We start from the raw sequence: 115,343 nt of genomic DNA, 5'->3' as shown, positions 1-115,343 counted from the left end.
TCTTCTACGGAAGATAAAAAGTGAAAAAGCTAATGAAGACCATAAAAAAAACTAAAGATGAATATCCAGGGAAATATAAAAGAGAGTTTAACTCTCTTTTTCCCTTTTTAAGGAACTCTAGCTTATTCTAGCTTGATAATAGAAAGGTTTACGGTGTAAATATATATTTGATGAATTCTTTGTTTTTATGTTAGAATTCAGTTTAAGCATTGTTAGGTCAAGGCACCGTAGTACAATTATTTGTTAATGTTATATGAGGTTTGCAAATATATATAATATATAGAAATATATTTGGAATTACTGGAGGTATATCCTTGAGAGTTGTAGGTTTTATTGGACCAAGTGGTACGGGTAAAAGCCATAGATCTGTGTGGGTTGCACGCGAAAGAGATATAGAGTGCATAATAGATGATGGTATTTTGATAAGGGGTGCACAGATAATTGCAGGGACTTCGGCCAAAAAAGAGAAAACGAAGATTGCCTCAATAAAGAGGGCTTTGTTTACAGATGACATGCATGCTAATGAGATGATTCGCGCTTTTAAAACCTATAATCCAGCATCGGTGCTTATTCTTGGGACGTCAGACGGCATGGTTGAAGCGATTGCAAAACGTTTGGAATTGCCTGAGATTACTGAAAGGATATATATACAGGATGTAGCGACTGAGTTTGAAATAAAACAAGCGCTTTCAACAAGAAGAGAACAGGGCAAACATGTTATACCTGTTCCAACCTTCGAGATAAAAAAAGACTTCTCAGGGTATTTTCTAGATCCTTTGCAGGTTTTCAGAAGAAAAGGAAAGGGAAGTTTCCAACTCATAGGAGAGAAATCAGTTGTAAGGCCTACTTTCAGTTATATGGGGAACTACACTATTTCTGACTATACTATATATCAGATTGTAGAGCATGTTACATCCAATATCGAGGGTGTAAACAAAATTTCACGTTTCAGAGCAGAAAATCATACAGATGGCATATATATTGAGATGGATCTGGTTTTAGTCTACGGATGTTTGATAAGGCCGTTACTTAAAGAAGTACAGTCTAAAGTGGCTGAGGAAGTTGAAAGGCTAACGGCTCTGAACATACAGAGGTTGGATATTACAGCAAAGAGTCTTGTAGTGGATTATAAGAAGATAGCAAATGCGTTATAGCTATAAGCTGTATTATTAAAAGTAACAATAGAAAGAAAATTTATATTCCCCCCTCGATTGAGGGGGGTTTTTAGTATTTTACTGCAACTTGGCATTTTATAAAACACTGGTCGGCTGCAATTATTTCAGGCTGCAGTATCCGACAAACTTTTGAATGCTTCTTATAAGTGCATCCTTTGAATTTCCCCAGGGCTCATCATTGTAACGGTAATCAAATTTCTTTGTAAACCAGTTAACTTCCTGTTGTATCCTTTCCATATTCTGAATTTGCATGGACAAAAGGCTGTTCACAAAAATAGCAGTGTCTTTTGGACTAAGATACTTTTTGGTACTTACGAGTAACTGCTTCAGATGTTTCAAACAAAAACCCTTCTGATTGTTGAACATGGATTTGAATTCTTCTTCCTTAAAGAACAGGTAGAATATTACATCTATATACCTGTCCATTGTCTGCTCCAATCTGCTGCATATGGTACAAGAGCTTTCAAGCTCAGAAAGCTTGTTTATCAGATCATCTACAAGCTTTTCCGTTTCTGTCTGTTTGGAAGACACCTTATTGGAAAGATTTTTTATCATTGATACTTCAGAATCTTTTTTTAACTGATCAGCTTTATCGGTGTACATTTTTTTTAGTTTGGAATTTTGTTCACACATATGAGTATCCACAATGAGACCCAAACCCAGACGGTTTGCCTGTGTATTGTAAAGCAATTCAAAGTGGTTTTTGCAGAAGCCTTTTTCGTTGGTTATCATTCTTCCATCCGGTTCCATAAGGAAGGGGCCCAATACATATTCAATATTTTCATCTTCAAGCTTCTTTTCCAGTACACATATGGGACATTCGCATTCTGTTTTGAAAGCATCGGTGACCGGTATTGTATAAATCTTTTCCTTCATAAGATATATCCTTTCAAATTTTTTAAAAAAAATTGCCTGTTATTAAAAACTTATTTAAATTATAGCAGAAAAATAGGGTATTATATATAACGAATACAATAGAAAAAATAAAGATTGGTGGTCATATGGATTACAGGGGATATAAAATAAGTCAGGAAGGCAATAGAATAATTGTTCGGAATATTAAGGATTTTGATCCGGTTCATACATTTGAATGCGGCCAGTGCTTCAGGTGGATCAGGCAGGATGATGGAAGCTATACGGGAGTTGCAAGAGGCAAAGTCCTGAATGTGAGTGTCGATGACGGTGTACTTATACTTAAGAATACTGATCTGGATGATTTTAAGAATATTTGGTTTGATTACTTTGATCTGGGACGGGATTATGGAAAAATAAAGGAAGCAATAATGAAGGATAATACAATGAAGGAAGCTGCAGCTTTTGGTTGGGGAATAAGGCTTTTAAAACAGGATATCTGGGAAGCTTTGATATCATTCATTATTTCAGCAAATAACAGAATTCCAAGGATAATGAAGACAGTTGGGGCGATATCAAAGGTGTATGGAGTGGAGTTGGAAATGGACGGGAAAAGTTATTATTCTTTCCCGGAAGTAGATAAGCTTACACAATCCTCCATTGAAGATCTTGAGGTATGCAAGGGCGGATTTAGATGTAAATATATTCTGAATTCTTCCCTTATGATTAGCGAAGGAGATATCAGTTTGGGCAATATATCTCAAATGGATACAGACATGGCAAGAGAAGAATTAATGAGGTTTCCGGGTGTAGGACCTAAAGTTGCTGATTGTGTTTTGCTCTATAGCGGCACAAAGTTTGATGTATTCCCAACTGATGTGTGGGTTAAAAGAGTAATGGAGGAACTGTATTTTAAAAGAGATGCAGGGTTTAAGGAAATACAGAAGTTTGCCGGCAGTTACTTTGGAGACTTAGCAGGTTTTGCACAACAGTATCTTTTCTATTTTGCGAGAGAAAATAAGATAGGAACTTAAGTAGATTGGTATAGGTGGCATTTGGGCAATATTGCCATGGGTATATCAGGCAAAAAGCCTGGAAAGCTTTAATTTAAAGCACTTAAAATTATAAGATAGAAAGAATTTTAGATTTTTTGAGAATAACAAAGGTTAATAAAAATATCCTATGTTTAACGACTATAAATGTATATTGCTTTGTTTGTTTTAATAGCTTGGGTGATGATATAATAAGTTTGTAAGTTAGCTCGAGTTAAGATTAGCCTAGAATGTTCGAAATAGCCTATAATTTTGAACCTACATTAGACGTAAGGGAGTTCGGAGTTTGAAATCAAGATGTCAGGCCCCAACCTAATTCCGACATATACCTAAAGGTATTTGCAACGGCAGGGGAAGGCAGAGGTTATCAGCAGAACACCCACCTAGCATGGGCTAGGTGTCGAAATATAGGGGAAACGGCATTTTGGGTATTAAATATATAAATTTTAAGGCTTCGGATTATCCGGAGCCTTAAAATTTATGTGTAAATTACATTGCTCTTCCAGGTATTATTGCGTCAATTATTCCATAGATCAATGCTCCGATTACTGCACCCATTATAGTAACACTATATCCAGCGATGAAAAACTTGGTTGCATATATTATTACTGCTGCGAGAATAAAACCGGAAATTCCTCTGCCAAATGGCGTTGCATTTACACCAAGTAATTTTAATGCCAAATAATCGAGAGCAGCAAGAACTACTGAAGCAAACAGGAGTGACCATATTCCTGAGATTGTAAAGCCAGGGGTCAGTGCAGCTGTGATTCCAAGTACAATTGTACCTACCACAAGTCTTATTATAAAGTGTGTTATATTAAATCCTTCAGCCCTTGCATTATAATGATTAGCCATTATATCACATCCTTTCGTTAACGTTTACATCGTAAAAAAATCCTAATCATTAATATTATTTATAATTATTAGTTTTTTATTCAATCATTATCAGCTCATTATGTCAATTTGGCAAAAAGAAGATGTTTTTTTATCGGATGCATCTACCGCAGGCGGCACAGTTGCCTGAGCAGCCTCCAAAATTGTTATTATTGTTATCGTTAGTTCTGGTAATTGCTGGCCTGTCCCCAGCGTTTACTTTAGATTTGTCATCATCTGTAAAATTAGCCAGAACAAACTGAGCTGCAGATATTGCCAATAAAGTACCGAATAAAATGGCAAATACAATTTTCTTTGCATGCTTACTCATAATATCTATCCTTTCTTAACCCATTATTTGTTTATTTAAGAGAACCACGTTTACACTTGCTTCTGCATTCACCGCAATTAATACATTCACTTTGTCTAATAACTCCATTTTCAATAGCATCTACAGGACAACTCTTTTGGCATAACCCGCAATTGGTACAAAGTTTTTTGTCAATATGTGCAGTGGCACTTCTTAGTTTTAAACGGCTGCTCAATGCTGATACAATTCCCAAAAGTGCACCATAAGGGCAAATTACACGGCACCATGCTCTGGATATAAACAGTGAAGTAAATAAAACACATACTAGAATTCCTATGGACACAGACGAACCAGATAAGGCAAATAGTGTAGCAAATGGGTCTAGCCAGCAAAATAATGCCATTCCGGTCATTGCAGTTAAAACTATAAGGAAAGCCATAAACCCATATTTAAAATATCTGGAGTATTTAAGTTTTACAAGCCCGGATCCGCCTTTATTGAGCTTTAATTTTGTTCCTATCTTAAACATGACTTCCGATACTGCTCCTATCGGGCATACATTACCACAGAATATCCTGCCTGCTAAGATTGCAAGGGAAACAGGTAGCAGAGTAAATACCAAATAATATATAAATTCGCTGTTGTCAATATTTGTAAATATCAGAGGCAAATTTTGAAATGCTCCAATAGGACAAATACAACCGGATGTATAAAAGCCAAGCAAAGCAATACTTATTCCTAATAAGGCATATCGTGCAAATTTTCTTTTGGAAGTTCTCTGAAGCAATAACGCTGCTATTAGCAGTATTAGCATACCAAGGAAATTTATACTTAAAAATTTGCTTATTATATTTACATCTCCTTCTATTGCAAAAGCGTATCTAAGGGGAACTGCTATGGAAAAAACTATTAATAGAAATATAATCACTTTTTTATAATCTGACATTTATTCACCTCTTCCAATCTTTGCTTATAATTATAAAATATTACTTATTACTATGTCCACAATTTCAACTTAAGCACTGAATATATTTTTATTATAATTTACTTCGATTTTTAAATATCCGCGAAATTAAGGCAAAAGTTCGGCAATTCCTCGTTGGTTCCAAACTATGAAAGCAGTAGATTGTTTAAGAGGTTGGAAAGTCTAAAAAATAACTGCTTATTGTATTTACTTTGATATCTGCATTTGGTAAAATGATATAAATATCTTAAAAGATGATGATTGAGTAGAGTAATTTGGCTACCCCATAAAGAGAGGAGATGTCAGCGGCTGAAAGCAGCTCCTGGGCAATGGACTGATGAAGTGCACTCATGAATTGGAAGGTTGAAAGCGTGTGTAAATGCGAAGGTAGACCTTCACGGAGACGCTCCGTTATGCAGCATAAGATGGTTTTTCCAATTAGAGTGGAACCGCGTTTAACCTCGCCTCTATATATTTTTATAGGCGGGGTTTTTTAGTTGAGTAATTTGCAGGTTTATTGTCTTAAAATAGAATAGCCTAAACCTTACTGAGACTTTACTTAGTGAAACATGCATATACTTTAATGTAGACTTTTAAAATATGACTTTGGGGGGAAATATAATCATAATCTTATCTAATTAGGGGGGGTTGAACATGTTTAAGCAAATGTTGGAAGATGCAAGATCAATAGCTCAAAGAGATCCGGCAGCAAAAAACTCATTCGAAGTAATTTTGCTGTATCCTGGGTTTCACGCAATTTGTTTCCACCGTTTGTCACATTGGTTCTATAAAAACGAAATGTTTTTTATTGCCCGTATGATTTCTCAGTTTGCAAGGTTTCTCACAGGAGTTGAAATTCACCCCGGTGCAGTAATTGGTAATGGCCTTTTTATAGACCACGGTATGGGGGTTGTCATAGGAGAGACTGCTGAAATAGGTGATAACTGTACTATATATCACAATGTTACACTTGGCGGTACAGGCAAGGATACCGGCAAAAGGCATCCTACAGTGGGGAATAATGTTTTGATAAGTACGGGTGCAAAGATACTTGGCCCATTCAAGGTTGGAGATAATTCAAGAATAGGTGCAAATGCAGTAGTGCTCAACGAAGTAGAACCTAACACTACAGTAGTTGGAGTTCCAGGAAGAGCGGTGAAAAGAGGAGATAAAAAAGTCAGCGCTTCTTTTGAACTCGATCAGGTACATATTCCGGACCCGGTTGCACAGGAGTTGTGCAAGATACTTTATAGGATTGAAAACCTGGAAAACCTTGTTACAAAAGAACATGGCATAGAGCTTGATGATGCAATAAAGCAAATGCCTAGAGATATATTCGAGAGAGAATGCCAAAAAAAAGTTAAGGAAGGCGATAGAGATGAAAATTTATAACACTTTGACAAGAAAGAAAGAAGAATTTGTACCCATTAATGAAAAAGAAGTCAGGATGTATTCCTGCGGACCTACTGTATACAACTACTTCCATATTGGAAATGCAAGGCCGTTTATTATATTTGATACAGTGAGAAGATATCTGGAGTATAGAGGATATGACGTGAAATTTGTACAGAACTTCACTGACATTGACGACAAGATGATAAAAAGGGCTAATGAGGAAGGAATTACTGTCAAGGATCTTGCAGACAGGTTTATAAAGGAATACTTTATTGATGCCAAAGGTCTCGGAATTGATGAGGCTACAGTTCATCCAAAGGCAACTGAGAATATTGATGCTATTATTGATCTGATAAAGAAGCTTGAGGAAAATGGGTTTGCATATAATGTAAATGGTGATGTATACTTCAGTATTGGAAAGTTTAAAGAGTACGGCAAGCTTTCTCATCACTCCTTAGAAGATTTGGCAATTGGCTCAAGCGTAAATGTGGATGAAAGAAAGCAGAATCCCATGGATTTTGCAGTATGGAAGGCACAAAAACCGGGTGAACCTGCATGGGATAGCCCATGGGGCAAAGGAAGGCCAGGTTGGCATATAGAGTGCTCAGCAATGGCTAATAAATACCTTGGAGAGACAATAGACATTCATAGCGGCGGACAGGATCTTATATTCCCTCACCACGAGAATGAGATTGCACAGAGTGAGGCTGCCAGCGGCAAACCTTTTGCAAAGTATTGGATGCACAATGGATTTATAAATGTAAATAATGAAAAGATGTCAAAATCCGCCGGAAACTTCTTTACCGTAAGGGATATTGTTGAGAAGTTTGATTATGAAGTAATCAGGTTTTTTATGCTGTCTGCACACTACAGAAGTCCGATAAACTTCAGTGCGGATCTTCTGGAACAAGCTCAAAACGGCCTTGAGAGGATATACAACTGCCTTGATAATTTGGTATACCTTGGCGAACATGCCCAGGCAAAAGAAATGTCAGATGAAGAGAAGTCGCTTCAAAGCAGACTTTTGGAGATAAAGGGCAAGTTTATTGAAGGTATGGATGATGACCTGAACACTGCAGATGCCATTGCAGCAATATTTGATATAGTAAAAGAGGTAAACTCCAATATCACTGCAAGCTCAAACTCTTCCAAGGAAATAATTGATTTTTCCCATTCATTGATAAGAGAACTGGGAGGAGTTTTGGGTATAGGCCAAAAGCAGAAGGAGAACAATCTTGACAGCGAGGTTGAAGCTCTTATCAGCCAGAGACAACAGGCCAGAAAGGAAAAGAACTGGAAGCTTTCCGATGAAATAAGGGATAAGTTAAAAGATATGGGAATAGTACTTGAAGACACTCCGCAGGGAGTTAAGTGGAAAAGAGTTTAATGATTTTTATCCTTATGCCCCTCGTGCTTTATTTAAAGACGGGGGGCATAAATTTTCCGGCAGGATCTATTCTGTATTCATTTTGTTATTAAATATTGGTTTATGAGTACAATAATATTTACTTGTTAAAATGTGTAGTATATAATACAAATTATTGTATGCAAATTATGCCTAACCTATTGGCGTATCATAATTTGCGATATATGGAAATCTTTGATCAAGGAATGTAAATTATGATTGAGAATATGTTTGAAAAGTTTGTAGGTCAATTTGACTTTCGTGAAAGTGAAATTAACAATATGGCACCTTTGGTGCTGGCATATATAGGTGATGCGGTATATGAGGTTTTTATACGTACGCTTTTAGTAAGCGAGGGTAATATTCCTGTACATGTACTTCATAAGCGTTCGATCAATTTTGTAAAAGCTAAAGCGCAATCCGATATTATCCATAGAATAATGGAAAAATTAAACCCGGACGAGCTTGATATTGTGAGAAGAGGAAGGAATGCCAAGTCCGGCACCATTCCAAAAAATGCTGATGTGACAGAATATAAATATGCTACAGGTTTTGAGTCGTTAATAGGGTATCTGTATTTAAGGAAGCAAAACGACCGTTTGATGGAAGTATTGAAGATGGCTATTTCAGAGGGCTGATTTAAGGAATTTGCGAAGCAAATGTCCTGAAATCCAGTGGGGCTAAATGTCCCAAGATTTAATGGCACTCTGAATTTTTGCTATATATCGGCTATTACAATTTGGTTATAATGAGATAAATGTTGGTAGCATTTATCTATAAAAACAATATGTAAAAGACTAAATTTTTGAGAAGAATAGAAATGGTGAGAAAAATTATTAATCATTCTGAATGCAAGCAGACTAAGTATATTTGTAAAGCATTTGAATAGCGTGCTGCAAATTACTGGTAATACTATAAAAGAAAGAGTTGAATAAAATGGCGGATAACAAAAGAAAATTTTATAATGATAGACCACAAAAAAACAGTGAACGCACGGAAAGATTCGGTGAACGCAAAGAAAAATTCAATGAACGACCAGAAAGATCCGGTGGACGACCAGAAAGATCCAATGAGCGGCCGGAAAGATCCAGTGGACGACCAGAAAGATTTAACGAACGACCTCCAAGGATAGAAAATAAAGAAATGGAGGACCTGAATGAAGGCCTGGACAAGCTTGAAGGAAGAAACTCAGTGCTTGAGGCTATAAAATCAGACAGGACTATAAATAAGATACTTGTATCAAAAGGCGACAAGGAAGGCTCCATAAAGCAGATAATTGCTCTGGCAAGGGAAAAGGGAATTATCGTACAGGAAACAGACCGGGTAAGCCTCGATAAAATCTCGACAACCCATTCACATCAGGGAGTAATTGCCTTTGTAGCAGTCAAGGACTACGTTGAGGTTGATGATATTTTGGAAATAGCGCAGTCAAAAGGGGAAGCTCCTTTTATTATAATACTGGACGGAATAACCGATCCTCACAATTTAGGTTCAATATTGAGGACTGCAAACGCAGTTGGAGCCCACGGCGTGGTTATACCGAAAAGAAGAGCAATAGGCCTTACTGCTGCTGTATCAAAGGCATCAGCAGGTGCTATAGAGTATGTACCGGTAGCCAGGGTAACCAACATAGCTCAAACGATTGATTATCTTAAAGAACAGAATTTGTGGGTGGTCGGAACAGATCAATCCGGAGAAAAGTCCTTCTATGAAATCGATTTGAAGGGGCCTATAGCATTGGTAATAGGTAGTGAGGGAGAGGGAATGGGCAAACTCGTCAGCGAAAAATGTGATTTTGTTGTGAATCTGCCTATGAAAGGTCAGATTTCGTCACTCAATGCTGCTGTAGCCGGAGCTATAGTTATGTATGAAATTCTGAAGCAAAGGGGTAAGTGAGGGAAAACCGCCGATTTGTAAGTAAAGTTAAAAAGAAATTTTGAGAATTTGCAATTTATATGTACGAAAAAAAACCAATTTGCCGATATTTATATAGAGAATATTCAAAGGATCATGTTATAAGGTTTGTAATATCTGATTTTTTGGAGCGGAGGATAGTACTACACACTCGTGGGGTCAGAATGATACACCATGAACTTAATGTCCAATATTGATGCGGAATTGGTAAAAAGCTTGAAAAGATGAGCTTGACAAGTAATGTATTCTAAAAGATTACTTGACATTGCATTTTTTTTAGAATATAATTGTCATAGTCGTGCCTTATCGACTGACTTTCGTGACTTTTGACTTGAAGGCATGGTAAATATTATCCTCTATTCTTATAGCATTTTTTCTCTATTTTTTGTAATTAAATTATAACAAGAGGGGGCATTATTTTGAAGTCAAATGCACAGGTTGAGGTAGTTAGATCTTTTAGTACAATGCTTGATGAAGAAATAATTGATGAAACAAAATCCGGCAATCTTAAGGCCCTCGAATACTTGATAAATAAGTACAAAGGTTTTGTGCGCGCAAAGGCAAGAACATACTTCCTTATTGGAGCTGATAGAGAAGACATCATTCAGGAAGGTATGATCGGACTTTACAAAGCTATAAGAGATTTCAGAGAGGACAAGCTTTCTTCATTCCGTGCATTTGCCGAGCTTTGCATTACAAGGCAGATTATTACGGCGATAAAGACAGCTACAAGGCAGAAACATATACCTCTAAATTCTTATATCTCATTAAACAAGCCAATTTTTGATGATGAATCCGATCGTACACTTATGGATATTATCAGTGAAGACACTATAAACGACCCTGAAGAAATGGTAATTAACAGGGAAGAATTTTCAGGTATTGAGGAAAAAATGGGTGAAATCTTGAGCGGATTGGAATGCGAGGTTTTGGCGCTGTATCTTGAAGGCAAATCCTATCAGGAAATAGCTATTGAATTGGACAGGCATGTAAAATCAATTGACAATGCGTTACAGAGAGTAAAACGTAAGCTGGAGAAATATTTGGAAGAAACTAAGCAATAATTTGTATAAAACAAGAAATTACCACTAGACTATTTTTTGTTTTAGTGGTATAATTCTTTTTGCTTCGAAATTGCAGGCGGGTGTAATTCAATGGTAGAATATCAGCTTCCCAAGCTGACTGCGTGGGTTCGATTCCCATCACCCGCTCCACGAAATTTAATATGCCCTCATAGCTCAGTCGGCAGAGCGCATCCATGGTAAGGATGAGGTCCCCGGTCCGATTCCGGGTGAGGGCTCCAGTGATAGAACCCTTGAAACGTTAATTGGTCAGTGTTTCGAGGGTTTTTTGTATTGTATCAAGAATAACCGCATCTACGGAAAAATTTACAATTATTGGTCCGAAAGTAGGCCTAGAAGTAGCTAAATTGGTTTGTGATTGTTGCTGCTACGATGTAGTAAATCCAATGCTTTAACGGCATCTGTTTTATTTGTGGTAAACAATTATTTTTGAATAGGAAAAAATTAATTTATTACTATTTTGTTGATGAGCTATAAGGCATTTTTGTATTAAAATTACTTTCTTTGTTATCGGTTAAGCCCTACCTTTTTATAAGTTTCTTAAGTATTTACTAGAAATAGTTTGCAACACTAAAAGTGCAAGCTATTTACATAGAATATGGAAATCAAGATATCTATATCTTTTTCTAGGGTATTTGTCATGTTCCATCAAAGCTAAAGTATTACTTTATTGTCCTAATGATGTTTATAATGGTTTGGGCTAGTTCGTATGACAATAATTCAAGGATTCAGGGTATTAATATAAAATTAATATAAAATAGAAAATAATGATTTGTAATAAGATTAATGTTTGTGGTATAATTTGTTTGTTGTACCATTAAAAACTTTGGATGATAAAAATTGAGTAATAATGGGTATAGAAGATTCTTAGCTAATTTGATATAAGTCCATAATAAATTAATAAGAAAATTAGTAGTCCAGCCATATGATGTGTATATTGTGTAGTAATATTTATGATAGAAAAAGAAGTAAAGAACTTATTATTCAAAAATCACTTGTATATATTTATATAGTTAATAGATTTTTAGAATATAAATAAAGACTAATGCAAAAAGAGTATAGGGCATTAGGTAGGGATTTTTGAATGGAAATAATCTAATTGTGTAATGGATGACCCACTTGGGAGGACTCATATGGAAAGTTTTGCATTATGGTATGAAGAAAAACAAACAAAAGAAACTGCAACTGAAGCAAGTATTCAGTTCAATTTGTTTAGAATACGTGTTAGTGATTCTAAGTTTTCATTAAAAAAACAGGATGTTTTTCTTGATATAGGCATTAAGATAAATGTAGACAATATTAATAAAATCTTCTTTTTCCTACCTTTTGTAATATCAAAAAGTGAGATAATGGATTTGGGGGGGAAATTACAAGATCAGATTATACTTACAGGAATATTCAATGAAAATTATAAACTAACAACGGGAAACCCAAAACATATTACGGTAAACAAAGATCAACCAGACGAATTTGCGGTTTACTTTTTGGATGTTACGAATGATGTAGAATTAAACAATAAATATAATGGTTCAATTCTTTGTATTAATACTAAAAATATGAATCAAAATAAGCGATATTATTTGCGGTTTAGAATTTTTTCGAAAAGTTTAAAGATGTTACAAAAAAAATATAATCCTAAGAATTTATTGCTACAAAGTGCAATTACGACTAAAGACGTTATTGATTTTAAACTTAATATTCTGAGAAGTTTACCGTTGTCACTAGTTGAAGATATGGAAAGTGTAAAAAATAAGAGATTTATCGTTAGTGACATACGTTTCTTTTTAATAACGAAAGCTGAATCTGATGTAATTGATAGTAATATAGAGGTATATACATATCGGATACTAGAATCCAAAATTTGGGAAAAATATATTGCAAAACAAAATTTAGACAAAGACATGATTGTTTACCATTGGAAATCAAAAAATAATTCAGATTCATATAATATATTAATTAAAATTCAACATTATGTGTGCAATTTTAAAACTATTGCGATATATTTAGTTATTTTATGTATAATGAGTATATTTTTCAATATTGCATCAAATTTGGTTTATCGAAGTATAGAAGCGTATGAAAGCAATATAAATACTGCAGAGGTTAATAATTACAACGAAAAATCAAATAATAAGATAGTAGAGGTTAATAAAAACTATGAAAAATCAAATAATAAAAAGTAGCCAAGTATTATTGTTATCAAGCTTTCAAAATCAAAAAGAAACTTTTTGCAGATATGTGAATCGGATTTATTTTTTTTTAATGAAACTTAATATTGAGTACCCTGGATTTGCGGGTTGGTACTATAATAAGGTAATACCCAATATTACTAAAACTAATCAAAAAGATATACTTTTATTTTTAGTAAATGAAACAATTGCAGGAGTTTCAATTATAAAAGCAGAAGATGAAGAACGGAAGATATGTACATTAATGGTTAATAGTAACTTCCGGAAGAACGGAATTGGTATGATATTATTTAACAAAAGTTTTGAAATTTTAGGAACAGAAAAACCTGTTCTTACTATTTCAGAAAATAGAATAACTGAGTTTTCGAAACTATTTTCATATTATGGTTTCGAGATGGCTTCTGTTTGCAATAATTATTATAAAGAGGGAATGAGCGAATATTGTTTTAATGGGAACTTACATGGAGATTTTTATAAAAGAGAAAGTATTATATTAGATAAGAACAAGCAATTTGTTAATTTTATATAAATATATGAGGATAATATGTGTACAATCTTGCTACCAATAAAACCTGAATATGTTAAGAGTATATTTGATGGAGAAAAGAAATATGAATACCGAAAGACAAAGTGCACACGAGCTAGTGTCAGCAGAATTATTATCTATGCAACTTTTCCGGCTAAGAGAATTGTAGGAGAGGCTAAAGTTGTGGAAATAGTAGTTGATACGCCAGAAAATGTTTGGGAAAATACAAAAAAATATTCTGGTGTAAATAAGACTTCATATGACAAATATTTTCAAAATAAAGAATTTGCAGTTGCATACCGACTTGATGAAGTTGTTAAATATGAATATAAATTAGATTTGAAGGATATTGGTATTACTTTTATACCTCAATCCTTTATTTATATTGATGAAATAAGTTTTTCAAAGCAGAAAAAATCCTTTTTAGATTAGGAAACCATTATGAAAATAAGAGTAATAACAGATTTTTATGATATTTTGGTAAATCAAAAAACATTGAAAGTAATTCCAGATAATATAGAATTTTTCAAAGAATTAAGGGAGGTTCTTTCCGTTGACTTAGTAGTGTCAAATTCTAGTGATCAAATAAAAATAGAACTTCAAAAATATAAATTATCTGATTTATTTGAAAATATTATTCCAATTAGGGATATCAGCGAAATAAAAAATCTTTTTTCAAAGTATGGTAAAAAGTATGATTTAATACTTTATTTCAACAACTATTACAAAGAATCATTTATGGAAGATAATATAATTTATTTGCCCATAGATCTAAATAGCGAGTTAGATAGATATATTAACTTTAGTTTTGTTGGTCATGCTAAGAACAAACTTTTATATAATGAGTTGTCTGAGTACTATAATATTGCGATTGATAAAGATACTGAACAGGAAGTTGAATTTCTAAACAATATTTTTTTAGATCATTATGGCAAGACTGAAAAGGTCTTAGATTGTTGTTGTGGTATAGGAAGACATAGTGCTTTGTTAGCAAAAAAGGGGTATCAAGTTACAGGCATAGATGTCTCGCAAAATCAAATAAAAAATGCTAATAGATTCAATTCCCATATGAAAATAAACTATATTAACGGTGATGTAAGAGACTTTGCATTACCAGAACATGATTATGATTGTGCTATCTGTATGTGGACATCATATAATTATTTTTCAACCGATTCTGATATTCGAGGTTTTATTAAAAGTGCGTATGAGCATCTTAAGAATAAAGGGTTACTTGTTTTAGATTCAAAGAATTTTTTTCCCTTAAAAAAGTTTAGGACATATATAAGAACAACCGAAGATAAAAATATTGAGTTGAGCTTAATAATATTTAAAAAAATAATTAATAATATACAAAATGGACATTATTTATATTTATTAAGAGATAAGAAATGTAATAATTATAGTTTTTTTAAAGATGAAGAAATTGCAAAAATTTATTCAATAAAGGATTTAGAGAGTATATGCAGAGGGTATTTTAGTATTGAAGCTGTTTATGGAGATTTTAATAAGGAAAACTATTATGAAGAATCAAGCGATAGACTTATTATTGTATTATCTAAGGAAAGTAGATAACTTTTACCCGTTTCTTGGGGCGTAACAATAAACATATTGGAATCGCTATCGTAAAAGTGCTCCACTCTGGTGCACCTTTACAGCTTAATAATGCTGCATAAAATGACACCACCACTAATGCCTTTATTCATTGACGTTCAGCAGTTAACTAATGTATTGTGAACATTATACAATCACAGCTTTCAATTCACAATAAATATTTTTTTAAATATCAAGGTACTAAATTGAAAGGTATTTTTGAGGGCCACTTTTCTTTTCTCATGAAAAGAAAGAATACTTATCTACAAACAAAAAACCGACTCGCATTTGAGCCGGTTAATCCCTTCATTTTCTGCCATCTTTTATTCGATATCCTTCTCCATTCATATTTAGAATGGTCGATCTATGTACCAGTCTATCCACTAAGGCGGTTGCCATTATTGAGTCTCCAATAAAATCAGGCCATTTGGAGAATTCCAGATTACTTGTAACGATAGTGCTTCTTACCTCGTATCTGGCGGCAAGTACCTGAAAAAGCAGATTTGAGCTACGCTGATCTAGTGTAAGGTACCCAAGTTCGTCTAAAACCAGCAATTGGCACTTATTCAAGGAATTAAGCATACTTGAAAGGTGCTTTTCCGACTGGGCTTCGGATAATTGTGTTACCAGATCGGACGCTCTCCTGAATCTTACCGAATAACCTTTTCGTATTGCTTCCATAGCAAGAGCAGTCATAAGATGAGTTTTGCCAGTGCCACTGTTACCTATTGCAACAATGTTTGTACGATTTGCAATAAACTCGCACTGAAGTAGCTCCATCACTTCTTCACGTTTTAAAAATGGCAACCGTTCTTCACTGAACTGAAATGTATCAATTGTTTTCTGTATTAGGAATCCTGCAGCCTTGATTCTGCGTTTGATTAGTTCACGATCCTTCAAATCAGTTTCAAGCTGCAGCAGGTGCAAAAGATTTTCTTCAAATGTAGATGAAGTTTTGACATGTTTCCTAAAACTTGATATAGCAGGTAAGTTCAGTTTGCTTGATAATCGCTGAATTTCAACTTCATTTTGTGATATTTCCACTAACGTCATCTCCCTTCGTAATCAAGGAATCATATATTTCAAGTCCCTTGTGTTCTACAACTAAGTCATCCGTTATCTTCACCGGTTCTTTTAATTCAAGCAGCATCCGTACCAGATTCAAAGAAGGACTCTTTGTATTGTTAGCCTGTGCAATAGCTAAAAGCAACTGCTCCTTTTCAACCTGACGTCCCAGTAACAGGATATCCACCAACTGTTTCTTGGGATCAATCTCTCTGCATAGTCTCAGAAAATCAGAGCATTCGTTTGGCATAATGCCTTGTTTTAGAACTACCGCATGATTTATGGCTCGTGGCTTTCTCTCAAGGATTTCAAGATAATGATCAAGAATATATTGGTGGTCATTCTTTTTAAGTGCTCTATTGTGCTTGTAAACTTCTTGTCCATGATAAAATATTGATATATGAAAAGGAGATATGCGCAAAGTTACTTCTCTTCCGGCCAGATACTTAGGTACAGAATATCGTACATCCTGATAACGTACAGTAAGATCAGTGTGAACCAGAGCTTTAACAATGAAGCCTGTATCAAGCGGTGATTCTGGTAGCATCAGCATGTGGCTGCGTTCATCTTTAAAGCGATCCCATATTGTATTTTCCTGTCCTTTGATAACATGAGTTCTGGCATATTGAATACACCGATTTGTGACATGCTCCTGAAGCTGTGCATAGCTTTCAACATATGGCATAGGAGTAAACGCTATTCTTCTGACTATTGAAACAGCATTTTCAACTACACCTTTCTCCCATCCAGCTGCAACATTACAAAACACAGGGGTAAATCCATAATGTGCTTCAAGTCTTATGAACTGCTCCTGCTTTTCGGCATGCTTACCACTACCGCTTTTGACAGCCGTTCTGAGATTATCATAAATACATTGTCTAGGAATTCCGCAAATATGCTCAAACGTTCTGATATGAGCATCAAGAAAGGAAATCATACTTTTATCGGGATAAACGAACCCAACAATATATCCGCTGTAAGGAAACGCTGCAACAAACACCGAAACTACTGTTTTAGTTCCTGATATCACTGCGGTCATATCACCCCAGTCAAATTGTACTGATTCTCCTGGTTCATGTGATATTGGAATAAATATTTCCGGAGTTCTGCTTTTAAGTTCTCGTACATACTGAGTTATGGTTGAATAGCCTACAGGAACACCTTTTTCGCGTACAAGATATTGCCAGATATCTCTGAGACTTAACTGCTGCTTACGCGGCATACTTTTGTTTTTTTCGAGCATAGCAATAACCTCTGTCTCTACAAGTCTTCTAATAGGCGCAGAACAAGTCCGTGTCTTTTCAACATCAGGAATCACCGCTCCCTTGCAATATTTCCGTACGGTTCTTCTGCTGATTCCAAGCTTATCAGCAATATTTCTCATGCTATGCTGTTCCACAGTATACAATTGACGTATGGTTTTATACATCTGCATATCAATTGACATTTAACTCATCTCCATTCCTGGGTTTCCCTGGGGAAATCTCATGTAAAGTCAGTGCAGCATCAACAATACCGCATAAACGAAGCATCAAAGCTCTTGCTGATAAAGCTATTTCTTTTTGGGAAATGATTTCTGTAGGGTTGAGTTTGGATATCTGTTCTTCAATATCCTTAATACAATGGATTAAGAGCAAAAAATCATTTCGTAAGATTCTGATTGAAGCATTGCAATCCTTTTTATCTTTTACAGGTGAAGCTTTCACACCTAACTCCTGAATTTTTGTTAATGCGTGTCGTGGCTCACTGATAATCTGTTCTTTCAAGGATTGCGGACAATCTTGCTTGTTTAGTGCCGCAGTCAACACTTCTACTCCCGACTTTGGAATACTATCTCTTAATACATTAATTGCAAAGCCATGCTGCATTTCGTTGGGAAGTCTGGAGATTTCCTGAGCACTATGGGGACACAACTGCTTCATAATTACCATTTCACAAACTGCAGGGTGAAGTTTGGTTGCAAGGCTAACCCTTTTGTTTACCCACGCAGGTGATTTCCCAAGAAGTTCGCTGATTTGAAGTTGTGTATAGTTGCGTGCCTTAATCAGCTGTGATATTAATATTGCTTCACTCAAGGCAGAAGATGCTCTTGGAATGGATGACAGCAGCAAAGAAAGTTTATGGGAATCATCCTCATCAACAACAGGTACAGCTACTGCATTAATATTTTTGGCGCCTATTTCTTTTAGTGAAAGAAATTCACATTCACCAGAAAGCAGCCGTTTAGTGCCATCCGGACAATTACCTATAACCGGAGGCGTGACAATTCCGTACTCGCGAATGAAACGGCTGCAGCGTTCAATATCCTGTCTGGTCACAGACAGTGCAAGCACTTGATTATCTTTAATACATGATGTTTCAATCTGAAAAACTTGATTTTGTACTTCATTCATAATGAAGCACCTCCCTTCATGATAAATCGTATCAAAGGGAATGGTGCAGAGATATATACAAAACCATATTATCAAATCAGCAGGCAGCAATATTTCATAAATCGTTCATATGGCAAAAGAGATTCTTTAAAATGGATATCGAGGATTGGGCTGAAAATATGTGCAAGCACTGGAGCTACCGCCTTTTTTATACTCTTTAGCTTTGGAGATGTTTTGCATTTCGGTGATCCTGGCAACGCTGTCTTCAATAAGGAATTTTCATCATATTGATTTGCATAAAGTAAAGATTGCAACAGATCAATATTAGCAGCCATTCTTGAAAATACTCTACTTATTGTGGAATGACTAAAACCCGGTATTCCAAACTTTTGGGCTGTTTTCATGGCAGCCTTACGCATCGATATTCCTGTAAGATAAAGTGCGATGGCATAGAAGTAAACAAATATGGGGTAAGGCCTGTATGAGAACTTAAAAGCTGGCATAACAATGATTGGATTAGAGTTATCTGCCACAATGATAGGACATTTAACCTGTATTTCCCGATAATTAAGTATTAAACGTTGAAAATGTAGTTTTCCTGAAATTAGCCTAGCAGAGCGAAGTTGAAGGTATTCTTCGCGAGATATTTGCAGGTAATATGTATGTGGTTTCTTGTAGTTTTGCGGGAATAATGATATATTTTCCATATGTGTGACACTCTCATACATTCTAAAAAAGTCTGCGTTTCTCTGGGAAAAGTTGGCAGGCTTTTTTATTTTGTATTTTTCCCATAGTGGTGCTATTTAAGACAGCGGCTACAAAAAAAGGACCCAGTAAGTGGTCCACATTTATGATAGCAGTGGTGTCATTTTTGGTATACAATTAGATCAGTAATTCCAACATATTTACAACACCAAAATCATCAATGAAGATGTCTACCGTTTTATACAGATTTCATTAAAACCTATACCATGATTACATCAATAGTTGACGGTTAATCCTTACCTATGTTGTAGCCAATCAAGGTTGTTTCTGATTTCTACTGCTTCCGAGTGCAAAGGAAAAAGCTTTATTAATTGGACTTAGGTTAGTTACGTTAGGGGGGATTCTCTAGTGTAACTCTGTTAATCTCAAGGATATACACAACCGCTAAAACTTTAATGGTTAATAGTGTTATAAACCCTAAGTCTTGGTACCTCATCCTCTGTAATATGTAATGTCAGTTCCCTATAATGCCTCATAGTTCTTTTTTCTTTTGAGGTAAAGTTTTATCAACAACATCGATATTACTGGCTTCATTTTCAGTCCATTCCTCTGCTAAATTCACGGTATTAATATTGGAAAAATCCAATAGATCTTTAATTTTAAAGTTAAATTTTATTTTGTGGGGACACTTTAATTCCCAATCTAATAAGTTTGGTTTGCATAAATAAATATATCGTCGGTCTTGGTAAGCTAGCGGAAATAGTTTTCGAAATAATTTTGTAAAAATTTTATTGCAACAGGTCGATAAAATTTGAAATTGTAAAAAACTATCAGCTATAGTAATTGCCCTTTATTTACAATAATGATATTATAAAAATTAGATAATTTTGAATTAAATTTTGGAGGTATCTTGTAATGGGTAAACCTTTTGAAGGTACACTAGAAAAAATTGAGGAAACAATTGATTTTGCAAACAAAACGGAAGTAAAACTAGTAAGTGATTTTTTTAATAGGTTAGAAAAAAAACCATTAGTTATAATTGGATCCGGAGGCTCAATAACAGTAGCTCATACATTAGCTCTTCTTTATGAAGAGGTTGGAGGGATCTCGAAAGTTACAACTCCTTATGAACTTCTTATGCTTCAGAAAGTGCTAAACAGCAGTAATATATCTTTGGTTACAGCAGGTGGAGGTAACCCAGATATAATTTCTTCATATAAGCTTATAGAAAAATGTGATCCTAGTAATTTACTTGTACTATGTACTAGGAAAGATAGTCCACTAGAAAAGTCAATTAGTGTAAGCGATAATATAAAAGGAGTATTTACTGACTTGCCCTGTGGAAAAGATGGATTTTTAGCAGTAAATTCTATACTTGCATCAATAATAATGTTGATTAGGGCATTTAATGAATCATTTAACAGGCACTATGATATAAGTAAATACAAGTTTGTTACATATGATATGTTCATAAGGGAAAGTAAAATTAAAGAACTTTTAGGTAAAGAAACTCTGATTGTATTATATGGTGGCTGGGGTATGCCAGCTGCGGTTGATATAGAATCAAAATTCTCTGAAGCAGCTTTAGGGAATATACTATTAACAGATTATAGAAACTTTGCACATGGAAGACATCATTGGCTTTCAAAACGTAGTGAAAGTACTGGTGTAATTGCATTGGTTACCCCATCAGACGTACAAATAGCTGAACGTACATTAAATTTAATTCCGGATAAAATACCTAAAGTTAAAATTGAAACAATCTTCAACGATGCCGTGGCCACTATTGATTTGATTGTTAAAGTCTTTTATATTGTGAATGAGTTTGGGAAATTTGTTGGAATAGATCCAGGGAATCCAAAGGTACCTTTATTCGGACGTAATATATATAATTTAAAATATTCTATTGATAAAAAATGTATTTACGACAGTAAAACAATTAAATCTAAGGAGCAATTTGCGATAATAAGGAAGACAAAGATACAATCATTATCTGATTTATCTGAGCAAGAAATTAAATTTTGGAGAAGTAAATATCAAGATTATATTGATAGGTTATCAAATACAACTTTTGGTGCTATCGTTTTAGATTATGATGGAACTATATGTAGCTTAGATGATAGATTCAAAGGACCTTCAGAGGACATAATAGAAGAATTAACAAGATTATTAAATGCGGATATTCTTGTAGGCATAGCTACAGGTAGAGGTAAATCTGTAAGAAAAGATTTGAGAAATTCTATACATAATGAAAATTGGTGTAAAGTTATTATTGGCTACTATAATTGTAGTAAAATCAGCTATTTACATGAAGAGGTTGACTTGTCAGACGATGCCTTTGATGATTATCTGAATAAGTTTTATCAGGTAATGTTAAAGGATAGCCCTATAAGTATTATTAGCGAAATTGAGGTGAGACCAAAGCAAATTAGTATTATCCCACACGATATTAAAAGAAAAAAATACTGTCTGGAATTATTAGAAGAACTAATTGAAAAATTTGACTATAGGGATAAATTAAAGGTTTTTATGTCAAGCCATTCAATTGATTTATTCAATTATCAAGTAAGTAAAGTAGATCTACTAAATGATTGTATTAAAAAAGTAGATGGACTTAGTGTCCTATGTATTGGTGATAGTGGGGAGCATCTTGGAAATGATAGTGAGATGCTTATGCATATACATTCATTAAGTGTTGGAAGTGTTTCAAATCTATGGGACTGCTGTTGGAACATTTCATCACCTAGTGTACATGGAGTCCGTGCCACAAAAAGTTATCTCAGTTCACTTGATGTAGTTGATTCGGGCAAATTTGTATTTAATAAAAAAAAATTTAATAAAGCTAAATAAAAGAGGGTTTGATTATGAAAGGTGAATTAGCTGAAAGACTTTTAAGTGTAGTAATGGGATGGGATGCTTCAAATGTTGCTGAGGAAAGGCCAGTAATACAAATGTTAGCTGAATATAAGTATGATGAATACCAACAGTACTCACCAGGTATGAGATTTATAGAAAGCCTTGCACTTTGGTTAAATCAATTTGATAAGAGTGAAAGAGAACCAGCTCTTAATTTTATTAAAGATAACCTTGTGTTTATTTCATTAGAAGAAATGACACATTTGGTCGCTATTTCTTTTAATGATTTTATAAAGCCTAAGCTTATTGAAAAGGTAGCAAAGTACTTGGAAAAAGATCCTTTTGAACAAATGAAGGAAGTAGTAAGCGATTTGAATTATGAAATTTCTTTAAGAAGATGTTTATTCCTCGGCCTAAGCGATGGTGCACATATTGATATTTTTAGACGATATAATAATTCCTTAAGTAATGAACAAATTTGTTTAAGCTATGATATACCAAATAAAAAGTTGTGCGAGCTTAAGGAAGAACTCAGCAAAGATATAGACGAGTCTCTAAAAAATAATAACAAGGATTTACAAATTGAAAAAAAGTTTAATACAATTGTTTTATTAGATGATTTTACCGGAAGTGGAATAAGTTATTTGAGAAAAGAAGGAGATGAATGGAAAGGTAAAATAAGTAAAGTTATCAGTGAAATAAAGAACCAAAAAAATATATTTTCTAAAAAAATAGATGTATTTATTGTTCTTTATATAGCTACTGAAAAAGCAAAAACTTATTTGTTAGAAGTACTTCAACAATATAAAGAAGATTTTTGCAAAGAAACAAATTTTACACTAATTACCGTAATGAATCTAGAAGGGATCAATGTTGAAACCGAAAAGCATAGCGACTTTTTAGAGCTAGCAAAAAATCATTTTGATGAAATAATTATAGATAAGCATTTTAAAAAGGGCAATTATAAAAGGCCTTTCTTGGGATTTGATGAGTGTGCATTACCAATAGTTATTTTTCATAACACCCCAAACAACACTCTTCCGATTATATGGTTTGGTGACAAATGTAAGGTTAAAGGACTGTTTCCTCGAGTAAGTAGGCATAAGGAGGAACTCTATGAAAAGAATACGTAATCCTTTTTTTATGAAATACTCAGAAAGCATAGACTCCGGAGATTTGTTCTTAAGATTATTCGAACCTGAAGTTCTAGATATACTTAACAAAGAAAAAATATGGAATTCTATACAAACTATTCGTAGTTCGCCAGGTGGTGGGAAGACAACTCTTTTTAATGTTTTCACTCCTAATGTTTTAAATACCCTGTACCGACTAAGGAAAACAGAAGAATATAATGAATGTTTTAGGAAAATGAAAAACATTGGTGCAATATCTGAAACTGGTCCAGACGTTTTAGGAGTTATTATTTCATGTGCACGAAATTACGTTATATTTGATGATATTATACCAGATGAAAACTATAGTATCGCTTTATTCTTTACACTTTTTAACGTAAGGATTATTTTAGCTTTAATGAGAAGTGCTCTAGAATTAAAAGGATTAAATTTCCCTGCTGATATTGAGAGAATAAAGGTTATAGGTATACCAGATGAATTTCACCATATGATGTCTGTAAGTGAAAACTCAACTATAGGTGGCAGAGAACTATATAACTGGGCTTGCGAAAATGAAAAGAATATATGTAAATTAATTGATAGCTTTGATGTACCTAATAAGCATGATATGTATGGAAGAAATCTACAGTTGCTTTTATATTCCCTTCTGCTTTTTAACCCGCAGAATTTGCTAGTAGATAATCAAAGGGTAGCAGATAAGATCTTAATAATGTTTGATGATGTACATAAACTTTCCTATAGGCAAAGACATAGCCTATTAAGCCAGTTATTTCAATTTAGGCCCAAGACAAGCGTATGGATAGCTGAAAGGCTTGAAGTGTTGGGTATGCAAGATTTTTTTGGTTCTGACGGTACTGTCGGAAGAGAATATGATCCACCTATTTACCTTGAAACATACGCATCAAGTATTGGGAAAAAATTTGAAAAAATATTAATAAGTATAGCTGATAGAAGAGTTAGATTGTCAAACAGTAGTAGAATTGCATCATTTAGTGATTGCTTAAAGAATGAATTACTTTTTTCAGATATTAAATTAGCTGAAGTATATGAAAATTCAGTAAAAATAGTAAAGAATCGAATTTTAGAGAAAACAAAAAATAATTCCGATTACAAAGAGTGGATTAGTGAGAGGGAAAAATTTGATGGTTCTCCTAGAGAAAAAGCTTTATCTTGGAAGACTTTAGAAATAATAATTAATAGAGACTTAAATAACGCACAAATGAAACTTGATCTCGGTATACCATATTCTTATGATGAATTAGAAGAAAGAGAGTATAAATCATCAAATATTAAGGAGGCAGCTGAATTTTACTTAGCAGTTGAGTTTGGATTGCCGTACTATTTTGGAATAGATGAACTTACAAGCCTATCCTCTCATAATATTGAACAATTTCTATACTTTGCGGGAGAATTATTTGAGGAAAGCATATCTGCAGAATTAATAAGGAAAGATTATGCTCTAACTCCTGAAAGGCAGGAAAAAATTCTTAAACGATCCTCATCTGTAAGGTGGAATGAGTTGTCTCGAAGGGTTCCATATGGAAGTAATGTTGTTTGTTTTTTAGAAAACGTATGTAATTATGCGTTAAAAGACCTTCAAAAAGGAACAGCTTCATATCCAAGTGCAGGCACAATAACTGGAATAGCAATTAGTGTGATGAACAAGGACGATTTAATTGATAGCTATAATAATCCGAAAAATAAAGCATATAGCTTACTTGCAAATGTTTTGTCATCTTGTTTGACATATAATTTGCTTGAGATGAAGGACATAAGCCAAGGAGGAAAGAAATGGACAGTTCTGTATTTAAATAGATGGATATGTTTGCATTTTGGACTACCTTTAAAACAAGGTGGTTGGAAATCTAAAACCTTAAATGAGTTATATAAATGGTGTAACAACAAGGTCTCTCAAGATATAGATTTAAATCAAATTTCTTTATACTAAGGGGATGAGAAAATGGTTGACTTATACTGGAAGGACTACGTTTTAATAAAGAACGATTTATTCGAGAATTTCTGGGAATCGTTTTTAGAAAGAAGAAAAGGAAGGCGGATTTTATTCATCCTTGGTAAAGGATTCGATCCAAGAATGTGCCACATAATAAATATAATATACCCACTAACAAGAAAATATAATGTTGATTTTAATTGCTTACTAGTTGAGTTTCATGAGGGAGACGACTCACCTTCACTTAAGCACAACAAAATTGTTTCTGGTAATGAACAAAAATTCTATAATATTATTAATAATCCTGATATAATAAATAAAAAAGAATTAATTATTTGGACAGGTAACGGAAATGAAAAAAGAAGGGTATGTTCTGTTAATGCAACAAAGCTTTTAAATAGTAGTGATATTGAGGGGTATACCGATATCATTCTTGATATTAGTTCTTTACCTCATAGCATTTATTATCCCCTAATTGGTAAACTACTTAATTTAATCAAAAAATGCAATGTTGATTGTAATTTTCATGTTGCCGTTGCGGAAAGCCAAGAACTTGACGTAGCAATTAAATCAGTTGGACTTGATGAAAAAGCTGAATATATTCATGGATTTGGAAACCAATCTATGTTTAGTGAAGTAGACCAAAATGTCCCCAAAGTTTGGTTTCCAGTTTTAGGAGAAGGATCAAGGGCAAAACTTGAGAAGTTTTATGAGCTAATTGAACCAGATGAAATATGTCCAATTCTTCCATTCCCATCGAAAAACCCAAGGAGATCTGACGATATTTTAAAAGAATATAGACAATTGTTATTCGATGTATGGAATATAGAGATTAGAAACATTATTTATGCCGACGAACAGAACCCTTTTCAAGTATATAGGCATATTTGCAATGCTGTATTAAGGTATAATAATGCATTAAATCCTTTAAGAGGTGCGAAATATACTGTTTCAGCGGTTTCAAGTAAATTATTGTCTCTTGGGGCCTTATTAGCTGTTTACAATTTAAAGGAAATTGGATTTAATATAGGTTTGGCCAATGTTGACGTGTATGGATATACGTTTAAAGAAAACAATACAAAAAGTTTAAATAAAAAATTTGAATTATTTAATGTTTGGCTTTATGGCAATTGTTATAAATGATAAAATATATTTATATTTAGGAATATATAATATATAATAAAATATTTATAGTACTAGTTACTAATTTTTTATTATTTCTAATATTCAATGTATATAAGGTATGGAGGAAAAAAATGATTAGTCAGTATAAAAAACAAGGCATTTCGGTCCTTGGAACTGGATTAGTATGTTTAGACATCATTAAGCACAATGATCGCTTTTCTTATTTAAATGGTGGGTCATGTGGAAATGTTATATCATCGCTTGCATTTTTGGGGGTAAGCACTACAATTGTAAAAGCTCAATACAAAGATTATATAAATAGTTTTATTAATCATAACTTTAAAAGACTAGGTGTTAACATAGTTGAGTTTGAAATAAATGATAAGCTTTCGCCAAGAATAATTGAAGACATTATAGAAAACGGTAATTCCAAGTACCACCAATTTTATGTTAAGTGTCCAGTTTGTTATAAGGAGTTGCCTAGTGCAGTAATAATAGATAAAAGTGATGATTATATTTCTAAACTTATTGGCAATATTGACCAATACAATCTTTTCTATACTGATCGCGCATCTAAGGGTATAAGATCGATAAGGAATTTATTTAAAAGAAAGAATAAATGGGTTTTTTATGAGCCTAATAGTATACGAAATAAAAACGCTTTTTTTGAAAATTCACTTCAAGCTGATATTGTAAAGTTTTCTTCTGAAAAAGTAAGTTTTAATATAGCTAGTGAATTAAGATTATCTGCTAGGAGTGGAGACACAAAAATTATAATCATAACTGCTGGAGGTGAGGGAGCATATTTTTGCTCTAGAAAGTCTATAGAAGATGATTTTAGCAACTGGGAGAGGGTCCCTGCGTATCCAATAGATGAGTTTAGAGATGCTTCAGGTGCGGGAGATTGGTGTTCTGCAGGAATTATATACCACTTGTTAGAAACTTACAAGGACACTACTGAGCAATTAGCGTATGAAGATATATATGATGCCATTGATAATGCCCAAAAGCTATCAGCTGCTTCTTGTTCTTCCGAAGGTGCTCAGGGACTTATTTATGATGGAGATATTTTGCGAAAGTTTTCACAACTTAATATCAAAATACCTATCGAGCCGAAGGAAAGGCATAAATTAGAAATGCCTTATCATGGAATTTGTCCAATATGCTTACAACCATGTTTTGAGGAGGTATTACAGCGTGAAGTATGCACTGTATCTACTTAAAACAAAAAGTAATTGGATACCATTTTAGATTTACTATATAGTATGCTTTGTTTGTATGGGAAATTGAACCATTGGATATGTTATATTTTGCATATTTGAAAACTATTTTTTCGATAATCAACTTGAAACACCTTGATACGGAAAAAAGGTCTAAATCCATTCTTATTGAATATTGCGGGGCGTTCTCCAGCCCATATAATTTTCTTTTCAAAAAGTTTAACAGTCTTGTCAAGTTCAAACTCACCTAGTACCTCATCATTATAAAAGACCGGTTTCATGGAGTCCTGCAATATTACTTCCAACTCTTCATCTCTATATGTATTATCCAGAATTTTAACAAGCATCATAGATTTTTCTGATTTACGTACATGCAATCTTATAATTGTATTTTTCCCTAAAATGTTCCTCGTTTTTCCCCATTCCTCATCATCAGCCATCCATTGAAGTCTAATATCTTCTTTTACTACTGGTTCATTACCGCATAAGTTCTTCCACGCAATTAAATCAATTGATGCAGTCCACATTATATCTTTGCCTGCTCTTCCCGCAGAACTCCCCGATGCTCCTGTAACAGCTGCTATTTCAATAACATCACCATTGAATCTGCTTTCAAATCTACTTATTTCACTAGATTTACTCATTTTATTCCCCCATATCGATTTATCATTATTAGGTATAAATATCCTGTTTTTATAATAATTTCGAAATACTTATCAACATACTCCAAAGCCGTTGATATGCGATGTTTCCTACTCCGCGAAGCCAGACTTGGCCACGGAACGGTCAAGCCTCATAACTTTGATTTACTCTAAAATCAACTCTATTTTCCAATTCTTATTATATGATCTTTCTGATACAGAACGAATAGTATTAACTATTTCATCAAATAAATCTAGTTCTCCAATCTCTGCTCTTTCAATCATATGTTTACTGTACTGTATTGCTGTATAACTGAAACAATCTTCTACAGAAGCATCTTTTCTTCCATGTTCAAGCAATTCTTTCATCTCAATGATTAATTCTTTTTCATACAAATATTTTTCTCTTTTATAATAATTTCTTAGCATTTTACAATTCAATCTTTGTTTTGATAAACTCGAGTTTTTCCATATTATTTTGCATGGAGCCTCTAATCCAAATCCACCAAAAAGGCAATCGTCAAATTGATTCATTCCGGAACCAAAATAGCCATTAGGAGCATTAACTGCCTTAGCAAATTCCTTAAAACAAGAATGTAAATCATAAATATTTTTACCTTCAATTATATAAACATTCTCCATACATTAACCTCATATCCTTGATTTAAATCAAAAATTCAAAGCCATTCCCATCAACCGTCGCAGGCCGCGGCGGTTGATGGGAATATCATATATCGTCCCGCATGGCCGACCATTAAACTTTTGGATTTAGATCACAAATCTTCATTAAGTTTAATAAACTCTATTCCTGTAACATTGGCATTTTCTAGTTCTTCTTTTATTGAAGCATGAACTATCGTATGCGTCACATGATTTTTCAAATGAAACAGTTTAGTATCCTTTGGAACTTTGATAATATCAATAGCAATTTTATCAAATAAATATATTTCTGCAGAACCAAACTTTTTTACCTCATATTTTGAAAGGTCTTTATCTAAACAATCAACCACATTCAGAATATTCAATGTAAAATAATCTTTAATGACAAATCCATTCGAAAAAATAATTTCTGAATTATAGTAATCAACACCACTAATACAATTATCTTTTAAAATTTTTGTTATCCTGCTAGATACAAGAAAATGGAATCCAGTACCTGTCATAGGGTAGTCTTCTGGTTGCATAAAATTTGAAGAATAATATTTTATTGGATTGGGCGGATCAAATGTAAGCTCTCTTCCCATATTCCAAGGCACATCAGTCCAACCTTCAAATTGCTCCATTCCACAGCTGAAAAATTTTGTTTTTCCAAATGTTTTATATTTCCATAAGTAGTACATCTGATCACCCCAAGCTCCTGCTTTTTAAATCCGTGCCCGGATGGTGCGGTTGCAGGGAATTTCATATATCGTTTGCCATTTGAGACGTCGATGAATCGGACCCTTAATGAATACCCGTGAGCGGCTTTAGCCCGATGAATCGATGTAGGCAGGATGACCCGTAAGCATGCCCTTTACTCAAATGGACTTGTTCTCTGATGTGCGGCGGGCCTGCGGAGCTAGAGCACCACGGATGGTGCTCCTAGAGCCAATCTTTCATACTTTATAACAAAAGTCGTGATATTTATGTTTCAAGTTCACAAATATCATTTCCATTATCGTCCATTAGCATTTGTTCTCTAATGTATTGGTGAAAAGTCTTTTTTAAGTAATATATTTCTCTACAATCATGCCAAAATTCAATAAGCTCCCAATTATTATCAATATCAAAACCAGCTAAATCGCCTGAAAAGTTATCTCCAAAAAACAATAGATTTTTATCAGAGATTGCATATTCATCACCGAATATACTTTTGATTCTAGCTAGCCATCCTCTAACTGAAAATTGACATTCCCTAAAGCTTCCTTCACCAATTTCTTTCAGATAGTCCAAGTAATCTTCTGGTATACCAGGATACTGAAACTTCAATTCACTTATTTGATTATCATCGAATAATATACGATCATTTTGCTTATTATTTGATTCTTCAACCTTTAATAGAAATGCCTTTTCCATAAAATATCTTTGCATTTAATCACCTTCTTTTAAGCAAACTTTTCAGCATAATAAATACTCTTGTTAGTAGTCGTGCGCCTTCGAAGCTCAGCAGCTGACACGATGTCAGCCCCTATAATCTCATAGATTCAGACTCTTTAACAATCTATCTTTATCCTAAGCTATGCTTTATAATTTGATAAGTATACTTGAATATCCCACCTGCACCATTTGGATTCCATCCATCATTAATAGCTGCAATAATTACATTTCTTACAATTGATGGTGTTATCATTGTTTGATGTGGCTCAATCCAGTTGTCAGGTCTGCTCACTCCTAAATTAACAACCAAAACAGTGCGTTTATTCTCGTATGCCAACTGCACTACTAAACTCATTCTTCCGTTAAATGCACCTTGGTTATAAGTTGGCTTTTTACGAATTGTCCATTGATACTCAACATCTTTAACTTTAATAGATCGTAAACCTTTTTGGGGCAAACTCATTTTAATTATATCCTCATATTTATATTTATTTTATTGTTGCCAAAACATAAGTCATTCGATATATTCTTTGTTACCTTTGCTAACAGTTCATAAAATGTGATTCATAACTAAAAATCTCCAAAGCTTTGCTTTCAAAATCCGAGCCAGGACGTTTATCTTATTTTCAAATTCATACTTACTATACATGTTAACCTAAAATAAAATCATCTTAATTAACAATAATTGTATCATACTTTTTAATCTTCCATGCTAAAAACAAATTTTTACAGTCTTTTTAACTTCTTTATAATACATGCAATCGTAATATGCATAATTGCCCCACCGTTTAGCTCAACCCCCTGGTTTTATGAAGTTTTGAAATTTCGGATTGAGGTAGGGCCATTCTTAAAATGTCGTAGGCTTTGTTTTGGTTGAATATAAACGAATATTTGTAGTTACTTAAGTTTAGCCACTTTTCATTAACTTCATCAGGCATATCAGCATATTTGGCAAGGGTGTTAATGGTCTTTGCAGAGGTTGAAAAGAAAATCTTGTACTTTGTATTGTCCCAAATTCCTTTACCACCTTCACCTTCAAAAAGGATTGAAGGATCATTAAAGCCCATGATAACCTGATCATTAAACTTTCTTCCGGTTGTTATGCTCCGGTAAATTGCCGGCCAGGCATGCTTGTTTCTGATAAGTCGCTGCAGCTCGTCATATACTTCAAAACTGAAGTGCTGCTTCTTTATACGGTCCCTTTTAATCTGCTGCCATACAAGGTGCGTTATCATAACTATTTTTACAGCTCCCATTTGCTGATCTACATCATTGTCAGCCGAGGATGCAACATGAAAGACTGTAAGCTTTGAATTTCTAATCCAGTCTGCGGTTTCTGCATAGCGGAACATATTCTTTTTTGCACCTTCAAAATAGCTCCAAAGTTCAGTATGAAGAGCTTTTGCACCATCATGGTTAGTGTGGCCGGCATCTTCCGAGAAGTTTTTAATTAGGTTATACAGCTTATGTAGGCTGCAGCTGCCGTTTCTTGATTTTATCCAAGAGGAAGGATCATCTTCATGTATTCCTTCAGACTCCCACATCTTTATAAGGGCAAATTCCAAAGCATTTTCCATTGCTTTTGAAAAGTCTGAACAAAGCAGACTTACGATTGCTCTGGTGTTTGTGATAGCCTCTTGATATCTTGCATTATCAGCCTCATAAAGTTTTTCACGGGTATCCTCATCAAGTGACTCAGGATCCACCTCATCGATTATAGGGCTTTCAATTATTGTTGGGTCTACATATTTACCTGTCCCGGTTGTATAGTCAACCCAAGTGCCGCCAAGCTTTTTGCAAAGGCTTCTGTATTCGCCGTCAACATCAAATATATAGCCTTTAAAGCCCTGTATGTTTAAAGATGATGTAATTCCTTTTATACAAGTGGATTTACCTTCATCAGATGCACCGGTAACAATAATGTTCTGGTTATCGGTTCCTTCAGCAAAATCTTTGTACACCGCCGTTACATCAGCTATTCTATGAGCGATATAACAGCCTTTGTAATCTGTGATTGTACCGTCTACAAAAGGATAAAGTGCTGACAGGGCATCCATATCCATTACTCTGCCGTTTTTTACGTCAAAGAAACTATTGCCTCCTGCTATCCATGCCATATCAAGAGCTCTTGACTGCTCAAACAGGAGTTCATCTACTGAAAAACCTAGTCCGGGAGCTGTTATATAGTCTTTAAAAGCTCTCAGGGAGGTATTAAAGTCTTCAAAGTTCATGGACGATATTGTGACTGTGAACCAGATGTCAGCATATAGAGCTGCATCGGAAGTGCTGCTTCCGGAAACATCCCTAAAATGCTGAAGAGCCTCAAGAGTTTTAATTTCTTCTCTTCGGGGTTCATCAGAGGCTCTTCCGGTATCATATGCTTCTATGTTTTTCTGAAGCCTGTTCAGTTTCATGCTTGTTAGAAAGTCAAACTTTACTTCTGCTTTCTTAAAGTGCATTGAAAAGTTTACATTAACGCCAGGCTTTCTGGCATGTTTTCCATGAGTTATTCCGTAGATCATACATGGAATGCCCTGGCACGGTACACTCAGTAGAAAGGTTTTAACATACATGCCATCTATGATAAGGTGATCCCGGGTTATCTTTATATCATCTTCTTTACCACGAACTTTCTTAAGGCCAGGTATAAGGTGGCTTTTTGCATACTCTTCAACCAAATCTCCACCTATTACAGTTACTTCATTTTCATCAAATATTTCTAAAGCATCCTTTATAGCATTAGCTTTAAGACGTATAAGGTACTTTACTGATTTAGCCGATTTTGAGAGGTTATAGTGGTGTTCTATTCTCTCATTTTCCAGATCCTTAACCCCGCGGTTTAGGCTATCAAGGGCTTTAAGCCTCTCTTCGAGTTGCGTAGTATCTTCAGCCGAGCATATACCAAATACACTCATTTCGGCTCCCATTCCAAGTAAAGAAAATACATTGTATGAAAAATTATTTGCACGATATTCCTTTTTTGAATCAGGACATACCTCCCAAGGAGGAACAGAAGTCTCAAGAAAGACTATTTCGCTATCTTTTGTTTGTATAACATCATCAAAACTACTTATTGTACAAAGATCATTAAGGCTTTTTATCATAGAGCAATGGGTTTTAAAAAGGACTAATTTTTTAATGGCTCCGGGAGCATCATAGTTAACAACCAGCATTACGATTATAGGGATGCCGAAGGTGAAAATAAGTTTTAAAAGCCAGTACTCTATTGCAAAAGATAATAAAAGGCATATTATCAGTGCTATAAAGAAGTAAATTATGCTTTTTAAAGATACTACTTTACCTAGTTTTATATCTTCTCTTATATCAGCTGGTATGTACCGTTCTCTTAACATTATGAATCACTCCTTTCCTTAGTTGAATTTTTAACGACTTTAAGATTAACTCCATTCTTAGGTGGAGAAGAATGTTTGACAGTCTTTTTTAAGGTGTCATTATAGTAGTGGTATGAGCCTTTAGAATCTTTATAGTATGATGAACTTGTAGATGTAGAGGATAAAGCTTTAGTTTCAGGCTTTTTAGAACTTTTATTTTCTGCATCCTTTAGCCGATCGTCTATATTACTGTTTTTGTTATCAGAATCAGGCTCTTTGTATTCTGTACTGCATTCTTTACTAGATGTTTTAGGTAGATTTGCAGATGAACTTTTTCCGTTTTTAGAGCCGGAGCTGCTGAACCTGTTACGGATTTTTTCAGATGTGCTGCCTACTTTCTCAAATTTATTACTAACCCATTTTTTCGCATCTTCTCCAGCCAGAGTGGCAGGTTTGAAAACCGATTTTGCGAACCATTTAAACCAAATTACAAGGGAGAGGATTATAGCAATTGTAAATATGCAACAGGCCACTATCTGAGGCCCCAAGCCTTGGAAGTCATAGAGATTATTAATCACAAAGTATGATATAAGCCAGGCTCCGTCAAATATGAATGACATAGCTATTGATCTTACAAACAGGTTTAAGTATCCTGTTAAAGCAGTTTCATCACCAGTCCAGGCACACCCGGATATCCAAAGGGAAGAGAAGCCTCCCAAAATGCCCAGAGTTCCATACCTTAGGGTACTTAAAAGCCCCATTAATATGAAGCAGAACATTGCCCAGCACATAATTATTAGACCTGCACCGCCGTTTTACTCATAAAACTTTCATATAGGGGCTTACCGTCATTAAGCGGAGAGCCAAAGGCCATCTTTGCAAGGGATTTACCATCAAAAGAATCAAATCCAATCTTTTTCTCATCAAGATTAGTTAAAAGTATTGCTGATTGGTTTTCAGGTTTTTTATATTCTGCAACAAGTGATTGCCTAGCGACAGAGTTTACAAAGAGGTTTGAGGTTTCTATGATCTTATCTGAGATATATAGGGATAAGGAGCAACCTATAGCTGCAATTATAAAGGATCTTAAAAGCCTTATAGAGCTGTCGCTTCTTTTACCAGCAAATACTTTCAGGACAGAGATTCCTATTCCAAGAGCCAGGCTTATCATGCTAAATGCAAAGCAAAACCACCATAAATTCCGTACCCAGGAAAAATCAATAAGGGTTGGGGTTGAAAATACCCATTTACCATCAAAACTAGTTTTGTTAAGACATGATTCAAGAACTATACCATTTGTTTTTTCAACTACACCGGTTAAACCATCCTCAAAGAATGATTTTATGCTTTCGGTGATCTCTTTAATAGATTCAAACATCTTACCTATCTTTGCATCAACTCTGTACCAGGGAGTATCATCACTTTCCTCAGTTACGGTAGAGGGGGATGGTGGGGGAGTAGGTGTTTGGGCATAGCATGTAGATATAAATACAAAGAAAAAAGCCATTAACATGGCTATTGAAATAAAGCGTTTCATTGCAAAGCTCCTTTCTGTTTTTGGGTATGTAAAAAGCACTAGGCATTCTAGTGCTTTTATGTTCGCTATAATATGAAATTGAAGTTATTCAATTCTATAATTTTTATAAAACTTAAATTAACCCTTAATAGTTCTCATCACCTTTTGTTGCAGGGCAACTATGAATTGTATATCCTTTATAGGATCCAGACTCTTGCTTCTCTACGGTTATAAAAGGAATATGAATTTGTGTCTTCAGGATCTGACTCATTTTCTTTTATTCTATACCTTTAACACTACCTTATTGTGACTTAACCCTTCTATTCCGGAAACCAAAACTCATTAAGTTTACAACTCATATTTAACACATCAAACAATATGGCTTATTAATCAAAGGTGCATATGATAATCTATATTTGAACTCATTGTGTATAACAGTCATAATATCAGCCAATAAACTCCAGACTTATTGTTTTACAAGGTCATATTTATATCGGTTTCATCCTCATTGGTTTTAAATTTATGGTAATAGTACGTCCCCATAATGCCCCTGACTAGACCATAGGTAATAAAAGCCCAAAAGATAAAATTAAAGTTAGCTGTATTTTTTAAAACAATAACTTTCAAAAAAGTCAATACTTCATAATAAAGAAATAGACCAATAGCACATACTCGACTTTTCTTATACAATCCAAAAGCGAGCCCACCCCAAATTGACACATCAATAAGAAGCCTGATGTTTTCAAAACTCCCACGAAAAACTATTGGTAAGATAAGATACGACAGTTCTATTAACCCTACAATAGCACTTGCAATAATGCCTGTCATTATTGCCCCTTTAGCTTTTCCTAAGTTCATCACTAGCCCCCCTGTTTTTTTCTAACATGTATTTTCATCTTGTTAAATAAATTAGTTTTGTTACTTACAACGCCCCACTTGCACAATCGGCGCACCGATGCGCCGCCTTTTGCCCCCCATTTCGTAGAACGCCGGCATACAAGAAGCATTTGAGGGGTTACATAGCTCATATGTCCCCGAAAAGGTTTGGTGAGCGACCCGTGATTCATTACTACCCTTGTATGCGTTGTTCTGTGAAGTGCCACGCCCATCAAAGCCAGAGCCGCACGGATGCGGCGGCCTTAAATAAACAGTTACTGTACTATATTTATGATAACTAAACAAAAAATACTGCAACTATATTTCCAAGCAATCTTGCTATTTTTACTTTAAGCCAATTTGTTTTAATCTCTTTATAGTAAATACAGCATGGTTTGAGCCAACCTTTTTCATTCCAATAAATATAATCAACTGTATTTTGTTCATTACTTCTTTTCTCAAAGTATTTTTGCTGTACTTTGAATGCAATAAGAGAATATAATTTAGGCTTCGAGACTTTTTCTTTCTTGATATTGACAAAAAACTTCTTTGCTATTCTTTTTATTCTGTTATGATGTGTATCAAGAATTTCTTCTCTTTCCATTAAAGCTCCTGTGCTAAATTTTTGCATCCCATCAACATAAGCTCCCCATGTCATTAAAGCAGTTCTCATTGTTTTTAATGCATGATTTGTTGACCCAATACCTGATGTTGCTACAACTATTGCTGTTTTATCAAAAAATGCTGGTCTATGACAATTAAATGCCATTCGATCAATCCAGTTTTTCATAATACCATTAACATCCTCAACATAAACCGGACTTGCAAGTATGATACCGTCAGCTTCATTTAGCTTTTTCCTTATTGATAGTAATTCATCGTTTAATGGACACAATTCTTCCCCTTTGTCAAAACACACTCTACAGCCAAGGCACATTTTCAATTCAACATTCCCAAGAGATATTCTTTCTATCTCTAATACCTTATGCTGTAATTTAGCTATAGAAATAAGTTCTTCTTCTAAAAGACTAATCAAACGTTCTGTATTTCCATTCTTTCTCTTGCTACTGACTATTGATAAAATTCTCATATACTCCTCGTTTACTATCTTATTATTTTCTCCAAAGTCCTTCCCTAAAAATCCGTCCACGGATGGACGGCCTTATGCGTGGTATATGTGGTGCGGCATTCTTCATGCTCCTTCTCCAGAGAATTTACTTCGTGATCTTCTAACCCGCACCTATACTGCCATGCATTGTTAGGTGATGCCATCGTATTAATCAAAGGGATTCGAAGAATCCTTACCTTGATATTCATTCTCACAGAGACTTTTCCTAAATCAAACTAATGCTACTATATGTTACACAAATACCCTATTTTAAATCTTTAAGATACTCGTAGACTTCTTTCGTTGATATTCCTATACTCATAGCTATTTCAGTGATTTTTAATCCATTCTCTTTCAATTGTTTAACTTTTGCTATAGTCTCATTCTCAGACATCTCACTGATTTTCAATAAGGGTTCAAACAAAGACTCCCAGCTGTCAGGATAAATATATCCCTTATCATTAACAATCCTGTCTGTCAAACTCTTTATTTCCTTTGGGGAGACTATTTGATCAGAATCACTTATTGCCTTTGCTGTGACGAACTGATTAACACTTATCAGGGCTGATGAAAATAATTTTATCGAATCGGATATAGGGGTTCCACCTTCCCAACTCCCCATACCATGCATTAGAGAAAACACTGGAAAACCATCTTCTCCCAAATCTACTACAATAGGATCTCCACATAATGTCTCATATCCAATAACAATCCAATTTTCACTCCAAGACCCCTCATCCTCAGATATTAAAGAAACTCCATTTGGATCAACACTATATCCAATCTGTCCTTTCTCTAATTCATCAATGCAAAATATTTCAAACCCCACAAATTTTTGAACCTTGTCATATTCTGATTTAAGTAAGATTAGATCTTTCTTTAACTCTCCACTTTTCTCCATAGTCTACACCCCTTTAATTCTCATATCATTACACTTTAAAACGAACACCATAGCCTTACCCACCAAAACTCCGCCCGTTGGGGCGGTACGATGGTTTCACCTAACGTTCCGCTTTCCCGACGCTGCTGAGTCGATGTGACACTTCGGCACGACGAAGCGGTGTGGTGCTGTCTTCCCGTGCCTGCTCGAACTTCATCGCCCATCTCCTTTTATAAAAGCCAGCAATCCTTTACGGGAAAGCATTGTTATTTGAAGTTTTCCTCTCCTACCGATTTAGTAGCTTTTTAACCAATAATTATCAACATTGAATAAGCTTCAAATTATTTATTCACTTGCATTGTTGTTAGATCAATATCACTGGTATCTCGTCTCTTTTTAAGTAGTTCAGCTACAATCATAAAACAAACAACTCCAAGCAAAAACCATGAAGTAATCTTTGAAAGATGAACCATCTGCCATTTTTCTAATTGATAAGGATATGCCCATGCCCCTAGATACGTGGCAATGTTTTCGGCTATCCACACGAAAATACCTAATCCAGAAAAAACGAGAATGAGAGGAACACTCCTTCGAACTTTTGTATTAGTAAATTCCACTTTGCTTCTGAAGAAAATGAATAATACTGCTAAAACTAAAAATGTTCTCAAATCTTTAGGTATTTTCATCGAGAAGAAATTTAAATATATTACTACACCAACAAAAGCAACAACTGATGTTCTTGGCCATTTAGCAAGTGTAATATTAAGTTTACGCCATAAATGACACAAAAATCCTGCCACACTTCCATACATAAACCCACTATATAGCGGAACGCCAAGAACTTTTGATAACGCATACTCTGGATATGACCAAGCTCCAAATGTTACTTTGTAAAATTCCATAAACAATCCAAGCATGTGAAATAGCATAATGATTTTCAAATCATGCTTTGAATCCAATTTTATTTTAACAAATATAATCTGCAATATAATAAAAAACAGAAGTAAGAAATCATACCTATAAATATATACAAAACGTATTTCTTTGGTAATCGCAAGTGTTACAAATACAATTACCGGAAATAAACTTGCAACTAATACTTTTTTTGAAAAAATGTACAGTCTTTTTAGAACACTAGTAAAATCAATTTCTTTGAAAGGTGGGAAGACCTGATCGAGCCAATAAAAGAACAATATACCACTTAGATTTGCAGCTAAATCTACTATATCGTATGTTCTATTCGGAGAAAACCTTTGTAAATTTTCCTCACAAATTACAAATATGCTTACGAACACAGGACCTATTGGAATGCTACAATTAAAATTTTTAATTACTTTTCTTCCAAGAGCTTTATGGAGTAAATAAGATGTAACACCTAAAAGAATAAAATGCCCTATAGTATCGTAAAATGGTATGACTGCAATCTTTGTAGGTATTATTTTCATGTATGCTGACACAATTATAACTAACAAAACTACAAAATAGCCAATAAATGCATATATCCAGTTCTTTTGAAAATTACCTTTTGTAATAGTCATTAATTAATCACCCAAATAAGATTATATTAAAAACGCAGTACCAAATCCACCAACTTCTTACAATAACTTATATATGACCTACGCTAGCCTGCCCCAGCTTAGAAAAAAGGAGAGGAAAATTTCATATAACGTCTCCCATCTGCGCCATCTGATGACAATCCACCTCCAGGAACTATGCAGTGAAGGTGGTTATGAGCCATCAAATTTTGCCCCCATGTATGAAGTAATGCTATAAAGCCTATCTGTGCTCCAAGATGTTTTTTATCTCTCCCAAGCTCCAATAAGGTTTCCGATCCAGCTTTGAACAGAATTCCATACATTACTTTTTTGTTCCTTAACACAATATCATTTAATTCATGCGGCAGTGTAAGGACTACATGGAAATATCCTATTGGTAGAAGATTCTTTTTCATCTTTTCTACCCATTTGTCACGTGCAGATGCCTGACACTTTGGGCAGTGCCTGTTTCGGCAGGAATTGTATGATATATCTATATGACCACATTCATCGCACTCTTTAGTATGCCCTCCTAAAACTGAAGTACGACAGTTGCTTATTGCATTCATTGCTTTTGACATATATGCTGGTAACTTAACTTCTTCTCTATAACTTTTTCCATATTCCCGGAAGATGTCTGCAACTTCATTCATTGTCGATATCATCCAAAGGACTTTTTATATTCATTCCATCCAAATTTCCAACATGTATATATATTGAGGTCGTTTTCAGAGAAGAATGACCTAACAGTTTTTGAATGTAAAATGTATCTACTCCAGATTCCAGTAAATGAGTTGCAAAACTGTGTCTCAACGTATGTACTGAAACATCCTTCGTTATCCCAGCCTTTCTAACTGAATTTTCAAATACCTTTTGTACAGTTCTTACACATAAAGGTTCATTAATATCCTGCCCCGGAAATAACCAGGTCTTTGGGTGATATAGCTTCCAATAGTCTCTTAGCAACTCCAGGTTTTTTCTTGATAAAACAGTATACCTGTCTTTTTGTCCCTTACCACCTTGCACAAACAATTGTAAGCGTTTGCCATCTATATCATTAACCTTAAGATTAACAACTTCACTTACTCTAAGCCCAGAACTATATGTTGTCATAAGAATTGCCCGGTGTTTTGGATTCGTTGTAACATTGAATATCCTTTTTACTTCTTCACGCGACAATACTTTGGGCAGTTTCTTTTCTCTTTTACAGCGTGGAATTTTGTAAGACTTCCATTCTCTTTTCAATGTTGTTTCATACAGGAATTTTAATGCACTATATGCCTGAGTATTATATGATCTGCTCATTTTACGCTCAATCAGTTGGTGGTGTAAGTATGCCTTTATTTCCTCTTCACCTAATAGCTCTGGTGACTTCTTGAAATACTTTGCAAAAAGTTCTACATGCTTCAAATATGCTATTTTTGTCTTTTCACTGAATCCCTTCAAATCCATATCATACTTCATTTGTTCTCTTAATTTTGACATAAAATTGCCTCCTATAGAGTTTTCTTTAATTTTACTCTAAAGGAGGCCTTATGCCAGTCAGTAAAGCTTTTATGCTACCGCGTAAGCGGTTTTGTTCAACAATTGCATTACCGAACTTCATATATGCACAAAATTAAATTGCATTACCGAACTTCGCATATGCGGATTATAGTTTAACTTCTCATATTTTCAACCTTGCATGCTAAATTAAAATAGAATCCTCTTACTTAACAACAATTGTATCATATTTTTAATCTTTTAGACTAAAGATGCCAATAATTTATATAATTCTGTTGTGTTTGTTATGTTCCAAAACCAGCCTTTTAAACTTCTTTATAAAACTAAATTTTTAGTGACTTAACAACATTATAAAATGTAGTTGGTTTTAAATTGAGCTCTTTCATAGCAGCTCTTGCAGTAATCTCTTTATTAATCCATTTCTCGTAAACAGTTTTGAAATTTTCTGGTGTTTTAGTCTTTGGTCTTCCAAGGTGCTTGCCTTGAATTTTAGCAACTGCTAGACCTTCTTCTTGTCTTTTCAAGACAATTATTGACAAAGCCCTTGGATGTATTTTCAAATATTTTTTTAAGTTATTTTTGAATCGATATAAATTTGTATTACAGATTTTTTAATTCTAGTATAAAAATAGTTTGAAAACTCAATATCTAAATAGCAATCTGTTTCATTTGCGCTATTTACAAAATCATCAAAGCTAATAACTTTTAATTTTATACTTTAGCGAATGGCAAAACATATTTATTATAAAATTCATCTTTTTCATAGAGGAGCTAGAGCAAGCACGGATGGCTGCCACTTACACTTATATAAATAAAAATGGCTCTGATTTGATCTCATATTCTAGTAATGGTGATTTGCCCTGCTCATTCCAATATTTCAGCAACCTTGCCGATTGTTATTAAAGGGTGCTCGAACAATATTTCCAAAAGCTTTAATCCATCCTTCCCAGTCACCTCTTAATCGGACTTCCATCAGACGGGCTTTACCGGAACAAGTAAAGGATGTACATAAAAGCCCATCAATAAAACCTTGTATTTCTTTTCATTACTACTAATGATGAAATAACTCGGTGAATTTCAACCAGAATACAAAAAAACAAAATAGTGCTGCAACAATGAATCCAATATATTTTTTGGTTTTCTCAGACTGACAGTATCTATCATCTAAATAAATTAACACTTCTTGACTGAATTGAGCGGAAGGAGCTTTTTTGTTCAGTATTTCCACCATTCTTTTAATGTTCGAAATGCTGAACATATTAATATCAACTTTTATAAGGCTATTTAACTGCTTGCTATATAAGCACAAATTTTTATTATATCCGTATTTACCCTCACGGTGTTCATCTATGGACAATCGGTCAATATCCTTGTATGTAATTCCAATTTTACAATCAAATGATATATAATTAAATCCTTCATTGGTAAACTGGACTGTTTTGTAATATTTAATATAAGAATAGATAGAGGCAATAATGCCTATAAAAAACGTAATGGTTGCTACTATTGTACTATTTATGAGCAAATAAATAACCACTTGTGGAATTATATTTACAACTAGTGCTAAATATAGTATATAACTTAAATTTGAGAAAGTAACTGGATTAATTGAATAGGCGTTCTTTTCGTTATTTGACTCCATATCACTAAGATCTCCTCCATACACAGACTATTTTTATATATACTAAATGCATAAACATAAAAAATCTTCTTCAACGGAATTAGCAATATACCCAACTCTTTTATGTTATAAATCTATATTAAATGTATAGCAAAATCTAGGATATTCTTTTAGCACATAAATGCGATTCCAAAAAAACAATAACTTCCTTTTGTTGCTTACTAAACAATAACACATTAGCTATTGGAAATAAAGCAAAGCAGAATAGAGACCATATCAAAGCAACACTACTCACTATTAGTTTACCAATTAAATCATTGTTAGGGCTAAATACACATATCAATAAAACGGTCGACCATGCAAATCCAACGAATAAACTTAGAATAATTATGGAAGGTAATGTAAAACCAAATTTACATTTCAAAATTGTATTGGAATCATTCTCGATTAACTTTATAATAAGAGGCAGCTGACCTTTTCCAACTCCAAACTTACCGGATTTCAATAGATATATTTTATCACCTCTGGATTTAGAAAGAAATATATCTCCTGTCATAGAGTTTGAAAAATTTAGAGGTCTTGTAGTTGCACACAAAATCGAAAGAATTTTATTCTTTGGAAAAGCAGACTCAAATATCATTACTAATCCCCCCCATAAACTGGTTTTCACTTATCAATCATCCTTTGAACTAGCACTTGCATTGTTAGAATTTCAGGTAAAGTCGCCCGTCTCCGATGTGCTCGAATGGTCACGTTTAGGATGCCTCACGTCAGCGCGCATCTGGCAGAGGCCTCAAAAAACTATAGTCAAAATCTTGCTTTGCCTAATATAAAAACTGCGTACTATATTAAAATAATCTTACCAAAATTCAAAATGTATTTTACCAAATTCAAACCTATTAGATTGTATTTTTTCATCAACTGGATATCCAAAAGCAATTAAAGAAACTGGTCGTATATGATTAGGTAAACTAAACTCTTTTACTATACCTTTATAAAAATCCGAGCCCTGTTTTACCCCGCACCAAACACCACCAAGCCCTATTGAATGGATAGCAAGAAGAATATTTTGAGTTGCGGCAGAACAATCAGCTAATAGCCATTCTGGAATACCTTGAGTAACTTTGTCGCCACAGACAATAATACATGCTGTAGCGCTCCTCAACATTTTTACATAATGATTATCACCAATAATCCTCACCATTTTCTCCCTATCTTTTGTTAAGACAAAATGAAATGGTCTTTTGTTTGTCGCCGATGGAGCACTAAAGAATATGCAATACTTTCCACTGCCTCTGGACATTAACTTGGATTTAAATTGAATGTTTTCAAGAACACATTTTACACAAATTGTACCTTTGGGAATATGAAATTCTGTTCTTGGGTCAAAAGGAAGATATGCTAAAACTTTATTTCCATCTTTTTTAATATCAACTATGCAATTCATAACTTTTTACCTCATGTTTGCAAAAATATTTTTAATCTTTATATCTTTTTCCATATTACATTCATTGCCCACCCTTCCCTAATAAAGTTGCAAGATGGAAGATGTTTTTCGTAAATTTTATGATAATCACTTTCAGATAGATATATGTCTGATGCTAAATGAGAAAGCCAATCTTTCGAAACATTATGAGAAAATATTCTTTTTGCATTTTTAAAGCCATATTGTTTGCAATCAGGCCAAAACTCCAAAAACGCTCCAACAATATATGTCCATTTAGCTGGGGTAGGATTATCAGAAACATTATCTTTAATATATATAACTCCACCATTGTTGAGTAAAGAAACGCAACGTTCAAGTACATTTGCAATATTTAAATGATGAAAGGTTGTCCGACTAATAATCATATCAAATTTTTCACTAAAGTCCATCTTTTCAGCGTCCATATTTATAAATTGAATATTCTTGATTCCTTTAGCATTTTTTTTGTGTTCCGCGATCTGTAAGAATGAATCAGAAATATCAATACCAATAACATGTTCAAAGTATTTAGATAGTAATATACTTTTGTTTCCCGAACCGCAGCCTATATCAAGAACCTGATTTCTTTTATTAGGCATACTTTTGACAAGGATATCATCTTGTTTTTCCGTTAACGAAACTACAAAATCATATTCTAATGCAACCTTATCAAATTGTTTAGCAGTATTTTTTATGTCCATATTTTACCCCTCAAAATATAAATAATCTTACTTCGTATAATTAAGCTTAGTGCGAACAACTTCACAATATGTATAAATTAATGAACTTCATATAGTTTGCTTTCCATATTTACAAATTTGCACTTAATTCTATTAATACAAGGTCCATTACCTACAATAATTCTATCATAATTTCCAACTAAATTGAACAAAGTGCGAGTTAGATATTATAACACTGCGCAAAGGAATAGTTATACCTTCTTTATTTAAGGAGCTGGTGCTGGTACATAAAAAGCTGAATCTGAGATTTATAGATGGTCAATTATAAAATAATGGCACCAATACGTGATTTGTAATATAATTGTGAGGTCGCTTGTAGCAAGTTCAATATAAAAATATACAAATTGATTTAAACAAACATAAAGAAATTGGGGGAGAACACATGAAAAGGTTTATAGTTCTGTTTTTATGTGCATGCATTTTAATGCAAAGTTTTTTATGCACGGGTCTTTTGAATACTGTAAGTGCAGATGGAGGTGGAATAATACCTTTATCCTTTGAGGTAACAGATTCTGTAATTAACCCGGACAAGCCTGTTATTTACTTTTCAGATATGGCAAACAAGAAGTTGTATGAGGTTAACTATGAGACCGGAGATAACAGAGAGATCACTTTCAAGTATCCACCGGAGCGTATTGCATATTCAAACGGCAAGATTTATGTTTGTTTGCTTAAAGGCGAGCATAGCTCCTTTTGGTTGCAGGAAGACCAGCAAGGTGCCTTCGCTGTAATTGATGCTGATAATTTTACTAAAATTTCAGAGTGTGATATTTCATTAGATCCCTATGATATTGCAGCAGATACATACGGCAATGTTTATATTTCAAGCGGGTCAGGTCAATGGCCTGGAATAAGAAGTTATACGGAGCAAGGGCATCAAATATATGCCAACTATGAAACAGTTCATGAAAGAAGTAAAATATTTATTAATCCGGATTATAATAGGGTTTATGGCGTTAGCATGGCTTATAACACGTTTATAGAAACTCATGATATAGATAGCAGCGGGAATATATCCAAGGAAATATGGAAGGGTTCATTTAGTATGAATGATGCGAAAAGTGCCAGCATGTCTCCGGATGGTAAATACCTTTTTGTTGATTTTAACAGAAGCACCGAAATATTCAGTTGCAACCGTCAGTATGCCGAAGATGTTGTTCTGGTAGGAAGCATTTTAAAAGGTTCAAGAGGAATGGCTTACGATCTTGAAAATAACAGGTTCTTTATGTGCGATGGCACAAATCAAGTGGGTATATATGAATACGATTTTATGGAGAAAACAGGGACGGTAAATGCTGCAAATAACGTTGAAGAAATATACTACAAAAATTACGAGTTTATTGCGGTGACTTCAAATTCAAGCAAACAATTTGCTATTGAGGTAATACCTTCTTCCTCTATTGTGCAAACACCAGCTGTGGGGAATCCAGATCCCTATTCGGTTAAATTAAGGGGAACCATCAAAGATACGATATATGACGGCAATAAAGCTTATTCCATAGACAATGCGTTTAATCACTTGTTTATAACTGATCTTAATACGCGTCAGGTTATCAAGCAGGTCAAATTGCCATATAGACCTTCCGGTTTATGTATTTCTGAAGACAAGACCAGGATATTTGTAGCAAACTCAGATACAAATTATCCCGTTACCGAGTTGGATATAAACACAGGTAATGTGCGGAGAAATCTAAAATATGCAATGGAAGCAGATTATGTATCAAGTAATGGTTCGGTACTTTCCAAACACATCTATAATAGGGGTGGTAAGCTTTACTTGGTTGGAGGTGAATGGGAACATAAACTATATGTATTTGAAGCATCATCGTTTGAATTTATTTCATCTCCTTTAAAAAATATTGGTGGTATGGTCTTTTCTCCAAATAATGATTACTTTTATTACCGGGATACATTAGCAGATTATTTGCAAAAGTATTCAATTGATGGTACAACTTTTACTCAAGTGGCTACAAGCAATTTTTGCTGTTTTGATACATGGGTTTCTCCCTTTGACACACTTCCATTATTACTTAACGGCAAAGATGAGATAATTTGCAAGAAATATATTTTTAGTCAAGATGATTTAAGCCTCTTAGAAAGATTTTTCCCTGAAGATATTTATGCAGTTAACACTGATGCCAATCTAGCATTGGGACCATCAGGGTTTTATAATTTGAGTACATGCCAGGAAATCGAGTATTTAGATCTTGAGGGAGCTAAATCATTCTATTTGGATCAGGACTTGTCCCTTATCTACGAAAAGAATAATATTTTAAAAATCCCAAAGCTTCTAAGCGTTGATACTAATGCTACCAGGGTGTCTCTGGATAAAAACCAGACTTTTCAAGTCTTTGCCACTGGCGGCTATTCAGATGGGAGAAAGAGCGATTTAACTTCTCAGGCAACCTTTAAAACCGGTAATCCCAATATAGCAACGGCAAGCTCAACCGGTTTGGTTACTGGTGTTGGAATGGGTACAACAGAAATAGTTATAAATTACGGCAGTTTTACTCAAATTATAAAGGTTGATGTGGCATTGGGACTAAAATCAATAACACTCTCAAGTGGGGAATTATCTCCTAATTTTGACCCAAGGGTAACTTCCTATGACGTTATATTGCCCTTTAGAACTGAAAAAGTACCGGTACTTACTGCTATTGCACAAGATCCCAATGCAAAGGTGAGTATTGAACCTGCAGCAAGTCTGCCCGGTAGCACAGAGATTATACTGTCATCCCCCGATGGAAGTTACTCCATTAAATATATAGTGCACTTTGAAGTAGCACAATACATTGAGTCAAATCATCCTTATGCTACCAATACAGATGTGCTTTGGGAATACACAGAGCCTGACTATACCGGGGATTTGATGAAAATAACTTTTTCTTCCGATACAGCATTAGAAAGCAGTTGTGATTACTTATACATAAGTGATAAATACGGCGATATCTCAGGCAGCCCTTTTACCGGCAACAATCTTGCAGGTAAAACAATAACCGTCAAAGGAAATAGTTTTAAAATCCGTTTAACCTCAGATAATGGCACAAACTTGTATGGATTTAGAATAACAAGCATTGAGTATGCAAAGATGGAGTTAACAGGAATCACAACCAATACCGATGACATTACGTTTGACGGACAGGAACCATTTCAACTTAAAGTTGATGCTGATTATTCGGATGGTTCTAAAATAGATGTAACAAATGAGGTAATTTACAGTTCGGAAAATCATTCAATTGCAAAGGTAGATCAGTATGGTCTGATTACTGCGGTTGCCTGTGGAAGTACCAGCATTACAACCCTGTATAAAGGATATATCACCACTGTAAAGGTTAATGTAATTGATGCCAGACCGAAAGATGTAATTTATCCGGATAATCTTCTCATAAGGCAGATTTCTAAAAATTCCATAAGTATTATCTGGACAAATAAAAATCCATATGTTTGTATGTTAGAATATGGAACTGAAGAAAATACAGGATTTAAAACAGGTTGGAGTCTTCCTTCACAGGAGCATAAATTTATTTTGGATGGTTTGGAACCCGCTTCCCATTATAATTTGACAATTCATTATATGATTAATGGGGAAGAGGTCAAGAGTGATTTAATCGGTATTGATACAACCGACTGTAGCTACTTTGATACTGGCGACAGGTTCGACAGGGTGATTTACGACTCTATAAACAACAAGGCTTATGGATTCAGTAAGGAGAAAAAGGTACTATCTATTATAGATTTAAGTTGTTTTGGACTGGAAAAAACAATAGGTCTGGAAGAAATACCTTCCGATTTGTGCCTGTCAGATGATAAAAAGACATTATATATATTAAACTCAAATGGTTCTGTTCATGTTTTTGATACAGTGAGCAAAGAAAAAGTTGAAGAGATAAAATTTTCGATTCCCAATACATATGGCAGGAGCACGCACTTTCATATATATTATAAAAATAAAAAGCTGTTTATGGTTGATGGTGCATGGGCACCGGGCTTATGGGTTTATGATCCTGAAAGCAGAGAGCTTAAGAATTACACAAGTAAAATTAACGGAATTGGAGACCTTGTGTTTTCAAGTTCCGGTAATGAGTTTTATTACTGGTACCAATACGGATGGGACTCTGGATGGGGTGGAAGTAACATATACAAATGCAGTATTGATGAATCAGGTAATATCAGTATTGTTAAAAAGCTTTATGAACAAAATTCAGGACATGCAGATATTGGAAGAGATCCGTTGAACACTCCTATTTTCCTTGATGAATCACAAAACAGGATGTACTGCAAAAACATTGTTTTGGATGTAGATAACTTCAAAATCATAAATAAGCTTTCTGAAAACATATATGATTTTGGACCTGAAAACAAGAACTTTGCTGGAACTACACAGCTGTTCAGGACTAGTGATTTGTCAGTTTCGAGTACAATGCCAAGGGCAGATTCCCAAAATGTTTTCTTTGATAAAACAGGGACCTTGTATATGTGTCAACCCAATGATACAAAGGTTTTCTACTATAATGAAGATGATATTGAAGTGGTTGGTGATTATAACGGAGATAAAAAAGTTAACTCCATAGATTTTGCAGTTCTTAAAAAATATCTGTTAGGTATGGTTGTAAGTTTCGAGGCGAAAGATAAGATGTATGTTGGAGATTTAAACAGGGACGGAAGCATAAACTCCATAGATTTTGCAATACTTAAGGGATATTTGTTGGGGGTATTTAATAAATTACCCTATGAAACTTAATAGAAATTGCTTTTATAATTATACCCAAACTTTATACATGAGGATTCTATACTCAGCAGGAGTCATTTTGGTATTTTTCAATCTCAGGATGGATCTTGCTGTAGTAATTATGATTTAGACAGGCTGCAAATGCTTCATCTAGTTCCAATGTTGTAAAAAATATAGGTATAAATAGTGTCTATCTATTTAAGTGAGTGTTAAGAAACTTGTTAAGGTTTGGAATGACTTAGGAATATGTGAAATATAAATTCCATTGTTTCTAAGTCATTCCATAGTTCCCATAGAATTATTTTGATTTACTTTATATGCTTTGAAGAGAAATAATAGATTCCTGGCATTAATTCTAACTCCTTCAATAGAAAATATAGAGTGATTTTATAAACGTACCTGAGTGCAATTTACAGCCTGTCCTAAGCAAATTTCTACAACCTTTCCCGGTTTGCCTGATTTGATGTGGGATAATAATTTCTTTCTTTGGCTTTCTGGTGCGTTTAAGTAAGTCAAAGATAGAGAAAATGACATAGTAATTATTAAAGCAAGTATAATTCTTTTACTAAACTTATTCATGTAAATCCCTCCTGTTTGTGTTAATATTTGCTAATTATAATTCAAATTTTAGAATAAATCAAGCTCATGAAATTCTAGTTTTCTGAGATTGTGGATGTGTTTCTTACAAAATATAATAGCACTAAAAAGTGGTTTGTAATATAATTGTGATGTCGATTGTAGCAAGTTCAGTATAAAAATGTATATATTAATTTACACGAACACTATTTGGGGGATAAATTATGAAAAAGCTTATATTTATGACTATTTTATATGCATTTATTATTTTAGTAGGTTGTGATAAACAAATTACAAATAACCCTGATCAACAATATAGCCAAACTCCTACAGATAAAAGAGAATTGATAAGCGAAAGCCCATCTAATCAAAATCAGGATTCAAGTGGGGATAAAAATTCAGAAACTAAATGGTTGTCATTCTCCTTTGAAAATTTCAAGAAGGAAAGGCAATTTGTAAAAGAACATCATAAAGATGAAATTAGAGATATTGAAGATGGAAAGATGGGAAATGATAAAGTTGTGAATATTGGTATAGCTTCTGAGGATATTAACAATGATGGTGTAAGAGAAGTAATTGCCATATTATCAAACAGATATTATAGTTCATCGCAAGCAAATGCTGCTTTAGGGGTCTACATAATTAATAATGAAAAAGTTGAAAGATATATTCCTTTGACAGGTATATTTGTTGATACAAGCAACATAGAAAAACAAAGTGAAATTGGAATTGTTTATAGTAAAATACGTGACTGGGCTGACTTTGTTATAAATGGAAAAAGGTTGGTCTGGGATGGAACAGGCTATGTAAATGAGTCTAAAAACCAGAAAGACAATGTTGAAAAGAGTTTTGTTCCAATTATTTATCCTATGAATACGTGTGCAGCTCTTGTTGGAGGTATTCAAGATAATAAATGGATATCAGCAGATCTTTTTGAGCAATTGTCAGGTAACTCCGAAACTGATAAAAGAGAATTTTGTCAGCGAATAGTAGGCGGGGAAAAATATAAGTTTTACTCTATCGATAAAGAAATTGGTGAATTTGAGGGGCAGAAAGTTGTTGAAGAAAATGGACCAGGAGAATGGTTTTCAGTAGGATATACTCCTACATTGGAAAACGGATTAGAAGCTATTGGAATATGCGGGGATTGGAATGCATTACCTAGGATACCAACAATTCAAAAAGAAAATACAGAGCAATATGAAAGTGCTGTTAATGATGTTTTGACAGATAGGGGATTAGGTAGTGTACCTGCTGTCATTAAGCAAGCAATAAGTGTTGATCTTGATGGAAATGGTACAGAGGAAGTTTTAATAAATGCAACAAATATTGATTACTCAAAAAATAAATTTGCTGAAGAAAATACCTATTCATTTATAATACTACAAGAGAATGTTGGCGGAAAGGATAAGTCTTTTGTGATAACCGAGAATTATTATAAAGAAACTAATGAGAATGAACCTGTTTTATACAATACAGTGCCTTTCATAGTAGATGCTAATGGAGATGGGAAAATGGAAGTAGTTACAAAGAGTGAATACTATGAGGGCTTTAGTCTTAATTTCTATGAAATGAATAATGGAGAGGCTTTACATGTCATTACGTTTGGTTTGGGCGCTTGAGTAAATAAGTATATTAAGAGGGTTTAAATTATGAGGTCAAATATACTTGATAAAAACAAAATAAGAGAATACTTAAAGAATTTTGTTCCTTCAAATGATCGTGCTTGTTTTTTTAAAATAAAGCGTGATTTATATTTATTTGTTGGAGTAGAATACATATCTGATATAGATATTAGATTTGTTATAAAATTGAATTCAATTAAGGATGAGAAAGAAAATAAAACAGTTAATTTAGATGATATTGAACTTATAAGTGTTATTCCAATGAGGGGAGTGTCTTAAGCAGGACTATAAAAAACTGGTAGGTAATTAAAAGCCATGGATTCAAATAAAGTCAATGAACTAAGGAAAAGAATTATAGCTACAATTAGTGAATGTAAACTAGCACTTGAAGTCTCAGAGTGGGATATAGAAAAAGCATTTAAATATCTTAAAAGCTTAAAAATCAGTGAAATCATTAAAGCAACTGAAATAAATGATGATGTTGCATTTGAGAACTATCAAAAGTTTAATGGCGATATTAATAGAGCAATAGAGAATATAAAATACCTTAAAGACTCTAAAGAATGGGAATTGGTAAATGCTCCAAAGATTGAAGATTTCATAGAAAAAATCAACAAAACGTCCTCAGTGTATGATTTATTTGAGTTTTGCCCTATGGGAAATAATACAGATGTAAGCAAACTGTTTGATATACTATATGATTTTTATTCTGCTTGTGCTCCAGGTGAGTTAGATAACATAATTGGAGTATTTGATGAAGAAATAAGGAATGCATTAATAGAAATAAACTGTACTGTGGTACTTGATATTTTCGATGAATACATTGAAGCTTATCGAGAAGAAGATTCAGAAAAAATTGACAGCCTAGATGAAAGGTTTTGGAATAATGATGCTGAGTTCTATAATAAGTTAAAAAGTTATATTCTGAACAACATAGATATTATTTTTCATGAAAAGATGGGAATATAGCAGAAATTATGTTTTTATGCAAATTTGAATGAAACCTTTTATGTAAATATTTTGTCTAATAATTATAAAGGATATTACTTAAAATTTTGAACCTTGTAGATAAATATCCACATAAATGGTTTGTATTTATAGTGATTGCAAGATTTTTGGATATTTATATGTATCTTGGCAAAAAAGTTTTATGTAAGTTCTATTAAAAAAAGTTTTGGAGGTAAAAATCATGTGTTTTAAAAAACTAATTTCCATTGCCGTAATGTCGGCTGTAATACTGTGTTGGTCTTCCGCTTTTGCGACTGACGATATTGTACCAATAATGGATAACCCTGTCGCGGAAGCAGAAAAGCTGCCAACTACGGTTTCGTATTCAGGAAATGTAAGTGAGGTATTGACTGAAGATGCTAATTTATCTGCAATTGTAATTACAGAAGATGGACAAAACTCAGATAGGAGATTCAATATATCTGAAGATACCGTTGTTATTGATAATGAGTTGGCTGTAGCACAAAATATAACATCCATAAAAAAGGGAGATAAAATTACTGTATACGCATCTCCTATAAGCACATTCAGTTTACCACCACAATCATCTGCATATGTTATATTGACCAATATTCAAGAAAAAGCACCTGCGAAACTTTTAAAAGTTGAGGAGATAGCAAAAAACCAGGATGGCAGCATGACAATTACTGATACTGATAATGAATATATGGTGGGTATTACAAAAGACACAGTTTTATTGCCATACAGAACAAAGCAGATAGTTACTATGGACAGTATAGAAAAGGAAGATTATATTCTTGTTTGGTCTGAGATAATGACAATGAGCATTCCAGCTCATATGACAGCGGACAGTGTGGTTCTACTAAAAGGCTTTAAGTTTGGCGAGCCAATAGAAGACGAGGATGTTACAAGTTCTGAAGTTTCTCAAGTTGATAAAGTCTTACTGTCTAAACAGGCAGGAGTCATCTTCGTTAATGGCAAGGAGATATCAGTCAAAGGAGCAAATAAAGTTTTTTATGAAAATAAGAATGGTGTATGTATGTTGCCTTTAAGAGCAATTTCTGAAGCGTTAGATTATAGTGTTCAATGGACAAGTGAGGGCAAAAGAGTTGATATTTTAAAGGGTGCCAAATCTTTTACTTTACATATAGGAAGCAAGGAATGTGGAAAACAGAAGATGAGATGTATATTGGAAAATGAACCGGAAATTAAAAACGGGTTAACTTTTGTTCCGATTGAATTTCTTACTGAAGTGATGGAAATTGAAACTATTATCAATAATAGTGATAATTAATGCTTTTGTAACATGAATACAAAAAAAGGCATCGGTGTAGCAACACCGATGCCTTTTTAGGTTCTTTCGAACATAGTGAAATAAAATAACCTGACAGCAAATAGAGTAATAGAGTTTGCTATAATAAAGAAGCAATTGATGATAGTTCAAAAGTGATTCTAATTGCATGAAGTATATATTAAAGAGCAAGGAAAGCATAGAAAATAAAAATCTTTTCCAGTACCCTTCCATAATTTTTGCACCCTTCGAATAGTATATATGATATTTGGGAAATGGCAGATAATTCCTGAATACCACCTTACAAATTTATTATTTTATGAGGAGGCGGACTTATGAAAACAAAAGGGATGGGGCAATTCTCAAACAAAATGATTTATGTAGTTTTGGCATTTGCCATGTTGTTTGCGATTTTTATCCAGAATGCACTGGCATGCGATGAAGGCCCATTGGCTGAATATGATACTCAAACGACAGGAGAGGTGAGAATCGATTTTGCTACGACGGGCAATTCAACAAACATGCGTTGTGATTTTGATGGAGCAGCAACAGCAGTATGGCACTGGGCGGATGGAACTACTACAACAGCTGTTTCAGGTGTAGCAGTTTCAAAGATTGGATTGGGAACTGGAGCACACCTAAATTACCTAACTATATCCAATGGATCAGCATTAACGAGATTTGGTGCCGCTAATGCAGGATATGGTCATCTCGTATTGGTAAGCGGTTTGCAGAACTGTCCTAATATGGCGATACTGTATGCATATCAGGAAAATTCCTTAACTTCAATCGGTAATACAAGCTCTGCGGCAATCAGAGAATACCACCTTATGAACACCAGTATTTCTGCAGCTGAATTAGACGGGATCTTTGCCGATGCAGTCGAATCAGAAGTACAGGGAGGAATATTATGGGCAGACACTTCCGGAACCTCTGCAAGCGATGCAGATAAAACAACCTTGCAGGCAAGAGGATGGACTTTGAGTATTCCTGCATGGACTCCTCAAACACCTGCACCAACACCAACAGTTACATCTACAATACCTACATCAACTAACGAAGTAAGGATAAACTTCTCTACCACTGGTGATTCAACAAACATGCGTTGTGATTTTGATGGAGCAGCAACAGCGGTATGGCACTGGGCGGATGGAACTACTACAGCAGCCGTTTCCGGGGCATCAGTTGAAAAGAGTGGATTGGGAAATGGTGTGCATCAGAATTATCTAACGGTATCCAATGGCTCTGCATTAACTAGATTTGGCGCTGGTAATACAGGATATGGTCATCTCGTGTCGATAAGTGGTCTGCAGAACTGTCCTAATATGGCAATACTATATGCATATCAGGAAAACAACTTGACTTCAATCGGTGATACAAGCACCACAGTAATCAGAGAATACCACCTTATGAACACCAGTATTACAGCAACAGAGTTGGACGGAGTATTTGCTGCTGCAGTCGAATCAGAAGTACAGGGAGGAATATTATGGGCAGACACTTCCGGAACCTCTGCAAGCGATGCAGATAAAACAACCTTGCAGGCAAGAGGATGGACTTTGAGTATTCCTGCATGGACTCCTCAAATACCTGCACCAACACCAACAGTTACACCTGTACCAACAGTGTTTCCAACAGCTGAAGGAACAATTACCTTTATTACCGAAGGTAGTTCATTCGCACCGGTTATACAAGTTACAGGAAATGCACAGATCACATGGACTTTTGCAGACGGTACTACCAGCTCATCAAATTCGCCTGTAAAGGATTATGGCTCAGCCGGAACAAGGGCTGCTAACCTTGTGGTTACACCATGGAGTGCTGTTACTCATATAAATATAGGATATGATGCAGGAGATGGGGGAGCATCTTCAATTGAATTTGTACCTGATCAGCATGTGTCTTCAGTTTATAACTTAAGTGTAGTAGCACCGTACTTGAGGCAGTGGTGTTCCTCTTACAATCAACTTACTTCATTAGATTTCAGCAACTTTACTCAGCTTGATACTATCGAATGCTTTTTGTCTCAAAGTTTGCGGTCGGTGAACTTAACTAATACACCTGAATTGAAGCGTGCCTGCTTTGAGGATTGTAACCTGTTGACGCTTGATTTATCTCAGTCTCCAAAACTGGAGGATTTGCGCGGAGCTGTAAATCAGAATCCCACAATTAATTTCGGTTCAGTTGGGGAAAATATATGGCATATATGCGTCCGTGATAATCCGCAATATACGAATCAGTACTTATTTGAGGATATGAGTCAGTTCCCGAATATTGCTGAACTATTTATATGGAATGACAATCAGGCCGGCAGTATTAGAATTCCATCAAGTAGTAAAGATAGAGATGTTGGATTCTTAGCGGCTGGTAACCACTATACGAGCCTAAACTTGCAGGGAGCCCTCCAACTCTCCAGCAGTGTGGCAACGGTAGACTTTTCTTACAACCTTCTTGAAAGTGTTGATTTGACAGGATGTTCGCAAATTAACAACTTGAACCTTCGAAACAATCAGCTAAGTTCAAGTGAGGCTGATGAAATTCTTGCTGCTTTAGATAACCTTGGAAGGAGCAGGGACAACGTTCCCAGTTGGGCAGAATTATATGTAGATATCAGCCAGGGTGGAAATCAACAACCTTCACAGGCAGGATATGCATCAGCTTTAAGTTTATCTGGCAAAGGATGGACAGTAGTTGCAACAGGTTGGACTATGTTGCCGTCTTCCACTCCAGAAACAGGAGAAGCAAGAATTGATTTTACAACAACAGGTGATTCAACAACAATGCGTTGTGATTTTATCGTGCCGGCAACAGCGGTATGGCATTGGGCTGATGGTACTACTACTGATGCCGTTTCTGGTACGTCGGTTACCAAGAGTGGATTAGGAGATGGAACTCATCAGAATTACCTGACTATATCCAATGGCTCTGCGTTAACTAGGTTTGGGGCCGGTAATGCCGGAAATGGCCATATCGTATCAATAAGCGGCCTGCAGAACTGTCCGGAGTTAAATATTGTATATGCATACTTGGAAAGTTCATTAACTTCAATTGGTGATACAAGCACCTCAAGGATTGATGAATATCACTTGATGGGCACTCAATTGAGCTCTGCTGAGATGGACAGAATTTTTGCAGATGCAGTTGCATCAGAAGTTCAGAACGGTATAATCTATGGAAATAATGCCGGAACCGCAGCAAGTGATGCAAATAAAGCAACATTGCGGGCAAGGGGTTGGACTATCTACTAAGTTATGTGTTTCTTACATAAAGTATTAAGAAATAGCTGAAGTATTTGGACATTTAGTTGAAAAGCGGACTTCTTAATTGGGTCTGCTTTTCAGTTTCCTCTTTCACTTTTAAGGATGCAATAATGGTCGTAAAAAATTACGAATCCCGCGAGAGAAGGTATTCATGAAGTTTCTTAAATAAAAATTTATTTAAAATATAGATGTGTTTTTCATTAATCCTTTTTACCATGTTTTATATTAGTTTTATCTACCAAAACTAATATAAAACACGATATTCCATAACCAATAAATGAACCAATAGTATTCATCATGACATCATCTATCTGTACATATCTACCAGTAAATGATTGCAAGAATTCGATAACAATTGAAAAAATCAACCCTATCAATATTCCATAAAACCATTTTTCTCTAAGTTTTTTTACAGCTAATGCAGCCAAAAAACCAAAAGGAATAAATAATATCAGGTTTAGTACTGTTGCTCTTGAGAGTCCTTCTTCAAATAAACTAAAGCTAAAATTAACATTACCAGCAAATATTGAAGTAGCACCAAAGTTTCCCGAAATAATACCAGTAATTTTTAAAATTGTAATTATACTTAAAATAAAACAGTATTCGAATATAGTAATTAATACTTTAATTTTAAATCTTCTTTGAATTAGAGTCTTAATGATAAAATAAACAATGAATCCAACAATTACCATGGGGATGATTTTTAATAAAGTAGATAGTTGTATTTGATAATCCATTATAATCATCCGTAGATCCCTCTTTCTTAATCAAGCTTTTTTCTTTAAAGACTAACGTGCTTAATCCAAGTCACGTATTGCGAAGTGCTTGATTATCCGTTTTTCAATCTACCAACCAGCATAGTATTCCGCTTCTGAGTTTTGTTATTGGATACAGCAATACCTATAGCTTTTTTTGAACCTACCAGTACCAATATCTTTTTTGCCCTGGTCACGCAGGTATACAGCAGATTTCTCTGGAGCATCATGTAGTGCTGCATAGTAAAGGGTGCAACTACAATTTTATATTCACTTCCCTGGCTTTTATGCACTGTCGTTGCATAGGCCAGCACCACCTCATCAAGCTCCGTAGCATCATATTCTACATCAACGCCGTCAAAACTTATAATCAGAGTCTTATCTTCAGTGTCAATTTTGCTGATTGTTCCGATATCTCCGTTAAAAACATTTTTGTCATAGTTATTCTTTATCTGCATAACTTTATCCTTGAGCCGGTAGACAGTTCCTCCATATTTTATAGACACATCGCCAGGGTTTAAGGTCTCCTGCAATACCATATTCAGATTGAACGCCCCTGCTTCTCCACGCTGCATAGGGCAAAGAACTTGAATGTCATTAACCGGATCAACTTTATAATAATTCGGTAGTCTTTTGGAACACAGCTCCTTTATAGTTTCAACCACCTTTTGTGGATCTTCCTCTTCTACAAAGAAGAAATCACTTTTGCTGCCACACTTAAGGCCCGGAGATTCTCCTTTATTAATTCGGTGAGCATTTGTTATAATAGCACTTCCCTGAGCCTGTCTGAATATTCGTGTAAGCTTGACAACATCAACAGTATCGGAATCAATAATATCTTTGAGCACATTGCCCGCACCAACTGAAGGAAGCTGGTCTACATCGCCCACCAGTACAACAACCGTCTCATTGGAAACAGCCTTTAATAGGTTATACATAAGAATGGTGTCTACCATTGAAGTCTCATCAATAATTAGAACGTCACATTCCAGAGGCGTTTCTGCATTCTTCTTATACCCGTCCATGGGCGAATACTCAAGAAGTCTATGAATAGTCTTTGCCTCCATTCCTGTGGCTTCCGACATTCTTTTAGCTGCTCTTCCCGTTGGAGCTGCCAGTAAAACTCCGGCATCAAGCTTCTGAAATATCTTTATAATGGCAAGGGTAGTGGTAGTTTTACCAGTTCCCGGGCCTCCTGTCAATACCATGAACTTTGATCTTGCAGCAGTTTTGACAGCCTCAACCTGCACCTCATCATATTGAATCTGATACTCTCTTTGGATGTTTTCAACAATCTCATCTGTATTGGAAGACTTATATATGCTCTCTAATGCAAGAATCTCTTTTATCCGCCTTGCTATTCCGACTTCGCTATGGTAGAAAGCTGGAAGATATATGGCATTTCCTTCGTCAGGAATTATTGTTTTCTCTTCAATCATTCTGTCAATAGTTGCATCAATAAGAGTTCCTTCCAATTCCAGCATCTTTTCCGTTGTTTCAAGAAGCTGCTCACGGGTAGAAAAACAATGGCCTTCATTGGAAAGTTCGTTTAAGACATAGACAATCCCCGAACGGCAGCGCTCAAAGGAATGTTTGTCAAAGCCTAATTGCTGGGCGATTTTATCCGCAGTCTTAAAACCTATACCCCAGATATCATCAGCAAGTCTGTAAGGATTAGTTTTTACAATGTTAATACTCTCATTGCCGTAAGTCTTATATATTTTCACTGCATAAGCAGTTGAAACTCCATTACTCTGCAGAAAAAGCATAACATTTTTGATCTCCTTCTGCTCCTGCCATGCTTTCTTAATCATATCAACTCTTTTTTGACCTATACCTTCAACATTGATAAGGTAGTCCGCTTCCTCCTCAATGACCCTAAGAGTATCTTCTTTAAAGTGTTTCACAATCCTTCTCGCATAAACCGGACCAATACCTTTTATCAACCCGCTGCCAAGGTACTTTTCAATACCTGCAATGGTAGCCGGTACAGTCTCTCGATAATCAACTACGTTAAACTGCTTGCCAAATTTGCTGTCATACTTCCAATCACCTTTTAACCGGATTGTGGCACCAATATTCACAGCGGCAAGGTTTCCGACAACAGTAACAAGATCGGCAAATCCTTTAGATTTGATCTTTACGACACTGAAGCCGTTGTCCTCATTTGTGTATGTAATTCGCTCAACAATTCCGCTCAAGTATTCCATAAATTCAGTAGCCTCCTTGGAGAATTATACCATATCAGGCCTTACATAGTACACTATTGATTTTAGCCACTGATACACATTCTAACCTAAATAACGGTCTAAAATCCATACCAGCCACATAGTGTATAAATAAACTAAATACAAATGGCTTAGAACAAGCTGTCCAATGAATGTGAGTAAAGGAGGATACAAGTATGCCATTAAAAGGTTATGGAGTATTGAAGTCCCAACCTATTTCCACTATGGTTGCAAGAGATTCTGCTCATCTGGAAATTCATACGGTGGATGAAGAAAAACACTATAGAATAGCTGTTAATGCAAGATCCCAGACAGTTCCGCCAGAACTGAGGTATATCATTTTTGACAGTTTCAAACACCCAATTACAAACAAGCTGCCGGGGCTCGATAATGGTTTTACGCTATTGCAAAACACGCCTCAGGGAGGTGGACTGGACTATATCAGAGGGAATCTTTTTGATTACCATGATATGAAGATAGCCCATCACATAGCAGGCTCTGATAATGAATTATTATATACTATTCAAAAATATGTAGATAATGCTGTTGGAACTAAAGATGCTGCAATATATGCTTTTGGGCAGAGCTGGGGACCGGAAAGTAAACGCGATCAGTACTTTGGTTTCAAACCAGGAGGCGGAATCCACGATATACATATGAACCAGGGGAACGCTGGAAGATGGATGAATGATAATGGTGTATGGCAGGACGGGGGAATGTTTATACATTTTCCGGCAGAGGACAGGTGGGTAGCTATATTTCTTGCATTTCAGTCTCAAAGCTTCCATACAGATGATAAAACAGGCCATCCTATTGAGGATGTTAGATGTCCGGAAGAAAACACGGTTATTATCGTTGCAGCATTGCTTAATCCTATTGCCGGTACTCAAAGTATAAGTATTCTCAATACTACTCCGGATGAAATTGACCTTTCAGGATGGGCTCTTGCGGATATAAACAAGAATAGGCTTTCATTGAGCGGGACCATTGGCACAGGTAACTTTATGACTATCCCTGTATCAAATACTAATTTTGATCTGCCAGATTCAGGCGGAATAATATCAATTCTTGACAGCTCCGGAATAAAAATTAATGGTGTCAAATATACAGCTGCTGAATATTCTGGTAATGGACGGACTTTTAAATTCTAAGTTTGGGGAGATTATATAATGGAATCTGATATGACAGGGCGAGGTTCTACATTACGTGTTCAGAAACTTTTAAAAGAATTATTGAATAGGGCTTTTTCGGATAGATCTGCTGAATGGTTTGAAGATAGTATGTTTCCTCCTGTTCGAAACGAAAACCGTTCCATAATTGAAAGGCGTGCATTAAGTTTCAAGCTAATGCTTGAGGCAATGGTTTCAAAAGAAAACTCAAAAACGACAAATACCTATCTCATAAAAGAGGGTGAACTTATCGTTGGCAATATTCCCATGGGCTCTGTGGGTTTTGGAAAGGTTTACCCCCAGTATCTCACGGAAGAAGAAAAAAGGCTTATTTCTGCTGCCAACCGTGATATGCAATCCACATTCGGACATAATATACCTGATCATAAAAAAGTGCTTACGAAAGGTCTCAATTGGCTGATCCGGTTTTGCACTGATAAAATAAATGAAACTTCAATCTGCAGTACAATTAGAGAATACAGAAAAGGTAGAAAAATTGAGTTTTACAATTCTGTTATCATATGCTGCAATGCAGTTATAAAATATGCGGAGGCCTTTGCAGATCTGGCAGATGAATATGCTGGTAAGGAAAAAGATGTTTCAAGGCAAATGGAATTAAAGGAAATTGCGAGAATATGCAGAAAGGTGCCTGCAAACCCCGCAGAAACCTTCCATGAAGCTATACAGAGTGTGTATTTTATACATCTGGCTTTGCACAGCACTTTAGATTATATCTCATTGGGAAGACTCGACCAGACCCTTGATCCGTACCTTAAGAAAGACCTGAGAAAAGGAATTATTACTGAAGATAAAGCTCTGGAGCTTTACGAGTGTCTGCTCATAAAATGTGCTGAAAGAATAAACACAAACCCTGCATACTTCTTGAAACAGGACCACTCTTCCTTTGGAGGAGTGTTTGGGGATAGTCCTGTATTCTTGGATCAGATAGCTTCTGCAAATAATTTTCTCCAGAATATCGTGTTAGGAGGTCTTACCAAAGAAGGAAAAGACGCTTCAAATTTAAGTACGTTTTTAATATTGCGCGCATCCGGCAATTTAGGGCTTCCTACTCCAATTATAAATATAAGATTAAATAAAGATAGTTCTCCTGAAATAATAAAGGAAACTGTAAGGTCTCTAAGGAATGGCAGAAACGGTATGCCGGCGGTGTTCAACGATGACATAATAGTAGAAGGTCTAAGAAAAAACGGAATACCGTTAAAAGACTGCCGTGATTATGGGGTTGATGGGTGTTGGGAACCAATATTAAATGCCAAATGTGATTGGGTTTTTGGAATGGTAAACTTTCTAACAATACTTGAGTGTAGTTTGAATGCAGGCTGTACCTTTACTACAGATCCAAGCCTTTTAAGAGGTGTAAAAATCAGCCATATAACCCAAAGTGCTGAGGAGATAAAGAATTTTAATGAGCTAATGGAAAATGTAAAGAGTAACATCCAGTTTTTTGTCGACAAGACAGCTATTCAGGCCTATTCTTTTTACAGTGTAGAGGGCTCTGTCAATCCCACTCCGTTCTTATCTTCTCTTCTTGGAGGTTGCCTTGAAGCAGGAATGGATAAGACCTGGGGTGGCACTGAATATCATATTTCAGGGCTTCTTGCCGTGGCGATGCCAAACTGTGCGAATGCTCTTGCAAATATAAAGAAATATGTATTTGAGGAAAGAAGATTTACCCTTACACAGGTAGTCGATGCTCTAAAAAATAATTTCAACGGCTATGAAGAAATGAAAAATACTTTCTGGAGTGATAATAATAAATTTGGAAACAACAGCAAGGAAGCTGATGAAATGATGAAGGAGTTATTGGACTATTTATATAATGCAGGAATTAATGCAAAGAGACTTTGTGACGAAACCTTTATAGCAATTCCACAAAAGGATTTTGAAAAAATTTGCAGCAATCGCACTATCTGCCATTATGAAGGTTTATCGATGCATGAAAAATACGGCAAAAGATTTAATATGATATTCAATCTGGGCTGCGGTACATTTGGCCAGTATACACTTATGGGTAAAAGTGCAGGAGCCTCGGCTGATGGCAGAGGCAGAGGTGAGCCTGTTGCAGCAAACCTATCACCAGTAACCGGAACTATGAGAAATGGAGTGGGAAATGCTATTGCTTCATTAAGAGACCTGGAGCTTGGTAGATTTCCGGCAGGTGCAGCCATTGACTTCTGCCTTGATGATACTGATGACGGGACTGATGAAGCATACTATGAAAATATTATAAGAGAATTCATTGGTGAAAACGGAAGTATTATGACTATAACCTTTGCAGATGCTGCTGAATTGGATAAAGCCTTCAATGTATGTGAAGCAGTGAGAAGCGGAGAAAAATCTGCGGAAGCATTACATCCATATGCACATATTGCGGTAAGAGTTGGCGGCTTTAATGCGCCGTTTGTTACAATACCCAGAGAACAGCAGTTGACTTATTTGAGCAGGATTACAAAATAATATTATGAGGAATTATTAATATGAGATATTTTGATATTTCATGGTGTTCAACTAAAGACGGCCCTGGTAGAAGGGTTGTTCTTTTTTTGCAGGGCTGTCCGTTATGCTGTACATGGTGTCATTCTCCCCATTCACAGTCAATAGGCGCTCCTGTGCTCTTTTTCAGAGAATACTGTACAGGCTGTGGAAAGTGCAGGGCTGTTTGCAAAGCGGGATGCTTTATAGTAAACGGCGAGAATCACTATTTTAATGAAACTAATTGTGTAAGATGCGGTAAATGTGTGCTTAATTGTAGTCATGGAGCTTTAGCATATAATTTGCGTGAGGGCACTCCTGAAGAAATTTTTAAAGAGATAAAGGCTGAGCTCATACTGCTAAGGAATATTGGTGGTATTACTTTGTCAGGCGGAGAGCCAATGCTGCAGTACCTTGAAGCTAAAGAACTTCTTAAACTGTGTAAAGGGATGGGAGCTCATACCGCTATAGAAACATCAGGCGCAGTAAATATTAAGTGTTTTGAGGAACTGCTTGAGTATGTTGATTGCTGGCTTTTTGGCTTAAAACAGACAGACGCTGAAAAATGCTGTGCTATGACGGGTGCAGACTTTAACAACATAGAGCAAAACTTGAACTTTCTTGCAAGTTTGGTGCCGGATAAAATAATTATAAGGACGCCGATAATTGAAGGGTTTACAGATGATATTTATAATATACAAAGAATATACGAAATAATGCTCTCACATTCTTTGAACACAATAGAGCTGCTTCCTTATAATCCTCATACCGGACACTATTATAAAGCAATGGGGAAGGACTTTGATGAACAAAAGTTCAAATTACCGTCAGAAGACATATTAAAGAATATAGTAAATATCCTAAAGCTTAAAGGTATTAATATAAAATTGCTTGTGTAGATTTATATTCTTAATATAGTATAGGTAATCTATACAAATCTTATCCTAGTTGTATACTTTTGCATTTTGCAGCGGTATAATTATAACAGATTGTATTTGGTGACTAACGGAAGTAATGCTTGTTTTTGGGAATCGAAGGAAAAATGTATTTTAGTATGGAATAATATATGGATTCACTTAATAGCTGAGAGGATGATTAACTATATGAATTACAGGATAAATCAAAAAAATAATGATAAACTATCCATACTTGGGTTTGGTTGTATGCGCTTTGCAAAATCTAAAGAGGAAGTAGAAAAGCAGATTATTCATGCTATAGAGAATGGTGTTAATTACTTTGATACTGCATATATATATATCCAAACAGTGAGGCTACATTGGGAAGTGTGCTTGCAAAAGGCTATCGTGATCGTGTTAAAATTTCAACAAAAATGCCACCCTATTTGATAAAAAAATATGAGGACTTCGATAAGATTTTTAATGTGCAGTTAGAGCGGCTGCAGACAGATCATATAGATTATTATTTTATGCATATGTTGACCGATCTTAACATATGGAACAGGCTTGTAAATCTCGGTGTTCAGAAATGGATAGAAGAAAAGAAACAAAAGGGCCAGATTGTTAATGCCGGTTTTTCGTACCATGGAGGCAAGGATGAATTCAAAAAAATAGTTGATGCGTATGACTGGGATTTTTGTATGATTCAGTACAATTATTTGGATGAAAACAATCAAGCGGGAAAAAGTGGGCTGCAATACGCTTCTGCTAAAGGTTTGCCTGTCATGATTATGGAACCTTTACGAGGTGGCAAGTTGGTGACAAACCTTCCAAAAGAAGTTTATAATGCATTCGAAAAGGCGCATGTTAAGCGTTCGCCAGCTGAATGGGCATTACGCTGGATATGGAATCACCCGGAAGTAACATTGGTATTATCAGGAATGAACTCTATGGAGATGGTAGACGAAAATATAAGGGTTGCATCGCAGGCTGAAGCTAATTCCTTTGCTGAAGAAGATTTTAAATTGTTTGAAAAGGTACGGAATATATTAATTGAAAAAATAAAAATTCCATGTACAGGCTGCAGCTATTGTATGCCATGTCCGAAGGGTGTAGACATTCCTACTTGCTTTTCCTGTTATAATGATCGGGAGATTGAAGGCAAAATGAAGGCACGTGTAAATTATATATCGCATACAAGTTTGAAGACACAGACCAATAATGCTTCACTATGCTCAAAGTGTGGGAAATGTGAAACACATTGTCCTCAAAATATAAAAATAAGAGATGAACTTTCAAAGGTTTCGAAGGCTATGGAAGGCTTTATCTATAAACCTTTAAGGGTTATAGTGAAACTGTTTATGAAAGTGTAAAATGTATTGTAATAGGAAATCTTACAGTGCTCAGGGCCTTAACCCCTCAAATAAATGGCTTTTGTTATATGGTTTTGGCCTAATAGTCTTGAAGTCAATGTTACAGTTGCTGCTAACAGCTAAATGGTATTTACCAGTGGTGGTCTTGATAATTGCTGTATTTAGTACATCTGTAAGAAAGCATGCAGAGCGTATTAGATACACATCTTGGCTCCTTTTTTCCAAAACAGCATATCCGTATTTTTGATTAGAGGCGCAAAATGAGACAATCTTTACATTGTCGATATTTCGTTTGTTCTTTAATTCTATCTTTATTCCTCTTGTGTTTCCCTTATTTATAAAAGACTCTATACCATCTTTTATTTCAGAATTACTGCTGCTTACAGTAATCTCGTTTTTAGAACAGGATGTAAATATAACAATGATTAAAGAAGAGATAAAAACGATGAGTACTCTTTGTATATTAATCATAAAAATCACTCCAACAATATTATTTCTGTGCATTATTACATGTGAATATTAATGCATTGTAACAACAAATTATTTTCTTATGTGTAAATATATCACATTGACTGAAGCATGGTCACCGAAAATTTACCGTAAATTTCAAGCACTGAATTTTTTCGGTATACCGAAAAAATTTTTGATGATCTTATAAAAAATTTGTCCAATTGCGTTACGATATAGATTAATTATCGTATATTATATACGTAAAAAGCGCGTGAGTTTATGTACATAAACCAAACTTCCAGGAAGGTGATAACTGAGAATGAAAACTGACGAAGAAATTATTAAAGACATATTGGCAGGAAATGAAGAAAGCTTTTCATTCCTTATAGATAAATACTATCCAAAGCTTATGACTTTTTGTATGAAGTTATTTATTACAAGAGAGGATGCCGAGGATATCATCCAGGAAGTTTTTATAAAAGTATATAAAAGCCTTTATAAATATAATAGCAACTGGGCTTTTAATACCTGGATATATAAGATTGCTGTAAATACTTTAAAAGACATTAGGAAAAGAAAAGTAATAAAAGCCACTGAGCTGAACATTGAAATATTTACAGAAAATAATGATTTTCAGGATGGGTGTATTGATTCCATACAAAATAAGGAGCTTGTCAGGTCAATTCTTGCTTCTATGGACCAGGACTTAAAAACCATGATGATTCTTCGATACTATCAGGAATTTTCATTTAAGGAAATTGGACTTATATTCAATATGTCTGCAGACGCAGTAAAAATGAAGATTTTCAGAGCAAGAGAGCGGTTATGCAAAGATTATTCTATAAAGTATTATGGGGGTGGTATTAATGAAATGCATATATGACATGGAATTTATATTTTTATATAATGATAATTCCTTAAGCCTTGAGGAAATGAAGAAATTTGAAGAGCATCTTGACTCATGCGAAAGATGCAGGGGGATTATATCAAGAGATAAATCTGTAATGGATTTTATTAAAAAGGAAGAAAGCATGGAAAATACAAGCTTTTCAAAGGCTAAATTAATGGATAGCATTCCTTTTGGAATGTATAGTAAAAATACTGTAAAATACCGTGTGCTTTCACTTTTTAATAAAGTAATTCCAAGTAAACCTACATTGGTAAAAGTAGCAGTAGCAGTTATAATGCTAGCGCTTATCCTGAATAATCAGGCTATAATTTCAAATATTTCGAACAAAGCGGACTCAATTTTGAATCATAAGGGCGTAGAAAATGCACAGACTCATGGTATATCCGGTGTTGAAAAGCCTCGTCTTACAGAAGGAAAGCTTTCTGCAAACGGTGTTGTCAGTAGAGACAGTACGAATGTTATGATTATTGGAGAGGATAAGCCTGGGGTATACGATACAATTGGTGTACTAAGTATCGATGAAAAGAGTAAAAATTTAAAAATTATAATGATATCGAGAGATGTTAATATTGATTACAGTTCTTACGTAGAAAACAAACTGTCAATTGATAGAGGTTTGGATATCTCAGAAGACACTACGATAAGCAGTGCACATAAAATTGCTTCGCAAATAGGGTATAAAGGAAAGTTCCAATCAGGTTCGGTAAGCTTTCTTTCAGATGTGATTAAAGAGAGGTTCGGTATAACTGTTGATCAATATGTTAAACTTGAATTTGATGGACTAAGCCAGATTGTAGACCTTTTTGGAGGTGTTGATATTGATATACCTTATGGTATGAACTACGATGACCCGGCCAAAGGCCTTTCAATTCACCTGAAAAAAGGTATGCAGCACTTAGACGGGAAAAATGCTGAATGTTTTGTAAGGTATAGTCTACGTTACCCTAGGTACGGGTCATCTTATAATAGTGAAAGAGACAACAATCAGGCAGCTTTTATAAAGGCATTCATAAAGCAGAAAGTAACAGCTTCCAATATCGATAAACTACCTCAATTATTTAATATCCTTGATAAAAATATGGAGCACAGCTTTGATATAAAAAACAGTTTGGAATTTTATATACAGTACCTGAAAGATTTAGCTTCAGATAGTTACACCATAGACACCTTAAGTATTACAGATGATGACTAAAGTTGGAGGTGATAGTGGTGAAACAGTCAAAAATGAGATATAAACTATTACTTTTGGCAGGTGTTTTAGGTATAATCGATTCACTGTTTGTAAGTGCAATAGTACCTAAAATATTCAATCTGGAGGTTTTGCTGCCAGGTATTACAGGACTAGCTTTTGTAGTATACGCAGTAATAAAACTTAAGAAGCCTGCATTCAGAATAATAAAGCATGACATCCTGCGAAGAATAGCAGCTTGTTTAACAGTGTTTTGTATTATATTTTTTATACTGATCGAAAGTATAATTGTTTTGGGTGGTGTGGACGAGTCAAACACTTCTGTTGACTATGTAGTTGTACTTGGAGCAGGTCTGGATAGCAGGGATAAACCTTCAGGGCCACTTCGGTTAAGGCTGGATAAATGTATAGACTATGTATCCAAAAATCCTTTCGTAAAGATTATTGTTTCCGGGGGACAGGGATTTGATGAGGAGGTCTCTGAGGCATTTGCAATGAAAGAATATCTGGTAAGCAACGGTGTAAATCAGAAGAATATAATAATGGAAGAACAGTCTACAAATACATTAGAGAATATAAAGAATACTAAGGCCTTGATTGAAAACTTACCTGACGAAAAAAGTAATAATGTGCTGATTGTAACAAATAGATTCCATTTATTTAGAGCTAAAATGCTGGCAGAAAGGTTTGGATTTAAAGCATATGGGATGCCATGCATAACACCTCTATACACAATACCCAATAACTATCTTAGAGAATTTTTTGCAGTAATAAAATCCTGGGTTTTTGATAAATAGATAGAAGGTGGGAAAAGTTCATTGTATTAGACAAAACAATATTGTTTTATATGACTATATCCGTGAGTGTTGGAATGGAAATGGATTGAAAAAATTGATGAAAAATGATACAATTAGTCAGTTATTTATGAATCAATTCTTGGAAATAACGATCCATAAATGCATTCATGAATTAATAGTATATGAGAATATTATTGTTAGGGGGGCACTAATTTGGAATGGTATTTGAAAGTTTTAAAGCAGTATGCTGATTTTAGTGGGAGGGCTAGACGCAAGGAATATTGGATGTTTTATTTGTTTAACTGTATTATAGCGTTTGTATTACTTATTCCTTTTGCGTTTATTAATGATACGAAAGTTATTTTGTTTATTGGTTTATATTTTATATATGCGTTAGGAGTGATGATTCCTTCAATTGCAGTTTTAGTTCGAAGACTTCATGATATTGATAAGTCAGGATGGTGGTATTTTATAAGTTTTGTACCGTTTATTGGTTCAATATGGTTATTAGTTCTACTTTGCACGGAAGGTACTAGAGGTAGGAACTCATATGGTCCTGATCCGAAGGAAACTGAAATAGTTGATATTAGTTTTTAAGTCGGTTATCACCATTCTTTCTGATTTTCACAAAGGGATATAAATTTTGCTAATTGCCAGAATTAACAGTTCTGGCTTTTTTGATGCCCAAATTACAAAGGGCAAACATCAATATTGGATAGCGTTCAAATTTTTATAGGTAATTATTATTACTTCGATCAGGAAGTGTATGTAGAACGCTGTCACTAATAATTATTTCTGAAGAAATTGAAAGAAAAGATATTTAAGGCGGAATAGAAATTCCGCCTTAAATAATAATTATATGTATAATCTTTTAACAGCCACAGCATTTTTTTGCAATAGGTCTATAAAATATACACTATTGGTTTAATGCAATATTAAATAACATGACATCTTGCATATTGATTTGACCGTCACTATTCAAATCACAACGTGAGTTGTATTTTGGATCACCGACAATGGTATTGAAGCTGACAGCAATAATCATAAGATCCGACATATTTAGATCCCCGTCTCCATTGATATCTTCTTTCTTAAAGAGCACATTAGGATCATAGGTTGCATATAGTTTTGGACTTTGTGGATTAAATGTATCGTAATTACTTATAAATAGGATTTTATCATCAGTTTTTACAATATTAAAGGAATAATTTTTAAACGGTAGAATATTATCTTTTATAGTCCATGTATCTTTATCAGGGTTATACTCTTCTATGATTGAATCACAGATACCTTTTTTTTCAGAATTTGAATAATATTTATCCTGGACAAACAAATATATTTTATTATTTAAAGAAATTGCCTGAAAATCAAATTTGGTATACTGCATATCCTTCTTTTGCAGCCAAGTATTATTCTGAGGGTCATATTCCCATACATAGTTAGAATAATCATAATTGTTGGACACTCTAGAAAAAGTTCCACCGAAAATGTAAATTTTATTGTTTGCAGCAGCTACTTTGAAATTTGAAGTTTCGAATGGAAACTCGGATACCTTGTTCAGTATATTCGTTTCGCTATTGTATTCAAATAATCCTTCGCCCATATCGAAAATATAAAGCTTTCCATTAACAACAGCAGAATCTACAAATCTATTAATATTACTAGTGGTTTTTAACTGCCACAAATTATCTGAAGGTGTGTATTCATATATGCATAATCCTTCACTAGTATTATCTGTAACATAAATCTTATTATTTATGGTATGTGCTTTTTTGTTAGAAAGTTGTTTGCCCATTAAGGTTTTAGTTGTCCATACTCCATCCTTGAAGGAAGATATTTCCTTGCTTTCGCATACTCGTCCTTCATTCTCAACATAGGTAATACCGCCAAATGCATATAAGGTACCATCATGGGTCGCATATGCAGCATTTAGCCTTCCACCTGTTTGAGAGGGCATAAGATTCCAGCTTGAAAAAGGATCAGCATTTTTCTGTATCTGTATTGGAATTGTTACTGTGCTTCCATCTATTTCAAGCGGAAAGTTTTCTGCAGAGGTCATTACAGCTCCAGTTCTGTTATCGATGATTCTGAAGCTTTTTAGAACACACTTCTTACCATCTGCCATTGTATCGGTTATTTGCAGATACCATTTCAAAGCAGGATTGCTTAGTTTTTGACAGTCTGTTAGGTCAAGAGCAATAGATGCATCGCAATTCGGATTGTCTGTACCGTCGAATGAACAATTTCCTCCTGGGGTGATACTTTGCTCCAAATACATAGAAGGTTTAGAATCATTGGAGTTTGAATATCCCATTTCTATATACAGCTGTTCTACACAATTATGGTTTACTGTAAACTCTGCTGTTAACTTGGGAGAATAATTTTCACGAACACTTATCCATTTGAATTGATTATCATCTATAGCACCTACTCTAGCTTTACTTGTAAAAGACTTAGACTGGCTTATATCAGGAACCGATGAAACTTTATTCAATGCATCGTATGAAAGATATATAAAGCCTTCATCAGCCCATTCGGGGCCCCAGGAGTTGGCGATTTTAAAAGCCCCTTTTTCCTGAATTTCTACTTTGTTATTCATGTTAATATCACACCAGACATCATCAGAATAACCTACTACGGTCATTTCATGATATGATAAACTATCAGTTCCATTTTGCATATAACAGTATTTTTTTCCGACAACAATTTCATTCTCTGGAGTATTTATATCATCAATATTATCAGCTATTGTATTCGGATCATCCTTTATTAGATCACCCGCAGAAATCGGTGTAATGTCCTTATCAGCCATCATTTTAGCCATTAGAGAATCTTTTGTATATATATAAGCAGGGTTATACTGCCATTGATCGATATAAGTGCCAAATGTAAGAACTTGACCTTCCCTCAATAATTTCTTAATTGATAAGAGATCAGGATCATCGGGACCTGAAATGGGTGTATCTGTTCCGTCACTGAAGTCTACATATCCTGTTTTGTCTATTCTGTAATTCATTGCATTTTTCCATTTGTCTAATTCTGTGGGACATTCAAGATAGCTTTTGGGATCCTTAGCATTACCAGAGTATGGGAGATCATTCCACGTCATGGCTCCGAAGGTTTTTAATGAAGGATAAGGAGCTTTACCTCTGAGTGTGGATGTTTTATTAACGATAGTAGAATTAAACTTGGGTGAGAATTTTTTCGTATCGGTGGGATCGTTTTTGGTATCCCATCCTTTTTGAAGGGCTACCATATGAGTCATTTGATAATATACCCCAGAGAATGCTTCACAAGTAGGTAAATCACCCTGATCTCGAATTGGTGGAAATGCCGGAAGCTGACTGTTGTCTACGAAATTATCGGGTGACTCTCCTGAAACAAATCCAGTAAAAAGTTGGGAAACCAAAACGGTTGATAAAACAATTGGTGCCAATTTTTTTAGTACACTGTTTTTAGTTGTTTTGTTTTGCATTACTTACTCCTCCTAATTATAAATTTGTTATGTATACTTTGTATAAAATAAAAATTTTCAAGTGTCGACAATATTTCCTAGATATACAATCAAATTTTACAACAAAGAGAAGTAAGTTAAAAGATGACCAAAGTAATAGTAATTTCTGGAAAAACGTTACCTTGGTCATAATTCTGTCTTTATTTAATTATCTGGTTTTTAATTTATTTTTTTGTACTCGGTAATTCTTAATGAAATAATTCCTATATTTGATACTTAATTTATAAATAGTAATTAGGTTGAATGCTGTAATGAGGTAATTAAGATGATACATTAATTACTTAACGTATTTTGATATAGGTACATTCAATTCTTTAACACTTTGAGAAACTATTTCTGCTATTTCTTTAGCTCCCGTTTCTGTAAAATGAGTATAATCTGTTCCGTTTGAAGATACCATATAAAACTTGTATACGGTATTATAATCGAGAGTTGCATAGTAATCCAAACTCTTTGTCATTAGGTCTATGATTGCGCAATTCTTTTCGTCGGCGACCTGCTTCATAGCAGTGCAATAATCAGGAAAATCATTTTTATACGTACCGTTATTATAATTAAGACGTGCAACAGGCGTAATTAATATTGGTATAGCACCTTTTTCACGTGCGCCGTCAATATACTTTGCAAGATATTCTTTATATGTAGTATATGGAGCAGCGTAGCGTTCCGGGTTGCTAATAGTTGCATCGTTATGACCGAATTGAATAAATAAATAGTCGTCTTTTTTAATTACATTGAGTATTTCATCCAACCTTCCATCAACTACAAAACTTTTAGAACTTCTTCCAGCAATAGCCTTATTGACAAAATAAACATCGGGAGTGAAATAATTGTATATCATTTGCCCCCAGCCTGCTTGTGGATAGTACGATGAGTTATAAGACTGGACAGTGGAATCACCTGCTAAATATACTGTGGGTATACCTTCAGAAGTAGGAGGAGCTGATGCAGCAGGTGTTGGAGTTGCTGAGTCAGTCGAAACAGGTTCGGAGGTTTGATATATTTTTAAATAATCCACATTCGGTCCGCCATTAGCAGTGGTTCCTGTTGCTCTGATAAAGTTTTGACCCTGGTTAAGACTCGCAACTATATATGTTTCAGACCAGGTAGTCCAGTTTGTAGTTGTACCAAAATCCATACTGCTTTTTACGATATTGCCGTTAACAGCTATAGACATTGGCCTGCTAACAGTAGTTCCGTTTGAATATCTGAAAACCAGTTTATATGAACCTGATGTAGGAGCGTTGACATTCCATTCAACATATGAGCCTACTTCATTATTATAGTTCACATATCCGCTTCCGCTATAACCTGTATTTGTTGTTTCAAGCACGCCATTGGTTATAGTTGCTTGTTCAGCCTCGTAAGTTCCGGAATCGGGAGTTGAAGTACTTATTGGAAACTTTGATATAATTCCAAGGATAAATTGTCTTATAAGAGCAAAATCTATTGAATTTATACTTCCGTCTCCATTGACATCTCCATTTGAGATAGAAACAGGGGTATCCATGCCCAAAATATACTTCCTAACGAGTGCAAAATCTATGGAATCCACATTGCCGTTCCCGTTAACGTCACCATAGATAATGCTTGGGGGAGTTGAGGTTGGTGTTGGTGTTGATGTAAATGTAGGTGTTATTACTGTGGGAGTGAAAAGATCTTTCAGATCATTATAAACAAGTCTCGCAAGTTCTGTAGCGCCTGCACGGTTAGGATGTAAAGTATCACTGGGCATAAAAAGCGCCAGAGTTGCATCGCTTCCAATAGATGTAAAATAACTGGAACTTAATACATTCAAATCACACAGCCTAACGCCCTGTTCTTTTGCTACTGCAATAGTAGTGTTCCTATACCATCTGTTTACAGCAGAATGTATACCTCCGCTAAAATCAGTTGCTCTTCCTTGAGGAGCAAGCAAAACCATAGTAGCGCCTTTGGCTTTAACCTGCGTAACCATATCAGCCATTATTTCTTTAAATTGAGCTTCAGTTGTATTGTTTTTTTCATTGGTGTCATTGATACCAAACTCCAGAATGAATATATCTCCAGGTTTGATATATTTCATTATTGCTTCAAATTGTCCATCGTCACGAAAACCTCTCGCACACTGACCGCTTGCAGCCATATTCCTTACTTGAAATGCGGTTGTATCAACATACTTTGGCATTAACTGTCCCCATCCGGCTTGTGTGCTTGTATCTAATGGATAGTAATTACATACTGTAGAGTCTCCTCCAATCCATAGTGTTCTGTTTGGAACAGGATTGTCAGAAATTTTTGTTATTTCAAGAGCACTAAGTGTAAATGCTGTACCAGCTTTACCTTCAGTTACAAGTATGTTTAACTGCCCATCAGTAATAGGAATTTGAAATTTATCTACAGCGTTATTTCCTGTCATATTTATAATCTGAAATACGCCTTCTGCTGCAACACTTGATCTTGATGTGTTTCCCAATGCAACTTTAACTTCGTACAGCCCATTGGAAAGATCAACATTAAATGTATTAGTACTTTTTACCCCATATGTAATGAATTGAACGGCATCGCTTAATTCACCACTTCCGGATGCTGTGACGTTTTTCATGTTTTCAGGTGTATTAAAACCGTATCCTAGAGTTTTACTGTAAGCAGTAGATGCACTAACACCTGTAAAACCGGATGCTACAGAATCTCCGCCAAAGTCAAATTTGTAGCTGGTTGCTGCTGCCGTAACATTTACTTTTGCAGTGCTGCTCAGTATAAGTGTAAAAATAAAGATTGCAGCCAGTGCTTTGGACATGTTTTTTATATTTAACATTATTGATAACCCCTCCCCTTAATAATTTATGTATATATTTAGTTTATCATTTAATATATACGGTTTAAATATTTTTTTATGGGATACAAATTTGTAAGTTTAGTAGAAATTTTTCAAAATTGAAAGTGGCGCCCCATTTTGAACTATAAGGGATTAAATTTAATGCCAATGTTGAGAATGTTGAATTTTCATATTTATTTCGATTTATTTAGTAGCTCTAGGGTCTTCACAAATTGAAGCGGCTTCGTTATGGAAGAGGTTTGCCTCCAATAGTTTTTGAGCCATTAAGGATAAAGTTTCGTTTTTCTGGACATTTTCATTTATTAAGTGTTTATATTCAGTTACATCACTAAATATTAAAACTTTTCCTATTGAGGCACCTCTTTCTTGTATTGGAATTACATTTATAAGAAAAAATATTGTCTTATTTAAATTTGGCCACTTAAACTCCAGTTCTCCTGTAAAGGGTTCATTTCCTGCTGATGCCAAACGATCTAAAACCAGAAGATTTTTCTCATCGATATAAACCTTTTTTCTAAGATATTCATTAAATTTTGCAATATTATTCTGTACTGATGGTTTATATTGAGGTAAAAATGAATGAAACGCTTTATTGGAATAGTTAATCTCGTTATTGGAGTCAATAGCCACAACTATTTGGGGGATTGCATCAAGAATACTTGTAATTGCGACTGGTAAAATGTTTAAAAAGCGGTATTTAAAAACGGCCACAAAAAAGATAAAGGATGAAAATGCAAAACCAATAGGAGTAAAATCCGTTCCAGGTCTGATTACTTTTGAAATATATAGTATATTTAAGACTGTTGGGAATAAAATGGATATTGCCAAAAAAGCATACTGGATCCTATACTTTTCGATGCTTTTAAATTGGGTAACTAATAGAAGAGTTATGGATGATATAAGATATAAATATGACACCACGGTGTGTATCCAGAAAATAAGTCCATAAGTTTTGGCTTCAAAAGCATAATCAGAAAAGAATAGACAATGGTATTGGTTAGTTAGTACTGCTATGTTAAAAGCAATTGGCAGTATAAATATTAGTACCAAAGATTTTTTCAAATATATAACTCTTTTCGTATACAGCAAGGTAAAGGTGAACCATGCAGCACCCATATAAATAATTGCAGAGTATTTTATCACTGTTGCAACCCATTTTTGTTCTTCATCAGTGCTGGCGTTTTCGAGTATTTGACCTAAAGTCCATATAGTAGAGATTACGTGACAAAAGATAAAGGAATAAAGGGTTGGACTTTTTTTCCCTCGCATGAAAGAAAACAATATCATTGATAAGGAAAAAACAATAGATATTGAGGGTAATATAAAATATAGCAAATTATAATTCATAATCTTCTCCCTATAAGATAGCAAATTTCTCAAATTACAGTCTCTATGACTATTTTATGGTAAATTTTTGATTTTGTAAATATTAACAGACAAAGTTTATGAAAAGTTTACTTATTTTTGCATAAAATTTTAAGAATTTTACAAGTTGTTACTTTGTAGAAATAAATTATACTTTTATTTATCCTGATTTTAGTGTATGATATAGTTATTGTAAAAGAAGGAATTTTGATGGAAACAATTCATATGAGCGTTATTTTAATTTGAGAATGTGGTCGTTGCGGTAAAAGACTATGTTATAAATAGTTATGCATTTTTAAATCTATAAAAGCGACAGTATTACTTTATACGCTAAAAGAAGAAAAGGAAAATTGGTATGGAAAACTCAGTTATAAAAACAAATAGAAAGAAAAATAACTTTTCCTTTGAAACCAGCATGTTTTCTAAATTGAAAACCGCTTTAAAAGAAAGGATATCACTAGGTTTTAGCATTCTTGTTATAATTTATATTTGTATTGGATGTTTACAGGCAGCTAGAATATTTTCTGTATATATTAGGGCTATATTAGGAATTTTCGAAATTGGACTCTCCATTTGCATTTCTTATCGTATGGGATATTTGGGAATGATTTTATGTGTAACAATGAATAGTATGGCAGCTGCCAGCATGCTAAAGCTTTCAAACGATGTAGCAATACTTATAGAGCAAGAAACAAAGGTATCAGCTGAGAAATTAAATTTGATTACGCAAAATACTGCGGGTTTGCTTTTTTCAATATCAGCCACCAGAGTTGCTCTTATAATTGCATGTATAATTGTTTCCTATATTTCTGAGAACGGTAAAAAGAATATAGAAAGGTTGGAATTCATTGCTAATATAGATGGCGTAACAGGTCTATTTAATCACAGATATTTTCAAACAAGGCTTGATGAAGAAATAGTAAAAGCTTATGATGCAAACTCTTCTTTAGGAATGATAATGATCGATTTAGATAACTTCAAAAAGTACAATGACATTTATGGGCATAAATCCGGGGATTTGTTGTTAGCTAAAACCTCGCAAGTATTTATGGATGAAACAAGAGAGCAAGATATTGTTTGCAGATATGGGGGGGATGAGTTTGCCATATTACTGCCTGATTCTGATTCAGAGAGTACTTTATTAGTGATTGAAAGAATAAGAAACGCTTTTGAAAAAATGACTGATTTTGATGAATTCTGCTCATTACCGGATAAAGTTACGTTGTCGGCAGGATATTCCATATACCCTGATCTTGCTAAAAATAAGGATGATTTAATTGAGCAGGCAGATACTGCTCTCTATCAGGCGAAAAATATGGGGAGAAATAATGTACAGCTTTATAAAGATATTTTTGAAGATATTAAGTTTTTTTTCGATTCAGATGAGCAATTGTTTGGAGGGTTAAAGGTTCTTTTAGGGACGGTATCTGCTAAAGACAAATATACACTAGGTCATTCCGAGCGCGTTATGGATTATGCAGTAATGATAGGTAGGGAGATGGGGTTTAGCAGTGAAAAAATCAGGCTTCTCAAAATAGCAGCCTTGCTACACGATATAGGAAAGGTTGAAATTCCTGAATCTGTGCTCAATAAGAGTGAGCCGTTAAATGCAGATGATCTGAATTTACTTCATAAGCATCCAAGTTATAGTGTTGATATACTAGAGCCTCTATCAAGCATTGAACTGTTAATAGATTCAATAAAACACCATCATGAGAGATTTGATGGAAATGGTTATCCGTGTGGGCTTAAGGGGAATGATATACCACTTGAAGCAAGAATTCTATGTGTAGCAGATTCGTTTGATGCGATGTTGTCTGACAGACCATATAGAAGAGGCATGAAAATTGATGAGGTTATAGAGGAATTGGAAAAGAATTCTGGGACGCAGTTTGACCCTTATACGGTGCAAGCATTTATAAGCACGCTTAGTTCTAATTTGCCACTAAGCTACAGATGAATAATGAAAATTCTGAATAGGTAAAGCTTGCAGTTATAGTAAACATAGTAGCAGTAAAAATGCAACTAACCGGTAAATTATGTCTTGAAAAATCCTGTTTTTAGTGTATGATATAGATATTGTGAAATAAGTGTTATAAGGGGTTTTTGTGGTCTCGAATTTGAAAGACAGCGTGACCATTGCAAAAAATATAGCATATTGGACACTAGTCTACTTTTTACTCTTTTAATTTATTAAGAATAATAATTAGCATATAAAGTCAAAAAATATAAGGATGCTTGAGATGAAAAGTACAGCTATTAAGACAGATAAAAAATTAAAAGATTTGCAATATGGGACAAGTATATACCCCAAATTGTTAGCTGCTGCAAAAGAAAGGATATCTCTACGTTTCATTATCATTGTTATAATATATGCCGGCATAGAAATAGCACAGGCGTCTGGGCTTTTTACTATTAAAATTAGGGCTTTAATGGGAGTTATAGAAATTGGCCTTTCGATTTTTCTTTCTTACAACTTGGGATATTTAGGAATGATAATATGCGTAATATCCAATGCTATAGCTACGATTAAGATGTTGTTTCTAGCAAATCAAGTAACTCTGAAAGTGTTTAGGGTAAGAGGGGAATTATCTCTATACATGTATTACTTTCCGGATTTTGAGGATATAGCAAAGATAACAGAGAGTGCTCCGGGGTTGCTTTTTTGCTTAGCAGCTACTAGAATTGCTCTTATAGTAGCATGCATTATGGTGGGTTATACATCCGAACAGGGAAGGAAGAACATAAAAAGGCTGGAATGGCTTGCAAATATAGATGGTGTAACGGGAGTATTCAATCATAGATATTTTCAAACAAAGCTTGAAGAGGAGATAACAAAAGCTGATAATTCAGGCAGTACTTTAGGAATGCTAATGATTGATTTGGATAACTTTAAAAGGTTTAATGACAATTATGGTCATAAAGCGGGGGATATACTTTTAGCTAAAACCTCGGAAATATTTATGGATCAAACAGGGGATCAGGATATTGTTTGCAGATATGGGGGAGATGAGTTTGTAATATTATTGCCCGATGCAAACTCAGAAAGAATATTAACAGTAATTGAACATATAAGAAAAGCTTTTGATAAATTGACTAATTCAGAAGAAGTTTTTGCAATACCAGATAAAGTTACGTTATCAGCAGGATATTCTATATATCCTGAGCTTGCTGAAAGCAAGGATGATTTGATTATGCAGGCAGATAGCGCTCTTTATCGGGCAAAAAATATGGGAAGAAATAATGTGAAGCTTTATAGAGATATTTTTGGAGAAATTAAGTATTTTTTCGACTCGGATGAGAAATTATTCGGTGGATTAAGAGCTCTTTTAGGAACAGTTTCTGCAAAAGACAGGTATACATTGGGACATTCGGAGCGTGTTATGGATTATGGAGTAATGATTGCCAAGGCAATGGGGCTTGGCGGGGAGCGCATCAGGCTTATTAAAATAGCTGCTTTATTGCATGATATTGGCAAGGTGGAAATACCGGAAAATGTGCTGAATAAAAGTGAGCCATTGACTGAAGAGGACATAAATATGCTTCATAAGCATCCGAGTTATAGCGTTGATATATTGGAGCCTCTGTCGAGCATTGAATTGTTAATAGATTCAATAAAACATCATCATGAGAGGTTTGATGGAAAAGGTTATCCTTGTGGGCTTAAGGGAAATGATATACCGCTTGAAGCAAGAATTCTATGTGTAGCAGATTCGTTTGATGCGATGTTGTCTGACAGACCATATAGGAAAGGCATGGAAATTAGTGAAGTTATAGCTGAACTGGAAAAGAATTCAGGAACACAATTTGATCCTTGTATTGTGCAAGCTTTTTTAAGTGCTATTAATGTTAATTGTGTCGTTAAATCAAAAATAAATAATGAGAAAGAACAATTAATAGTATGATAAGAATAAATAAAGAGTCCCGAGATGTCATAGCAGTTTTCAAAAGAAAGAAAGTATAAAGAAAAGGTGTTTTGGAGGTGGCTGAACGGGTCTTCACTTGGCAGTAAAAAGAAGGGGAATTTTGTGCTGGATGAGGTTGGAAGCGCTAAGTTATTTGTAGATGATTCAAAGGCACCATTTATATTTATTGAAACAAATTCAGAGTTTATTATATTGAATGTAGAAAACTCAGATCAGACAAAAGAGTTGTATAAGGATTTGTTGGCTGAATGGAAATAAAGAAATGAATAAGCGTTAAGGACTGGATTTTCTAGAATCACTAAAGTGACAATTCTGGAGGATCCAGTTTTTTGATGGAAAATATTTCTTAGAATATATTGACAATTTCAAATTACAGGCGTAAACTGAAATTGATTACACGTGTAAACAGAGAATTTTAAGGAATGCCCAAAATATAAATTCGGCTATTCCTAATTATGAAAGGAGGATTAACATGAATAGATTTCTTGTACTAACGCTGATTATTTCAATTATGTTTTCTATGCCAGTCATAACAAATGCACAGCAAGATATTTATTACGTTAAAGCAAATAAAGCCAAAGTTATGGATAAGGCCATTAATAAGACAGGGCATTTTGAACAAGAAAATAGACGAGTTGATATTATAGATTGGATTACCGAAGAAATTACAGATTATGTGTATGATAAAATTATGGATTTTATTGAAACGATCAAGCCGGATAAATGTATAAGAAAAGATAAGAAAAGTTATAGAAGTTGACAATCCTGGTAGATAGATGTAAACTGGTAATAATTATAGTTTACGTATGTAAACATGGATCCAGGAGGCTAGTAAATGAGTGAAATAGCAAAGATATCAGAATCAGAATGGGAAGTAATGAAGATAATATGGAAAAGTAACCCTACTACTTCAGAGGAAGTTATTGACCAGCTTTCAGATCATAAGGATTGGACTGCGCAAACTATTAAAACTTTCCTAAACAGGCTTGTTAATAAAGGTGCACTTGGCTTTGAAAAGTCAGGAAGAATATATAAGTATTACCCGATTTTACAGGAGAAAGACTTTGTTAAGACTGAAAGTAAATCTTTTCTAAAAAGAATTTATAATGGGGCTTTGGGAATGTTGGTCTCAAACCTTTTAGAAGAAGAGGAACTTACTGATAAGGAACTTGAAGAACTCGAAAGGCTTATTTTAAGCAAGAAAAGGGAGAAGAAGTGATATGAACGTAATTACTAATATTTTTTTATCGGTTTTGTCACTTTCAGTAATGTCAAGTGTTATTGCAATAATTATTATTTTGGTCAGAAGACTTTTGAAAGGTTTTATCAACCCTAAGTTTTATATGCTGCTATGGGCAATAGTACTTATAAGAATGATAGTTCCTTACTTGCCTGAAAGTAAAATAAGCGTTTTCAACCTTTTTAACAATGTCAGGGAAATAACAGATACGAAGTCTCAAAGTGTTAATGTGCCTGTAGATTCTACGAATAATCTTCGAATTCAGCCAAATCTTAACATTAGTTTGAGCACACCAAATAATAAGCTTGTGCAAAAGCCTAAAACTGATGAAAAGTCTGAAGTTACATCCGATAAATTTAAGAAAGCTGTTGCGCCAAATACAATTCCAGTTAAAAAGTCTATAGACATAGATTACATATCTGTTCTTTCAATTATATGGTTATTAGTGATGAGTTCAATAATGCTGATTATACTTATATTAAATATGAGATTCTTCATTATAAGTAGAAAATATGTTGAAAAAAAAGACATGACAAGTATGAATATACTTGAAAAATGTAAGACCATACTTAAGGTAAAGAGGAATATAAGGATATTTATAATCCCTGATTCGAAGAGTCCATTTATAGCAGGTGTTATACAACCTAAAATTTATATTCCGCGGCAGCTATGTGAATCAAGTGATGCTGAGCAGCTTAAGTTTATATTAATGCATGAGCTTTCCCACTACAAAAAGGGAGATATTCTGCTGAATTATTTTGTATGTATATTGGCAGTTGTTCATTGGTTCAACCCTGTTTTGTGGTTAGCAGCCAGGGAAATTAACCGTGACAGGGAATTGGCATGTGATAACCATGTACTTGAGGCACTTGATGAGAGTGAGTCTATATCTTATGCAATGACGTTGCTGAATCTGGCAAAGTCTTATGCAAAAAGTCGGCCTGTAGTGAATTTTGCGAGCTTCTGCAAAACGAAGAAACAAATTGAAAGGAGAATTAACATGATTAGTAAATTTAAAAAAGGTTCATATAAGTTTTCTGCATTGGTAGTTATATTTTGTATTTCTTTAAGTTCTGTGCTGCTTACCGATGCACATGTAGGAAAGAATCCAGCAAATCAAGCAAAGAATCTGACAAATCAAGCAAATAATAAGATTGCAGCTAATGTTCAAGCTAGGACTAAGGAAAAAAAGGATTCTTATGAAATAACATATAAGTTTCCTAAAAATTTAAAGAATTGGTTTCCGGGTGATGTTATTCCTACAATGGAAGGAAGTGAGCTTTACTATTGCGAAGATACTTTCTTTGATAATAACAAAGACCTACAAATGATTCTGAGAGATTTTATGGTTACTGCAACGGAGGAAGAGGTCAGAGCTTATCTAGCTAATGCTTTAAAAGGTGCAGTAATTGTTCCGCAGGAAAAAGAAGAAAGAGCATTGTTCTATGAAAGGATGTTTGGCAAAAAGGCAGATATGGAAACATACATGGTTGAAAAATCCAGGATATATATAGAAGGGGAAAAGGACGGACTACATTTCCATATTAGCGCAAGACCGTTTGGAGAAAAATATGAGATAGACTATTACTTGTATTCTTTTGACCACCAAAAGAGAATGAACACTGAAAACACTGTGAAGGATTTACCTGAAAAACTGAGAGGTATTAAACTAAGTAAAGATATGGTTATTAAAGGACTTTATGAAAGTGATATTATTAATCCTAGTGAAGAAAATCCTGCTAATGGTCAATTTGATGTGTGCATTTCTACAAATCAGGACGCTGATAGTGTAATAGAGTATTTTTTGAATAATTTGCAATATGTTGGACTGTGCGAGGGTGGCGTAAGCGGCTTTGTTGAACACAAATCAGGATTTCAAAGGATAAGCATACAAGTAAGAAATATGGCAGATGTGAAAGAAGGCTATCGAAGTCAATATGGACAGTTCTTTTATGTCCCTGGTGTAGATGATGGGCAGGATATGTGTATGCTGCCGACTTTTGGCAAGGGTTCTGTTGTCATAAATATATCTTGTGGAGACAATAAGGTATATAGTAAAGAAGAGGTAAAAGCAGAATTAGGGTTTGAATAGGGAGAAACCTACGAAGATCAGGTGGGAGTTGAACTACAGTAACTTTTTAATGTTACCTGTAAAGATTTTTTTGATAGTATATATTTAGCTGCATTCAGTATTTTACTGCATGCGGCTTTTTAATTGACAAATTTTATGAATTAAGTTGTTGTGAAATATGCGTATGAAATGTATAATAGTATCAAATTAAGGGTGTACAAAATAAAAATTAATCATTTTGTGTTCGGATTGAAATTGTGGAGGGTTGTATATGAGCAGCAGAATGGGTTCAGAGATTAGCAAGTTGAGAAAAGAACTTGGAATTACTCAAAAGCAGCTTGGGAAAATTGTAGGTGTATCAGAAGGATTTATTATAGATGTGGAAACCGGCAGAAGGATATTAAATGAGGATCTGATAAAGAAATTTTCCAAAGCACTGCGTGGTGAAGTTGGCAAGCTGGATATTTATGAAGCCGAAGAAAAAGCATACAGGCCTGAGCCTCAAAAGAATGTGGTTAAGGTAGTTGAAAAACCTGTACAGGACATATGGAATGATGCGCTTGCAGGAGTTCTAATGGTGGTGCCTGTTTATAACTACAAAATGGAAAAGCAGGTTGAAGTAAAGCAGCTGCCTATTATAAACAACAAAGTAGAAGGCTTTGCAAAGGACAAAGTATTCTACCTGGTTATTGAAGACAATGATATGGCTGGTTTTAGAGTTTTAAAAGGAGATCTTGTATTGGTTCACAATACGCATGAAATTGATAAGGATGGAATTTTCTTTGTTGAGTATAAAGGCAAGAGAACTATCCGACAGATAAAAAATATTGAAGGTGGTAGATTGTTGATTGTCAGCAATAGAGGCAGTTTGGTAACGGATACTGCATATAGAAAAGACGTAAATGTGCTTGGCAGGTTAGTACGTTTAGAGATAACATTATAACTGTTAATTTAATCTTATTTAATGAGAAAAGACCGGGCTGCCGGTCTTTTCTCATTCCGCCCTTGTCGAACGAGTTCATATTATTTAACGTATGAACAGCAATAGTCGGCGATTTCTTTGATTATCAGCTTGAAGCTTGAATTTGCAGGTACTTCAAATATATCTCCTGTTTTAAAAGTTCGGTATTCTGTAGCATCTGGCAAAAGGACGTCCATAGAGCCGCCAATAACCTCCATAATTTCTGTGTCTTGTGTACCGAATTCGTATTCACCAGGCATCATGATTCCCAAGGTTTTCTTTTCACCATCTTTGAATATAACTGTTCTGCTTGTGACTTTTCCATCAAAATATATATTTGCTTTTTTTACTATTGTAACGTTTTCAAATTGCATGTTTATTTCCTCCATTAAATGTTATTTATATAAATATCTCAGATAATTACGATATCGTCAACACAAAAAATTTTGTACGTTGATAATTGAATTTCAGCAATTCATTAATATCATTTTTCACATTTGATCTATGTTGCTATAATAGTTAAAGAATTAGCGAATGTGGGATTATATTACCAACTAATATCCATTACACATGTGTTGTGCTTTAGTCTTTCGTTCTCTTTTAAATCAAAGGAAATAAGTAGTTTTTTATTGTCTTGTCCAATGTGAATACAGTTAACAGCTTCCACTTCCTGTAATGAGTATATAAGAGCAGGTTGGTTACTTGGGGAGTCAAGTTTCACAACATATACTTTTGCGCCTGCAAGATCTTTTTTCAAATATGAAACTGTATTATCAAAATTAGATAAATCAAAGCATCCTGATACATTCGTCATAATATTGTCATCAATTATGATCTCGTTCATAGAGTCAAGGTTCAGGCAGTTTAGAGTAATTAGAATTTGTTTATCATTAATAAGTTTCTCATAAACGATAAACCTGTTATCAAAGGAAGTTTTATAAGTTATAGCGTCTTCTGCAATTAGTTCGGGTACTATTTTGTTTGTATTCAGGTCCAGTTTAAAGATATTGGTTCCTGCTTTAGGATTATTGGCAAGATAGTTAGTGACAGGCCCTCCTGTAAACCAAAGTGTATCTCCATCATTTGAAACGGACAGGTTGCTGATAAAATTGAAACGGCCCTCATCCTCGGTAATTTTGTATTCTTTGATAGCTTTTGAAGCTACATTGTATATTGAAAATGTAAAAGTTCCAGGATCTACTTCCATACACCAGCAAATAAATTTGGAGTTATTTGAGTACCCGATACTTTGAAAGCTGTTTACAGGAGTGCATTTTCCTTTGCCTACTGTTCTGTATTTACTTTTATATTGAAATATCTTTTCTGACTTTTTTGATTTTAAATTATATATTTCAATTTTGCTTTTTGTCTCCTTATCTTTTGAATCGTAGTCCTCTGCACTTTCCACCGCTAATTTTCTTAACCAGTTATCTTTAGGAACCGTATTTTCAATGGTAGAATATGTATAGTCCCCTCTGATGCCATTTATATCATTTAATTCAGATTGTAATAGCATGTTATCAATATAATTATAATGAAGTAAAATCCTTTGATCGCTTAGAGCAAACAGATTTATTTTGGTATAACCGTTAAATATGCCTGAATATCCTCCATGCTTGGTTATAAGCTCTTTTTTTCCATGTTGGGGATCGAAGATATAAACAGCACTGTCATTAGGGTTGGAGATATAGTTGATGAGAATGCGGCTTCCTAACCATCCAGCCACATGTTCGCAGTTATTATCATTTGGAAGCCAGCTTATATTTGTAAGGTGAGGCTTGGCAGTCGTTTGGGTAATTGTAAAAGAATTTTTAATTTTTGTGTTTTGGGCCAAATTAAAGGAATATATAATTAATACGAGAAAAATTAAGATACCTAAACCAAACAAAACACGCACCATTTTTTTCATCATCCAAGTTCCCTTCAAAGATAAAAAAATTGACTTCCCTTGGATTATACATTATATATTCTTTTATGTCATTATTGTTTTTTTATTACAGAGGATATCACGGATACCATATTTTTATGGGAAAATTATTTGCTGTGAAGTATTAAGGCTGCTCAGCATCGCTATATACAAGTATGTTTTCTGATGCATGAGGAGTCACTTCGACTTTATAATCATATTTTGAATATATTGTGATTTTGAAACCTTTAAACTTTTTTGTATTGGTAATACTATAGTACTGTTGGATTGATGATCCCTCAGGCAAGTGTAAACGCGGTTCATACTTAACGCCATTAATTTCTAAAGGTTCATGCAATTTAAGCAGGACTTTCTCAAAATCGGGTTTACCTGCGTTTTTTTCGCCAAAGGTCAAAGCCGTATCACCTGTATCAGCCATGTACGCAGTTATTGCTTTTTGAATGTTTGATGCCTTTTTAAGGTCAGGGTCCATTACTTTCGCATGAGTTATTTTTACACAAAAAAGCATATAAGAAGTACAAATAATTAAAGCTAGTGATATTAATGATACTATTATAATTTGATGTGATCTTTTTATCTTGATTTTTTGTTTAGGGCAACTTTCCATATTAGCCTCCATTATTACTTCATATATGTATAGGATCCTAATACAATAATTACATACATTATATATTGATTGCATACATTTGTAAAGTTTCCAACATTATTGTTGCGATGTTACTAATTATAGTGTTGATGGATTTTGGCTATTCCTCAGAAAGATTTGCAAAAGTAGCACTGCTTCATAAATAATATTGTTGAATGCTTTATTATGTGATACTATTATGACATTAAAGGTAATTAAAAATGCTTATTTAGGAGAAAGTATGACTATTACTATATAAGCGGATGATACTTTTGGGAATTGGATAGACCAGTAAAATCATAAAGGAGTGCTAAGGATGGAAGATACTACTGTAAGTACTTTTACAAAGGTTCATACTACTGTAACGTTTATTGTGATGATTGTCGTGAATGTGCTTGCGAATATTATACCGTTTAACGGAATGACAACAGGTGAGGTTGCAAATTCATACCAGAATCTTTTTACACCAGCTGCATTGACATTTTCTATTTGGGGAGTAATTTATATCTTGCTTGGAGGTTACATATTATATCAATTCGGCTTTTTTAGCAAGAAGAATGGTACATTTAGTAAAGACCTGATTGAGAAGATTGGTATACTGTTTACAATCTCATCAATGGCAAACACGGCATGGATATTTGTATGGCACTACAAATCGATAGGAATTTCTTTAGCTATGATGGCAGTTATCCTTTTATGCTTGATTATTATTAATATTAAGACAGGAAAAGCAGAGCTTACAACAAGAGAAAAGATTTTTATAAGGCTTCCCTTTAGCATTTATTTCGGATGGATTACTGTGGCAACAATTGCGAATGCAACTGTATTTCTTGTTAGTATAGGATGGAATAGATTCGGTGTGCCTGATTGGATTTGGACTATAGCAATTTTGATCGTGGGTCTCATTATAGCTGGACTTACGATGTTCAAAAATTGTAATTTAGGCTTTGGACTAGTTGTAATATGGGCATATATAGGTATATTGATTAAGCATACATCTGCAAGCGGCTTTGGAGGCGAATATCCTTTTGTTATTCTTGTGCTGATCCTAAGCATAATGGTATTGTTGATTGCCGAAGTTTATATTGCGGTTACTGACAAGGAAAAGCTGAAAAGTTTTAGTCTATTTAAGAAGAAAACTGAGCAATAATTGTTTTGGTTTGGGGAATTTGCGAGCAAGTCTCTAAAATCAAGTGGGGCTAATTATATACTATATACAAGGGTATCTAAATAAGAATGTTATGTAGTGGTTAAGTCCGATAAAGAGGTCTTAACCACTATATTTATTATGCGTAAAATCTACACTGGAACTAAAGCTAGGACTAAAACTAAAGATTAGAATAGATTGAACTTGTCAAAAATAAGCAGGAGGAACTATGGATAAGATTGCAATGAAGTCAGATAACCTTAAACAAATTAATATTGAAAGAATTGCACAGTTCTTCCCAAATGTTATCACAGAGGTAAGGGACGATAGCGGGAAGCTAAAAAGGGCTATAGATTTTGATTTGCTTAAGCAGGAGCTGACGAGTGAGATTGTCGATGGTGAGAATGAAAGGTACCAAGTCTCATGGCCGGGAAAGAAAGAAGCAATACGTCTATCCAACATACCTTCGGATAAGGTATTGAGACCGATAAAGGAGGATAGTGTGGATTGGGAGAACACTCAGAATCTCTATATAGAGGGTGATAACCTTGAAGTGCTTAAATTACTGCAGGAATCCTATATGAACAAGATAAAATGCATATACATAGATCCACCTTACAACACGGGAAAGGATTTTATATATAAGGATGATTTTAGTATGGGTACAACTCAATACTTTGCGAAATGCCGACAGGATGAGAATTGTAACAGATTGTCCGAAGACAGTGAAGTTCATGGAAGGTTTCACAGTGGTTGGCTTACAATGATGTATCCAAGGCTAAAATTAGCTAGGAATTTGCTTCAGGATGATGGTGTGATCTTTGTCAGTATAGACAATAACGAGCTTTACAATCTTCAGTGGATGATGAACGAGATATTTGGAGAGTCCAATTATGTTGAAACATTTATTTGGACAAAAACCTGCACTCCCCCGTCGTTATCCAATAAGAGCAGAAAGACAGCGGAATATGTACTTTGTTATGAGAAGAACATCAATAATATTAAGTATTATGGGGATAAACTTGATAATGGCGATGCACCGCTTTTAAATACCGGTAATCCTATAAGAGTTTTAAACTTCCCGAAAGGGACAATAAAGTTTACCTTTTGCCGTGATGGAAGTTTTAAGGCCGGGAACTATGACAAAGTTGAGGTGCTCAACGATTTTGATGTTAGGGATGGTGTAAACTACAGTGAAGTTTCATTGAAAGGAGCATTCAAATGGACCGATGAATTCCTGCTTAATGAAATCAAAAACGGCACTTATTTCATAATCAAATCATCCAAATTCTCTATCCGATTTCAAAGAGTTGACACAGAAGGCCGCTATAAGACTCCTACAAATATGTTGGATGTTGAGCTGAATAAAATTAACGGTATTGGTACAAATGAGAGTGCCGTTAAGGAGCTGGAGCACTTAGGAATGGGACGGTGCTTTGACTATCCCAAGCCTGTGTCTTTAATAAAGAAAATAATTAATATGATCGTAAAAGATGAAAAAGAGGCGATCGTACTTGACTTTTTCTCAGGCTCGGCAACAACAGCTCATGCAGTAATGGAGATAAATGCATATGATGCAGGTCGGCGAAAGTATATAATGGTGCAAAAACCTGAACAGGTACCTGCGGATTCAATTGCATACAAAGCGGGATACAGGGACATCTGCCAAATTGGCAAGGAACGTATATGTAGAGCTGCAAAGAAACTAAAAGAAGAAAGCGGAATTGATATTGATTATGGCTTTAGAGTTTATAGACTGGATTCATAAAATTAAATGTGCCTATGAAGTATTTATTTGGAGATAAACCCCAGATTTTATACTTGAGAATAAGCTTATCTATGGAGATAATTAGCAAAATAGTGTAAACGTCTGCAAAACTTCTAAGTCTTTCGTTCAAATGGGCTTCAGAAGTTTAAATTCAATTGCATTTAAGCTTGATTATTTTGGATAGTAGTAGTAATTTAATGGAATGTGCAATAATTGGTGTGTTATTTATTTAACAGAAGGAGAATATAAATGCTTTTAGGTAACGATTTCGAAATATTTAAAGTTATAATTGACAAAGTTGTATTTGGACTTCAGATTGTTATAGTGCCTGTAGCTATTTATCTGTTTATTATATCAATATTCGGATGGGTTAAAAGGAAGGAAGAGAATGCGGACAACTATTCACCTGTAAAAAGGTTTGCTCTTGTTGTAGCTGCGCACAACGAAGAAAAGGTTATAGGTAGTATAGTAAGAAACCTGGACAAACTAGATTATCCTGCTGATTTATATGATATATTTGTAATCGCAGACAACTGCAGTGATAATACTGCTAAAATAGCTAGAGAAAATGGAGCTATAGCGTTTGAAAGGTTTGATAAAAACAAAAAGGGCAAGGGCTTTGCTCTTGAGTGGATGTTTGACAAGATTTTTAAGATGGAAAAGAAATATGATGCAGTATGTGTCCTAGATGCAGATAATCTGCTCTCTTTGAATTTTCTTAAGGAGATGAACAAGCATTTATGTAAGGGACATAAGGTGATTCAAGGTTATCTTGATAGCAAAAACCCTACAGATTCATTTGTAGCTGCAAGCTATAGCATAGCATTTTGGATCAATAGCAGGATATTCCAGTTGGCACGTTATCATTTAGGTCTTAGCTGCGTACTTGGTGGGACAGGTTTTGTTGTGGCTACAGACTTGTTAAAAGAGATAGGCTGGGGTGCCACAAGCCTTACGGAAGACCTTGAGTTTACTATAAAGCTTGTATTGAAGGGTGAAAAAGTATACTGGGCGCATGAGGCGGCTGTTTATGATGAAAAGCCTCTTACAATGAAGCAATCATGGAGACAGAGGAAACGCTGGATGCAAGGACAGTCAGATTGTGCATGCAGATATACAAAGGCTCTTTTTTCTAGAGCTATAAAAAAGAGAGACCTTGTTGCTTTTGACAATGCAATTTATGTAATATACCCTTTGTTTGTTGTATTAGGCGGAGTTGTAATGCTGTGTAACCTTTTTAAATTAGTATTATTTACTGATTTTGCACAAATACTTAGTATGAATTTTGCTTTGGCAACGTTAGTGTTTGCTGTTTCTACATATTTTACCGTAATATTTCTTGTGCTAGAGAAGAAACTTTCTTTGAAAATACTATTGTACTATATTTTATATCCTATTTACACTATCACATGGATTCCTATTATGGTACAGGGCTATATTGACAGGGATAAAAAGGAATGGGTGCATACTTTACATACCAGAGCGTTGGATATAACCGACATGGGGAAATTGGGGAAAGCAGGCTAGATCATTTGTCTGAGATTCAATAATATGTATATGATTTAATTAAAAGGAGCTGTTTTATATGCAGCTCTTTTTCTATGCTTTAAATATTGAAGGTATTTGGATGGGGAGAAAGTCCAATGATTCAGTTGATGAAAAGTGCTTAGGAGATTATTGATAAGGTACTGGGATATTAAACTGTTTCGAGGGAATAATCCTGATAAATAAAATGCAAGTTAAGGAAATAAAAGTTGCAAATTTTATAAAAAATATATAAAAAACTATTGAAATTGAATATATCTATGTGCTATAATTTAAATAATCAATTGAACCTTTTTGAGAGAAAGTACAAACAAGAGCAATAAATCGATTTACAGTACATGCTATGGAGCATTAAGAAAAATGATAGGACGTACTCGATGAAGAGTAGAATTCTTCAGTGTGCGTCTTTTTTGTTATATTCTATATACCATGGTATATATATGGGCTGGTACACAAAAAATGCAATTTTGGCGCGACGAAGTTGCAAAAAAGTAATTTGCTGTATGTGGCTTTGAATGATCTGGTTTAAAATGGTCTATAGAGGTATAATAAAAGATATGGTTTTCGGTTTATACCAAACGAGGTTTATATTTACACAGAATGAAAGGAGAATATATCATGCCAAAGTATAGTAAGGAAGATATTTTGAGAATTGTAGAAGAACAGGACGTAAAATTTATTCGGCTTCAATTTACTGACATTTTCGGAATGATGAAAAATGTTGCGATAACGTCGGAACAGCTTGAAAAAGCTCTTGATAATAAGTGTATGTTTGATGGTTCATCCATTGAAGGGTTTGTAAGAATAGAGGAATCAGATATGTATCTGAGACCTGATCCTGACACTTTTGTGCTTATTCCGTGGAGGCCTCAGGCTGGTAAAGTGGCAAGATTGATATGTGATGTCTATAATCCCGATGGAACTCCGTTTGATGGAGATCCCAGGTATGTATTGAAAAGAGCTTTGAAAAAAGCGAATGATATGGGATATGATATATTTAATGTGGGTCCGGAATGCGAATTTTTCCTGTTCCTTACTGACAGCGAAGGAAAACCAACTACAATAACACATGACAATGCAGGTTACTTTGACTTAGGACCTGTGGATTTAGGTGAAAATGCAAGAAGAGATATGTGTCTTGTTTTGGAGGAGATGGGATTTGAAATAGAAGCATCACATCATGAAGTTGCTCCAGGGCAGCATGAGATCGATTTCAAATATGGTGATGCATTGAGTACTGCCGACAGCATAATGACGTTTAAGATGGTTGTAAAAACTATTGCTCAGAGAAATGGATTACATGCAACATTTATGCCAAAGCCGATTTTCGGAATAAATGGCTCGGGTATGCATACTAATACATCGCTGTTTAAAGATGGTAAAAATGCTTTTTATGATGAGAAGGATCCATTGCAGCTCAGCCAGGAAGCATATTGGTTTATTGGCGGACTTTTGAAGAACATGAAGTCCATAGCGGCAATAACCAACCCTATTGTTAATTCCTATAAGCGTTTGGTACCTGGTTATGAAGCTCCGGTATATCTTGCATGGTCTGCTAGAAATAGAAGCCCATTAATAAGAATACCTGCAGCTAGGGGCTCAGCTACTAGAGTTGAACTGAGATGTCCAGATCCGGCATGTAACCCATATCTTGCGATTGCAGCAGTATTGGCAGCCGGACTTGATGGTATAGAAAATAAAATTCAGCCCCCTCCTTCAACTGATAAGAATATATTTGAAATGACAGAGGAGCAGAGGCTAGCTGAAGGCATAGAATCACTTCCGGGAAGTCTGAAGGAAGCTATTGAGGAAATGAAGAAAAGCGAGCTGGCAAGAGAGGTTCTGGGTAATCATGTTTTTGAAAAATACATTGAAGCTAAATATGGAGAGTGGGACGATTATAGGACCAAGGTCAGCAAATGGGAAGTCGACCAGTATTTAACCAAATATTAAAATACCAATATTCAAAAAATGTTTGTTTAGAAAATCAATCATTTTGGAATATATAGTTAATATGTATATCGCAGCGGAATTTAATGCTTTAATTGCAGTCAACGATGCGATATGTACTGGCGGAAGTAATTTTACTGCATAGGAGGTGCAGTTATGGAATCGGCAAGGATACTGGTGGCTATGAGTAATGAAGGTTCAACAAACAAGCTTAAAGCCGTATTGGTTGCAAGTGGATACCAGGTCATTGATCAGGCTAATAATGCAAATGATGCCTTAAGAAAACTGGTTAATTTGAGACCGGACCTTGCTGTCCTGGAATATGATTTGTCACCACAAAACAGTATTGAAGTAGCAAAAATAGCTATGGAAGATAAGTTGTGCAATGTTATTCTTATAGCAAGCAATGAGCAAAAAGGGTCAATAGAATATTTAAAATCGGAATATGATATTGTAGTTGTTGCAAAGCCACTTCATAGGGATACCTTTTTAAGTACGGTTGACCTTGTAATAAAGAACAGAAAAAAGGTAATGATGCTTGAAAAGGAAATAGAAGATCTTAAGGATACTCTTGATACAAGAAAAGAAGTGGAACAGGCCAAAGGACATTTGATGAAGCATTTGAATTTATCTGAAGAACAGGCATTTAGAATGATTCAAAAACAGAGCATGAATCGCGGTATAAAGATGAAGGAAATAGCTAAAGCGATTAATCTGACATATAATTTGTAAAGTTAATATTGTTGAAAAAGTTGTTTAGAGATGGTTTTTGCAGCAGCAATTTACCATCTCTTTTCTTATGTCATGTGAACCTATAAGCTGTTGAAAAGTGTTATTCCAAGTGGTATATTTAATTTTATACAAAATAGGGATATTATAGATAAAGTTGCTTTTGGGCAAGATAAAAGAATAGTGTTAATGGAATAGGAGGAATAGATATGGCATTGGTTGTATCAAATGTTGTTAAAAAGTTTGGTGATAAAACTGCTGTTGATAATATTAGCTTTGAGATAAAAGAACCAGGGGTTTTTGGCTTACTGGGAACTAACGGAGCAGGTAAGACCACTACAATTAGGATGATTCTTGGCATATTGGATAAAGACGGTGGAAGAATTGAATGGAATGGTAAGCCTGTTACCAGGGAGAGTGTTGCGTTTGGATATTTGCCTGAAGAACGAGGAATATATCCTAAGATTAAGGTGCAGGAACAGATTATGTATTTTGCAAAGCTAAGGGGAGTTGATGCAAAAACTGCTAAGGCCAATTTTGAGTATTTGTGTGAACGGCTTGGGGTTTCTGAATATGCTAAGACGGTAGCAGACCACCTGTCAAAAGGGAATCAGCAAAAAATTCAACTAATTGCAGCATTAATCCACGACCCGGAGCTTATTATTCTTGATGAGCCATTTAGTGGTCTTGATCCGGTTAATACAAATCTTTTGAAAAATGTTATCTATGAGCTTGTTGAGAAAGGAAAGTACATAGTAATGTCAAGCCACCAAATGCAGGCAGTAGAAGAGTATTGCCGGGATATTGTCATCCTCGAAAGTGGGAAGTCAGTAATTAAGGGGAATTTAAAAGAAATTAAACGAGGATATGGAAGAACCAACCTGTTTGTAAGCTGTGAAACTGAAATAGATGGATTGATTAGAGAACAAGGGATCAAGCTGGAATCAAAAACAGCAACGGGATACGAATTAAAAATCAAGTCGGATGAGGAGGCTCACCAGCTCCTTGAATCAATTATTAAACAAAAAATAAAGATTGATAAGTTTGAGATAAGAGAGCCATCTTTGCATGAGATATTCGTAGATAAGGTAGGTGCCTAAGGATGAAGGAATTTTTGACGGTTTTAGCATTTACATTTAAAGAAAATGCCCGCAAGAAGGTGTTTGTCATATCCAGTATAATTACGATTCTGCTGGTAGTTTTGTCAATCGGTATACCGGCCATAGTTTTTCGCCTTGATAAAATTGAAACGGCTTCTGATGTACAAACTGAAGATGAAAATAAGAAAAGCACATTGTATATTGTTGATCCAAAAGGAATTCTAAATAATGATTTTTCTGAGATTTCCAAACTTTATGGAGAATATGATTTCAAAATAGAGAATCAATCCAGGATAGAAAGTCTTAAAGAAATGGTTGGTAAAGACGATGGAAAGTTCTTAGTGGTGATTGGAAGCAGTGGGGGAGTACCAAGTCTTAATTACTTTGTCAAAAAGTCAGGTGATGGACTGGATGTAAATAATTTTAGCCGTAGTATTAAATCTATTTTCGTGGGAAGACTTTTGAAGAATGCCGGGGTATCTGATGATGTTACCAAAATAGCTTTAAGCGATATAACGGTTAATGTGGAAGAATTACAAGGAAATACAATGAGAAATTATATAATGACTTTCATCATAGTAACATTGATATTTTTAGCAATTTACTTTTACAGTTATGGGGTTTCCATGTCGGTAGCATCAGAAAAGACATCAAGAGTAATGGAGATTCTTTTAACATCAACCAAGCCTTCTAAAATTATTTTGGGAAAAAGTGCTGCAATGGGTTTGCTTGGGTTGTGTCAATTTGCATCAGTAATTATTGCAGGAATTATGACATATACTTTTGTTTTTCCAAGCGATTTTAAAATAGACAAAGAATTTGTAGACTTTTCAAGTTTGACGCCATATATGCTTATAATGGTTTTAATGTATTTTTTGTTGGGATACTCGCTGTATGCAATGATAAATGCAGTTGCAGGAGCTACAGTAAGCAAAGCAGAGGATATTAATTCGGCACTTATACCAATCTCAATAATAACTTTAGTAGTGTATTATGCAGCCTTTGGTGCACTAAGTCAACCTGAAGGACAATATGCCCGAATAATATCGATAATTCCTTTCTCATCGCCATTAGCTATGCCTTGCAGATTGATGATGTCTGAAGTGCCTGTTGGTGATATGATAGCTTCCATAGCTACTTTGATTATTACAATTTTCCTTTTATCATGGCTATCCATTAAAATATATTCGAATGCGGTGCTTCACTATGGCAGAAGGTTGAAGATAGGCGACCTTTTTAAATTTTCACGGTAATATTTTTGTAGAAATGATTTCTGTGCTTTATATAGTGCTATAGAGTTATAGGCAAAAAAAGCCCCGTGACATTCCATTTTAGACGGGTGAATGTAACGGGATATTAGGGGAGTAATTTTAAATTGTTCGGGTATTATATCGAATTAAAATCTAAAAGACTTTAGTGTTTTTTAAAATAAATTTAAATTTTTTTAAATTTATTTTAGAATGCTGTGGGAAAAACATTTATTTACAAATTAACATAATGTAATTAAATGTATAAAATGGAACTTAATTATGAAATTTGTCGGGGTTGTTTGGAAATAATATACTGACAAACTATATTATAAGAGGATTGCCCAAATGCAAGGTGCTTATACAGTTAAAATAATAAAAAAGTTTTGGTATACATAAAGTGGGGTATACTAATTTTGGAAATAACAGAGTTATCCACATGTGAAACAAGCTAAAATAAGTTATTCACAGAATTGTCCACACTATCCACAGGTTTTATATACACAAAACACATGTTTTGTGAAATAAATGTGGGAAATGTGTGGAAAATAATTTACTTAAATTTAGCATTTGCTAAAAATAAAGAAGGATTTGTTATATAGGCGTCGAATTAATATTCTTACAAATATTTTTACCTGTTTAATTTTTTTTATTGCATCGACTGGTTCTGAAAGTATAAAAACTATGGAGGTGTAAATTTATTTTAATTTATAAGTGTTAGGATTAAGCTTTTTAGGGGTAAAAATATTAAAGAAGTATTTTTAGACAAGCAGGATAATTCGAATAGAATTATGCTTGTCATAGACAGAAAGGGGCTGTGGCTTATATGAGATTTATTGTTACAGGAAAAAACATTGAAGTGACTGATGCATTGAGGGAAAAAGCAATCAAGAAGGTTGGAAAAATCGAAAAGTTTTTCAACAAGAACACCGAAGCTCACATAACTATGAGTGTGCAGAAGAACAGGCAGATAGTAGAAGTAACAATACCGTTTAAAGGTGGCCTTCTTAGAGCACAAGAGGAAAATGATGATATGTATGCTTCGATTGACAAGGTAGTTGATAGTCTCGAAGGTCAAATAAGAAGAAATAAAACTAAAATTCAAAGAAAGTACCATGAAAGCGACTTAAGTTTTGATAGTGTCAATTTTGAAGATCATGAGGATGAAGTAAATGATTTTAAAGTTGTACGATCCAAAAAGTTTTCAATAAAGCCTATGACTATTGAGGAGGCGATTCTACAGATGAATATGTTGGGACATGAGTTTTTCATGTTTTCCAATTCCGAAACAATGGAGGCAAATGTAGTTTATCGAAGAAAAGACGGAAATTATGGCTTAATTGAGCCAGATATCTAAATCGATTTTTAATCGGAAAATTAAATATATATTTGTAATATGTTTTGATTTTGACTATAATATTAAATGCCGGGATTAAGGTCTCGGCATTTAATATTGTCATCATGTGGCAGGCGCTAAAACTACGGACTAAAGTTTAAGAGAGGTTTGTACTATGGATTTATTGAACGGGCTTAACAATGAACAGAGGGAAGCGGTATTGCATGTGGATGGACCACTGCTAATATTAGCTGGTGCAGGCAGCGGAAAGACCAGAGTTCTTACAAATAGAATTGCATATTTAATTAAGGAGAAGGGTGTTTACCCTTCAAGTATATTGGCTATTACATTTACAAACAAGGCAGCCAAAGAGATGCGTGAAAGAATTGATAAGCTGGTGGAAAATGTAAGTGACAGCATGTGGGTTAGTACTTTCCACTCATTGTGCGTTAGGATATTGAGAAAGGACATTGAAAAGCTTGACTATGACAGAAGCTTTGCTATTTTTGATTACACAGATCAGCAGACTGTTGTAAAAGACTGTTTGAAGGAATTAAACTTAAATGAAAAAAACTATCCGCCAAAGTCAATGCTTGAGATGATAGGAAGAGCCAAGGATGAACTGATTGATCCGGTTACATATGGAAAGATGTATGCTGCGGATTTTAGAATGGCAAAGGTGGCTAAAATATATGAACTGTATCAGAAGAAGCTGAAACAAAACAACGCCGTAGACTTTGACGATATTATAATGCTGACTATAAAGCTGTTTTCCAATTATCCGGATGTTTTGGACTATTATCAGAGAAAATTCAAATATATACTTGTGGATGAATACCAGGATACAAATAGTGCACAGTATTCATTGATAAGTATGCTTTCACAAAGAAGCAGGAATTTATGTGTTGTTGGTGACGATGACCAATCGATTTACGGTTGGAGAGGTGCGAACATACGTAATATACTGGATTTTGAAAAGGAATTCAGTGGTTGTAAGACAATAAAACTTGAGCAGAACTACAGGTCAACCCAGACTATTCTTGATGCTGCAAACTGCGTCATTAAAAATAATTATGGCAGGAAAAACAAGAGTCTTTGGACTGAAAATAAAGGCGGGGAAAAGATACGGCATTGTGAGTGTTCGAATGAGCATGAAGAAGCGTATTTTATTGCAAATGAGATAAAGAAGCTGAGCACTATAAAGGACATGCAGTATAAGGACTTTGCAATTCTTTACAGAGTAAATGCAATGTCCCGTGTTGTGGAAGAAATGCTCATAAAGGAAGGAATTGCATATAAAATATTTGGAGGCCTGAAGTTCTATGACAGAAAGGAAATAAAGGACCTTATTGCATACCTCCGTTTGATTCAGAATCCTTCCGACAATATAAGCCTAAAGAGGAGCATAAATGAGCCGAAGAGAGGTATCGGAACGACTACAATAGAAACGGCAGAAAGACTAGCCAACAGCAAAGGCGTAAGTATTTTTTCAATTATATCTTCTGCATCGGAAATACCTGATTTGGCCAGAGCAGCTTCCAAGCTTGAAGGTTTTGTGGCTATGATATCAAGGCTGCGTATACTTAAGGAATCAATGAAGGTGTCGGAGTTGATACAGGAAGTGATAGAACAGTCCGGCATACAGAGAAGCTATGAGGAAGAAGATACTATTGAAGCTCAGTCAAGGATTGAAAATATAAAGGAATTAGTATCCGTTGCACTGGAATTTGAAGCAAAAAATGAAGAGCAGAGTCTTGAGGATTTTCTTGCTAATGTATCGCTTGTTGCGGATATAGATAACATGGACGAAAATGGTGATTATGTAGTCTTGATGACTCTTCACAGTGCAAAAGGGCTGGAGTTTCCCGTTGTATTTATGGTGGGAATGGAAGAGGGAATTTTCCCGGGCTACCGTTCGATGTCCGACGAGAGTGAACTGGAAGAAGAGCGCAGGTTGTGCTATGTTGGTATCACCAGAGCAAAGCAAAAGCTTTATTTGACAAATACATTTACCAGAACGTTGTTTGGTAACACTACATATAATAAGATGTCCAGATTTTTGAAGGAGATTCCTCCTGAACTGTTGGAAGGTAATGAAAAGAAGGAGCCAATGACTTCAAAAAAACCTGTGAATAAAAATGTGAGTGCTGGAAGTACAGGAAGTTTTAGTGCTCCGTCAAGCTTTAGAACGTCAACGTTTACTGATGTTAGTAAGCCCAAAACTGCGGCCGCGAATTTCAGCATAGGAGATCAAGTTGAACACAAGAAATTCGGAGTTGGGGTCATAACCAATGTTGAAAAGGAAAATGATGATTACAAACTGGAGATACACTTCAAAGGTGCAGGGATGAAAAGGCTGATGGCTGCATTTGCTAATTTATCTAAAATAGGATAGAATTTTTAAGGATAAACCCTAAGTCCGTTGGATTTGGGGTTTTGTTTTTTACATCAATTTACATACATCAAAATAAAACAAATTGGCATTGACTAATTATCCAAAAAGTAGTATCGTCGTTATGAATAAAATATTAAAACTTGCACAGCTGTATAAAATCCTTCAACAAATATTTGGAAATTTTATTTAAAGGAGATGATTCAATGAATTTCAAAAAAGTTAAGTTTTTGTTTATACTGGCAATGTTCGTTGAGTTATCTATTGCGGTATTATTTCCACAAATCAATGTAATGCCCTTGCCTACTAATCTAAAAGTTGTTAAACAAGGCAGTGATATATATATATCTTATAGATACCTTAGACATACTGATATGCATCTGGGAATTGGAAAATGCGGTATAAATAATATGATGAATATAAAAGCAATATATTTGGATACTAACTATTCTCGTGAAATATCACCTTGGGTTACAAAGAGATCCGTACCTTTTATGGAGGCGTGTTCAGATTGGATAGGTCCATATGCTGTAAAATCCCTGGAAAATGATGACGGCGGAAAATTCTCTTTTACCGGTGGTTGGCACGGTAACAAGGTTAACGGAAAGCTGGAGCCAACTGCAAAAACAGAAAATTTTACAGTTGAGATAGATGGCAAGGAATTAGTGGATAATAGAGTATATGATTGTGAAAGTCTTGAGATAACAGCGACTAATTATATTCAAGGATATAATACTAAGAAAATAAAATCATATGTGTTAAAAGAGGTTGTAAAATATAAAATCACACATAATAAAGTTGATATTGAATTGGTTTCTACTGCATTGGAAAAAGTTTTATTGCAAAGGTATTACGGATTACAGACTCAAGATACTTCTTGCAAAAGAATTGAATATAGTAATGGTATTTCTTCTGTTTGCGGAAAAGATTCAGACTCTGGTCCTTATAATAAAAACAATATTGCAAATTCTCTCACACTCATATCAAAAAATAATTCATATAAGATTGTTGCGTCAATTGAAACTGGTTATGGACTAGGTAATTTTGAAAATTTACAAAACGATAAGCCCACAATATTTACTGAAGAATATGGGAAAACATATTTCAATATGGTAAATGGTATTGATAAAATAATTAATAAAGGCGACTCTATTAAGTGGAAGGGCAGCTATGAATTCAAATAAAAGAAATTTAAGTGTATGAGGTGAACGATGTTAAAGTTTGTGGGGAGTCTTGCTGATAAAATTAAGGCTTGGTATATTATAGCCTTTGGCGCAGTTTTATTGTTATTGTCATTTGTAAATGTTATACGAATAGATAAGAAATTTTATGGCTACGCTGTTCTTTATTTACTTTTGATATTTTTCTCTTCCTTATTGATATTTAAAATTAAGAGAAAGCGAGTATTCTTAATTGGGTTAATCTTATTATCGTTATCATTAAGACTAATTTGGATATTTCTAGTGAAAACAGAACCTACATCTGATTTCAGCCTGTTGAATACAGCTGCAAATTTGATTTTGGAAGGAAAACTTTCTGCACTAAAGGGAATAGAGTACTTTAATGTATGGGTGTATCAATTGGGATTTTCCATATATTGTTCGTGTTTATACTTCTTGTTTGGGAGTAATATTCTTGTTGTAAAGTTTCTTAACGTACTTTTTTCAACCGGAACTGTAGTATTGATATATTTTATAGCTTTAAAAATCTTTAATGACAAGGCTGCACGTATTTCAAGCTTGCTTTATGCAATTTATATACAGTCGATTGTTTTTAATTCGATGCTTACAAACCAAGTAATCTCTGCATTTTTTGTATATCTTGGTTTATTAATAATTACATATAAGAGTGGATGGGGATTTTATGTGCTTTCAGGAATTTCAATGGCAATTGGACATATCATGAGACCTGAAGGCAATTTTGCACTATATATTATTGTAATTGCTATTGTTTTTAATAGTATTTTTAATTTTATCAAGAACAAGGAATTAACTAATAAAAATGGAGAAAAGAAACCATCGGATTTTATTTCAATTATATCTAAGGCTGCGGTTATATTATTAACATTTAATATAGTGGTCCAATTGTTTGGATACTCGTTGAAAGCGTTTGATATAACAGAATATAATTTTGGGAATCGCAATGTTTACTGGAAGTTTGTTGTAGGACTGAATCACTCTACAAATGGCGGGTACTCAAATGAAGATGCAAAAATTCTTGATAAATACCCGGTTGGTGATGAGCTATACCGGATTGAAAAGGATATAATTCGTGAAAGACTTGAAAATAAATATGAATTGGCTATATTGGCAATTAAAAAATTCAATATTATGTGGACTCATAGTGATAGTACTATTCAATTTATATCTCCCGGAACAGATCTAACATCAAATGAAATAGATTACCTTGTTGGGCTGGAAAAAATTCAATATGCATTAATGCTATTGTTTGCTGGCTTGACGATGTTTTTGATTATAAAAAGCAAAAACGGCAATTTACATTTATATATTATAACGTTGCTTATATCAGGATATTTTGCGATATATTTGCTTATAGAAATTCAAACCAGGTATAGATATTTTATAGTACCAGCATTTTTTATTCTTTCCGGCTTTAGTTTGTCTAAGGCTACGGATTCTATAGGAAAATTCGCAAGATCTCTTCGGCAAAAAAACTTTTCGAAAGGTTAAGGATATATTCAGCAATAGCATAGGGATTGGCATCAGTGGTCCAATCCTTGTAAGCAAGACGGAGTTATACAAGAAGGAATGAGGCAAAAACATGGACTTGATAAATTTAGTGAAGAGCAAGAATTTAAAATATCCGTTAATTGGAATTGCTTTTGTGGTTATGTCACAACTGATTATTATGTATGATCCCCTGTCTTATGAATCAAAGAGAATGGCTATATACCTTTTTACGATATTACCTGGGGCAGTAATTATTATCTCATCGTTTTTTCTTTCAAGGGATAAGAAGATTTTTAAGTTTATATCATTTTTATGTATAGGTATATTTATGCTGGGAATTTTAAGAGGATGCATTGGACTAGGGTGGGAAACTTCAGGGCCATTTAGTGACATAAAATATTACGAATATATTTTAAGAGAAAATGGATACCCGAAATCTAAAGTGCTGAACCACTTTCCAAAATCAATACCCAGTAGTGCAATAAATGTGAAAATGTGCTACGGAAGAGGATTTTTACAAGCATCAACATCCTTAATATTAAGAATGGGGCTGAGTTATAAGGAATTTAATGATGTCCTTTTAAAGTATAAAATAGATGAAAGCTCATTACCTAAGGAAAAAAAGGATGTAAATAGAAAGGAGTTTGGTAGTGGTAAGCTTCAATCACAAATAGCGGATTATTCGGATATATTTATATTTGATAAACATATTGATGTATTTCCGGATGATTTTTATTTCAGGGAATTAGATAGCAATAGCATAATTGCTGTAAGTTTACCAAGAAAAGAAGTCCTATATTGGTATAATGGAGGTCAATAGAGTAATGTTTTTGCATGAAATGTTGATAAAAAAGGAGTTATAATTTTTTTGTTGATTTCATACCAATTGTCGAATAAAATAATAGTATAAGATTTTGTTAAATTTAATATCACTTGAGGAATTTTAACAATTTAAGCCCCCTAAGAAATGATTACAATTCGAATATATTATAATAGGTCTGAATTGTTAAAAGTGTAGAGACATCTTTGATTTCAACTTTAGTAAGTTTCAAATAAATAAAAAAATATTAAAAGGGGAGAGAGATTTTATGAAAAAAACGAAAAGAGTTGTTTCGTTAGCTGTTGCACTAATGATTCTTTTGTTGTGTTGTTTCTCAACAAACACTGGAAACAAAGTGAAAGCTGCCGACACAAACACTGATGACTGGTTGCATTGTGAAGGCGACAAGGTTCTGGACATGTATGGAAATGAAGTATGGCTTACAGGTGCCAACTGGTTTGGTTTTAACTGCAGCGAAAATTGTTTCCATGGTGCATGGTATGATGTTAAGGGTATTCTGAACAGCATAGCTGATAGAGGTATAGGATTTTTAAGAATACCTATTTCTACAGAACTTCTATATAGCTGGATGAGTGGAAAGCCAAATCCAGTTTCAAGCGTAACAGCAACTAATAAGCCTCCGTATACTGTTGTTAACCCTGATTTTGTTGATCCTTCAACTGGTGAAGTTAGAAACAGTATGGAGATATTTGATATTATAATGGGTTACTGTAAAGAGCTCGGAATAAAGGTAATGGTTGACATACATAGTCCTGATGCAAATAACTCGGGACACAACTACGAATTATGGTATGGAAAAGAAGCAAAAACTACAGGTGTAGTTACTACAGATATGTGGATAGATACATTAGCATGGTTAGCAGAAAAATATAAAAACGATGATACTATATTAGCATTAGACTTAAAAAATGAGCCGCACGGAAAGCGTGGATATACTGGAACTTGCCCTGCTACTATGGCAAAATGGGACAATTCTACAGATGAAAACAATTGGAAATATGCTTCTGAAAAATGTGCAAAGGCAATACTTGCTGCAAACCCTAACTTATTGATAATGATTGAAGGTATTGAACAATATCCTAAAACTGAAAAAGGTTATACATGTGATACACCAGATATTTGGGGAGCAAGTGGAGATGCTGCTCCATGGTATCCGGCATGGTGGGGTGGAAACCTTAGAGGTGTAAAAGACTATCCTGTTGATTTAGGTTCACTAAACAAGCAGATAGTTTATTCACCACATGATTACGGTCCTTCAGTTTATGCACAAACATGGTTTGAAAAGGATTTTACAACACAAACACTTTTGGATGATTACTGGTATGATAGCTGGGCATATATTGATGACAAAAAAATTGCACCACTTTTAATTGGTGAGTGGGGCGGACACATGGATGGAGGAAAGAACCAGAAGTGGATGGAACTGCTCAGAGATTACATGATTAAAAATCGTATTAATCATACATTCTGGTGTATAAATCCAAATTCGGGTGATACCGGAGGATTGATCGGAAACGATTGGTCAACATGGGATGAAAGTAAATATGGATTATTGGAAAAGGCATTGTGGCAAACATCAAGCGGCAAATATATAAGTCTTGACCATCAAGTGGCACTTGGTAAAAATGGTATTTCATTAGGAGCATATTTGGGTATGCCACAAGTTACATCAGAATCAACACCTACACCTACAGTGAAACCTGTTACTCCTACACCAACAAAAAATACAACTACTCCAACGCAAACAGCAACAGGATTCGTTCGTGGAGATGTTAATGGAGATGGTGCATTTAATTCAATTGATTTTGGGTTAGCCAGGATGAATATTTTAGGAATATTTGTAAGTGGAAATTTTAACTCAGAAGCATTGGATATGGATGGCAACGGAAAGATTAATTCAATTGATTTTGCGATAATGAGAATGATACTTCTAGGTCAAGATGTAAGTGGATTGATAGGGTCAAGTCCAGTATAATTATAGCAAATTAAGTTTCAATAGATAAAAGTCCCCTTATTTTGATTAAACCAAAATAAGGGGATTTTTTGTTTGACAAATTGCCATACTTATACTATAATATTTTTAATTCATTAATTTACAACTTTAATGTAGTAAAGTGATAAAGTGAGGTGCGGAAATTGACTAAGTGGAAAATCTATACGCCTGAAGGTGTTCAGGATGTACTTGTAAATGAATGCTTTGTTAAAAGGAATCTTGAAGAGAAGATAAGAAAAGTATTTCGAAGTTCGGGATTTTATGAAGTTGAAACTCCAATAGTTGAGTTTTATGATGCTTTTCTTGCAGAGGATGGTATTACTGCGCAGGAGACGATGTTCAAGTTTTTTGACCAGCAGGGACGTATATTAGTTTTAAGACCGGAAATTACTATTCCAATAGCAAGGCTTGCAGCAACTAAATATAAGGATGTCAGTCATCCGTTGAGATTCTGCTATATAGGGAATACATTTAACTATAAGGAATTAGGCGGAGGAAAGCAAAAGGAATTTACCCAGGCGGGTGTTGAACTGATGGGGATAAATTCGCCGGAGGCTGATGCTGAGGTGATTGCAACTGCAATTAATGCAGTCAGGGCATCGGGTTTGGAAAGCTTCCAGATAGACATAGGACAGGTGGATTTCTTCAAAGGATTGATGGAAGAGACCGGATTGTCGGCTGAAGAAACCGAGCAAATGAGGGTGCTTATAGATAGAAAGGATTACCTGGCGGTAGAGGAACTGGTAAAGACACATAACATCAGGGAAGACCTGAAGGAGCTTGTTTTAAGTCTTCCAAGATTGTTTGGATCGCTGGATGTAATTGATAGTGTTGAAAAGTATTCGCTTAACAAGAAATCAATTAATGCTCTTGAAAACTTGAGAAGAGTAATCAAGATACTTGATGATTACGGACTTAGTAAATATGTATCTATAGATCTTGGAATGGTACAGAGCTTGAATTATTATACAGGCATTATATTCAGAGGCTTTACATATGGAGCAGGATTCCCAATTTTAAGCGGCGGTAGATACGACAAGCTGGTTGAAAAGTTTGGTAAAGTGAGCCCTGCAACGGGTTTTTCATTAGGAATAAACATGATTATGATGGCTCTCGACCGTCAGAAGATTGAGTCAGAAAAGCCTTCAATTGACAGTCTTATCTGTTATAGGGAAGAAGGCAGAAAAACTGCGTTTAGGGTTTGTCAGGCTTTAAGGGATCAGGGATTGGTAGTTGAAATTGATGTTACAGGGAATGGAATGGAAGATGTGAAGGAATACGCAAGAACAAAGGGAATTGGCGGAGTAATAAGCATTCTTGATGATCAGCGTATCGAAGTCCATAACATTGAAAAGCACGAAACTTCAACTGTAACTATAGATGAGCTGTTAGGGAGGTAAATATGAGGTATTTAACTATTGCGTTATCAAAAGGAAGACTTACAGAGCTTTCTGTTGAACTATTTGAAGCTATAGGGCTGGATTGTACTGAACTTAAAGGTTCGTCAAGAAAACTTATTCTAACTGATGAGAAGAACAAGATAAAGTTTTTCCTTGCAAAGCCAAGCGATGTACCTACTTATGTAGAATATGGTGCAGCAGATATAGGGATTGTGGGTAAGGATACCCTTTTAGAGGAGGGAAGACATCTCTACGAGGTGCTAAACTTAGGATTTGCTGCATGCAGAATGGTAGTAGCAGGGCCTGTTGAACTTCAGGGAAAGCTCGACCAATTCAATAACAAAAGGGTAGCTACTAAGTATCCTAAAATTGCCAGGGAATACTTTGAACATAAAAGAAGAGAATCAATAGAAGTAATCAAATTGAATGGCTCTGTAGAACTTGCACCACTTGTTGGACTATCGGAAGTAATAGTAGATCTGGTTGAAAGCGGCAGGACACTTAAGGAAAATGGTCTGGTAGTGCTAGAGCATATCGCAGATATAAGTGCAAGGCTTGTTGTAAACAGAGTGAGCATGAAGATGGAAAGTGAACGTATAAACAAAATAGTTGATGGCATAAGAAAAGAACTGGAGAAGAGGTGACAATGCTATGATACAGTTTATAGACTTGAGATCAAATAAAGACAGTGATATTTTTAATAAATTGGCTGCAAGAAGTCAGATTGAATATGGAGACATACAAAATAAAGTTGCAGATATAGTTAATAACGTTAAAAAGAACGGAGACAAGCCCGTTTTAGAATATACAAATATGTTTGACAAGGTTGAGCTTTGTCCGGATAATTTGTTGGTATCTCAGGTTGAGATAGAGGAAGCATATGAAAAGGTTGACAAGGAGCTCATTGAAGTAATTAAGAGGGCTAGAAAGAATATAGCGCAGTTTCACGAAAAACAGCTTGAAAAATCCTGGTTTACGACAGGTGAGGATGGCGTTATATTGGGACAGCTTTACAACCCAATTGAAGTGGTAGGTATATATTCTCCAGGTGGAACAGCAGCTTATCCTTCATCGGTTCTTATGAATGCCGTACCCGCAAAGGTTGCTGGTGTAAGCAGGATAGTGATGGTGACACCTCCCGGAGGTGCTAACGGGATCAATCCGGCTATACTTGTAGCAGCAAACGAAGCAGGCGTAAATGAGATATATAGAGTTGGCGGGGCGCAGGCGGTAGCTGCAGTGGCTTTTGGAACGCAGTCCATACCAAAGGTGGATAAGATTGTAGGTCCCGGCAACATATATGTGGCAATGGCAAAAAGAATGGTTTATGGGTACTGTGATATTGACATGATTGCTGGACCAAGTGAAATAATGGTTGTTGCAGATGATACTGCAAATCCAAGATTTGTAGCTGCAGATATGCTTTCACAGGCAGAACACGATGCAATTGCATCCTCCATTCTGGTAACAACTTCTGAAAGATTGGCCAGTGAGGTACAAAAGGAGTTGGAAGTCCAGCTTAACGTGCTGCCGAGAAAGGAAATAGCAGAGAAGTCCTTAAAGGATTTTGGAGCAATTATAGTTGTTGATGACATTGATAGCGCAATAAATGTTGCAAACAAGATAGCACCTGAGCATTTGGAACTTTGCGTAAACGAACCTTTTGGCCTAATAAGCTATATAAAGAACGCTGGAGCTGTTTTCCTGGGAAATTACTCATCAGAGCCTTTAGGTGATTATTTTGCAGGGCCAAACCATGTTCTGCCTACAAGCGGAACAGCGAGATTCTTCTCACCGCTGAATATTTCTGAATTTATGAAGAAATCAAGTATTATATCTTATTCTAAAAAGGCTTTGCAGCAGGTAAAAGATGATGTAATAATGTTTGCTGAGGCTGAAGGCCTTAAAGCACATGCAAATGCAATCAGAGTGAGGTTTGAGTAGAGTTAGGAAAGGGGAACATTTAAATGATAAAAGATTTAATCAGATCCGAGTTTAAGGAGTTTATTCCATACAATGCAAATCAGGTACCATATAGAGTTAAACTTGATGCAAATGAAAGCCCTTTTGAACTTCCAATAAAGGTAAGAAAGCAACTCGCAGACATAATTATGGAAGGACCTTCTTTGTACCTTTATCCAGATACCGATTCCATTGAACTTAGAAAGACTTTATCAGCATACTGGGGTGTTGATATGGAAGGTATTGTCGTAGGAACAGGTTCAGACCAGTTGATACAGGTGCTTGTTAATACGTTTGTGGGCAAAGGAGAGAAAGTAATATGTCCTACACCTTCATTCAGCATGTATAAACTTGATACAATAATTGGAGGGGGAACCGCTGTTGAAGTGCCTCTAAAGGAAGAAAATAACTTTGCGTATGAGATTGATGAATTCATAGATAAAGCTAAAAGTGAAGCAGCAAAATTAGTAGTTCTTTGTACGCCAAACAATCCTACCGGTAATTTGCTTGCGTTAAAGGATATTGAGAAGATTTGTTCCATGTGCCCAAAGACCGTAATAGTTATTGATGAGGCGTATGCAGAGTTCGCTGGGGAGTCGGCTGTAACACTTTTGCCTAAGTTTGAAAACCTTATTGTGCTTCGTACATTTTCAAAGGCTTATGGCCTTGCAGGCATCCGCTGCGGGTACTCCCTAAGCGGTAAAGAGATGGCCAATGAGATTAACAAGGTAAGACCTCCATATAATATAAGTTCTTTATCACAACTGGTTGCAAAGCTGGTTTTCGAAGATAGGGAAGAAATAGAGGCACAGATTAAATATTTGATTGAGCAGAGGGAGTATTTATGTGCAGAACTCGAGAAAATTAATAATGTATCCGTTCTTCCTTCTGGAGCAAACTATATTCTTGTAAAGTTGCCTGATGCAAAAACGGTTGCGAAAGAACTTGAGAAAAGGGGCGTACTAGTGAGAAGCTTTGGTGATGCTCCTGTACTAGGCAAGTATATTAGAATCAGTGTAGGTAATAAGGAACAAAACGATGTCCTGCTTGAAGAACTTAAGAGTATCATGAATTAGAACATTATAGCAGTTAAATCAGGCATTAAAAATATAAATTACATGTTGAGATTTTTTATAGAATTGGTAGAATTAAAAGGCTTGTTCTGTTATAATAAAAAATGTTTAATACGATGTGTTCGGAGGCAGCTAAAGAATGGAAAGAAAATCTCAAATCAGTAGAAAAACCGGTGAAACGGATATAACGCTATGTATAGATCTTGATGGTTCCGGCAAGAGCAAAGTTAATACCGGAGTTGGCTTCCTTGATCATATGCTGGACCTGTTTACAAGACATGGTTTGTTTGACCTGGAAGTTAAAGCACAGGGAGACCTTCATGTTGATGCCCATCACACCGTTGAAGATGTGGGAATTGTATTGGGGCAGGCTTTAAAAGAAGCTTTGGGAGACAAGAAGTCCATAAAAAGGTACGGTTCTTCATTTGTTCCCATGGATGAAGCATTGGCACTTGTTGCGATGGACTTGAGTGGAAGACCTTTTCTGGTTTTTGACGCAGAACTTCCGGCTCAAAAACTTGGAAATATGGAAACTGAACTGGTTGAGGAATTTTTTAGAGCAGTTGCTTTTAATGCAGGTATGAACTTACATATCAAGGTTTTTTACGGGAACAATACACATCATATTATTGAAGCTATTTTTAAAGCTTTCGGAAGGGCACTGGATCAGGCGGTACTTATAGACAGCAGGATTGAAGGTGTAATGTCTACGAAAGGAACTTTATAATAAATAAAATTTGTAGGAGTGTAAGAGAGCTATGTTAATAAACGATACCGATTTTATTAAATTACCGCTGCATATCAAGGGTAAGGTCAGAAACGTTTACGATTTGGGAGATAAGATATTAATTATTGTTACTGACAGGATTTCTGCCTTTGATGTGGTTTTTCCAAATTTGATACCTAATAAGGGAAAAGTACTTAACAGCATTTCCGAGTTCTGGTTTAACTACACAAAAGACATTGTTGGCAACCATGTTATTACCACAGATGTGAGCCAATATCCGGAAGGATTGTCTCAGTTTAAGGAAGAACTCCAGGGCAGGTCTATGCTGGTTAAAAAAATAAAGATGGTGGAAGCAGAATGTATAGTCAGAGGATACCTTGAAGGTTCCGGACTCAAAGACTATAAAGCTACAGGCAGTATTTGCGGCATAAAGCTTCCAGAGGGTTTAAGACAGGGGGACAAACTTCCTGAACCGATCTTTACTCCATCAACAAAGGCTTCAGAAGGACATGACCAAAATGTCAGCTTTGAAGAGCTTTGCAAAGAAATAGGAACTGATCTTGCTAACCAGCTTAAGGAAACAAGTATTGCTTTGTACAATAAGGCAAGCAAATATGCTGAAAGCAAAGGAATTATCCTTGCAGATACCAAATTTGAATTCGGTCTTGAAGACGGCAAACTGGTAGTTGCTGATGAAATGTTTACTCCAGACTCATCAAGATTCTGGGATATGAACGAATACGAACCTGGACGTCCACAAAAAAGCTTTGACAAGCAGTTCCTGAGGGAATACATTGAATCGACAGATTGGGATAAAAAGCCACCAGCTCCAGTATTACCGGATGATGTAATTCGAAACACCGAGCTTAAATATATAGAAGCATATGAACGTTTGACTGGCAAAAAATTAGATTAATAATAGACACTCCCATTAATAATATTATTGGGAGTGTATGTTGTTTAAGGAATTTGAGAATTTTCTTGGTTTGGAGTGAAAAGAATTGATTGCTGTTATAGATTATGAAGTAGGGAACTTAAGAAGCGTTGAAAAAGCCTTACATTTTATTGGTTGTGAAGCAGAGGTGTCTTCTGACAGGGATTTCATTCTTAATGCAGATGCAGTAGTACTACCTGGAGTAGGTGCATTTGCAGATGCTATGGAAAAACTTGAAAAGCGTGGGCTGATAGATGTTATCAAAACTGTCATAGAAAGCGGTAAACCTTTCCTGGGTATATGCCTTGGCATGCAGCTTTTGTTTGAGCACAGCGAAGAGGGAGGCGAGAATGTTCAAGGCTTGAACATTCTTAAAGGAGCAATCCGCCAGATTCCTAAAGACATGAACTTAAAGGTACCCCATATGGGATGGAACCTGCTTGATATAAAGGGTAATTCCCCGTTGCTTAGTGGGTTGTCACAAAATCCATATGTTTATTTTGTGCATTCCTATTACCTGGATACATCCGATAAAGATATTGTAATAGCAGAAACCAGCTATGGTATTACTTTCTCGGTTGCTGTCCAGAAAGGGAACGTGTTTGCAACCCAATTTCACCCTGAAAAAAGTGGAGAAGTCGGGCTTGAGATCTTAAGAAATTTTGCTAAGGTAGTAAAGGGATAGAGCTTATGTACTCTTATTTATTATACAGGAGGTTTAATTAAATGATTATTTATCCTGCGGTGGATGTAAGAGAAGGAAAATGCGTAAGACTTACACAAGGTGAATTCAACAAGGAGACTGTTTATTCTGACAACCCTGTAGAAATGGCACTTAGATGGGAAAAGGCGGGTGCACAGTATTTGCATGTGGTTGATTTGGATGGAGCCAGGACAGGAAAAGCACAAAATATTGCTGTTATCAGCGAAATGGCAGTAAAAATGGGTATACCGGTTCAAGTAGGCGGAGGAATCCGCACTATCGAAATGATCGAGACTATTTTGTGCAAAGGTATTGAACGAGTAATACTGGGAACTTCAGCAGTTAAGGATCCAGAACTTGTAAAACGCGCACTTAAAACTTTTGAAAACAATGTTGTTATAGGCATAGATGCGAAAGATGGTATGGTTGCCATTGAAGGATGGGAAAAAACAAGCGAATTTACAGCAGTAAGTTTTGCAAAAAAAATGGAAGAGTTAGGTGCCAAAACAATTATATACACAGATATATCAAGAGATGGCATGCTGACTGGACCAAACCTTAAAGCTATGGAAGAAATGGTTAAAGCCGTTAACATTGACATAATAGCTTCCGGCGGGGTTGGCAAGCTGGAAGACATTAAAAACCTCAAAGAGGTTGGCGTATCCGGCGCAATAGTTGGAAGAGCTTTATACACAGGAGATGTAGATTTGAAGCAAGCTATAGAGATAGCACGATAATAAGCAAGCTATTAATAAGTCCAGCGGTAAAATGTCAATACCAAATTGGAAATAAATTTAGAAATATTGATGATATTTTACCGGTTTTGAGCATAAAAAGGCATCACCTATTAAGCCTACCAAAGTAAGTTTGTAAATATGGTAGGATATGGTTAACCAAATGGAAATTAATCTCCTTTTGGTGGAATATAAAGTCGATTGCTATGCAGCAGTGCATAGACAAGTCGAACGAATTTTCTGGCAGTTAATGCAAGTGCCCTTTTATGAGCTGTTTTTGGGGTTTGGCTATATTTTAATTCATAGAAGCGTTTTAACTCGTGATCGTGCAATCTCACTTTGTTAGTTGCTTCCATGAAGTAGTAACGCAAATAACGGTTACCAAACTTAATTAATTTAGTATTTGAAGCCGTAAAGTTTCCTGATTGGTGTTTTGTCCAGGAAATACCCGCAAATTTAGCTAATGCAGCATGATCTTTGAAACGATGAATATCACCAATTTCTGCTATTATTCCGGCAGAGTATACAGGGCCGATTCCTTTGATAGAGGTTAAAGGATTAGGAATAAGTTTAATTTGTTCCTCAATAGCCTTATCAAAGATTTTGAGCTGTTCCTTATAAGCTTTTATAGCCGAAAAAGACACAGCAAGTACCTGATTTACTGAATGAGTAACCGTTTTGGGAAGACGGTATGAACTTCTTGCAGCTTTCTGAAGAGTGGCTGCAATTTCATCAGGATTATCAAAGCAGAAAATACCTTTTTTGCTGATAAAGTTTTTTTGTTTCTCATTTTTTTTTTTTTTAAATTCATCAACAGAAAAAAATTCTTCAATAATGCTGCTGGATGTAGCACCAAATGTATCTG

The 115,343-nt window shown here is 34.9% G+C and carries 96 protein-coding genes, 2 tRNA genes, 1 other RNA gene, 1 pseudogene and 1 other annotated feature; of the genes and pseudogenes, 62 read left to right on the top strand and 38 right to left on the bottom strand.

The features are described 5' to 3' along the window. Positions 1–314: 314 nt before the first annotated feature. Positions 315–1,154 (top strand): Asp23/Gls24 family envelope stress response protein, encoded by an 840-nt coding sequence (locus ACECE_RS0209805; RefSeq protein WP_010681033.1) that lies wholly within the window; start codon positions 315–317, stop codon positions 1,152–1,154. 120 nt (positions 1,155–1,274) lie between these two features. Here ACECE_RS0209805 and ACECE_RS0209800 read toward each other — a convergent pair whose 3' ends face one another. Further along, positions 1,275–2,051 (bottom strand): DUF6062 family protein, encoded by a 777-nt coding sequence (locus ACECE_RS0209800; RefSeq protein WP_010681032.1) that lies wholly within the window; start codon positions 2,049–2,051, stop codon positions 1,275–1,277. Positions 2,052–2,176: 125 nt separating this feature from the next. On the opposite strand from ACECE_RS0209800, the gene ACECE_RS0209795 reads away from it, so the two are divergent. Both ACECE_RS0209795 and ssrS read left to right on the top strand, forming a co-directional pair. Continuing rightward, complete coding sequence (locus tag ACECE_RS0209795) at positions 2,177–3,061, top strand: DNA-3-methyladenine glycosylase family protein (RefSeq protein ID WP_010681031.1); 885 nt, start codon at positions 2,177–2,179, stop codon at positions 3,059–3,061. A gap of 237 nt (positions 3,062–3,298) precedes the next feature. After that, positions 3,299–3,514: non-coding RNA, 6S RNA (gene ssrS / locus ACECE_RS30080), on the top strand. A gap of 54 nt (positions 3,515–3,568) precedes the next feature. Here ssrS and ACECE_RS0209790 read toward each other — a convergent pair. From ACECE_RS0209790 to ACECE_RS0209780, 3 genes are all read right to left on the bottom strand, one after another. Next, the gene (locus ACECE_RS0209790; protein WP_010681030.1) at positions 3,569–3,934 is read right to left on the bottom strand and encodes a phage holin family protein; all 366 of its coding nucleotides are present in this window, start codon (positions 3,932–3,934) and stop codon (positions 3,569–3,571) included. Positions 3,935–4,064: 130 nt separating this feature from the next. Then, a complete protein-coding gene (locus tag ACECE_RS0209785; RefSeq protein ID WP_010681029.1) occupies positions 4,065–4,283 on the bottom strand; it encodes a hypothetical protein in 219 nt (72 codons plus the stop codon). Between the two features lie 31 nt (positions 4,284–4,314). Continuing rightward, positions 4,315–5,208, bottom strand: a complete 894-nt coding sequence (locus ACECE_RS0209780; RefSeq protein WP_010681028.1) for a 4Fe-4S binding protein — start codon at positions 5,206–5,208, stop codon at positions 4,315–4,317. 266 nt (positions 5,209–5,474) lie between these two features. Continuing rightward, positions 5,475–5,698 (top strand) — a binding site (T-box leader). A gap of 182 nt (positions 5,699–5,880) precedes the next feature. Between ACECE_RS0209780 and epsC the strand changes: the two genes are divergently transcribed. The 11 genes from epsC to ACECE_RS0209725 all read left to right on the top strand — a co-directional run bounded on the left by epsC (position 5,881) and on the right by ACECE_RS0209725 (position 15,312). Next, positions 5,881–6,618, top strand: coding sequence for a serine O-acetyltransferase EpsC (gene epsC / locus ACECE_RS0209775; RefSeq protein WP_010681027.1), 738 nt, complete (start codon positions 5,881–5,883; stop codon positions 6,616–6,618). Then, complete coding sequence (cysS, locus tag ACECE_RS0209770) at positions 6,605–8,008, top strand: cysteine--tRNA ligase (RefSeq protein WP_010681026.1); 1,404 nt, start codon at positions 6,605–6,607, stop codon at positions 8,006–8,008. The genes epsC and cysS overlap by 14 nt, the downstream gene beginning before the upstream one ends. Before the next feature lie 233 nt (positions 8,009–8,241). Continuing rightward, the gene (locus ACECE_RS0209765) at positions 8,242–8,664 is read left to right on the top strand and encodes a Mini-ribonuclease 3 (RefSeq protein WP_010681025.1); all 423 of its coding nucleotides are present in this window, start codon (positions 8,242–8,244) and stop codon (positions 8,662–8,664) included. Between the two features lie 505 nt (positions 8,665–9,169). Continuing rightward, positions 9,170–9,922 (top strand): 23S rRNA (guanosine(2251)-2'-O)-methyltransferase RlmB, encoded by a 753-nt coding sequence (rlmB, locus tag ACECE_RS0209760; protein ID WP_083878553.1) that lies wholly within the window; start codon positions 9,170–9,172, stop codon positions 9,920–9,922. 437 nt (positions 9,923–10,359) lie between these two features. Further along, positions 10,360–11,004, top strand: a complete 645-nt coding sequence (gene sigH, locus ACECE_RS0209755) for an RNA polymerase sporulation sigma factor SigH (RefSeq protein WP_010681023.1) — start codon at positions 10,360–10,362, stop codon at positions 11,002–11,004. Between the two features lie 76 nt (positions 11,005–11,080). After that, positions 11,081–11,154, top strand: a tRNA-Gly gene (locus ACECE_RS0209750). A 13-nt stretch (positions 11,155–11,167) separates the two neighbouring features. After that, positions 11,168–11,243 (top strand) — tRNA-Thr (locus ACECE_RS0209745). A gap of 912 nt (positions 11,244–12,155) precedes the next feature. Continuing rightward, complete coding sequence (locus tag ACECE_RS0209740; protein ID WP_010681022.1) at positions 12,156–13,205, top strand: hypothetical protein; 1,050 nt, start codon at positions 12,156–12,158, stop codon at positions 13,203–13,205. Positions 13,206–13,284: 79 nt separating this feature from the next. Continuing rightward, positions 13,285–13,740: a hypothetical protein gene (locus tag ACECE_RS0209735; RefSeq protein ID WP_162862514.1), complete on the top strand. Its 456-nt coding sequence runs from the start codon at positions 13,285–13,287 to the stop codon at positions 13,738–13,740. Between the two features lie 15 nt (positions 13,741–13,755). Continuing rightward, entirely contained in the window at positions 13,756–14,169 is a 414-nt protein-coding gene (locus tag ACECE_RS0209730; RefSeq protein ID WP_010681020.1) for an ASCH domain-containing protein, read from the top strand. 9 nt (positions 14,170–14,178) lie between these two features. Continuing rightward, the gene (locus tag ACECE_RS0209725; RefSeq protein ID WP_010681019.1) at positions 14,179–15,312 is read left to right on the top strand and encodes a class I SAM-dependent methyltransferase; all 1,134 of its coding nucleotides are present in this window, start codon (positions 14,179–14,181) and stop codon (positions 15,310–15,312) included. A gap of 324 nt (positions 15,313–15,636) precedes the next feature. Here ACECE_RS0209725 and istB read toward each other — a convergent pair whose 3' ends face one another. The 4 genes from istB to ACECE_RS0209705 form a co-directional block, all read right to left on the bottom strand. Then, complete coding sequence (istB, locus tag ACECE_RS0209720) at positions 15,637–16,383, bottom strand: IS21-like element helper ATPase IstB (RefSeq protein ID WP_407636651.1); 747 nt, start codon at positions 16,381–16,383, stop codon at positions 15,637–15,639. Beyond that, the gene (gene istA, locus ACECE_RS0209715) at positions 16,355–17,842 is read right to left on the bottom strand and encodes an IS21 family transposase (RefSeq protein ID WP_010681017.1); all 1,488 of its coding nucleotides are present in this window, start codon (positions 17,840–17,842) and stop codon (positions 16,355–16,357) included. The genes istB and istA overlap by 29 nt, the downstream gene beginning before the upstream one ends. Then, positions 17,832–18,788 (bottom strand): ParB/RepB/Spo0J family partition protein, encoded by a 957-nt coding sequence (locus ACECE_RS0209710; RefSeq protein ID WP_010681016.1) that lies wholly within the window; start codon positions 18,786–18,788, stop codon positions 17,832–17,834. Before ACECE_RS0209710 ends, istA begins: the two co-directional genes overlap by 11 nt. Positions 18,789–18,859: 71 nt before the next feature. Further along, positions 18,860–19,474 carry a hypothetical protein gene (locus tag ACECE_RS0209705; protein ID WP_010681015.1) on the bottom strand — a complete coding sequence of 205 codons (615 nt, stop codon included), beginning with the start codon at positions 19,472–19,474 and terminating at the stop codon, positions 18,860–18,862. A gap of 913 nt (positions 19,475–20,387) precedes the next feature. Between ACECE_RS0209705 and ACECE_RS0209700 the strand changes: the two genes are divergently transcribed. From ACECE_RS0209700 to ACECE_RS0209680, 5 genes are all read left to right on the top strand, one after another. Continuing rightward, positions 20,388–22,322, top strand: a complete 1,935-nt coding sequence (locus ACECE_RS0209700; RefSeq protein WP_010681014.1) for an HAD family hydrolase — start codon at positions 20,388–20,390, stop codon at positions 22,320–22,322. 14 nt (positions 22,323–22,336) lie between these two features. Beyond that, positions 22,337–23,461, top strand: a complete 1,125-nt coding sequence (locus ACECE_RS0209695; RefSeq protein WP_010681013.1) for a phosphoribosyltransferase-like protein — start codon at positions 22,337–22,339, stop codon at positions 23,459–23,461. Then, positions 23,445–25,409 carry an ORC-CDC6 family AAA ATPase gene (locus ACECE_RS0209690; RefSeq protein ID WP_010681012.1) on the top strand — a complete coding sequence of 655 codons (1,965 nt, stop codon included), beginning with the start codon at positions 23,445–23,447 and terminating at the stop codon, positions 25,407–25,409. Before ACECE_RS0209695 ends, ACECE_RS0209690 begins: the two co-directional genes overlap by 17 nt. Before the next feature lie 12 nt (positions 25,410–25,421). Then, positions 25,422–26,555, top strand: coding sequence for a hypothetical protein (locus tag ACECE_RS0209685; RefSeq protein ID WP_010681011.1), 1,134 nt, complete (start codon positions 25,422–25,424; stop codon positions 26,553–26,555). Positions 26,556–26,668: 113 nt separating this feature from the next. After that, a complete protein-coding gene (locus ACECE_RS0209680) occupies positions 26,669–27,760 on the top strand; it encodes a PfkB family carbohydrate kinase (RefSeq protein WP_010681010.1) in 1,092 nt (363 codons plus the stop codon). Positions 27,761–27,840: 80 nt separating this feature from the next. On the opposite strand, the gene ACECE_RS27135 is transcribed toward ACECE_RS0209680, so the two are convergent. The 19 genes and pseudogenes from ACECE_RS27135 to ACECE_RS0209580 form a co-directional block, all read right to left on the bottom strand. Beyond that, positions 27,841–28,401, bottom strand: coding sequence for a DUF7021 domain-containing protein (locus ACECE_RS27135; protein WP_010681009.1), 561 nt, complete (start codon positions 28,399–28,401; stop codon positions 27,841–27,843). 162 nt (positions 28,402–28,563) lie between these two features. Continuing rightward, positions 28,564–29,040, bottom strand: coding sequence for a barstar family protein (locus ACECE_RS0209670; protein WP_010681008.1), 477 nt, complete (start codon positions 29,038–29,040; stop codon positions 28,564–28,566). A gap of 131 nt (positions 29,041–29,171) precedes the next feature. Then, positions 29,172–29,681 (bottom strand): imm11 family protein, encoded by a 510-nt coding sequence (locus ACECE_RS29275; protein ID WP_162862513.1) that lies wholly within the window; start codon positions 29,679–29,681, stop codon positions 29,172–29,174. 340 nt (positions 29,682–30,021) lie between these two features. Then, the gene (locus ACECE_RS0209660) at positions 30,022–30,468 is read right to left on the bottom strand and encodes a hypothetical protein (protein ID WP_010681006.1); all 447 of its coding nucleotides are present in this window, start codon (positions 30,466–30,468) and stop codon (positions 30,022–30,024) included. A gap of 136 nt (positions 30,469–30,604) precedes the next feature. After that, complete coding sequence (locus ACECE_RS0209655) at positions 30,605–30,937, bottom strand: hypothetical protein (RefSeq protein WP_010681005.1); 333 nt, start codon at positions 30,935–30,937, stop codon at positions 30,605–30,607. Positions 30,938–31,262: 325 nt separating this feature from the next. After that, on the bottom strand, positions 31,263–33,827 hold the full coding sequence (locus ACECE_RS0209650) for a TraG/VirB4 family ATPase (protein ID WP_010681004.1): 2,565 nt from the start codon (positions 33,825–33,827) through the stop codon (positions 31,263–31,265). Further along, positions 33,827–34,567 carry a hypothetical protein gene (locus ACECE_RS0209645; protein ID WP_205410169.1) on the bottom strand — a complete coding sequence of 247 codons (741 nt, stop codon included), beginning with the start codon at positions 34,565–34,567 and terminating at the stop codon, positions 33,827–33,829. Before ACECE_RS0209645 ends, ACECE_RS0209650 begins: the two co-directional genes overlap by 1 nt. 35 nt (positions 34,568–34,602) lie before the next feature. After that, a complete protein-coding gene (locus ACECE_RS0209640) occupies positions 34,603–35,343 on the bottom strand; it encodes a hypothetical protein (RefSeq protein ID WP_010681002.1) in 741 nt (246 codons plus the stop codon). A 453-nt stretch (positions 35,344–35,796) separates the two neighbouring features. After that, a complete protein-coding gene (locus ACECE_RS0209635; protein ID WP_010681001.1) occupies positions 35,797–36,180 on the bottom strand; it encodes a hypothetical protein in 384 nt (127 codons plus the stop codon). Positions 36,181–36,496: 316 nt separating this feature from the next. Continuing rightward, positions 36,497–37,348 (bottom strand): flavodoxin family protein, encoded by an 852-nt coding sequence (locus ACECE_RS29270; protein ID WP_010681000.1) that lies wholly within the window; start codon positions 37,346–37,348, stop codon positions 36,497–36,499. A 223-nt stretch (positions 37,349–37,571) separates the two neighbouring features. After that, positions 37,572–38,207: a hypothetical protein gene (locus tag ACECE_RS27115; protein ID WP_010680999.1), complete on the bottom strand. Its 636-nt coding sequence runs from the start codon at positions 38,205–38,207 to the stop codon at positions 37,572–37,574. Between the two features lie 320 nt (positions 38,208–38,527). Continuing rightward, positions 38,528–39,724: a DUF817 family protein gene (locus ACECE_RS27110; RefSeq protein WP_010680998.1), complete on the bottom strand. Its 1,197-nt coding sequence runs from the start codon at positions 39,722–39,724 to the stop codon at positions 38,528–38,530. A 107-nt stretch (positions 39,725–39,831) separates the two neighbouring features. After that, positions 39,832–40,374 (bottom strand): annotated as a pseudogene (locus ACECE_RS0209615) (IS91 family transposase); the annotation flags it as partial. Beyond that, the gene (locus ACECE_RS0209610; RefSeq protein ID WP_010680996.1) at positions 40,367–41,206 is read right to left on the bottom strand and encodes a tyrosine-type recombinase/integrase; all 840 of its coding nucleotides are present in this window, start codon (positions 41,204–41,206) and stop codon (positions 40,367–40,369) included. The pseudogene ACECE_RS0209615 and the gene ACECE_RS0209610, both read right to left, overlap by 8 nt. A 341-nt stretch (positions 41,207–41,547) precedes the next feature. After that, entirely contained in the window at positions 41,548–41,748 is a 201-nt protein-coding gene (locus ACECE_RS0209605) for a hypothetical protein (RefSeq protein ID WP_026073773.1), read from the bottom strand. A 527-nt stretch (positions 41,749–42,275) separates the two neighbouring features. Continuing rightward, complete coding sequence (locus ACECE_RS0209595) at positions 42,276–42,866, bottom strand: hypothetical protein (RefSeq protein WP_010680994.1); 591 nt, start codon at positions 42,864–42,866, stop codon at positions 42,276–42,278. 136 nt (positions 42,867–43,002) lie between these two features. Next, positions 43,003–43,485: a hypothetical protein gene (locus ACECE_RS0209590; RefSeq protein WP_010680993.1), complete on the bottom strand. Its 483-nt coding sequence runs from the start codon at positions 43,483–43,485 to the stop codon at positions 43,003–43,005. Positions 43,486–43,704: 219 nt separating this feature from the next. Then, on the bottom strand, positions 43,705–44,292 hold the full coding sequence (locus ACECE_RS27105; protein WP_010680992.1) for a nitroreductase family protein: 588 nt from the start codon (positions 44,290–44,292) through the stop codon (positions 43,705–43,707). A 38-nt stretch (positions 44,293–44,330) separates the two neighbouring features. Beyond that, entirely contained in the window at positions 44,331–45,011 is a 681-nt protein-coding gene (locus tag ACECE_RS0209580) for a class I SAM-dependent methyltransferase (RefSeq protein WP_010680991.1), read from the bottom strand. Between the two features lie 421 nt (positions 45,012–45,432). Between ACECE_RS0209580 and ACECE_RS0209575 the strand changes: the two genes are divergently transcribed. Next, on the top strand, positions 45,433–49,791 hold the full coding sequence (locus ACECE_RS0209575; protein ID WP_010680990.1) for a dockerin type I domain-containing protein: 4,359 nt from the start codon (positions 45,433–45,435) through the stop codon (positions 49,789–49,791). A 375-nt stretch (positions 49,792–50,166) separates the two neighbouring features. On the opposite strand, the gene ACECE_RS0209570 is transcribed toward ACECE_RS0209575, so the two are convergent. Then, positions 50,167–50,358, bottom strand: a complete 192-nt coding sequence (locus tag ACECE_RS0209570; RefSeq protein WP_010680989.1) for a hypothetical protein — start codon at positions 50,356–50,358, stop codon at positions 50,167–50,169. Between the two features lie 221 nt (positions 50,359–50,579). Between ACECE_RS0209570 and ACECE_RS0209565 the strand changes: the two genes are divergently transcribed. From ACECE_RS0209565 to ACECE_RS29265, 5 genes are all read left to right on the top strand, one after another. Next, a complete protein-coding gene (locus ACECE_RS0209565) occupies positions 50,580–51,977 on the top strand; it encodes a hypothetical protein (RefSeq protein WP_010680988.1) in 1,398 nt (465 codons plus the stop codon). Positions 51,978–52,007: 30 nt separating this feature from the next. After that, complete coding sequence (locus tag ACECE_RS0209560; RefSeq protein ID WP_010680987.1) at positions 52,008–52,259, top strand: hypothetical protein; 252 nt, start codon at positions 52,008–52,010, stop codon at positions 52,257–52,259. A gap of 36 nt (positions 52,260–52,295) precedes the next feature. Beyond that, positions 52,296–52,949: a UBA domain-containing protein gene (locus ACECE_RS0209555; protein ID WP_010680986.1), complete on the top strand. Its 654-nt coding sequence runs from the start codon at positions 52,296–52,298 to the stop codon at positions 52,947–52,949. Positions 52,950–53,169: 220 nt separating this feature from the next. Then, positions 53,170–54,243 (top strand): copper amine oxidase N-terminal domain-containing protein, encoded by a 1,074-nt coding sequence (locus ACECE_RS0209550; protein ID WP_010680985.1) that lies wholly within the window; start codon positions 53,170–53,172, stop codon positions 54,241–54,243. Between the two features lie 332 nt (positions 54,244–54,575). Next, positions 54,576–57,488 (top strand): hypothetical protein, encoded by a 2,913-nt coding sequence (locus ACECE_RS29265; RefSeq protein ID WP_010680984.1) that lies wholly within the window; start codon positions 54,576–54,578, stop codon positions 57,486–57,488. Between the two features lie 212 nt (positions 57,489–57,700). Here ACECE_RS29265 and ACECE_RS29260 read toward each other — a convergent pair whose 3' ends face one another. Then, complete coding sequence (locus ACECE_RS29260) at positions 57,701–58,246, bottom strand: VanZ family protein (protein ID WP_010680983.1); 546 nt, start codon at positions 58,244–58,246, stop codon at positions 57,701–57,703. An 83-nt stretch (positions 58,247–58,329) separates the two neighbouring features. Beyond that, a complete protein-coding gene (gene recD2, locus ACECE_RS0209535) occupies positions 58,330–60,465 on the bottom strand; it encodes an SF1B family DNA helicase RecD2 (protein WP_010680982.1) in 2,136 nt (711 codons plus the stop codon). Positions 60,466–60,659: 194 nt separating this feature from the next. Here recD2 and ACECE_RS0209530 point away from each other — a divergent pair, with 194 nt between their 5' ends. From ACECE_RS0209530 to ACECE_RS27090, 5 genes are all read left to right on the top strand, one after another. Continuing rightward, positions 60,660–61,634, top strand: coding sequence for a DUF2278 family protein (locus ACECE_RS0209530; protein ID WP_010680981.1), 975 nt, complete (start codon positions 60,660–60,662; stop codon positions 61,632–61,634). An 18-nt stretch (positions 61,635–61,652) separates the two neighbouring features. Next, positions 61,653–64,130, top strand: coding sequence for a pyruvate formate lyase family protein (locus tag ACECE_RS0209525; RefSeq protein ID WP_010680980.1), 2,478 nt, complete (start codon positions 61,653–61,655; stop codon positions 64,128–64,130). Positions 64,131–64,150: 20 nt separating this feature from the next. After that, positions 64,151–65,044: a glycyl-radical enzyme activating protein gene (locus ACECE_RS0209520; protein ID WP_010680979.1), complete on the top strand. Its 894-nt coding sequence runs from the start codon at positions 64,151–64,153 to the stop codon at positions 65,042–65,044. A 204-nt stretch (positions 65,045–65,248) separates the two neighbouring features. Beyond that, on the top strand, positions 65,249–65,491 hold the full coding sequence (locus tag ACECE_RS32580; RefSeq protein ID WP_456049010.1) for a hypothetical protein: 243 nt from the start codon (positions 65,249–65,251) through the stop codon (positions 65,489–65,491). Then, positions 65,431–66,414, top strand: a complete 984-nt coding sequence (locus ACECE_RS27090) for an aldo/keto reductase (protein WP_328285606.1) — start codon at positions 65,431–65,433, stop codon at positions 66,412–66,414. The genes ACECE_RS32580 and ACECE_RS27090 overlap by 61 nt, the downstream gene beginning before the upstream one ends. Before the next feature lie 30 nt (positions 66,415–66,444). Here the strand turns inward: ACECE_RS27090 and ACECE_RS0209510 are convergent, their stop codons facing one another. Continuing rightward, positions 66,445–66,885: a hypothetical protein gene (locus ACECE_RS0209510; protein WP_010680978.1), complete on the bottom strand. Its 441-nt coding sequence runs from the start codon at positions 66,883–66,885 to the stop codon at positions 66,445–66,447. Between the two features lie 298 nt (positions 66,886–67,183). Here ACECE_RS0209510 and ACECE_RS27085 point away from each other — a divergent pair, with 298 nt between their 5' ends. From ACECE_RS27085 to ACECE_RS0209490, 4 genes are all read left to right on the top strand, one after another. Continuing rightward, a complete protein-coding gene (locus ACECE_RS27085; RefSeq protein ID WP_010680977.1) occupies positions 67,184–67,747 on the top strand; it encodes an RNA polymerase sigma factor in 564 nt (187 codons plus the stop codon). Continuing rightward, a complete protein-coding gene (locus ACECE_RS27080; protein WP_010680976.1) occupies positions 67,731–68,966 on the top strand; it encodes an LCP family glycopolymer transferase in 1,236 nt (411 codons plus the stop codon). The genes ACECE_RS27085 and ACECE_RS27080 overlap by 17 nt, the downstream gene beginning before the upstream one ends. Positions 68,967–68,998: 32 nt before the next feature. Continuing rightward, positions 68,999–69,760, top strand: a complete 762-nt coding sequence (locus ACECE_RS0209495; RefSeq protein WP_162862511.1) for a YdcF family protein — start codon at positions 68,999–69,001, stop codon at positions 69,758–69,760. A gap of 213 nt (positions 69,761–69,973) precedes the next feature. After that, entirely contained in the window at positions 69,974–70,357 is a 384-nt protein-coding gene (locus ACECE_RS0209490) for a DUF805 domain-containing protein (RefSeq protein WP_010680974.1), read from the top strand. Positions 70,358–70,676: 319 nt separating this feature from the next. On the opposite strand, the gene ACECE_RS0209485 is transcribed toward ACECE_RS0209490, so the two are convergent. The 3 genes from ACECE_RS0209485 to ACECE_RS0209475 all read right to left on the bottom strand — a co-directional run bounded on the left by ACECE_RS0209485 (position 70,677) and on the right by ACECE_RS0209475 (position 77,439). Further along, the gene (locus ACECE_RS0209485) at positions 70,677–73,235 is read right to left on the bottom strand and encodes a dockerin type I domain-containing protein (protein WP_010680973.1); all 2,559 of its coding nucleotides are present in this window, start codon (positions 73,233–73,235) and stop codon (positions 70,677–70,679) included. Between the two features lie 316 nt (positions 73,236–73,551). Continuing rightward, entirely contained in the window at positions 73,552–76,071 is a 2,520-nt protein-coding gene (locus ACECE_RS0209480) for an SGNH/GDSL hydrolase family protein (protein WP_010680972.1), read from the bottom strand. A gap of 204 nt (positions 76,072–76,275) precedes the next feature. Next, positions 76,276–77,439 (bottom strand): histidine kinase N-terminal 7TM domain-containing protein, encoded by a 1,164-nt coding sequence (locus tag ACECE_RS0209475; RefSeq protein ID WP_010680971.1) that lies wholly within the window; start codon positions 77,437–77,439, stop codon positions 76,276–76,278. Between the two features lie 373 nt (positions 77,440–77,812). Here ACECE_RS0209475 and ACECE_RS0209470 point away from each other — a divergent pair, with 373 nt between their 5' ends. From ACECE_RS0209470 to ACECE_RS0209440, 7 genes are all read left to right on the top strand, one after another. Beyond that, positions 77,813–79,417, top strand: a complete 1,605-nt coding sequence (locus ACECE_RS0209470) for a bifunctional diguanylate cyclase/phosphohydrolase (RefSeq protein WP_010680970.1) — start codon at positions 77,813–77,815, stop codon at positions 79,415–79,417. A 283-nt stretch (positions 79,418–79,700) separates the two neighbouring features. Next, on the top strand, positions 79,701–81,362 hold the full coding sequence (locus ACECE_RS0209465; RefSeq protein ID WP_010680969.1) for a bifunctional diguanylate cyclase/phosphohydrolase: 1,662 nt from the start codon (positions 79,701–79,703) through the stop codon (positions 81,360–81,362). A gap of 123 nt (positions 81,363–81,485) precedes the next feature. After that, a complete protein-coding gene (locus ACECE_RS31035; protein WP_010680968.1) occupies positions 81,486–81,641 on the top strand; it encodes a hypothetical protein in 156 nt (51 codons plus the stop codon). A 214-nt stretch (positions 81,642–81,855) separates the two neighbouring features. Further along, the gene (locus tag ACECE_RS0209455) at positions 81,856–82,143 is read left to right on the top strand and encodes a hypothetical protein (protein ID WP_010680967.1); all 288 of its coding nucleotides are present in this window, start codon (positions 81,856–81,858) and stop codon (positions 82,141–82,143) included. Between the two features lie 75 nt (positions 82,144–82,218). After that, a complete protein-coding gene (locus tag ACECE_RS0209450) occupies positions 82,219–82,602 on the top strand; it encodes a BlaI/MecI/CopY family transcriptional regulator (RefSeq protein ID WP_010680966.1) in 384 nt (127 codons plus the stop codon). A 1-nt stretch (position 82,603) separates the two neighbouring features. Then, on the top strand, positions 82,604–84,715 hold the full coding sequence (locus tag ACECE_RS0209445) for a M56 family metallopeptidase (RefSeq protein ID WP_010680965.1): 2,112 nt from the start codon (positions 82,604–82,606) through the stop codon (positions 84,713–84,715). Between the two features lie 250 nt (positions 84,716–84,965). Further along, complete coding sequence (locus tag ACECE_RS0209440) at positions 84,966–85,637, top strand: S24 family peptidase (RefSeq protein ID WP_010680964.1); 672 nt, start codon at positions 84,966–84,968, stop codon at positions 85,635–85,637. Positions 85,638–85,717: 80 nt separating this feature from the next. Here ACECE_RS0209440 and ppnP read toward each other — a convergent pair whose 3' ends face one another. The 3 genes from ppnP to ACECE_RS0209425 all read right to left on the bottom strand — a co-directional run bounded on the left by ppnP (position 85,718) and on the right by ACECE_RS0209425 (position 88,189). Beyond that, positions 85,718–86,029 carry a pyrimidine/purine nucleoside phosphorylase gene (gene ppnP / locus ACECE_RS0209435; RefSeq protein ID WP_010680963.1) on the bottom strand — a complete coding sequence of 104 codons (312 nt, stop codon included), beginning with the start codon at positions 86,027–86,029 and terminating at the stop codon, positions 85,718–85,720. A 173-nt stretch (positions 86,030–86,202) separates the two neighbouring features. Beyond that, positions 86,203–87,567, bottom strand: a complete 1,365-nt coding sequence (locus tag ACECE_RS0209430) for a hypothetical protein (RefSeq protein ID WP_010680962.1) — start codon at positions 87,565–87,567, stop codon at positions 86,203–86,205. A gap of 139 nt (positions 87,568–87,706) precedes the next feature. Beyond that, positions 87,707–88,189: a hypothetical protein gene (locus ACECE_RS0209425; RefSeq protein ID WP_010680961.1), complete on the bottom strand. Its 483-nt coding sequence runs from the start codon at positions 88,187–88,189 to the stop codon at positions 87,707–87,709. A 334-nt stretch (positions 88,190–88,523) separates the two neighbouring features. Here ACECE_RS0209425 and ACECE_RS0209420 point away from each other — a divergent pair, with 334 nt between their 5' ends. The 21 genes from ACECE_RS0209420 (at position 88,524) to hisA (ending at position 114,481) form a co-directional block, all read left to right on the top strand. Continuing rightward, positions 88,524–89,357 (top strand): hypothetical protein, encoded by an 834-nt coding sequence (locus ACECE_RS0209420; protein WP_010680960.1) that lies wholly within the window; start codon positions 88,524–88,526, stop codon positions 89,355–89,357. 226 nt (positions 89,358–89,583) lie between these two features. Next, positions 89,584–91,122 carry a site-specific DNA-methyltransferase gene (locus ACECE_RS0209415; protein ID WP_010680959.1) on the top strand — a complete coding sequence of 513 codons (1,539 nt, stop codon included), beginning with the start codon at positions 89,584–89,586 and terminating at the stop codon, positions 91,120–91,122. Between the two features lie 249 nt (positions 91,123–91,371). Further along, positions 91,372–92,649 (top strand): glycosyltransferase family 2 protein, encoded by a 1,278-nt coding sequence (locus ACECE_RS0209410; protein ID WP_010680958.1) that lies wholly within the window; start codon positions 91,372–91,374, stop codon positions 92,647–92,649. Between the two features lie 636 nt (positions 92,650–93,285). After that, positions 93,286–94,620 (top strand): type I glutamate--ammonia ligase, encoded by a 1,335-nt coding sequence (gene glnA / locus ACECE_RS0209400; RefSeq protein ID WP_010680957.1) that lies wholly within the window; start codon positions 93,286–93,288, stop codon positions 94,618–94,620. A 153-nt stretch (positions 94,621–94,773) separates the two neighbouring features. Next, on the top strand, positions 94,774–95,349 hold the full coding sequence (locus ACECE_RS0209395) for an ANTAR domain-containing response regulator (RefSeq protein ID WP_010680956.1): 576 nt from the start codon (positions 94,774–94,776) through the stop codon (positions 95,347–95,349). Positions 95,350–95,555: 206 nt separating this feature from the next. Continuing rightward, the gene (locus tag ACECE_RS0209390) at positions 95,556–96,446 is read left to right on the top strand and encodes an ABC transporter ATP-binding protein (protein ID WP_010680955.1); all 891 of its coding nucleotides are present in this window, start codon (positions 95,556–95,558) and stop codon (positions 96,444–96,446) included. 2 nt (positions 96,447–96,448) lie between these two features. Further along, positions 96,449–97,699 (top strand): ABC transporter permease, encoded by a 1,251-nt coding sequence (locus ACECE_RS0209385; RefSeq protein WP_010680954.1) that lies wholly within the window; start codon positions 96,449–96,451, stop codon positions 97,697–97,699. An 820-nt stretch (positions 97,700–98,519) separates the two neighbouring features. Further along, a complete protein-coding gene (gene hpf / locus ACECE_RS0209380) occupies positions 98,520–99,050 on the top strand; it encodes a ribosome hibernation-promoting factor, HPF/YfiA family (RefSeq protein WP_010680953.1) in 531 nt (176 codons plus the stop codon). 154 nt (positions 99,051–99,204) lie between these two features. Continuing rightward, positions 99,205–101,424: a DNA helicase PcrA gene (gene pcrA / locus ACECE_RS0209375; RefSeq protein ID WP_010680952.1), complete on the top strand. Its 2,220-nt coding sequence runs from the start codon at positions 99,205–99,207 to the stop codon at positions 101,422–101,424. A gap of 203 nt (positions 101,425–101,627) precedes the next feature. After that, positions 101,628–102,605: a hypothetical protein gene (locus ACECE_RS0209370; protein WP_010680951.1), complete on the top strand. Its 978-nt coding sequence runs from the start codon at positions 101,628–101,630 to the stop codon at positions 102,603–102,605. 279 nt (positions 102,606–102,884) lie between these two features. Continuing rightward, the gene (locus ACECE_RS0209365; protein ID WP_235715929.1) at positions 102,885–104,111 is read left to right on the top strand and encodes an ArnT family glycosyltransferase; all 1,227 of its coding nucleotides are present in this window, start codon (positions 102,885–102,887) and stop codon (positions 104,109–104,111) included. A 91-nt stretch (positions 104,112–104,202) separates the two neighbouring features. Continuing rightward, a complete protein-coding gene (locus ACECE_RS0209360) occupies positions 104,203–104,931 on the top strand; it encodes a hypothetical protein (protein ID WP_010680949.1) in 729 nt (242 codons plus the stop codon). Between the two features lie 268 nt (positions 104,932–105,199). After that, on the top strand, positions 105,200–106,927 hold the full coding sequence (locus ACECE_RS0209355) for a cellulase family glycosylhydrolase (RefSeq protein ID WP_010680948.1): 1,728 nt from the start codon (positions 105,200–105,202) through the stop codon (positions 106,925–106,927). Between the two features lie 161 nt (positions 106,928–107,088). Further along, positions 107,089–108,345 carry an ATP phosphoribosyltransferase regulatory subunit gene (hisZ, locus tag ACECE_RS0209350; protein WP_010680947.1) on the top strand — a complete coding sequence of 419 codons (1,257 nt, stop codon included), beginning with the start codon at positions 107,089–107,091 and terminating at the stop codon, positions 108,343–108,345. Between the two features lie 2 nt (positions 108,346–108,347). Beyond that, the gene (gene hisG / locus ACECE_RS0209345) at positions 108,348–108,989 is read left to right on the top strand and encodes an ATP phosphoribosyltransferase (protein WP_010680946.1); all 642 of its coding nucleotides are present in this window, start codon (positions 108,348–108,350) and stop codon (positions 108,987–108,989) included. Between the two features lie 7 nt (positions 108,990–108,996). Further along, positions 108,997–110,289, top strand: a complete 1,293-nt coding sequence (hisD, locus tag ACECE_RS0209340; RefSeq protein WP_010680945.1) for a histidinol dehydrogenase — start codon at positions 108,997–108,999, stop codon at positions 110,287–110,289. 23 nt (positions 110,290–110,312) lie between these two features. Beyond that, positions 110,313–111,383, top strand: a complete 1,071-nt coding sequence (gene hisC, locus ACECE_RS0209335; protein WP_010680944.1) for a histidinol-phosphate transaminase — start codon at positions 110,313–110,315, stop codon at positions 111,381–111,383. Between the two features lie 136 nt (positions 111,384–111,519). After that, the gene (gene hisB / locus ACECE_RS0209330; RefSeq protein WP_010680943.1) at positions 111,520–112,107 is read left to right on the top strand and encodes an imidazoleglycerol-phosphate dehydratase HisB; all 588 of its coding nucleotides are present in this window, start codon (positions 111,520–111,522) and stop codon (positions 112,105–112,107) included. Between the two features lie 31 nt (positions 112,108–112,138). Beyond that, positions 112,139–113,023, top strand: coding sequence for a phosphoribosylaminoimidazolesuccinocarboxamide synthase (locus ACECE_RS0209325; protein WP_010680942.1), 885 nt, complete (start codon positions 112,139–112,141; stop codon positions 113,021–113,023). Between the two features lie 85 nt (positions 113,024–113,108). Further along, on the top strand, positions 113,109–113,726 hold the full coding sequence (hisH, locus tag ACECE_RS0209320) for an imidazole glycerol phosphate synthase subunit HisH (RefSeq protein WP_010680941.1): 618 nt from the start codon (positions 113,109–113,111) through the stop codon (positions 113,724–113,726). A 41-nt stretch (positions 113,727–113,767) separates the two neighbouring features. Continuing rightward, positions 113,768–114,481 (top strand): 1-(5-phosphoribosyl)-5-[(5-phosphoribosylamino)methylideneamino]imidazole-4-carboxamide isomerase, encoded by a 714-nt coding sequence (gene hisA / locus ACECE_RS0209315; protein WP_010680940.1) that lies wholly within the window; start codon positions 113,768–113,770, stop codon positions 114,479–114,481. Positions 114,482–114,648: 167 nt separating this feature from the next. On the opposite strand, the gene ACECE_RS27075 is transcribed toward hisA, so the two are convergent. Further along, positions 114,649–115,343, bottom strand: a 695-nt coding sequence (locus tag ACECE_RS27075; protein WP_010680939.1) for an IS110 family transposase, incomplete at its 5' end; no start/stop codon positions are given.

It is taken from the genome of Acetivibrio cellulolyticus CD2 (genome assembly GCF_000179595.2).
In the GTDB taxonomy this organism is placed as follows: Bacteria; Bacillota; Clostridia; order Acetivibrionales; family Acetivibrionaceae; genus Acetivibrio; species Acetivibrio cellulolyticus.
This window is presented reverse-complemented; position numbering and strand designations above follow the sequence as displayed.

Excerpts from the sequence above, each read along its gene's own strand:
- ACECE_RS0209680 (WP_010681010.1), top strand. The coding sequence starts at position 26,669 with ATGATTAGTCAGTATAAAAAACAAGGCATTTCGGTCCTTGGAACTGGA.
- ACECE_RS29275 (WP_162862513.1), bottom strand. The coding sequence starts at position 29,681 with ATGGAGCAATTTGAAGGTTGGACTGATGTGCCTTGGAATATGGGAAGA.
- ACECE_RS0209525 (WP_010680980.1), top strand. The coding sequence starts at position 61,653 with ATGGAATCTGATATGACAGGGCGAGGTTCTACATTACGTGTTCAGAAA.
- ACECE_RS27110 (WP_010680998.1), bottom strand. The coding sequence starts at position 39,724 with ATGACTATTACAAAAGGTAATTTTCAAAAGAACTGGATATATGCATTT.
- ACECE_RS0209610 (WP_010680996.1), bottom strand. The coding sequence starts at position 41,206 with ATGTCAAAATTAAGAGAACAAATGAAGTATGATATGGATTTGAAGGGA.
- ACECE_RS0209560 (WP_010680987.1), top strand. The coding sequence starts at position 52,008 with ATGAGGTCAAATATACTTGATAAAAACAAAATAAGAGAATACTTAAAG.
- ACECE_RS32580 (WP_456049010.1), top strand. The coding sequence starts at position 65,249 with ATGAATTACAGGATAAATCAAAAAAATAATGATAAACTATCCATACTT.
- ACECE_RS29265 (WP_010680984.1), top strand. The coding sequence starts at position 54,576 with ATGAAAACAAAAGGGATGGGGCAATTCTCAAACAAAATGATTTATGTA.
- ACECE_RS0209325 (WP_010680942.1), top strand. The coding sequence starts at position 112,139 with ATGTTAATAAACGATACCGATTTTATTAAATTACCGCTGCATATCAAG.
- istB (WP_407636651.1), bottom strand. The coding sequence starts at position 16,383 with ATGACGTTAGTGGAAATATCACAAAATGAAGTTGAAATTCAGCGATTA.
- ACECE_RS0209530 (WP_010680981.1), top strand. The coding sequence starts at position 60,660 with ATGCCATTAAAAGGTTATGGAGTATTGAAGTCCCAACCTATTTCCACT.
- ACECE_RS0209700 (WP_010681014.1), top strand. The coding sequence starts at position 20,388 with ATGGGTAAACCTTTTGAAGGTACACTAGAAAAAATTGAGGAAACAATT.
- ppnP (WP_010680963.1), bottom strand. The coding sequence starts at position 86,029 with ATGCAATTTGAAAACGTTACAATAGTAAAAAAAGCAAATATATATTTT.
- ACECE_RS27115 (WP_010680999.1), bottom strand. The coding sequence starts at position 38,207 with ATGGAGAAAAGTGGAGAGTTAAAGAAAGATCTAATCTTACTTAAATCA.
- rlmB (WP_083878553.1), top strand. The coding sequence starts at position 9,170 with ATGGAGGACCTGAATGAAGGCCTGGACAAGCTTGAAGGAAGAAACTCA.
- recD2 (WP_010680982.1), bottom strand. The coding sequence starts at position 60,465 with ATGGAATACTTGAGCGGAATTGTTGAGCGAATTACATACACAAATGAG.
- ACECE_RS0209645 (WP_205410169.1), bottom strand. The coding sequence starts at position 34,567 with ATGGGGCTTTTAAGTACCCTAAGGTATGGAACTCTGGGCATTTTGGGA.
- ACECE_RS0209410 (WP_010680958.1), top strand. The coding sequence starts at position 91,372 with ATGCTTTTAGGTAACGATTTCGAAATATTTAAAGTTATAATTGACAAA.
- ACECE_RS0209735 (WP_162862514.1), top strand. The coding sequence starts at position 13,285 with ATGAAACTTAATATTGAGTACCCTGGATTTGCGGGTTGGTACTATAAT.
- glnA (WP_010680957.1), top strand. The coding sequence starts at position 93,286 with ATGCCAAAGTATAGTAAGGAAGATATTTTGAGAATTGTAGAAGAACAG.
- ACECE_RS0209480 (WP_010680972.1), bottom strand. The coding sequence starts at position 76,071 with ATGTTAAATATAAAAAACATGTCCAAAGCACTGGCTGCAATCTTTATT.
- ACECE_RS0209570 (WP_010680989.1), bottom strand. The coding sequence starts at position 50,358 with ATGAATAAGTTTAGTAAAAGAATTATACTTGCTTTAATAATTACTATG.
- ACECE_RS0209575 (WP_010680990.1), top strand. The coding sequence starts at position 45,433 with ATGAAAAGGTTTATAGTTCTGTTTTTATGTGCATGCATTTTAATGCAA.
- ACECE_RS0209385 (WP_010680954.1), top strand. The coding sequence starts at position 96,449 with ATGAAGGAATTTTTGACGGTTTTAGCATTTACATTTAAAGAAAATGCC.
- ACECE_RS0209785 (WP_010681029.1), bottom strand. The coding sequence starts at position 4,283 with ATGAGTAAGCATGCAAAGAAAATTGTATTTGCCATTTTATTCGGTACT.
- ACECE_RS0209730 (WP_010681020.1), top strand. The coding sequence starts at position 13,756 with ATGTGTACAATCTTGCTACCAATAAAACCTGAATATGTTAAGAGTATA.
- ACECE_RS0209595 (WP_010680994.1), bottom strand. The coding sequence starts at position 42,866 with ATGGAGTCAAATAACGAAAAGAACGCCTATTCAATTAATCCAGTTACT.
- ACECE_RS0209415 (WP_010680959.1), top strand. The coding sequence starts at position 89,584 with ATGGATAAGATTGCAATGAAGTCAGATAACCTTAAACAAATTAATATT.
- hisG (WP_010680946.1), top strand. The coding sequence starts at position 108,348 with ATGAGGTATTTAACTATTGCGTTATCAAAAGGAAGACTTACAGAGCTT.
- ACECE_RS0209465 (WP_010680969.1), top strand. The coding sequence starts at position 79,701 with ATGAAAAGTACAGCTATTAAGACAGATAAAAAATTAAAAGATTTGCAA.
- hisD (WP_010680945.1), top strand. The coding sequence starts at position 108,997 with ATGATACAGTTTATAGACTTGAGATCAAATAAAGACAGTGATATTTTT.
- ACECE_RS27105 (WP_010680992.1), bottom strand. The coding sequence starts at position 44,292 with ATGAATTGCATAGTTGATATTAAAAAAGATGGAAATAAAGTTTTAGCA.
- ACECE_RS0209590 (WP_010680993.1), bottom strand. The coding sequence starts at position 43,485 with ATGATATTTGAGTCTGCTTTTCCAAAGAATAAAATTCTTTCGATTTTG.
- ACECE_RS0209670 (WP_010681008.1), bottom strand. The coding sequence starts at position 29,040 with ATGGAGAATGTTTATATAATTGAAGGTAAAAATATTTATGATTTACAT.
- hisA (WP_010680940.1), top strand. The coding sequence starts at position 113,768 with ATGATTATTTATCCTGCGGTGGATGTAAGAGAAGGAAAATGCGTAAGA.
- ACECE_RS0209790 (WP_010681030.1), bottom strand. The coding sequence starts at position 3,934 with ATGGCTAATCATTATAATGCAAGGGCTGAAGGATTTAATATAACACAC.
- ACECE_RS0209360 (WP_010680949.1), top strand. The coding sequence starts at position 104,203 with ATGGACTTGATAAATTTAGTGAAGAGCAAGAATTTAAAATATCCGTTA.
- ACECE_RS0209655 (WP_010681005.1), bottom strand. The coding sequence starts at position 30,937 with ATGAGTTTGCCCCAAAAAGGTTTACGATCTATTAAAGTTAAAGATGTT.
- ACECE_RS0209690 (WP_010681012.1), top strand. The coding sequence starts at position 23,445 with ATGAAAAGAATACGTAATCCTTTTTTTATGAAATACTCAGAAAGCATA.
- ACECE_RS0209765 (WP_010681025.1), top strand. The coding sequence starts at position 8,242 with ATGATTGAGAATATGTTTGAAAAGTTTGTAGGTCAATTTGACTTTCGT.
- ACECE_RS27085 (WP_010680977.1), top strand. The coding sequence starts at position 67,184 with ATGAAAACTGACGAAGAAATTATTAAAGACATATTGGCAGGAAATGAA.
- ACECE_RS0209440 (WP_010680964.1), top strand. The coding sequence starts at position 84,966 with ATGAGCAGCAGAATGGGTTCAGAGATTAGCAAGTTGAGAAAAGAACTT.
- ACECE_RS0209425 (WP_010680961.1), bottom strand. The coding sequence starts at position 88,189 with ATGGAAAGTTGCCCTAAACAAAAAATCAAGATAAAAAGATCACATCAA.
- ACECE_RS0209795 (WP_010681031.1), top strand. The coding sequence starts at position 2,177 with ATGGATTACAGGGGATATAAAATAAGTCAGGAAGGCAATAGAATAATT.
- ACECE_RS0209695 (WP_010681013.1), top strand. The coding sequence starts at position 22,337 with ATGAAAGGTGAATTAGCTGAAAGACTTTTAAGTGTAGTAATGGGATGG.
- ACECE_RS0209420 (WP_010680960.1), top strand. The coding sequence starts at position 88,524 with ATGGAAGATACTACTGTAAGTACTTTTACAAAGGTTCATACTACTGTA.
- hpf (WP_010680953.1), top strand. The coding sequence starts at position 98,520 with ATGAGATTTATTGTTACAGGAAAAAACATTGAAGTGACTGATGCATTG.
- hisB (WP_010680943.1), top strand. The coding sequence starts at position 111,520 with ATGGAAAGAAAATCTCAAATCAGTAGAAAAACCGGTGAAACGGATATA.
- ACECE_RS29260 (WP_010680983.1), bottom strand. The coding sequence starts at position 58,246 with ATGATTATAATGGATTATCAAATACAACTATCTACTTTATTAAAAATC.
- ACECE_RS0209650 (WP_010681004.1), bottom strand. The coding sequence starts at position 33,827 with ATGTTAAGAGAACGGTACATACCAGCTGATATAAGAGAAGATATAAAA.
- ACECE_RS0209640 (WP_010681002.1), bottom strand. The coding sequence starts at position 35,343 with ATGAAACGCTTTATTTCAATAGCCATGTTAATGGCTTTTTTCTTTGTA.
- ACECE_RS0209550 (WP_010680985.1), top strand. The coding sequence starts at position 53,170 with ATGTGTTTTAAAAAACTAATTTCCATTGCCGTAATGTCGGCTGTAATA.
- istA (WP_010681017.1), bottom strand. The coding sequence starts at position 17,842 with ATGTCAATTGATATGCAGATGTATAAAACCATACGTCAATTGTATACT.
- ACECE_RS0209510 (WP_010680978.1), bottom strand. The coding sequence starts at position 66,885 with ATGATTAATATACAAAGAGTACTCATCGTTTTTATCTCTTCTTTAATC.
- ACECE_RS0209395 (WP_010680956.1), top strand. The coding sequence starts at position 94,774 with ATGGAATCGGCAAGGATACTGGTGGCTATGAGTAATGAAGGTTCAACA.
- ACECE_RS0209685 (WP_010681011.1), top strand. The coding sequence starts at position 25,422 with ATGGTTGACTTATACTGGAAGGACTACGTTTTAATAAAGAACGATTTA.
- ACECE_RS0209445 (WP_010680965.1), top strand. The coding sequence starts at position 82,604 with ATGAACGTAATTACTAATATTTTTTTATCGGTTTTGTCACTTTCAGTA.
- ACECE_RS0209580 (WP_010680991.1), bottom strand. The coding sequence starts at position 45,011 with ATGGACATAAAAAATACTGCTAAACAATTTGATAAGGTTGCATTAGAA.
- epsC (WP_010681027.1), top strand. The coding sequence starts at position 5,881 with ATGTTTAAGCAAATGTTGGAAGATGCAAGATCAATAGCTCAAAGAGAT.
- ACECE_RS0209495 (WP_162862511.1), top strand. The coding sequence starts at position 68,999 with ATGAGATATAAACTATTACTTTTGGCAGGTGTTTTAGGTATAATCGAT.
- ACECE_RS0209705 (WP_010681015.1), bottom strand. The coding sequence starts at position 19,474 with ATGGAAAATATATCATTATTCCCGCAAAACTACAAGAAACCACATACA.
- ACECE_RS0209370 (WP_010680951.1), top strand. The coding sequence starts at position 101,628 with ATGAATTTCAAAAAAGTTAAGTTTTTGTTTATACTGGCAATGTTCGTT.
- ACECE_RS0209470 (WP_010680970.1), top strand. The coding sequence starts at position 77,813 with ATGGAAAACTCAGTTATAAAAACAAATAGAAAGAAAAATAACTTTTCC.
- ACECE_RS0209430 (WP_010680962.1), bottom strand. The coding sequence starts at position 87,567 with ATGATGAAAAAAATGGTGCGTGTTTTGTTTGGTTTAGGTATCTTAATT.
- ACECE_RS0209555 (WP_010680986.1), top strand. The coding sequence starts at position 52,296 with ATGGATTCAAATAAAGTCAATGAACTAAGGAAAAGAATTATAGCTACA.
- ACECE_RS0209455 (WP_010680967.1), top strand. The coding sequence starts at position 81,856 with ATGAATAGATTTCTTGTACTAACGCTGATTATTTCAATTATGTTTTCT.
- ACECE_RS27135 (WP_010681009.1), bottom strand. The coding sequence starts at position 28,401 with ATGAGTAAATCTAGTGAAATAAGTAGATTTGAAAGCAGATTCAATGGT.
- ACECE_RS0209485 (WP_010680973.1), bottom strand. The coding sequence starts at position 73,235 with ATGCAAAACAAAACAACTAAAAACAGTGTACTAAAAAAATTGGCACCA.
- ACECE_RS0209725 (WP_010681019.1), top strand. The coding sequence starts at position 14,179 with ATGAAAATAAGAGTAATAACAGATTTTTATGATATTTTGGTAAATCAA.
- ACECE_RS0209565 (WP_010680988.1), top strand. The coding sequence starts at position 50,580 with ATGAAAAAGCTTATATTTATGACTATTTTATATGCATTTATTATTTTA.
- ACECE_RS0209355 (WP_010680948.1), top strand. The coding sequence starts at position 105,200 with ATGAAAAAAACGAAAAGAGTTGTTTCGTTAGCTGTTGCACTAATGATT.
- hisC (WP_010680944.1), top strand. The coding sequence starts at position 110,313 with ATGATAAAAGATTTAATCAGATCCGAGTTTAAGGAGTTTATTCCATAC.
- ACECE_RS0209475 (WP_010680971.1), bottom strand. The coding sequence starts at position 77,439 with ATGAATTATAATTTGCTATATTTTATATTACCCTCAATATCTATTGTT.
- ACECE_RS0209450 (WP_010680966.1), top strand. The coding sequence starts at position 82,219 with ATGAGTGAAATAGCAAAGATATCAGAATCAGAATGGGAAGTAATGAAG.
- ACECE_RS0209635 (WP_010681001.1), bottom strand. The coding sequence starts at position 36,180 with ATGAACTTAGGAAAAGCTAAAGGGGCAATAATGACAGGCATTATTGCA.
- ACECE_RS0209780 (WP_010681028.1), bottom strand. The coding sequence starts at position 5,208 with ATGTCAGATTATAAAAAAGTGATTATATTTCTATTAATAGTTTTTTCC.
- ACECE_RS0209710 (WP_010681016.1), bottom strand. The coding sequence starts at position 18,788 with ATGAATGAAGTACAAAATCAAGTTTTTCAGATTGAAACATCATGTATT.
- ACECE_RS0209520 (WP_010680979.1), top strand. The coding sequence starts at position 64,151 with ATGAGATATTTTGATATTTCATGGTGTTCAACTAAAGACGGCCCTGGT.
- cysS (WP_010681026.1), top strand. The coding sequence starts at position 6,605 with ATGAAAATTTATAACACTTTGACAAGAAAGAAAGAAGAATTTGTACCC.
- ACECE_RS0209740 (WP_010681022.1), top strand. The coding sequence starts at position 12,156 with ATGGAAAGTTTTGCATTATGGTATGAAGAAAAACAAACAAAAGAAACT.
- ACECE_RS0209660 (WP_010681006.1), bottom strand. The coding sequence starts at position 30,468 with ATGCAAAGATATTTTATGGAAAAGGCATTTCTATTAAAGGTTGAAGAA.
- ACECE_RS0209800 (WP_010681032.1), bottom strand. The coding sequence starts at position 2,051 with ATGAAGGAAAAGATTTATACAATACCGGTCACCGATGCTTTCAAAACA.
- ACECE_RS27080 (WP_010680976.1), top strand. The coding sequence starts at position 67,731 with ATGAAATGCATATATGACATGGAATTTATATTTTTATATAATGATAAT.
- ACECE_RS0209390 (WP_010680955.1), top strand. The coding sequence starts at position 95,556 with ATGGCATTGGTTGTATCAAATGTTGTTAAAAAGTTTGGTGATAAAACT.
- pcrA (WP_010680952.1), top strand. The coding sequence starts at position 99,205 with ATGGATTTATTGAACGGGCTTAACAATGAACAGAGGGAAGCGGTATTG.